Origin of the sequence: Burkholderia sp. AU45274 (assembly GCF_030482505.1) — a bacterium.
Taxonomy (GTDB): Bacteria; Pseudomonadota; Gammaproteobacteria; order Burkholderiales; family Burkholderiaceae; genus Burkholderia.
In genome coordinates, this window is sequence record NZ_JAUJQE010000008.1 from 115,344 (window position 1) to 230,686 (window position 115,343).

Genomic DNA, 115,343 nt, shown 5'->3' on the forward strand with positions numbered 1-115,343 from the left:
CATGGAGGCCGCCAATCGCGGCGCATACGAGCGCGGCGCGCCGAGCATCGGCTTCAACATCGAGCTGCCGCGCGAACAGGCACCGAATCCGTACATCACGCCCGGTCTCTGCTTCCGGTTTCACTATTTCGCGATCCGCAAGCTGCACCTGCTCGAACGCGCGAAGGCGGCGGTATTCTTCCCCGGCGGCTACGGCACGTTCGACGAGCTGTTCGAAGTCCTGACGCTGCTGCAGACGCGCAAGATCCCGCCGCTGCCGGTCATCCTCGTCGGCGAAGCGTACTGGCGCCGCGCGGTGGATCTGGCCTTCCTCGCCGACGAAGGGATGATCGCTCGCGCCGATCTCGACCTGTTCACGTACTGCGAATCCGCCCCGGACATCTGGCACGCGATCGGCGGCTGGTATGCGCGGCGGCGCACGGCGCGGCCGGTGCGCCGCCGCACGACGCCGAAGCCGAAGCCGAAGCCGAAGCCGAAGCCGAAGCCGAAGCCGCAATGAACCGGCCGCTTTCCGCCCGCGTTGCCCACCTGTTCCCGGGCTTCACCATGCTCGCGAACTACCGGCGCGCATGGTTCTCGCGCGATCTCTATGCGGGCATCGCGCTGTCGGCCGTGCTGGTGCCCGTCGGCATGAGCTATGCCGAGGCGGCCGGCCTGCCCGCCATCACGGGGCTCCATGCGTCGATCGCCGCGTTGCTCGCGTATGCGCTGCTCGGCCCGAGCCGGATCCTCGTCCTCGGCCCGGATTCGGCACTGGCCGCGCTGATCGCCGGCGCCATCGCCCCGCTCGCCGGTCACGATCCGCAGCGCGCCATCGCGCTCGCCGGCGCGCTGGCGCTGTTGGCCGGCACGATCTGCATCCTGCTCGGCGCGCTCCGCCTCGGCTTCGTCACCGATCTGCTGTCGCGTCCGATCCAGTACGGCTACCTGAACGGCATCGCCATTGCGCTCGCGATCGGCCGGTTGCCGGAACTGCTGGGCATGCCGGTATCGGGCGGCGACGTGTTCGCCAGCGTGCCGCGCATCGTGCAGGCGCTCAACGCACACCGGTTTTCCATTGCCGCGACCGCGCTCGGCATCGGTACGCTCACCACCATTTTTCTGATGAAACGCATGATGCCGCGTGCGCCCGGCGTCTTGATCGCGGTGCTGGCGGCAACCGTCATCGCGCAGGTGCCGCGGCTGCACGGCGTGGCCACGATCGGCGCCCTGCCTGCCGGTGCGCCCGTGCCGCATCTGCCGGCCGTCTCCGTCGCCGATCTGGTCGCGCTTGCGTCCGGCGCGATCGCCGTAGCGCTGGTGTCGTTCGCCGACATCAGCATGCTGTCGCGCGCACTGTCCACTCGCGCGGGCGACACACCGGACCGCAACCAGGAACTGGTCGCTCTGGGCGCCGCCAATCTGCTGGCCGGCGTGATGCACGGGTGCGCGGTCAGCAGCAGCGCATCGCGCACGCCCGTCGCGATTGCCGCCGGTGCGCAAAGCCAGGTCACGAATCTGGTCGCGGCGGCCTGCATCGCGCTCCTGCTCGCCGCCGCCCCGGCGCTGCTGACCCTCGTCCCGCGCGCGGCGTTGGCCGCCGTGGTGATCTACGCGGCGTTCGGCATCGCGGACGTCCGCAGCGTCGTGCGGCTGTACCGGATGCGCCGCGGCGAATGCCTGATTTCGGTGCTGTGCTTCGCAGGCGTGATCGGCATGGGCGTCGTGCCCGGCATCCTGCTCGCCAGCGCGCTGTCGCTGCTGTCGTTCGTGTGGCGCGCGTGGCATCCGTACGATGCGGTGCTGGGCCGGCTCGCCGGCGTGCGCGGCTATCACGACGTCGCGCGGCATCCGGACGCCGTGCCGATACCGGGACTCCTGCTGTTCCGCTGGGATGCGCCGCTCTTCTACGCGAACGTCGAGATTTTCTGCGAGCATCTGCACGCGGCGATCGCGAAGTCCGCGCCACCGGTTGCGCGCGTCGTCATCGCGGCCGAGCCCGTCACCGATATCGACATCAGCGCCGCGGACCGGCTCGTGATGCTGGGCGAGGAACTCCGGGAACGGAAGATCGCGCTGGACTTCGCGGAAATGAAGGGCCCGGTGAAGGATCGCCTGCGCGCCTACGGGCTGTTCGACGTGTTCGGTCGCGCCAGTTTCTTCCCGACCGTGACCGACGCCGTCGCGCATCATGTCGGGCGGCAACGCAGACATGCACGCGACGACGAACCGGTCCCGCGCGCGGCGCTGCCGCGTGCCACCCGTGATCGGTCGGACGGCTAGGCACGTCGATGTCGATGCACACGCGATGCGACGCCGGCTGCGTCGCGTGGCGAACGAAACGCCGGCACCCGTGCGACACGTGCACGGGCGCCGCGACCTCACACCGTGAACGTGTTCGACTTCCTCATTTCGACCCACGTCATCCCGACGCGCAGCCCGTCGATCGCGGCTTCGCGCTCGGTGCCGTGGGTCCGGCTGTGCGCGAACGTACGCTCGCACGCGCCCTCCGGCGACACCAGCGTCACGTGGATCCTGCAACGATAGCCGCCCGTTCCGGCGACGATCGTCTCGATCGCCACCGACCAGTCCGCGTCGTGCACCTCGCCTGACAATGTCATTTGATTCCCCTTTCCGCGCGCACTGCGCATCCGGTTGCCGCTTGCCGGCGTTACTCGACGACCAGATCGTCGACGACGGCGCGCACGCCGCGCGCCGACCATGCCGCCCCGCGCACGGCCTTGCGCTCGGAGAACGAGCCGACCTTGCCGGACAGCCGCACCGTGCCGTCGCGCACCTCGATCGCGATGTGCTTCGCCTCGCGCTCCGCATGGCGCATGATCGCGCGCTTGATGTTGCCGCCGATGTCGGCCGAACCGATCGTCCCCTGCACCGCGATATGGTCGGTCACGCCGGTCACGCTGCGCATCTGCGAGATCGCCCGCACGGCGAGGTGGCTCTGGTACGCCCATTCGACCCTGCCGGACAGCGTGATCCAGCCGTGTTCGACCTGCACCTTCACCGCGTCGTCGTGCAGCCCGACCGTCCAGTGCAGCACCGAACGCACCGCGTTCGCGATGTCCTCGTCGGTGCGGACGTCGTCGTCCGGCAGATGCACGGTCATGTCGACGACGAGCGCCTTGACGCCGGCCACGCGGTTCGCCGCCCGCTCGATCGCCAGCTTCTCCGCATAGCTCGGCGGATGACCCGAGAGCGTCACGATCCGGTTGACCACCTCGACACCGATACGTGTCGCGTCGATCGCCGGGTCGGACTCCAGTTCGTCCTGAACGTCCTGCTTCAACTGCTTGTCGGTCTTCATCGCCTGCACTCCTGTGAGCCGCGGCGCGCCAGTCCGCCGCACATCTCCAGAGTTGCACACGCGCGGCCGGGGATCGCTGATGCAGGTCAACGGACGCCGCCCGACGCGCAGACGGAGCGCTCCCGCGCCGGCGGCACCGGATCGAATGCGCAGGCGTTCGCGCGACCGCCACAATGAAACGGCGCGCGGATCGCTCCGCGCGCCGGTATCTCCGTTCGGACGACGCGTGCCCGCATCGCCCGCTGCCTGCTCTCCGATCAGCTGATGGCCAGTTTCTTCTGCGCGACCGGCGCCTTCTTCGGGAGCGTCAGCGACAGCACGCCGTCCTGGTAAGTCGCCGTCGCGTTCGCGTCGTCGATCTCGCCCGACAGCGAGAACGAGCGGCTGATCGCACCGCTGTAGCGCTCGCGCCGGATCACGCGTTCGCCCTCCTTCTGCTCCTGGTTGCGCTCGATCTTCGCGTGGATCGATACGGTGCTGCCCGTCACCTGGACGTCGATGTCGTCCTTGGCGACGCCCGGCAGTTCCGCGTTGACCTTGTACGCCTCGTCGCTTTCCGTCACGTCGATCTTCATCGAGGCCAGATCGGGCTCGTCCGTCAGCGTCATTCCGCGCAGCGGCCTGAACAGCCCCTGAAACAGGTCGGCGACGGGTTCGATCGAAAACGGATCGTAACGCGTGACATTGCTCATGGTTCGCACTCCTTGAACGATAGACAAGCGGCCCGCGCGTTCGTCCCGCCCGCGCGACGCCATGATGGAGACCGGATTGGCGCGGCACCGTGTGCCGCACAACGGACGAACGATCATCAGGATTCCAGTGTAAGTGCCCGTATCGGCACGCGCTTGATGCGCGTCAACGACTGCGGGCGCTCACGTGCAGAACCGGAAATAGCCGCTGTGAAGCAGAATCGGCCGCCCGCCCATCTCCTCGAGCAGGCAGCGTGCGGCGCGCTCGATCGCGGGACGGTGGCGGGCAAACGCATCCACGAGATCCTGCTCGCACGGCGACGCCGCGCGGAAGTGATCCTCCAGCGCTTCCGCGGTAATCGCGCAGCGCACGCGGTGGCCTTCGACCAGCGCCGGAAAGGTCAGTGCCGGATCCAGGCCGCAATACGTCGGATGTTCGGAAGGAAACGAGATCTGCATGATGGCCACCTCGGCAGGTTGCGCACGGGCAGGCGCCGGCTGGCGGCGCTGCGTGCATGGCGGCCCTACGCCGCCGCCGCGGCCGGTGCGGCGTCGGTGCCGCGCATGAGCAGGACCGGGCAGCTCGATCCGCGCAGGAACCGTTCGGCGACGCTGCCGAGGAACAGCCGCCGGACCCCGCGCCGCCCGTGAGTGCCGACCACCGCGAGATCGATCGACCGCTCGGCGACGTAGCGCTGCAGCCGTTCGGCGACACTCTCGCCCAGCTCGGTCTCGACGAGTTCCGTCTCGCCGTTGACCGCAGCATGCGCGATGGTTCGTTCGACGTGTCGCAGGACCGACGCGCCGTCGCGCCGGATCTCGTCGAGCAATGCATCCGGGTCCAGGCGCCCGCTGTAAGTGATCAGCAACGACTTGTCGACGACGAAAACGGCGAACAGGCGCGCACCGCACGAGCGCGCCACCTTCAAGCCCTCGTCGAGCGCGCGTTGCGATGAAGGGCTGCCGTCCACGGCGACCATGATGTTCGTGTACATACCGACCTCGCTGGATGACCCGATGCGCCGGCGGCGTTCGGCCTGGTTTTCATCATCGGCGTTCGCCGGAAACGGGCGTTGACGGAGGTCAACGGTTCGGAATCACGCGGAAACCGGCAGACGCACGGACGCGAGACGCCGGATCATCGCGGCACGACCGGCGCCGTCGGCACGTCGGACGAACGCGCCGGGTTCCCGTATGACCGGAAGCCTCGCTCGATGTCGAGGATCTTCGCCGCGCACGCGTCGTACCGCCAGCCCGGGCCGCCGTCGCTGGCGTACATGCCCTTGCACATCGCCTTGAGCCGGATCATCGACGCGCCGCCCGACGTCGTTCGGGAGGCCCACAGATACACTTCTCCGGCCAGAATCGGCGCCGCCGTTTCGATCGTGTCCGCATCGGCGCGCGTGATCCGGGTCGACGAATGCGCTTCGACGTAGCCGCGTGCGAAGTGCCATGCGCGGTCGCATTCGGCAGGCGTCGAACACTGCAGCACCGCGGCCTGGCGCGTCGCGAACAACTGCGTTTCCGTCGACCGGAAGGCCGCGTTCCGTTCCGCGCCGGCGCACGCGGCCAATGCAAGGAGCACGCCGAGCGCCCATAACCGTTGGTTCATCACCCTGCCCCGCAACGCATCGCGTTCCGCCCGCCAGCGGGCGGCATGAACACGCCCGGCGCGAATCCGGCCCCGTCGCCGCCGCCATCCCGCATGCGGCGCGCAGTGGCGTGCGGCATCGCGCGAGCGCTCGACTCGACTGTATGGCCTGCGTGGGGAATGCGGTTGACCTGCGTCAATGGCCGGCCCGGGCGACGCGGGCCGCGAACCGGAATGCTGTCGATGCCGCACCGATGCCTGGGCGCACGCACCCGTCCGTGCGCGCAGTCGCGATGCCCGCGTCGTCATCGCGGCCGATGCGATCGCACTCGGCGACGCGCGCCGCCGCTCACTCGAACCGGCAGGCCGCGCGCGGCAGCGCCGCCAGCGTGTCGCTCGACAGTTTCAGAATGCCGTCGAAATTGGCCTGGTTGTCCGCCGGGCAGAAAGCCGCGAGCGTCATGCCGTCCGGGCGCGTGTACTCGACATTGAACACGGCCTTGTTCAGCGCGATGAAGCTCGCGTAGTCGCCGCACTCGTGGAACCTGTTGCATTGCTCGTTGAGCGCCCAGTCGGCCACTTTCGCCATCGCGGCAGCAATACCCGAGCCGTTCTTGAGGCCCATCGACATCCCGCGATCGTGCGCGGCGGCGATCAGCGCCGTGTTGTACCGCAGCTGATCGTCACGCGTCAGCGGAAAGCCCGTCTCCTGGCGATAGCTGTCGTCGAGATCCGGCTCGATGCCGTCGCAGCCCTTTTTCTTCGCCTGGTCGAGCCGCGCCAGCATCAGCGGCATCAGGATCGCGGTCTGGCGGATGTCCAGCCAGCGTTCGTGATCCTCATACCCTTCGACGGGGTTGCCGAGCACGCTGTCCGGAAACTTGCCGGCATCGCCACGCGTGTCCTCGCGCCCGCCCACCTCCATGTAGCAGACCACATAGATGCCCTTCGCCTTCAGGCGCTGGATCGTGCCGGCATCGGTCAGCTCCATGTCGACGTCGAACATCTTGCGCGGGTTGTTCACGCCGTCCAGCACCGTCTCGTTGATCCGGTTGCCGTCGATCTGCCATTGCCAGCTCGTGCCGGGCACGAGCGGTTTCCACGCGGCGCCCTGCGAGGCGCGCACGGAAGTGGCCGCGAATGCGCTGCCGGGCGCGGACGAATCGGAGTCGCCTCCGCACGCCGCGAGCAGCAGCATCAGCACGAATGAAGCGAACGATCTTGCGGACATGGCGAATCCCTTGCCTGTTGGGCGGCTTGTCAGGATGCGAGGGTGCGAGGGAGACACGTGCAGCGGAATGCGGGCGATGCATCTGCCGATACTGCGGTGGTGCGCGAATGCGCGAGGTACGTGCGGATGGTAGGCGGGAACACTGCGCCCATCTGTTCCGATTTGTCGATTTTTGTGGGCATGGTGGGGCGCCGGCAAGCCGTCAACCTCGTGATGGTCAAGAACCGCCGACGCGCGGCGGCCGCAGCCGGAAAAATCGGATTTTTTGCATTGAACACCGTTAACGCATCAAAAGCAAAAATAAAATGACTTTGATTTCCAGAACCAAAAATGGAACCGATGTCACGATATTTTTATTTACATCATTTCAACCACTCCAATGAATTATTCAATTCATGAAGGCAATTCGTGGATGCCACCTCCATCTCTTCAATCCATTTTCACGGCGACACGAGCCTCCTCCCCGAGACCCGCCACACAAGCCGATATCAGCCATTCATTTCATGACATCGCGCTCTTTTTCGACAACCATCAGCCTCATCATTCAAATGAAATCAACAATGAATAAATCGATTGAATTTGTTTGACAATCAAACGCAAGGATAATTAAAGTCGTCGCCGACGATGCGCGGGTCGCCTCTCGATTCGCGCAATCCCCCACCATCACCAGGGCAAGCAAGGCGATGAATTCAATTGATGGCAGCACCGCGGGCGGGACCCGCGTCGAGCCCAACGGCGCCCGCCACCGGCCACTCCGGATACGCCGCGGAACGGTGGCGGACACATCGGGAATCTGCGCGCTGTTCGAACGGGAATACGGCGACTCGTCGCACCCCTGTCTCGATGCGGGCTACGTGAGGCGCGCCGTCTCGAACAAATCGGAGCTGTGGTTTGTCGCCGAAGAGGAGACGCAAGCCACGATCGGTTGCATGAGCGTCAGCTACAACGCGCAGAATCGCTCGTGGGAATACGGCCGCGCGATGATTTCCCGGCACCATCGTCACCTGGGCGTCCTGTCGGCGCTGATGCAATCCGCGATCGACACGTTGCCGGCCGCGGATCACGACCTGGCGTTCGCGATTGCCCGCACCGATATCGCGCTGCGTGCGTTGCTGCGTCATCTCGACGGCGTCGTGGTCGGACACGACGGGTCACCCGACAGCGCGCACGGCGTGCGTGAACATCACGTCATCGCGCTCGAGAAATTCCGCTCGCCAAGCTTCAGGCATTGCCTGCCGCTTTCCCCAATCTTCCGCGAGTCCGACATCCTGCGCGGCGCGATCTTCGAGCCGCTCGGTGTCGCCGGTACGCCGGCACCGTATCCCGATACCTGTTTCTGGGGGCATGGGCACGAGTGCGCGGACGACTTCACGTTTCGTGTCGACGAGCGGGCCGATGCGATCTATCTCTGCCAGCATGCAGGCGGCCCGTTCATGGCCGAGCGCGACGTCACGGCCGACCTGCTGCGTTTCCTGAAACGGCGCGGCACGACGGCCTATGTCGGCGCGATCGTGCTCGCCGACAAGCTGACCCTGGTCAAGGCGATGCTCGAAGCCGGCTTCCGCATCACGGCCTATTTGCCGGCGTGGCACTGGAGCCGCGGCGCGCGCTACGACTGCCTGCTGCTCGCCCGGCGCGACAACGGGTTCGCGAGCAAGAACGGACTCGACGCACACATCGACGGGCTCGATGCCGCCTACCGCGAGATCGGCCAACGCATCCTGTCCACCTGAGATCCGCGCCGGCCACGCGCCGCGCCCCCCATCAATCCACTTAATCGAGGTAGCACATGACCCAAGACGAATGGCGCTCGGTCAAGGCAATATTGCCGAACGGACCCACCGGACACCTGACGCTCGCGCTCTGGTTCGCCGATGTCGCATTGCTTGCCGCTGCGTGGGTGCTCTGGCTCGCCGGCGGGCCCGCACGCATCGCCGCGCTCGTCCTCGCCACGCTCGCGCTGATTCATCTCTATCTGATCTTGCACGAGGCACTGCACAACGCCGCATCGCGTACTCGCGCGTGCAACGAGGCCATCGGCCATCTCTGCGGATGGATCATCGGATTGCCGTACCTGCCGCGGCGCAGATCGCATCTGGGCCATCACGCGTGGACCGCGCACCCGACACGGGATCCGGAGAATCGCAAGATGATCCAGAAGTTTTCCGTGATGACGGAACGCGGCGCGCGTACGCTCGAATTCATCTGGCGGCACTGGATCCCGATGATGGCGTTCAATCATTTCCTCAGCCACTGGATCGCACCGTTCCTGCACCGCGATACGCCTGCGCATCGCGCGAAATCGAATACCGAGATCGCATTCAGCGCGCTCTACCTGGCCGGCTATGCGGCGGTCGGCGCGCTGGCGTATCGTGCGGGCGTGCTCGGCAGCCTCATCGCGTTCTCGACGATCCTGTGGATCGTGTTGCTGATGGCCGTCGAGCTGCTCAACCTTCCGCATCACGCCGAGATCCCGCTGCTGGCCGACGACGCGGCACGCCCGCCGCTCTGGGAGCAGGACGTGGTGTCGCACAGCTGCGCCAACGTTCCCCTCTGGTCACGCTGGGTGATCCTGAATTTCAACCTTCACGTCGCCCATCATGCGTACCCCTGGTTGCCGTGGTACGACCTGCCTCGCGCACAACGGCTGCTCGATGCAGTCTCGACGGCCGAGGCGCCGCGCCAGACCCACGAGTGGGCATTCGCCGTGACCAAGCGACGCCGGCCGCTGCTCGAACTGATGGGGCACTTCTTCGACAAGCGTGGCGCGTCGTCCCAGGGCGGACGCTGACGCTCCGCCCTAGCGAGCGCATCCGTCGGGTGCCGGCGGCCCGGCCCGCGACGACAGCGGCGCCTCCGGTTGCCGGTCGAGGAAATCGGAGACCATGCGAAACGTCGTCGCCATCATCCGGGCGGCCCGCATGGTCTCCTCCCTGCCCGGCTTCGTTCATTTACCGGGCGCCAGGCGGTTGGCAAACCGGTTCGTATAACCGAGCGTACCGACACCGCCGATCGAATTGCACGTCGACGATGCGGCGCCGGGCGGACAATCGACGTCCCGGTCGAACGACCAGAAGTGGACACCCGCGAGACCGTTCTGTTTCACGAACTGCGCCACGGTGTCCGCGTCCGCCGGCGTGAAGGTTTCGCCGACCACATCGTTGCCGCCGATCATCGGCGTCAGCTCGATCTGGCTGTACGGTACGCCCCAGTGATCGTGCAGGTTCATCGCGGCCTGGATCGCCGACTGCCCCATCTGGCAGGTGCCGTTCGCGACCACGCAGTTCCCCGCGCTAGCCGACCCGTAGTCCATCGTCATCAGGTCGATGGTGTAGTTCTTCAGGCCGGCCGCCTGAATCGCCTGCATGACCCAGTCGCCGTATATGTTGAAGCTGTCGGGGGCGCTGGCACCCCACGAGCTTGCCGTGCTCGCGCCCTGCTGGGAAGGCGCCAGTGTCGCCAACGTGAAGCTGAAGCGCAGGCCGGGATATTTCCGCTGGGCGACGGCCACGCGCTGGACGAGATCGTTGATCACCTGTTGCGTCTGCCCGCCCTCGATGTCGAAATCGATGCCGATCAGGTTGCTCGATGCATAACGATCGATGAAGGCCGCCATGCCCGCATCCGTCCCGCACGTGAACATGCCGGCCGCGCCGCCGGTGGAAATCACGTAATTCACGTTGGCCGCGGTGAAGAGCGGCACATTGGCAGCCGCCATCGCGCCGCCGTCGACGCCCGCCCAGTTCTCGCTGCCGCATTCACCGGTCGCGAACGCGAGCGTCAGCGTACGGACACCGGTTGGCAGCACCGACAGCACCGGGCTCAGCTGACCCGTGACGTTCGTCGAGATGACGTTCGTGTTCCAGTTCATCGAAATCGTCGCGTCCTTGTACGGGCTATAGACGAATGCCGGCGCCGTGCCGGTACCCGATGTACCCAAGGCACCCGCCGCGGCAGCGCCGGTGCCTAACAACGACCCTGCCAGCAGAAGCGCCAGCGCGCCCCTCAAGGTCGATCGCCGCACGATTCCGGTTTGCTGGTTGCGCTTCATTTTCATGCCCTCGATTCCGGTCTGGCTCATGATTTCCCCTTTCGATTGACAAAGCTCCGCCCAGGTCGAATTCAAAAGAAATCAACCTTACAAATTGCCACTTGAAGAAAAATTCCGATATTGATTCCGTCTTTATCTCAACGACGGAAAACAATTCGACGGCCGATGTAGTGATCCTTCAATCCAGCGCCGGCACTTCGATTTGTTATACTACATAATTATCAGGCATCAACCCTGGAATCGATTATTTCCATCAATATCGGAACCCGAAATATTCACGTGATCGCATCGCCATATTGCAATTGTCGCGATTCGATAATTCAAACGGATAGCTCGCAGCCATCCGACTGATTGTTCAAATCGACGAAATTCAGGCGATGCGATCCGGCCGTAAGACGGCGTCGCGCGGGTGGGCGGAGAGGCAATGATGGGGCTGCTTCGGCAAGCCGGGCTGAACACTGCCCGGTCGGTCGGCGAGCGCATCCGCGCTCCTGAGCGGCGTTCTTCCATTCATGACGCCCCGGCCATCGCCGGGCGCGCCATGTCGCAGCCGTATCAGAACGGGCTGCGAGTCGTATCGCCGTTGGTGAACGTCGCATCGACGACCTGATAGAACGCCATCGCCGTATCCGCGACTTCCCAGACCGCCAGGATGACGTGGTAACCGCTACGCACCGGCAACCGGCATTGGTGAATGGTCGGCTGCTGCGGCACCAGGTTCGCGTTCGGGTCCCAGTAAGGCTGGCCGGGATTCTGGATCGTGCAAAACGGCGTGGGCTCGAACTGCGCGCGCGTCAGCTTTTCCGACGGGTTCCAGTCGGCGCGTGTAATGAAGTAGTTCCAGCGACGGGTCTTGTGCACGGCGCTGAATTCCCATTTGAAATTCTGCAACGCGCCCGGCCGCAGCGGGATCTTCTGCCAGCGGCTCGGCGACTGCTCGTTCAGCACCGGCAGTGGGCCATTGGTACTGGCGCCGGCGATTTCGCCGTCCGGCGGCGGTGCGGCATTCTTCGCGTCGGCCGGCGCGAACGGATCGGACAGGCCGCTTTGCGTCGCGGGGAAGAACTTGCCGTTCTCCATCGCGTTCGCGTGCCACGCGTCGACGTGACAGTTCGGATTCTGCCCTTGCGTGCACAGCACGATACGCGAAGGCGGTTCGGTCAAACGGCCGTGCGCGTGAGCACCGGCCGCCGCGACCAGCAGTGCCACGCCGGTCAACGCGCATGGCACCACGGAAGCAACGTATCTGCGGATGATCTTGTTCATGAGCCCTCATGACGTCGATGTCGGAACGGATATGCGCGTGTCGGGCCTGCCGCAGGATCCCCGGCAGGGGTTCCTGTCGACACGGCGTCGCGCACACTGATCGGCAAAAGCGGCAACCCGATGAAACCGCGGCACGCGATGATGAATCGCCGCGTTTTCTGACAAATCACTTTCACCGAACCGAACCTTATCCGCAAAAACCTGAAAAATAAACGTCCCGTATTGATAGTTTTTTAATTTTAATCAAACGACCGATTCGTTTTTAATTTCAGCCTGTTTTGTCTCGGCTTTAATTGCGCGACATTGAATAAACCGCCAATTCATTAAAACACTTTATCGATCATTCGGCAGGTGGCTTTGCGCACTCGACTTGCCCTGCGTGGTTCGTCGTTGCTTCGATCGATGAAAAAATCGTGGCCGGTGGAAGATGTCCATGCAAGCCGCCGGACCGCCCGCTTCCCCCAAGCCCTTTATTCTTCAAGCCGCCAATCCCGGCGACGAAGCAACCGTGAGATCCCGGTTGAACTGCGTCATGCAGTTCAGGTCGAGCGCGCGAATCTGCTCGGTCATGAAATCGACGAAGATGCGGATGCGCGTCGGCAGGTGTTGCCGGCTCAGATAGCAGATGTAATGGCCGCGATCTTCCGGCACATGCTTCGCCAGCGCGACGACGAGCGCCTTCGATGCGAGATGGTCGCGGATCTGGTAGCCCGCCAACTGTGCGATGCCCGCTCCGTTCAGCACCGCGCGCAATACCAGGTCCGCGTCGTTGAACGTGAGGCGCGAGGTCGGCAGGTACTTCCGCGGGCGGCCGTCGACATTGAACTCCCATTCGAACAGGCGTCCGCTCGCGAACCTGAAATTGATGCACGCGTGCCGGTCGAGATCTTCCAGGCTCTGCGGGAGCCCGTGCGTCGCCACGTACGACGGCGCCGCACAGAGTGCCATCTGCATCGGAATCAATTGGCGCGCGATGATGCTGGAATCCTCGATGCGCCCGTTGCGGAACGACACGTCGATCCGCTCGGACACCAGGTCGATCGGCCGGTCGTCGAGCAGCAGGTCGATGTCGATGTCCGGGTACGCGTCCGCGAATTTGGCCAGCAGCGGCGCCACGATCTTCCTGCCGAAGCCCACGGCCGAGCTGATGCGAATGAGGCCGCGCGGCGGCCCCTGCCGCAACTCGAGCATGTCGTTCATGGCTTCCACGATCTGCGCGACGCCCTGATGGCAGTTCTCGTAGAAGCGCCGGCCCTCGCACGTCAGTTCGGTCGTGCGCGTGGTTCGCTGGAACAACCGCGTGCTCAGTTGCGCCTCGAGCTTCTGGACGTTCCGGCTCACGGCCGGCCGCCCGACGCCGAGCCGTTCGGCGGCCTTGGTGAAGCTGCCCTCGCTCGCCACGGCAACGAATGCCAGGATGCCCGCATAGCTCGCGCCAAAGCTCGCCGACAGGGCATTGGCGCGACCGGCCAGGTCGCGCCGCACGCTGTACTCCGATGGTTCCGAATGATTCATTTTCCGCTGCCCCCATGCCAATCATCCCGATTGCCCGCGATCCGCGGGCGCCTGCGAACCGTCACATGTGCGAACGCGAATCAGCCTCGCGCCAGCCACGCGTCGAGGCCGATGCGGCCGAGTCGCGCCTTCCCGAGCGGCACCAGCGAGGTTTCCTCGACGCGGCCGCCGTAGTAGCGGGCTTCGCGGTCGGTCACCACCGCGCGCGGATCGCCGACCGATTTCAGGTAGCGCGCGACGATCTCCGCGAACGGCGCGCGATCCGGGCCCGCGATCTCGACCGTGCCGTTCTGCGGCCCGCCAAGCGCGATCTGCGCGACGAGCGCCGACACGTCTTCCGCGGCGATCGGCTGGAACAGGCCGTCGCCGATGCGGACCGTGCCGTCTTGCGTGCTGAAGTCCGCGATGCCGCCGATGAATTCCATGAATTGCGTCGCGCGCACGATCGTGTACGGCACGCCCGCCGCTTCGATCGCCTGCTCCTGCGCGACCTTGGCCAGGAAATAGCCGTTCTCCGGCATCCGGTCGCAGCCGACGATCGACAGCGCGACGTGATGGCGCACGCCCGCGGCCACTTCGGCCTTGCCGAGATTGCGTGCCGCCGTGCGGAAGAAGTCCAGTACCGCCTGCGGCTCCCACGACGGCGCATTCGCGACGTCCACCACGACATCCGCATCCGTCAATGCTTCGGCCAGGCCCTCTCCCGTGACGGTATTGACGCCGGTGCTCGGCGAGGCGGCCAGCGCCTGATGACCCGCTTCGGCGAGCAGCGTGACGACACGCGAGCCGATCAGGCCCGAACCACCGATGACAACGATTTTCATCGCACAATCTCCTGACGATTTAATTTGACGGCAATGCGACCGGGCGTGACGGGTGCCGGATCCGGAGGTGGCGGTCATGTCCGTCGCATCGCGTGACGCAATTGTGGAAGAATCATGTCCTATCCATCAGTGCCAAGAATCGGCGATCGGACTAGTCCAAGCTGGATCCGATCCTGTCCCTGCGTGCGTTACCTGAGAAGCCGCGATGTCTGAGCCCACTCTTCCGCTGACCATTGAAATCGACCGGCAGCACCAGTTGCCGCTCTATCTGCAGATTTGCGAGCGGTTCCGGGCCGCGATCGCCGCCGGCCACCTGCGCCCCGGCGACCGCGTACCCGCGCTGCGCGGCCTGGCGACGCAATTGAACACGGCGCGCGGCACCGTCGAACAGGCCTATACGATCCTGGTCGACGAGGGCTATCTGCAGATGCGCGGCGCGGCAGGCACGTTCGTCTCGCCGTCCTTGCCGATCTCGCTGACCCGCGCGTCGCCGCCGCGCACCGGTACCCCGCCGAACCGGCCCGGCGAACCGGCGGCCCCGCCGCCGGCGTCGACGCCGGCTCCTTCGGCGCCTTTGGCCCGGTCAGCCCCGTCGACCCCGCCCGCCGACCTCCAGCCTCCGCGGCGCCCGCAGCCGATCGCCGTCGCGCTGAGCGGCGAGCCGAGCCCGCTGCAACCCGGGCTCCCGGCGCTCGATGCGTTTCCGCGCAAGGTCTGGCACCGGCTCGTGTCGCTGCGCGCACGCAGCGGCGAACGCGCGCTGCTCGGCTATCCGAATCCCGCCGGCTACCGGCCGCTGCGCGAACACATCGCCACCTATCTGACGCTGTCGCGCGGCGTGACCTGCGTGCCGGACCAGGTCTTCGTCACCGGCGGCTACCGCGCCACGCTGGAACTGATGCTGCGCAGCCTCGCACGGGCGAACGACCGCGTGTGGTTCGAGGATCCCGGCTATCTGCTCGCCCGCGGCTTCCTGTCCGAGACCGGCGTGCAGCTCGTCCCCGTGCCGGTGGACGACGAAGGGATCGACGTCGCGCGCGGCATGCAACTGGACCCGCAGGCCCGCTTCGCGCTGGTGACGCCGTCGCATCAGAGCCCGCTCGGGCATACGCTGTCGCTGTCCCGCCGCATCGCGCTGCTGGACTGGGCCGCCAGGACGTCGGGGTGGATCGTCGAGGACGACTACGACAGCGAGTTTCGTTATCTCGGCCGCCCGCTGCCGGCGCTGAAGAGCCTTGACCGACGCGATCACGTGATCTATTGCAGCACCTTCAGCAAGGCGATGTATCCCGGCCTGCGGCTCGCCTACGCGGTCGTGCCCGAGCGCGCGGTGGAGCGGGTCGAGCGCGTGGCATGCAGCATGAATGCCGGTTCGCCGCCTCTCCTGCAGGCCGCCCTCGCCGACTTCATCGAGCAGGGGCACTTCGCGCGGCACCTGAAGCGGATGCGCGCGCTGTACGGCGAGCGCCGCATGCTGATCGTGCACGCGCTGCGGCAGGCGTTCGGCGAGCGGATGATCGTCGAATTGCCGGCGGGCGGCATCCAGTTCGCGGTGCAGTTCACCGACGGGCCCGACGGACCGGTCGACGACGTCGCCGTCGCTGCCCGCGCGCGCGTCGCCGGCCTGGCGGTCCTGCCGCTGTCGATCTGGTATACGAACAGCCACACGCGACAAACGCCGCGCGGCCTCGTCATCGGGTTCGCGAACATCGTCGACGCGGACGAAGCGCAGCGTCACGCACGAACGCTGCGCGCCTGCCTGGACCGCTGACGCGCGGCGCGCAACGGCCGGGCGTCGCGTCACGATCCCGATTGGTGCCCGAAGGGAAACATTGAATCGCCCGGGACGGCCATACCGTGGCCGATCGTGCTCCTCTAGCATGGAGGCGTCTTTTCCCGGAGACCCGCCAGGGATCGCACCGCACCGGAAGATCGCCGCACAGGAGTCGTGCGATCGTTCGCGCCACGCGTGCCTGGCGCACGCTATCTGCCCGGGGCCGCGCCGCCCCGTTCGCCCCACGCTTCGACACACGACTGACCGGGAATCGAAGCGGCGCTGAACTCGAGCACGCATCATGGACGACAAGAAGCTCCAGGCCCCTCCGCTTTCCCTCCTCGACCGGTATCGAGGCCACGCGTTTCAGCCGCTCTATACGACGAGCGTCACCGTGACCGGCGGCGAGACGGGACACGGCCGCGCGTCGGGCGTCGTTCGCTCCGACGACGGCAGCCTTGCCCTCGAGCTGCGCCTGCCCGCCGAACTCGGCGGCCCGGGCGGCGGCACCAATCCCGAACAGCTGCTCGCCGCCGGCTACGCCGCGTGCTTTCACGGCGCCCTGAACCTGCTCGAGCAACGCGCGGGCGCGGCGCCAACTGAGACCGTCGTGGAGGTCCGGGTTGCGTTCGGCCGTGATCCGATGGACGGCGGTCATGCGTTGATCTTCGAGGTTCGCGTCCGGATGCCCGGCGTCGAGCGCAGCGTCGCCGAAGAGCGGGTGCGCGCCGCGGAGCGCCTGTGCCCGTACGCCAAGATGGCCAGGCAAGGCGCCGTCAATCTCGTGACCGTCGTCGACTGACCCGACGTGCGTCGTGCGGCGGCGGCGACCTTCGCCGCCGTCGCCTCGTGCGTGGCCGCCCCGCTGCGCGTTTCGCGACACGCCTAGTCCTCGATGAGGCCAAAGACATGCATCTCGGAAAATCCTACAAGCTGGCGGAATTCCTGATCTGGACGCGCTGGAAAGTCTACGAGCTCCTCGCTTTCGGGACCGTCCCGGTCGTCCTGTACACGTTCTTTTCGGTCAGATGGTTGTCGCTCCCGCTGACGATCGTGGCGCTGCTCGGCACCGCGACGTCGTTCATCGTCGGCTTCAAGAATGTCCAGACGTACAACCGCGCCACGGACGCGCTGGACATCTGGATCGGCATCCTGAGCAAAAGCCGTCGCTGGGGGCAGGTCGTGCAGGACTTCGTCGGCGACGAAGAGATCGCGCGAACCCTCGTCCATCGCCACCTTGCGTGGCTCACCGCGCTGCGCTACGACTTGCGCCGCCCGCGCGTCTGGGAAAGCACGAACAAGCGCTACAACGCGGAGTACCGCCGGTTCTATCGCGTGCCGGAGTGGGAACAGGACATCCGGGAACTGCTCCCGGCGTACCTGTCACCGCCCGAAGCGGCACAGGCGTGCGCGTCCGCTTCCATCGCGACGTTCGTGCTGAGCCTGCAACGCCGCACCCTCGCGATGCTGCACACGGCCGGCCGCCTCGATACGAGCTTCTACATGGACCTGCACAAGACGATCGGGGATTTCACCGATCTCCAGTCGCGCGCGGAGCGTTTCAAGAATTTCCCGTATCCGCGCCAGTACGCGACCGTCAGCTCGCTGTTCGTCCGCTTCTTCTGCCTGTCTTTGCCGTTCGGTTTGCTGAACGAGTTCAACCGGCTGAACGACGGCGTGAGCGGTTTCATGCACGGCTACATGGTCTGGCTGGTGGTGCCGTGCAGTGTCGCGGTGTCGTGGATGTACACCTCGCTCGATCAGGTCGGCGAAAGCACCGAGAACCCGTTCGAAGGCGGCGCGAACGACGTGCCCATTTCGACGCTGTGCGGCACGATCGAGCGCGATCTCAGGGCGATGCTCGGGGAACACGCAGGCGCGCCGTGCGGCGACACGATCATCGCGCTGTAGCGAACCGTGCGCGTTCCCGCTGCGGTTGAGATCGACCGCGCCCCCGACATGGATTGGTGCCGAAGCGGCAACAGAATGCGCACCTGCCGGGCACTACTGGCCCGCGGGGCCCGCGATTACGATGCTGTCAGGCAGGCCGTGCGTGGGGCGCCACATGCAGGGCCGGCAGTCGCGATTCCACATTTCAGGAGAACCGATCATGACGCAACGTATCAACTACTTCCAGCAATCGCCGGAGCTGACCAAGAAGCTCGTCGAACTCGACGGGCTGTTTCAGAAGACGACGATCGAGACGCCGATCCGCGAGCTCGTCGAGATTCGCGCGTCGCAGCTCAACGGCTGCGCGTTCTGCGTCGACATGCACACCAAGATGGCAAAGATCCACGGCGAGCGCGAACTGCGCCTGCATCACGTCGCGATCTGGCGCGAGTCGACGCTGTTCTCGCCGCGCGAGCGCGCCGCGCTCGCCTGGACCGAAGCGCTGACGCAGATCCCGTCGCACGGCGTGCCCGACGAGCTCTACGAACGCGTGCGGGGCCACTATTCCGAGAAGGAACTGTCGGATCTCACCTTCCTCGTGGGCGCCATCAACTGCTGGAACCGGCTGAACGTCGCCTTCCGCGTCGTGCCCGGCTCGTTCGACAAGATGTTCGGGCTCGACAAGGCCAACCTGGAGTAACGACATGAAACGCCTCATGCTCGCGCTTGCACCGCTCGCGCTGTCGCTCCTGGCCCCCGTTCAGCCGGCCGCCGCCGCCCCGCACGCCACGGTGACGCAACTGACCACGGAACCGTTGCCCGAGTATCCGGGCAAGGAAGTGGAAATGATCGTCGTGGACTATCCGCCCGGGGCCGTCGATCCCGTGCATCGCCACGATGCTCACGCCTTCGTCTACGTGCTCGACGGCAGCATCGTGATGGGCCTGAACGGCGGGAAAACGGTCACGCTCCATGCCGGCGACACGTACCATGAAGGACCGGACGACGTGCACACGGTCGGACGAAACGCCAGCAGCACGAAGCCGGCGAAATTCGTCGTGATGCTGCTCAAGAACAAGGGCGCGCCGGTTCTCACCCCGGTGAAGTAAAGCGATCGCCGCCTGGGCCCGGCAACGCCGGGCCGGGCGCGCGAGGCAATCCCGCGGGCTACAACATCGCCTGGCTGACGAGCGCGTACTGTCCGAAGGCCGGATCGGCCGGCCCTTCGTGCGCTGCGGCCGACGCGTTGCGCACCATCTTCGAACACGTATCGACCCGCGCCAGACCTTGTTCGGCCAGCCAGTCCGGCAGACTGGTCCCGTCCGGTACGTCGATGCGGACGAACTCACCTTCCCGTTGCGTCAGCCAATGGCTGACGAGCGCCTTCGCATACGCATCGTCGCTTGCGCGCGGTGCGGCCACCGGGCCGATCACGTCGCCGCGCCCGAAGCGCCGCAGCACCGAAAACCCGACCACCTCGCCGTCGCGTTCGAGCACGACGCTTTCACCGCGCTGGAACAGCGCGGCCATCAACGCATCGCGCTGGAGGCCGGACGCGCGCGCGTCCAGCTCGACGAGGCGCGGCCAGTCGGCCGGCGTTCCGGCGCACAGCCGCACGCCTTCTGGCAGAACCACGTCGGCCGGCCGCACCACGTTCCCCTGATACTGGCCCAGCGAGCCGCACACGTTGAAACCCAGCTTCTCGTACAGCGGTCGGCCGGCCGGCGTCGCATGCAGGAACGTGACGCGCGGCCCCAATTCGTCGATGAGCAGCTCCATCAGCTTGCGGCCGATGCCTCGCCCCTGATGCGCGTCGGACACGATGACATGCCCGATCGCGGCGCGATCGGCACCGTACTTCCAGCACATCGCCGTGCCGATCACCACGCCGTTTTCCTCGGCCGCGAACGCGGTCGACGTGTCCGCGGAAAACTGCCAGTCTTCCGCCCTGAACGGCCAGCGAAGCGCGACGGTAAGCGCATGGGCCGCGGGGACGTCCGCGGCGGTGAAGCGCCGGTAGCGAACCGCCGGCATCGTGTCGGAATCCTTCATATCGTTTTCCTGTTTCATCAAGCAATTCTTATAAAAGTGTCGTCGCGCGCCACGGCCCGACTTCAATGCCGGCGTCGCGCATCATCGCGATCGCGCGAAGTAGTGCTGCGCCAACGCAACCCAATAGCGGACGCCGGCCGGAATGATCTCGTCGTTGAAGTCGTATTTCGGGTGGTGCAGCGCCGGTGCGCTCGCGCCGTCCTGCGCGTTGCCGATCAGCACGTAAGCGCCCGGCCGCTCCTCCAGCATGAAACCGAAGTCCTCGGACGTCATGTTCGGCGGCACGTCGCGGTCGACGCGCGCGTCGCCGAACGTGTCGCGAATCACCGCTTCGCACAGCGCCGTCTCGGCCGGCGTGTTGACCGTCGCCGGGTAATACTGGAAAAACTCCACGTCGACCTGCGCACCATAGGCACTCGCCAACGCCTCGCACGCGAGCCGCACGTCGCGCTGCAGCTTCTGCTGCAACGCCGACGACAACGTGCGGATCGTGCCGCGCAGCTCGGCAGTGTCCGGAATCACGTTGTCCGTGGTGCCCGCATGGAACATGCAGACGGAGATGACTGCGGGATCCACCGGATCCTTGTGCCGCGCGGCGATGGTCTGACATTGCAGCACCATCGAGCATGCGAGCGGCACGGGATCGATGCCCAGGTGCGGCTGCGCCGCGTGCGCGCCCTTGCCCGTCACCGTGATTCTGAAGCGCGAGCCGGCCGCCATGATCGGCCCGGTGCGCAACCCGAAATGGCCGGCCGGCAGCCCGGGCCAGTTGTGCATACCGAATACCGCTTCCGTCGGGAACTGGTCGAACAGCCCGTCGTCGATCATCCTGCGCGCGCCCGCGCCGCCCTCTTCGCCCGGCTGGAACACGAAATGGACGCTGCCGGGCAACTGCGGCAGTTCCTTCAGCACGCGTGCGGCGCCGAGCAACATCACGGTATGGCCGTCATGGCCGCACGCGTGCATGATCCCGTGCGTGCACGACGCATGCGCGAAGTCGTTGGCTTCGTGGATCGGCAACGCGTCCAGATCGGCGCGCAGCACGATCCCGCGTGCAGGATCCGCGCCGGGCAGGCTCGCGACGACGCCCGTGCCGCCCAGCCCGCGTGATACCTCATAGCCGAGCGCTTCGAGCTCGCTCGCGACGACATCGGCCGTCCGGTGTTCTTCGAATCGCAATTCGGGATGCGCATGCAGATCGCGGCGCAGCTTCGCCCAGTGCGCGTGATGCGCTTCCAGCAACGGGTCGGGAATGACGGGGTTATCCAATTCCAATTTCGGCACCTTCGAAAAGTAGCGGGCTTCCAACTGTACCGCCGGCGCGATCGCGCGCGGCGGCCGGGTCAGTCGTAAAAGCCGACGATCGACTTGATCTCCATATACTCCTCCATCCCTTCGATCCCGTACTCGCGGCCGTTGCCCGACTGCTTGTACCCGCCAAACGGCGCCTGAGGGTCCCATGCCGGGTAGTTCAGATGCACCTGCCCTGCACGGATACGCGCGGCCACCGCGCGGGCCTGCGCCTTGTCGGTGCCCTGCACGTGCGCGCCGAGCCCGTAGACCGTGTCGTTCGCGATCGCGATCGCTTCTTCCACGGTGTCGTAAGGCAGGATCGCGAGCACCGGGCCGAAGATCTCCTGCTGCGCGATCGTCATGTCGGTGCGCACGTCGGAGAAAATCGTCGGCTGCGCGTAAAAGCCGCGCTCGAGCCCCGCAGGCCGGCCGGGGCCGCCGGCGATCAGCTTCGCGCGTTCGTCGATGCCCGCGTCGATCATCTGCGCGACCCGCCCGAACTGCGCACGGTTGGCCAGCGGCCCGTGCGTCGTGGCCTCGGCGAACGGATCCCCGACGACCAGCGTGCGCGCCGCCGCGACGGCCAGTTCCTCGACCGCGCCGAGCGCGGCGCGCGGCACGATCATGCGGGTCGGCGCGCTGCACGACTGCCCCATGTTGCGGAACGCGGCGGCCACGCCCGGCGCGATCGCCCGCGACAGGTCCGCATCCGGCAACACGATATTCGGCGACTTGCCGCCGAGCTCCTGCGCGACGCGCTTGACGGTCGTCGCCGCCGCCTGCGCGACCAGCACGCCGGCACGCGTCGATCCGGTGATCGACACCATGTCGACCTCCGGGTGCGACGACAGCGCGGCGCCGACCGTGTCGCCGCTGCCGCTCACGAGATTGAATACGCCGGCAGGCACGCCCGCATCGGCGATCACTTCCGCGAACAGCAACGCGCTGAGCGGCGACAGCTCGCTCGGCTTCAGCACCACCGTGCAGCCTGCCGCGAGCGCCGGCCCGACCTTCGCGGTGATCTGGTAGATCGGCCAGTTCCACGGCGTGATCAGCGCGCATACGCCGATCGGCTCGCGCACGACCGCGGTCGTGCCGCGTTGCCTGACGAACGCGTAGTTCGCCAGGTTGTCGCGTGCGACGCGGATATGTTCGGCCGCGAGCGGCACGTGCGCGCCGCGGGCGTAGCCGATCGGCGCGCCCATTTCCAGCGCGAGCGCCGTGGCGAACAGTTCGGCACGCTCCAGCATCAGCGCATGCACACGGTCGAGCAACGCGGCGCGTTCCCGCGGTGACGTCGCGGACCAGCGCTCGAACGCGCGGCGCGCGGCCTGCACCGCGCGGTCGGCGTCGCGTGCGCTGCCGAGCGGGATCTCGCCCAGCGTGTCTTCGGTGGACGGGCTGACGACCGCGAACCGGTCACTGCCATCGGGCACGACCCAGTCGCCGTCGATGAAGAAGCGATCGAGCCTGCCGGCTTGCATCAGGTGAACAACAGGGGAATTCATTGGAGAGTGTCCTTGAGTCGATACCAGGCGCCGACGAACGGCAGGAACCACGGTTTGCCGAAATGCCCGGGAATGGCCGGCCAGTCGAAGCCTTGCCACGGGTTGAGTTCCGCGCGCCCGTCCATGATTTCCGCCATCAACGTGCCCATCAGCGTGGCCATGTGGGTGCCGTGGCCGCTATAGCCCATCGAGTAGTAAACGCCGTCCCGCTCGCCCGCGCGCGGCAGCCGGTTGGCCGTCATGTCGACCATCCCGCCCCAGCAATAGTCGATGCGCACGCGGGCCAGCTCGGGAAACACGGCGGCGAGTTGATGCCGCAGGATCGCCCCGCTCTTTTCGTCCGAGCGCGGGTTCGACGTGGCGAACCGCGCGCGCCCGCCGAACAGCAGACGGCCGTCGGGCGTCGTACGGAAGAAGTTGACGAAGTTCTTCGTGTCGGTGGCCATCCGGCGCGTCGGCAGCAAGCGGTCGAGCCACTCGCGCGGCAACGGCTCGGTGACGATGATGAAGGCGCCCACCGGCACGACCCTGCGGCGAATCCAGCCGAACGGCCCGACGTGCGAAATGCCGCTTGCGAGCAGCACCTGACGCGCACGGATCTCGCCGCGCGGTGTTTGCACCGCATACGCGCCGCCCGCTTGCCGCTTCAGGCCCAGCACCGGCGCCTGCTCGACGATGTGCGCGCCGCGCGCCTGGGCGGCGCGCGCGAGGCCGCGCACATAACGGCCGACATGCATGCCCGCACTCTTGCCGAACAGCAGCCCGCCGTGATAACGATCCGAGCCGATCTCGTCGCGCAGCTCGGCCTTCGTCACGAGGCGCGTGTCGGGGTCCACGCTCGCCGCGAGCAAAGCCTGGCTGCGCGCGAGCTTGTCGTAGTGTTCGGGCTTCGCCGCGAGCTTCAGCTTGCCGGTGCGGGCGAAATTGCAATCGATCGACTCTTCGTTGACGAGCCGCTCGACCGTGTCGACGCCCGCGTCGAACGCCAGATAGAGCCGGTTCGCCAGTTCCGTGCCGATGCGCTGCGACAACGACGCGTAATCCTGCGCGAAGCCGTTGTTGCACATGCCGCCGTTGCGACCCGATGCCGCCTGCCCGACGGTGCCCGCCTCGCAGACGATCACGCGCGCGCCCTTCTTGGCCAGCGCCAGCGCGGCGGCCGATCCCGTGATCCCGCCGCCGACCACCACGACGTCGCAACCGCCGTCGGGAAACTCGGTCGAGTGGCTCACGAATGGCTCCGACGTATCGAGCCAGTACGAACTGAAACGCATCAGGCACTCCCAAGCTGTCGCACCGCACTGCCGGGCCGGCGAACGTTCACCGCACCGCTCCGGCCACTCGCGGGCGGTCCGGCTCGATGCGCGTCGGAAACAGGCGGCCTCTCATCCACGTGACGGCGTTGCATCAGAAATCCGCGACCTTGCCCCACGCGGACTCGCTGAACCGGCCGGGCCGGTACGGCGCCGGGTCCACGAACGGTTGCGCACCGGACGCCAGATCGGCGATCAGGTGCCCGGCGCCCGGCCCGATCCCGAAGCCGTGCCCGGAAAAACCCGCCGCGAGGATCAGCCCCGGCACGCCCGGCACTTCGCCGATGCCCGGCACGCCGTCCGGCGTACTGTCGACGAACCCGGCCCACGCGTGCGTGATCTTCGCTTCGCGCAGCTCGGGCAACAGTTCGGCCGCGCGGCGGTACGTTTCAGTGACGGTCGGCATGTCGGGCTTCGGATCCAGAATGCGCACGGCCTCCATCGGCGTCGGCGCGTCGAGGCGCCAGCGCTTCAGCGTTTCATGGCCGCCGCGCACGCCTTCGAAGCCGCCCGGCAGCAGGTTGCGCCAGCGCTTCGCGAACATCGGCACGAATTGCGGCGCGAAGCGCAGGAACTGCGGCGTCAGGTCCACCCGCGCGCGACCGCTGATCGCCAATGCGTAGCGTCCATCGCTGCGGCGCGTGACGGACACGCCGGACGTGTACATCGCATCGGGCAGCGGCGTGTCGACGGGCGACACGCTCAGGATCGACTGACGGATCGACGCCTGCGGAAACCGGATGCCGAGCTGGCGGCAGAATGACGACGCCCAGGCGCCGCCGGCCATCACGACCGTGCGGGTCTTGATGACGCCGGCCTCGGTGACGACACCGGCAACCCGGCCGCCCTCGAGTTCGATGCCGCGCGCCGCGCAGTGCTGATGGACGCTGCCGCCCAGCTTCATCAGCGCGGCGGCCACGGCCGGCGCGGCCTTGCCCGGATCGGCCGTGCCGTCGGTCGGCGAGAACACGCCGCCCTTCCACTGCCGCCCGGTCGCCCGTCCGCGCTCGGCGGCCTGCTTGCTGTCGAGCATGTAGGTGGTCACGCCGGCGGTCTTCGCGAATTCGCCCCAGCTCGCCCAGCGGGACAGCTCGGCCTCGTCATTGCTGAGATACAGCAGCCCGCAGCGATGAAAGCCGGTGTCTTCGCCGGATTCGGCCGCGAAGCGTTCCCACAGGTCGATGCTCTTGCTCGCCATCGGCAACTCGCGCGCATCGCGGTTCTGCTGGCGGCACCAGCCCCAGTTGCGGCTCGACTGTTCGGCGCCGATGCGCCCCTTCTCGACGAGCGCGACCGAGATGCCGCGGCGGGCCAGGTAGTAGGCAGTGAACACGCCGATGATGCCGCCGCCGATCACGACGACATCGGCCGCGGCCGGCGGCGTGGACAAGGTTTCGATATGGCGCAGCGGAGGGGACATGCTCAGTCTCGTTCGGTGGAAGGTTTGACGTTCTGCATCACGTAGAACTTCGCCACGCGTTCGCTGCTTTCCCACCCGATCGACGCGCCGCGCGGCACGAACAGTGCGTCGCCGGTACCGAGCGACTGCACGCTGCCGTCGGGCGCCGCGAACCGGACGCCGCCGTCCAGCAGGAACATGAACTCGTTCGCGCGATGCGGCCGGACGATCCGGTGATACGGCGTCGAATCCCAGGTGCCCGCGCAGTACCCGGCGCCGTCGTCGGTGAACACGTTGTCGCTGCGGCATTGCGGCGCGGGGCCGAGCAGCGCCTCGGCCGGCAGCGTGGCGGACGGCTTGAAGTCGGCGTCGGCGCGCAGCTCGAAGACGCCGCGTTTCGTCGGTTGCGCGCACGCTGCCGCGCAGAACGTCAGCAGTACCGGCGATTGCGCGACGATGCGCAGTGCGGTGCCGGCGCCGATGACGGCGCCTTGCCCCGGGCCGACCACCAGCGGCGCGGCCCCGGCCGCTTCGAGCGTCAGCTCGCCCTGGATGACGGCCAGGGTTTCGATGTGCGGAAAGCTCGCCACGTCCAGTTCGCCGACGAAAACGATCCGCCCCGCGGCCATCGCGTCGGGGCCTTCCCACGCCATCTCGCGATGCGACGCGAACGGATCGCTCGCGCCGAACGCCTGCTTGCGGAATGCGGTGGAAGACGGTGCGCCGTCGGCCCGGTGCAACACGAAAACTGCGGTCATTTCTGCTCCTGTGCAGTGCGTGACGGATTCGCTCGAAAGCGGTCACGCGATATCGGAAATCGTCGTTCGCCGGCGCTTGTGCCGGACATCCTCAACGGGGCATGTCGTCCATGCGTGCGCTTACGCCGCATGACACGACGCTTCGCGGCGTTCGGCGCGCACGCGCGTCGATGGCGTTCGCACCGGCGCGCCGCCCGTTCGGGCGACCACGTAATCGCGCGGCGTGATCCCGAGCACGCGCCGGAAATGCCGGCACAGATGGCTCTGATCGAAGAAGCCGACGTCGGTCGCGACGACCGACGGCGCGAGACCGGCGCGCAACAGGTCCTGCGCCCGCCGTATCCGTACGAGACACAGATACCGGTGCGGCGACAGCCCGGTTTCGCTGCGAAAACGCGCGGTGAAACGCGACACGCTCAGCCCGGCCACCGCCGCGAGCGTGTCCAGGTTCAGCGGCTGCGCGAACGATGCATCGATCGTGCGCAGCACGTCGCCGATCGCGGGCGACACGGGCTGCGCGCCACGCGGCGAGCCAACCGAGCCAATGAATTGCACTGTCATATCGAATTCTCCCGGCGCTCGCTTCAATGCAGGAAATCCTGCATCCGGTAATACGCGCCGACGAGCGGCAAGAACCACGCGTGCCCGAAATGGCCCGGTATCGCCGGCCATTCGAGCTCGCGCCACGGGTTCGACGCGGCCGCGCCATACAGCACGTCGGCCATCACGCGGCCCATGTGCACCGACATCTGCACGCCGTGGCCGCTGTAGCCCATCGAGTAATAGAGGCCGTCGTGCTGGCCCGCGCGCGGCAGCCGGTCGGCGGTGATGTCGACGAGGCCGCCCCAGCAATAGTCGAGCCGCACGTTCGCCAGTTCCGGGAAATAGCCGGCCATGCCCGCACGCAGGACGTCGCCGCTTTTTGCATCGGAGCGCGGGCTCGACATCGCGAAGCGCGCACGGCCGCCGAACAGCAGCCGGTTGTCGGGCGTCACGCGAAAGTAATTGCCGATCTGGCGCGACGTGACGTACGCACGGCGATGCGGGAACAGCCGGTTCAACTGCGCATCCGGCAGCGGCTCGGTCACGACGATGAAGCTGCCGACCGGCGCGATGCGTCGCCGGAACCACGCGAACGGCCCGTGCTGCGATGCGCCGGTCGCGACCAGCACGCGGTCGGCGACGATCGTGCCGCGGGCGCTGGTGATCCGGTGGCGCTCGCCGTCCAGCCGGTCGAGCTGCGTGACGGCCGCGTGCTCGTACACGCGTGCGCCGGCACGCACGGCCGCTTGCGCGAGCCCGACGCCGAACTTGCCCATGTGCATCTGCGCACCGTTGCGCTGCAGGAGCCCGCCGTAGAAACCGTCGGAGTCGACTTCGTCGCGGATGCGTGACGGCTCGATCAGTTCGATGTCCGGATCGACGTCACGCCGCAATGCGTTGAAGGTCTTTTCGAGCCCCGCGAAATGCTGCGGCTTCGCGGCGAGCTTGAGCTTGCCGGCGCGCCGGAAATCGCAGTCGATCGCGTGGTCGGCGACGATCGTCTCGACGCTCTTCACCGCGCTTGCGTAAGCGCGGTAGAACGCTTTCGCCTGCTCGACGCCGATCCGCGCGGCCAGCGACGCATAATCCTGCGCGACACCGGTATTGCACTGGCCGCCGTTGCGGCCGGACGCTTCGCCGGCGACCTGCGCGGCTTCGAGCACGACCACCGACACGCCGCGCTGCGCAAGCGCGAGCGCCGCCGACAAGCCGGTGAAACCACCCCCGATCACGACCACGTCCGCGCGCCCTTCGACCGGCCCTTCACTGCCGGCGCGAAACGCGGGACGAGTGTCCAGCCAGTACGATTCCAGTTTCATCGAATTCTTCTCGCGTATTCCGGCGACGACGATCGGCGACCGTCCAATGAGAATCATTTGATCACCATCAAAAAGCGCAGTTGCCGCGTATTCGCGCGCGCCACACGCGTCATTTGCCGTTTTGCGCGCCTGCCGCAGCACACTATGCGCAACGTCGAGCGCCGGCGCGGGCGGGTGCGATGAACGAACGACGGCACGCATTACAGCCGGACCGGCTGCACCGTCGTGCCGCCTGCCGGCACCGGCTCCGCCTGGAAGCGCGCGAGATCCTCCTCGCTGCGATGGCACAGCACCTGCGCGCCGTTGCCGAGCGTGCGCAACGACGGGGCCGTGCGGTTGCACACGCCGTCCACGCGCATCGCACAGCGCGACAGGAACGGACACAGCTCGGCCTCGTTCTCGCGCTCGCCGATCGGCACCAGCGGCCGATGGCAACGCTCGGTCGCATCGTCGAGCCAGCCCGCGCGCAGCTCCGGCGCGGACGACACGAGCAGATGCGAATACGGGTGATAAGGCGGCGCGCACAGCGCGTCGCGGCTGCCCGTCTCCACGCGGCGGCCTGCATACAGCACGACGATGTCGTCGCTGATCGCGCGCACCTTCGCGATGTCGTGCGTGATGAACACGTACGACACGCCGAGCTTCGCCTGCAGGTCGCGCAGCAGCTCGATGATCGCGGCGCCGACCACGGTGTCGAGCGCCGACGTGACCTCGTCGCACAGGATCAGGTCGGGCTCGGCCGCGAGCGCACGCGCAAGGTTCACGCGCTGCTTCTGCCCGCCCGACAGCTCGCCGGTACGCCGCGAGGCGACCGCCGGCGGCAACCGCACGAGTTCGAGCAGCTCCGCGACACGCTGGCGTGCACGCGCGCCCTTGATCCCGTGATAGAACGCAAGCGGCCGCGCGAGCGTGCGCTCGACGGTATGCACCGGATTGAGCGCGGTATCGGCGTTCTGGAACACGATCTGCACGCGGCGGTGCTGCTCCTTCGTCCGTTTGACGATATCGCGCGCGAGCGGCTCGCCGTCGAGCAGGATCGCGCCGCCGGTCGCCGGCACGAGGCCCGCGATCACCTTCGCGAGCGTCGTCTTGCCGGAGCCCGATTCGCCGATCACGCCGACCGTCTGCCCGCGCCCGATGCGCAGGTCGACTTCGTGCAGGATCACCTTCGCGGGCCAGCCTTTCGCGGTACGGCCGCCGTAGCCGGCGATCGCGCCGCGCACCTCGAGCAGCGGCGCCGGCGCGGCCGGCTCCTGTGCTAGCGCCTGCGCGTCGCGTTCGGCATCGTTCGGCGTGACCGCCGCGATCAGGCTCTGCGTGTACGGGTGCGCGGGCGCATGCAGGATCTGTTCGGTGTCGCCCGCCTCGCGGATCACGCCGTCGCTCAGCACGACGATGCGATCGGCCATCTGCGCGACCACGGCCAGGTCGTGCGACACGTACACCGCGCTCATCCCGTAGCGCCGGATCACGTTCTTGAACGCCTGCAGCACGTCGATCTGCGTGGTCACGTCGAGCGCGGTGGTCGGCTCGTCGAGGATCACCAGCTCCGGATCGGTGATCAGCGCCATCGCGGCCATCAGCCGCTGCAGTTGACCGCCCGACACCTGGTGCGGATAGCGCTTGCCGATCGTCTCCGGCTCCGGCAGTGCGAGCGCGCGGAACAGCTCGACCGCCTTCGCCTGCGCGTCGCGCTTCGTCAGCGTCTTGTGGATCAGCGCGCTCTCGATCACCTGGTCGAGAATCGTGCGCGACGGGTTGAACGCGGCGGCCGCGCTCTGCGCGATATACGCGACCTTGCGGCCGCGCAGCGCGGTCAGCGCCTCCGCGGAAAGCGTGCACACGTCGGTGCCGTCGAGCTTCACCGAGCCGCCGGCGATCCGGCAGCCGGCGCGCGCATGGCCCATCAGCGACAGCGCGATCGTCGTCTTGCCGGAGCCCGATTCGCCGATCAGCGCGAGCACCTCGCCGCGCCCGATCTCGAAGTCGACGCCGTGGACGATCGTCGTTTCCTCGCCGCCCGGCCGGCCGCCGACCACGCGCAGCCCGCGCACCTCGACGAGCGGGTTCGATTCGTGTCGCATCAGTGTCCTCCGGCGGCGCCGGCCGCGCCCTTGCGGCGGCCGCGATGCGGCAAGCCGTCGATCAACAGGTTGACGCCCACCGTCAGGATCGCGATCGCGACCGCGGGCATGATCGCGACGGCCGAGCCGTCGCCGAGGCTCGCGATGTTCTCGCGCACGAGCGAGCCGAGGTCCGCATACGGCGGCTGCACGCCGAGCCCGAGAAAGCTCAGGCCGCTCAGCAGCAGCACGACGAACGTGAAGCGCAGCCCGGTGTCGGCCAGCATCGGGTGGATCATGTTCGGCAGCATCTCGACGCACGCGATGTACAGCGCGCTTTCCCCGCGCGCCTTCGCCACCTGCACGAATTCGAGCGTGCTGATGTTGACCGCCAGCGCACGCGCGATCCGGTACGAGCCCGGCATGTAGCTGACCGCGGCGGTGAGCACCAGCAGCGGCAGCGACGAGCCGAACGCGGCGACGAACATCAGCGCGAACATCTTCGACGGAATCGACGTGAGCGCGTCCAGCAGCCGGCTCATCGTCTCGTCCACCGCGCGGCCCGACACGGTCGCGAGCAGCCCGAGCGTCGTGCCGGTCACCGCGGCGAGCAGCACCGCGGCGAGCGCGAGCAGCACGGTCAGCCGCGTGCCGTACAGGATCCGGCTCAGCATGTCGCGGCCGAGGAAGTCGGAGCCGAACGGCAGCTTCGCGCTGAACGGCGCGAACACGTCCGGCGTGACGATCGTGCCGACGTCATGCGGCGCGATCAGCGGCGCGAACACCGCGACGAACAGCATCAGGCCGGCCATCGACAGGCCGACGCGGCCGCCGGCGGTCAAGGCGATGCGCACGGCGCGGCGCTTGCGCGGCTGGTCGGGCGCAGGCGCGGCAGGCGGCACGCTGCCCCGCCCCACGGGCGGGTCGCCGGAGGGCGGCAGCGCGCTGCTGCGTTGTACGGGTTCGATCGGTTGCATGGGCGGCATCTCGGAAGGAAGACGAAACACTCAGGTGCGCAATCGCGGGTTCGACACGATCGAGCACAGGTCGGCGAACAGCACGAGCGTCAGGTAAGCGACGCAGAAGATCAGCGTGCACGCCTGGACCAACGGGAAATCGCGGTTGCTGACGGCGTCGACCATCAGGCTCGCCAGGCCCGGATAGTTGAAGATCGTCTCGACGACGATCACGCCGCCGAGCAGATACGACAGGCTCAGCGCGATCGCATTGGCGATCGGGCCGATCGCGTTCGGCAACGCATGGCGCAGCACGACGCGTGCGGGGCTCGCGCCCTTCAACACGGCCATCTCGACATACGACGCGCTCAATTGCTCGATCACCGCGGCGCGCGTCATGCGTGCCATCTGCGCGATCACGACCGCGCACAGCGTCAGCACCGGCATCGCGTACGCACGCAGGAAATCGTGCAGGCTTTCGATCGGGCCGCTGTACGACAGCGCGGACAGCCAGCGCAGCTTCACCGCGAACACGAGCACGGCGACCGTCGCGATCAGGAATTCCGGCGTCGCGACGAGCGACAGCGTGCCGAGGCTGATCACGCGGTCGATCACCGACTCGCGCTTGACGGCCGCGAGGATCCCGAGCAGCAGCGCGATCGGCACCGACACGGCGGTCGTGATCGCCGCCAGCGTGAGCGACTTCGGCAGGCGCCCGCCGATCAGCTCCGACACCGGCATGTCGCCGGACAGCGACCGGCCGAAATCGCCGTGCAACAGGCCGGTGAGCCAGTGCACGTAACGCACGTGCGCCGGCATGTCGAGACCGAACTGCTGGCGCAGCGCGGCGACCGTCTCCGGCGTCGCCGACTGGCCGAGCGCGGCCTGCGCGGCGTCGCCCGGCAGCAGGTTCGTGATCGTGAAGATGATCGCGGACACGATCAGCAGCGTCAGCGCGGTGACCGCGATGCGCCGGCCGATCAGCCCGATGAGAATTCGGTTCATGGAGAAGCACTCCTGAAAAGCCCGCGCGTGGCCGGCGCGGTGGCCCGCACCGGCCGCGCGACGGCGGCCAGCCACAACGTCATGCGTTCCACCACACGTTCTCGGCGAACGTGAAGCCCATCATCGGCCCGGTGGGGATCGAGCCGAGGCCCGCGAGCCGCTTGTCGTAGCCGTCGAGGAAGCTGATGAACGCCGGAATGCCGACCCGGCCCTGCTGCGCGACGATCACCTGCATGTCGCCGTACATCTGCTTGCGCTTCGCGTCGTCGGTTTCCGAGCGCGCGGCGAGCAACAACTGGTCGAACTTCGCGTTCTTCCAGCCCGACTCGTTCCACGGCGCATCCGACTTGAAGAACTGCGTGAACAGCACGTCGGCGCTCGAGCGCGGGTTGATGTTGCCGAACGTGAGCGGGTGCTTCATCCAGTGGTTCGACCAGTAGCCGTCGGGCGACGCGCGGTTGACCTGCAGGTTCAGCCCGATCTTCTGGCCGGCCTGCTGCAGCAGCACGGCCATTTCGATCGACCCGTTCGCGTCGGACGTCGCATAGATCGGCGGCAGCGTGGCGCCCAGCGCACCGGCCTTCTGCAGCAGGAACTTCGCCTTGTCCGGATCGTGCGGCCGCTGCGGCAGCGACGCGTTGAAGTAGCGGTGCCCCGGCGGAATCGGCTGGTCGTTGCCGATCACCGAGTAGCCGCGGAACACCGCGGTGCGGAGCTGCTCGCGATCAAACAGGTACTTCATCCCTTCGACGAAATCGGGACTCGAGACGATCGGGTTGTCGCTGCGCATGATCAGGTCGGTATAGAGGCCCGACTTGGTTTCCTTCAGCGCGTAGCCCGGCGTCGACGAGACCCGCTGCGTCGAGCGCGGATCGATCGCGTTGATCAGGTGCACGTCGCCCGACAGCAGCGCGTTCAGGCGCGCGGCGCTGTCGCTGATGCCGATCAGCTCGATCTCGTCGAGATACGGCTTGCCCGGCTTGAAGTAGCTGTCGTTGCGCACGCCGACGGTCGACACGCCCGGCTTGAACGACTTCAGCTTGTACGGGCCGCAGCCGATGCCGGTCGAGAAGTCGGTCGTGCCGTCCTTGACGATCACGAGCTGCGGCGTCGCGAGGATCACCGGCAGATCGGCGTTCGCGCTGGCGAGCGTCAACGTGACTTCGTCGGGGCCGCTCGCCTTCGCATCCGTGAACTGTTCGGCAAGCGTCTTGACCTTCGACGCGGTGGCCGGGTTCTTGTGGCGCATCAGCGAAAACACCACGTCGGCCGGGCCGACCGGCTTGCCGTCGTGGAACGTGACGCCCTTGCGCAGCTTGATGATCCAGGTCTTCGCATCGGTCGTCTGCAGCGATTCGGCGAGGTTCATCTGCGGCGTCAGGCTCGCATCGAGCTGCGTGAGGCCGCTGTAGAACATGAAGAAGCGGGTATAGTCCGCGCCCGTCGAGCCCTTGGCCGGGTCGAGCGTATCGGCCGTCGAACCGGCTTCGTTCGCGACCCGGATCTTGCCGCCGCGCTTCGGCGCGGGCGCGGCGAACGCGGCGCCGGGGGTCATCAGCAGTCCGCCGGCGCCGGCGGCCATCATGCCGCTCGCCGCCATGACCTTCATCATGTCGCGGCGCGTGAAGCCGCCCTTGCCGCCATTGTCGATATCGTCGCTCATCCGAACTGCTCCTGACTGTGGAAAGTGGGGTCTTGGGTCCAGCGTGGTTGTTCAATCCCGCCGCACCCGCGTGCTGGTGGCGGGCGCGGCGTCGTTCACATGCAATTCATTTAAGCATCGCCAAAATGCCGGTTGTCCCGATTCGGGCCGCCCTCACGATACGAATCGACCGTTTTGGGTGGCCTGCGCAGCATGATTTGCTGCGTGCACTCCGGCCGGTTTCGCCGCGCCGATCCGACGCGCATCCCGCACGCATGCGGTGCATCGGCGCAGCCGGCGCGTGCGGGTCGATGTCGGCTGATGTCGACTGATGTCGCCCCATACCGGCTGCGTGCCGATGCGCGGCGGCCCACCGCGCGCGGCAGGTGCCCGTGAAAGTTCAGAGGATTGGTCGCGGCCTCGATGCGTCGAAACGTGGAGCCCGACGGTGCGGTGCAAGGCGCGCACCCGTGTGCGCCGCTGCGGCGCCGGCCGCATGGGCGGGTTTTCCCGTCGCGCGGCCGCCCGGCAGCGGCCCGCGCGACGCACGCCGCGCAGCCGACGTACTGCTTACAGGCCAAGCTGCGTCGCCAGCTGGCCAATATCCGACACTTCGTAATAGTTGTAGAACGGCGTGCCCGGCTCGTGGCCGCGGTTCACGAACGCCTTGTGCCTGATCCCGAGATCCTCGGCCGTCATCAGGTCGTAGCGCAGGCTCGACGACACGTGCAGCACGTCCTCCGGCTTGCAGCCGAGCTTGTCGAACATGTACTCGAAGCCCTGCATGCGCGGCTTGTACGACTGCGCCTGCTGCGCGGTGAACACCGCATGGAACGGCGCGCCGAGCTTGTCGACGTTGCTCATGATCTGGTCGTCCATCGCATTCGACAGGATCACCAGCTTGTACTTCGACGCCAGCCGCGACAGCCCGGCCGGCACGTCCGGGTGCGGGCCCCAGGTCGGCACCGCGTGATAGAACAGCTCGGCCTCGGCTTCGTCGAACGTCACGCCGAGCCGCGCGCAGGTGCGACGGACCGAGTTGACGACGACGTCACGGTACGGCTTCCACGCGCCCAGCACCTCATCGAGCCGATAGGCGGCGAACGCACGCACGAAGGCCTCCATCGTGGCCGGCGACAACCGATCCGCATAGATTTCGCGCGCCGTCTCGGCCATCCGGAAATGGGTCAGCGTGCCGTAGCAGTCGAAGGTGATGTACTTCGGTTCAAACTGGATCATGGTCAGGTCCTGTCGGTGTGAAGCCCCGGGAGGGCCGGGGATGGGCTGGGTTTAACGAAATTGAATCAGGGCAAAAAATCGTTCGCGCATCGTTCGGCGCCGCTCAAAACGCACAATCGCCGCAAGTTGCCCGGCGCATGCAGCACGATCTGCGGTGCGATCGGGCGCGGCGCGGCTGGGCGGGGCCGGCCGGTGGCCGCCGTGCTGCCGCAGCGGGCTCGCCTACCGTGCGTGCGGCCGGCCGGCAGGCGGCAGCGCCGCCGTGCATGAATCGTAGTGGCGTTCGCACAGCACGAGTGGCGGGATTGACCGGCCGCGCCGGCACGATCCGCGCGTTCGTCCGCGTCGATCGAACGGGTTTGCATCGATCTCGCGGGCGCGCCCGTCAGCGGCGGAAAACAGGCGAATCGTCCTATCCGCGCCGCACCCGCGCTGGCAGAGTGAATGCGTCATTTCCACCCATCCGGAGTCCGGCGTGTCCGACCTCAACCCTTCCCGCACGCTCACCTATCGCCCGTTCGCCGACACCGACCTGCCTGCCGCCCATCGGCTGTCGGAGGCGGTCAAATGGCCGCACCGGCTCGAGGACTGGCGCTTCGTGCTCCAGCTCGGCGGCGGCATCGTGGCCGAAGACGAGACCGGCGTCGTGGGGACCGCGCTGGGCTGGCGCCTCGGCGAATCGCACGCGGCGCTCGGCATGGTGATCGTGTCGCCCGAGCGCGCGGGCGGCGGCATCGAGCGCGAGCTGCTCGCCCGCGCGCTCGACGGCTTCGGCACACGCACCGTGTTTCTGCATGCGATGCCGGGACGCGAGCCGCTGTACGCGGCGTTCGGCTTCGAGCCGATCGATACGATCAACCAGCATCAGGGCGCGGCGTTCCGGCCGCCGCTGATCTCGCTGCCGCCCGGCGAGCGCCTGCGCCCGCTCGGCACCAACGACGGGCCGCGCCTCGCCGCGCTCGCGTCGCGCGCGGCTGGCTACGAACGCGGTGCGGTCACCGACGCGCTGCTCGACGTCGCGAACGGCATCGCGCTCGATCGCGACGGCGAACTGCTCGGCTTCGCGCTGTTCCGCCGCTTCGGCCCGGGCCACGTGATCGGCCCGGTGATCGCGCCGGATGCGCTGCGCGCGCAGGCGCTGATCAGTCACTGGCTCGCGCTGAACGAAGGGATGTTCGTGCGGGTCGACCTGCCGAGCGACAGCGGGCTGTCCGACTGGCTGGACGGGCTCGGGCTGCCGCGCGTCGATACCGTCGTCACGATGGCGCGCGGCACGACGCCCGCGCGCGACCCGGCGCTGCGCGCGTTCGCGATCGTGAGCCAGGCGCTCGGCTGAACGGGACACACGATGAGCTTTCTCTACAAGGCCGACCCGGTGCGCGGCGCGCAGTGGGCGGCACGCTTCGCGCAACAGGCGCCCGATCTGCCGTTCCGGATCTGGCCGGACCTCGGCGACGCCGCGGCCGTCCGCTATCTCGCCGCCTGGCAGCCGCCGGACGATCCGGTCGCGCTGTTGCCGAATCTCGAAGTCGTGTTCTCGGTCGGCGCCGGCATCGACCAGTTCGACCTGTCGCGCGTGCCCGCACACATTCCGGTCGTGCGGATGATCGAGCCCGGTATCGTCGAAGGGATGGTCGAGTATGTGACGCAGGCCGTGCTGACGATCCATCGCGACCTGTTCGACTATGCCGCGCAGCAGCGCGAGCAGGTGTGGCACGAGAAACCGGTGCGCGCGGCCGCGTCGCGGCGCATCGGCGTGCTCGGGCTCGGCACGCTCGGCCAGGCCGTGCTCGACACGCTGCGGCGCTTCGGTTTCCCGTGCGCCGGCTGGAGCCGCACGCCGCGCACGCTCGACGGCATCGACTGCTACGCGGGCGACGCGGCGCTCGACGCGTTCCTGGCGCGCACCGACATCCTGATCTGCCTGCTGCCGCTGACCGACAGCACGCGCGGACTGCTCGGCGCACGCGTGTTCGATGCGCTGCCGGCCGGCGCGTCGCTCGTGCAAGTCGGGCGCGGCCCGCAGCTCGATGAAGCCGCGCTGCTCGCGGCGCTCGCGAGCGGCCGCCTCGACAGCGCGATCCTCGACGTGACGGATCCCGAACCGCTGCCGGCCGGCCATCCGTTCTGGACCCATCCGCGCATCCGCATCACGCCCCACATCGCGAGCGCGACGCGGCCCGACACCGCGGTCGACGCGGTGCTCGCGAACCTCGCGCGCCATCGCGCGGGCCAGCCGATGATCGGCGTCGTCGATCGCGCGCGCGGCTACTGACGTCCATGTCCGGCCGCACTGGGCGCGCAGCAGAAAATGCCGAAGCGCCCCGCACAAACGCCGCGCGCATACGTTTCGGGCCGCAAATTGAAGACGCATCCGGATTTCTCGCCCGTTAGCATGAACTCACCGCTGACACCTGACGAGAGTCCCGCCTTCCCATGAACCAAGCCGCGCTGATCGAAGCCGATCGTCAACACCTGATCCACCCCGTCGTCAATTACCGTGCGCACGAGGCGCGCGGCGTCACCGTGCTCGAATCCGCGGACGGCGTGTTCCTGCGCGACGCCGCGGGCCACACGCTGCTCGACGCGTTCTCGGGCCTGTGGTGCGTGAACGTCGGCTACGGCCGCGACAGCATCGTGAAGGCCGCCGCCGACCAGCTGGCGAAGCTGCCTTATGCGACCGGTTATTTCCATTTCGGCTCGCAGCCGGCAATCGAACTCGCCGAACGGCTCGCCGCGCTCGCGCCGCCGTCGCTGAACCGCGTGTACTTCACGCTCGGCGGCTCGGACGCGGTCGATTCCGCGATCCGTTTCATCACGCACTATTTCAACGCGACCGGCCGCCCGTCGAAAAAGCACATGATCGCGCTGGAGCGCGGCTATCACGGCTCGTCGTCGATCGGCGCCGGCCTCACCGCGCTGCCGGCGTTCCATCGCCATTTCGACCTGCCGCGGGCCGATCAGCACCACATTCCGTCGCCCTACCCGTACCGCCATCCGCTCGGCGACGATCCGCAGGCGCTGATCGCCGCGTCGGTCGCCGCGCTCGAAGCGAAGGTCGCCGAACTCGGCGCGGACAACGTCGCCGCGTTCTTCTGCGAGCCGGTGCAAGGCTCCGGCGGCGTGATCGTGCCGCCGGCCGGCTGGCTGAAGGCGATGCGCGATGCGTGCCGGCGCCTCGGCATCCTGTTCGTCGCCGACGAGGTGATCACCGGCTTCGGCCGCACGGGCCCGCTGTTCGCCTGCGAGGCCGAACAGGTCGATCCGGACCTGATGACCGTCGCGAAGGGCCTGACGGCCGGCTATGCGCCGATGGGCGCGGTACTGATGTCCGACGAAATCTACGAAGGGATCGCGGGTGACCGCGCCGATTCGCCGGTGGTCGGCCACGGCCATACGTATTCCGCGCATCCGGTCAGCGCGGCGATCGGCCTCGAGGTGCTGAAGCTCTATCACGAAGGCGGGCTGCTCGCGAACGGCCAGGCGATGGCGCCCCGCTTTGCCGCGGGCCTCGACGCGCTGCGCGCGCATCCGCTCGTCGGCGACGCGCGTTCGGTCGGCCTGCTCGGCGCGCTCGAACTGGTCGCCGACAAGGCGCACAAGACGCGTTTCGACCCGGCGCTGAACGTGCCGGACAAGATCGCGGCCGCCGCGTACGCGAACGGCGTGGTGTTCCGCGCGTTCGGCGACGGCGTGCTCGGCTTCGCGCCGGCGCTGAGCTTCACCGCGGGCGAGTTCGACCTGCTGTTCGAACGCGTGCGCGACACGCTCGACGACGTGCTGGCCGATTCGGGCGTGCAGCGCGCGCTCGACGCCGCGCACGCGCAGCCGGCCTGACGGGCCGAGGGAAAGCCGGGCTTGTGGCGGATATCTTTCGACTCTAAAGTAACCGGACATTCCATTTTTCCGACTCCCGACGCACGTGAACATGACGGACAGCAAGCTGGATCGCATCGACCTGCGCATCCTCTCCCAGTTGCAGAAGCGCGGCCGCATGACCAACGTCGAGCTGGCCGATGCGGTCGGGCTGTCGCCCAGTCCCTGCCTGATCCGCGTGAAGCGGCTCGAGAAGGCCGGCTACATCGGCGGCTACGGCGCGCACATCCAGCTCGAGAAACTCGGCGACGTGCAGGTCGTGTTCACCGAAGTCACGCTGGCCGACCATCGACGCGAGGATTTCGACCGCTTCGTCGCGGCGATCCGCAACGTCGACGAGATCGTCGAATGCCACCTCGCGAGCGGCGGCTACGACTATCTGCTGAAGTTCATCACGCGCAGCGTGAGCCATTACCAGACGATCGTCGAAGGGCTGCTCGAGCAGAACATCGGCATCGAGAAGTATTTCAGTTACGTGATCATCAAGTCGCCGTTCGTCAAACGGCACTACCCGCTCGAATCGCTGTTCGGCGAACGTCACTGACGCACCGCGCGCGGCACCCGCGAATACGGCAGCTTCGCTGTCCGTACGGGACAGTCGCGCGCCTGCCGCGCCGCCGTCGCCGCCGAACCGCTTCATCCAAGGACCTGTCATGCCGCTTACGCTGTCCCGAACCGAACTCGTTCGCACCGCCAACCTGATCGACGGCGCCTGGCGCGATGCGCTCGACGGCCGCCGCTTCGCCGTCACCGATCCGGCCACGCTCGACACCGTTGCCCACGCACCCGACAGCGGCGCCGCAGACGCACGCGCAGCGACCGACGCGGCGGTACGCGCACTGCCCGCCTGGCGTGCAACGCCCGCTCGCGATCGCGCGGCGATCCTGCGAGCATGGCACGCGGCGATCGTCGCGCATACCGACGATCTCGCGAAGCTGATGTCGCGCGAACAGGGCAAGCCGCTCGCGGAAGCGCGCGGCGAGGTCGCGTACGGCGCGTCGTACGTGCTGTGGTTCGCCGAGGAAGCGACGCGCACGTACGGCGACATCATTCCGCAGCAGCAGCGCGGCAAGCGGCTGAGTGCGGTGAAGGAGCCGATCGGTGTCGTCGCGGCGATCACGCCGTGGAACTTCCCGCTCGCGATGATCGCGCGCAAGATCGCACCGGCGCTCGCGGCAGGCTGCACGGTCGTCGCGAAGCCGGCGGAGGACACGCCGCTCACCGCGCTCGCGCTCGCGTTCCTCGCGCAGGAAGCGGGCGTGCCGGCGGGCGTGCTGAACCTGATCACGGCGTCGCGCGAGCGCGGCATCGACGCGGCCGCCGACTGGCTCGCCGACAGCCGCGTGCGCAAGATCACGTTCACCGGCTCGACGGCCGTCGGCAAGCTGCTCGCGCGCGATTCGGCCGCGACGCTGAAGAAGCTTTCGCTCGAGTTGGGCGGCAATGCGCCGTTCATCGTGTTCGACGACGCCGAGCTCGATGCCGCGGTCGACGGGCTGATGGCGGCGAAGTTCCGCAACGGCGGGCAGACGTGTGTATCGCCGAACCGTGTGTACGTGCAGGCCGGTGTTTACGATGCGTTCGCGCAGAAGCTCGCCGCGCGCGTCGCCGCGCTGAAGGCCGCGCCGGCGACCGACCCGGCCGCGCAGATCGGCCCGATGATCAACGCGCGTGCGGTCGACAAGATCGCGCGCCACGTCGGCGATGCCGTTGAACGCGGCGCGCGCGTGCTGACGGGCGGCAAGCGCCTGACCGAGCTCGGCGCGAACTATTACGCGCCGACGGTGCTCGCCGACGCCACCGCCGACATGCAGCTGACCTGCGAGGAAACCTTCGGCCCGATCGCCGCACTGTTTCGCTTCGATACCGAGGACGAAGCCGTCGACGCCGCGAACGACACGCCGTTCGGGCTCGCCGCGTATTTCTACACGCAGGACGTGCGGCGCATCGCGCGCGTGTCGGCACGGCTCGAAACGGGCATCGTCGGGATCAACGAAGGCGCGCTCGCAAGCGAGGCCGCGCCGTTCGGCGGCGTGAAGGAATCGGGCTATGGCCGCGAAGGTTCACGCTATGGGCTCGACGATTACCTGTCGATCAAGTATCTGTGCCAGGGCGGGCTGGACTGAGCCGGCGGACGCGCGCCGTCCGCGACGACGGCATTGCGCTGCCCGGCCGGAAAGCGCACGTTGAAACAGGAACCGATCGGTCCATATCATGCGTTCCATTCCTGAACACCGCATCGTTTGCGAAACCGATCCGGGCGAGCGCTGCGGATCGGCTGCCCACTGACTGATATCGGGCTCACTACGCGGATGGGGAGACGCCCTGCGTCGAGAAACAACCGCTTGACGCTTCACAGCGCTTGGCGTTCTCGACGTTCGTACGTCAGGTGGCCAGCCGTTTTCGACTCCTCAACTTCCGAAATGGCATCCCGGTTGCGCCGATCCTTTCCGTGAATCGATGCCAGCAACGATGCGAGGACGATCAGCCCGCCGCCGATCGATGCGAGCACGGATACACGTTCTCCAAGCCATGCACATGCGAACACGGCACCAAAAACCGGCTCGCTGCCCATCAATAGCGCGACGCGTGTCGGGGTGCTGCGACTGACCGCGTAGTTCTGCACAAAGAACGCAAACAACGTGCAGCCGACGACCAGGTAAACGACGATCATCCAAAAAGTTTCATTTCCGGCGAATGCAGGCAAGGGCTGCCATTGCGACCTCGCGACGCTCACGGCGAGCATGGCGCAGCCAAGCGACACGACGCCGGATTGCACGGCCGTCATTGCCAGTGGAGACACGGCCTGATTCTGCATGACGCGTTTCGTTGCGCACACGTTGATCGCGCGTAACAGCGCGGCAAGTACCACCAGCGCATCACCCGGTGTGAAATGGAATCGCCCTCCTCCGAGCAGAAAGGCGCCCAGAACGGAAAGTCCGGTTGCCGCCCACTCGATACCGCGCGGCATGCGTCTGAGCCATGCCCATTCAACCAGCGGCGTCATCACCACGCACAGGCTGATCAGAAACGCAGCGTTCGAGGCGGTCGTCATCCCCACACCGAACGTCTCGGCCAAGAAAATCCCGAGCAATACGCACCCGGCACCGACGATCCTGCCCCACTGAGAAAGCGACAACCCGCGTATCGACCACAGGGATGGCGACAGCAGCACGAACGTGATGCCGAAGCGCAACGCCAAAAGAGCTAACACCGGGTAGACGACCAATGCGCTTTTCACCACGGCATAGCTGGTGCCCCAGATAAAAGCCACGACAAGCAACAACAGATCGGCAGATATATTGAACCGGAAGCGCATGACGAATCTCCCACACGAAAGATCCGCATTGTCCGGCAGTGCACCGACAGTGATAATCCGGTCGAAGCGAACAAGTTTTGTGCGTCTCGCGCATAAATTGAACGGACATCCCGCCTACCTTTGCTACCCCCATGACACCGACCGAACTTCTCCCGTTGTTGCCGGATCTCGCTGCCTTCGCCCAGGTGGTCGAGGCCGGTAACTTCTCGGCAGCCGCGCGGCCGCTTGGCACGACACCTTCGACAGTCAGCCGTCAAGTGCAGCGGCTTGAACGAGCGCTGGGCGTGAGATTGTTCGAACGCTCGACCCGACGCATCCGGCTGACGGAGTCCGGCATGCAAATCTATCGTTACTGCAGGGACATGATGGAGGCAGCGTCCGGAGCCGTCGACGCGGCAAGCCAGCTGACAGCGCAGCCACGCGGCCGAGTCAGCATCGGCGCGCCGATTTCGCTAGCGAAGAGCCTGATTCACCCGAAGATTCCAGGATTCTTGCGCGCCTACCCGGAAGTAGAGGTCAAGGTCATATTTGACGACCGCGATCTGGATCCGATTCGTGATCATGTCGATCTCGTCGTGCGGCCAACCCCGAAACCGCCACAAGGCCTTGTCGCAAGACAACTCGGCACGGTACGGTGGATGCCGTGCGCCTCTCCCGGCTATCTGCGTGCACGAGGTATGCCCGTCGTTCCAGACGATCTTGCGCAGCATGATTGTCTATTTCTCGGCGATGCACCGGACGACAATCGGTGGACGTTCCGGCAAGGTAACCAAGTAGAGACCGTCGATGTCAAAGGACGCTATATCGCGAATGATGTGAGTGCACGGCGTGAGGCTGCACTGGACGATTGGGGCGTGGCAAGCCTGCCGGAGTTTGCGATAGGGGACGATCTCCGCGCCGGCACGCTGGTACACATCCTGCCCGAATGGCTATTCGAGCCGCGCGCCTACAGCGGGCCAGTCTGGCTCCTGTATCCGCCGAATCGGCTCCTTCCGCCGAAAGTTCGAGCGTTAATTGACTGGCTCGTCGAGCAGTCCGGTTGCCCACTCGACTGAGTCCGCACGCCGAAAACCCCAAGCATGTCAGCGAGCAACGCTGGCCCTGCCTTGTTTTCACGTAAAGCACGTCATGCAGCGGCGCCTAGGGTTTCCTGTCGTGCACCATCCGGAGAAATTGCCACACATCCATATTCAGCGGCTTTCCGGTTGCCAAATCGTCTTTCACGTACTGACACACGCGTTCAGCACGTTCCTGTGCGAGCTCGCCAGTATCGAACAGAATGACATCGTCTGCTTCAGGACGAACCTGAATCTCCCAGCCTTGGAAACCGGGTAAGTGGACGTACAACTCCCCGCTTCCCAACTCGGCAACCACGAAGAATTTCTTGACCAGCATTCCTTCGTCGTTTTTTGTCCGGCCGATACGGAACACTTCGTTGGCGACTTCGACTTTCACAACGTTCTGCATCATTGCAATTGTTACCGGATAAACACCCCAAAGAAGCTGGCGGGTCTATTGAGCAACACTCATCTCAAGACTCGTGATCGATTCGTGGAAGCGGCCGAAAAGTACATGCCGGCATGATTGCTGCCTTCACCCTCGACCTTCCTTAGCGCATCACCGCCGAAAAGAAGATTGCGCCGATGTAGAGCGCAATGCCGTAGTACAGGTGCGAGATCACGCCCTGGCGACGTGCCGCCCAGGGATCCGGCGTCCGCGAGCACAGGACACCCATGCCGAACGCAGGAACGACGATGAAGAACGGCACCGCGAGCGTCAGAAGACCTGCAGCGATTGCAACTGCCCACGTCGGATTGGCAATCCAGTCCGTGCCGCCACCAAGCAGGATCGGCAAGAAGCCAAACGCAGCGCCCAATGCGTAATGTGCGATCCAGCCGATCGCTTTTTCGCCCGGAATCGGAGGCGACGCGAAAATCGGCTTGTGGAAGAATTGTCCGCGTGCCATGTGCCCAATCCAGCGGCCCACGACATCAAAGCCGTAGTTCGGCAGCTTGAACGCCTTTTCGAGGAATATGGCCCACAAATCCGACAGCGCCGTGGCAATCAGACCGATAAAGACGCCTGCGATGATGATGTCACTCATGTTTTTTCTCTCAGGATTCTAGACACGAGGCGTGTCGACGCCACCTGCATCGGGTGAGGCGTTCCACGTATCAGGACGAAGCCATCATCGAAGGATCGAACGATGGCAGTTCACGTCGCTCCGCCATCGCTGAAACGCCCTGCTCGCTCGACGCCTACTGCGCGTTCAGAATCATGTTCAGCACGCGTCGCAGCGGTTCAGCCGCCCCCCAGAGCAATTGATCGCCCGTGGTCAACACGCTGTACATCCGCGGCTCGACGTTGAGGCGACGCAGTCTGCCCACACCGATCTTCAGCGATCCGCTGACGGCGGCGGGCGATAATCGATGGATCGTTTCCTCCCGGGTGTTCGGCACAAAATCGACCCACTCGTGTGCCCCGCGAATCAACCTTTCGAGACGATCGAGTTCGACGTTCTCCTTCAGCTTCAGCGTGATCGCGGCCGAGTGGCTCTGCAGCGCAGCGACGCGAACGCAGAGTCCGTCAACTCTAATCGTGCCCGGCGGCAGCCCGAGAATCTTGTTCGTCTCGACTTCGCCCTTCCATTCCTCGCGGCTCATGCCATTGCCGAGGTCGCTGTCGATCCACGGAATGATGCTGCCCGCGAGCGGCGCGCCGAACGCTTCGATCGGGTAATCGCTGGCGCGCGATGCTGCCTGTGCTTTCGCCAGCACGTCGAGCACGGGCGTGGCGGGTGCGGCAAGATGGTCGTCGACCCGTCTGGCGACGGCCGACATCTGGCCGAGCAGTTCCTTCACATGCTGTGCGCCGGCGCCCGACGCCGCCTGGTACGTCATCATGCTCATCCATTCGACGAGTCCGGCGCGAAACAGCCCGGTCAGGCCGATGAGCGAGAGCGTGATCGAGCAGTTGCCGCCGATATAGTTGCGCACGCCCGCGGCGATGCCGGCCTCGATCTGCTCACGGTTGACCGGGTCCAGCACGATGATCGAGTCGTCATCCATCCGCTTCGCGGACGCCGCATCGATCCAGAAGCCGCTCCAGCCCGACGCGCGCAGTAACGGATAAACCGCCTTCGTATAGTCGCCTCCCTGACAGGTGATGACGATATCCATCTCGCCCAGTCTTTCGACCGAGTTCGCGTCGAGCAGAGCGTGCTCGACGCCAAGCGGGTCACGATACGTGCGCCCTGCAGCGGACGTGCTGAAATACGTCGGCGATATTCTGGAAAAATCGCCCTCGTCGCGCATCCGCTTCAGCAGCATCGAACCGACCATGCCGCGCCATCCCACCAATCCGACCTTCATCATTGCTTCTCCTGCTTCATTGAAATCATGTCGATCCTGTTCAACCTTGGTATTCAAGATGAATCAGCGGGTACGGCCTGCCTTGATCGTCGACGGGGGAACGGCCAATGCGCCGGAAGCCCAGGTTTTCATAAAACCCGATTGCCTGACCGTTCTGTTCATTAACGTCAGTCGTCATGTTCGGGTGAAGCGTCAAGCCGTGGCGAACCAGCGCCGCGCCAATGCCAGTCCCTCGACACGCCGGATCAACGAATAACGCCTGCATGTGCCCGTGTTCGATGAACATAAAGGCCAACGGATAATCATTGGCATCGACGGCGAGCCAAAGCGGCACTTGAGGCAAAAAGCCGCATACCATCTCGTCAATCGCGCGGCGATCCTCCGGTGACAAAAAATCATGTGTCGCATCAACTGCACGCCGCCAGATTTCCACTGCGCGCGCACTGTCTTCGGGCCGAGAGACCCTGATCTCACTCATTTTCATATTCGCAGTCGTTGAATAATTCAAAACCCGTACGACGCAGGTTTCCACTCTCGATCAACCCACGGCCACCTTGACCGGCCGCCCGTGGCAGGCCCCGATGAATATTTCGGATGACTCATTGGCTGAAACCCGCCCGTACACGCCAACCGCAACGATGGGGCGAAACCGGCCGGTTCGGGAGACGGCAGCGCTCAACGCGACGATCCCGCCATCGCGTAGCCCGCGACCGTCCTCGCGACCACTTGCCGTTACGTGACAACCTTCAAGCCCGCCCACGCATCAGCTGCATGGCGACCTCTGCCACGCGTTGCCCCAGATGGCTTGCCGTCGCCAGATCCGCTTCCGGTGGCGCGATATCGGCCGCCTGATCGACGTTGGATTGCGCCCCTGCACCGAGCCAGAATCCGAGACGGTTCAAGTCCTGATCCGAGCCGGTCGTCGAATTGTTCGCGGGCGGCAGTGCAAGGTTGACCCAGTGCATGCCGTGCTGGGCGGCAAACAGCGCAATCTGGATCAGGGTGGCAAGCTTGTCGCCGGCGTGAGCGCCCGAGTTTGTAAACCCTGCGGCGACCTTGTCTTTCCATGCGCCTTTGGCCAGGACCGCATTCGAGGTCGCCTCCTGAAAAGTCTTGAATGCTGCAGACACGCTGGCCATATAGGTGGGCGAGCCGAAGATGATGCCGTCAGCCAATGCCAGATCGTCCCAGCGAGAAGACGCCTCCTCGGTGGTCAAGAGAAGCGCTTCCGCGCCGTGAATGCGTTCTACACCGGCGCGCACCGCATCAGCCTGCCTGGCAGTGTGGCCATACATGCTGTGATAGATGATTGCGATTCGGACAGTCGACATACCTGCTATTCCTTTGGACGTACGGCCGAAGCCGATGGCTCGCGACGGGCAAGCATTACCCCTGGGGCCGGCCAGCAGGCAGGCCCCATCGGGAAGAAAACAGAGCGTTGATGTTCAGTCGCCGGAACTAGCCGATGAGCTGATCCAGTTTGTCCAGAAAGCGCGGCCAGGCCGCGCCGAGGCGCACGTAGCTGAGTGCCGTCGGAGACGGAAAACCCGACTGCTCCATGTGCAGCAAGGTGCCGCCCTCATGTGGCGTCAAGGTCCAGGTGACGATCGTCTTCAGACCGCTCGCGGATTCCGTGCCATCGCCCCAGCGATAGCTGAGCAGCCGTTCCGGCTCCACCGCGATGACCTGGCAATTCGTGATACCCGACCATCCGGGCAACGGCTGCGCGCGCAGCGTAAAGCGGTGACCGACCTCAGGCACAAAGTCGTTGGCCATCAGCCACTCCTCGATCAACCACGATTGCGTGAGCGCGCGCCACACCTTGTCGGGCGGATGCCGAAGATTCCGCTCCACGACCAGGCTGTGCGATTCTCGCGATGCCGTCATGTGTCTATCCGGTCCAGCAAGTCCGACAACGCGTCGATTCGATCCCGCCAGAAGACGCCGTAGACACCGATCCAGTCGACCAAGGGCGCGAGTCCCTCCGGTCGGGCACGGTAATAGGTTTCTCGTCCTTCCGGGCGCCCTTCCACCAGCCCGGCCTGTCGCAAGACGGCCAGATGCTTGGACACGGCGGGCTGCGATACGCCCGCATGCGCGGTCAATCGTCCGACGGTCTGCTCGCCTTCATGCGAAAGCCGTTGAAAGATTGCCCGGCGGGTCGGTTCGCCCAACGCGGCGAACAGGTCGTTGGCAGTAGGGTCCAATGCATAGCTCAAAAGTTATGAATCTCAATGATAACCGTAGAGTTATAGATTTTCAACCCTGCCGCCCGATGTTTGAGCGGGCAATCGGGGCGTAGTGGCAATGTTCTCGAGCGTTGATCCCGATGCCGGGATCGGCATGCGACAGTGAATGGCCGTTCCGGGGCGACGCGAACGGCGCTGAACGCGCCGTTGCGGTCGGTGCGATGCACTCGTTGTGATGCACGGAAGCCCAGCGATCGCACTCAAAGCGTATAGACATCCACTGACGCCAAGTTCACCGATCATTCGATTGATTGCAGGCGGCCGGACCGACCGTCGTTAGCTGAATCGACGGCGTTGCACCGGTGTGCAATCGTCATCCAGGGCCCAGTGGGTGGTGCGCGGCAGTATCTGTGTGCCGCCTACCCATCGCGGTACGTCGCAATGATCCTGCCAATTCGCGTTTGCTTGCAGCACCTGCTCGCCAAGCGGCGTCAGGCCAACGATGCACCTTTCGCGCTCGGGATGGTCGTCATGGATCTTGATCAGCGGACGGTCGCCTTCTGCCAGCGGGCGCATCATCGCATGGAACATTGCGTCACCGAGGAACGGCAGCGGATCGCGACACAGGTTCAACTCGGCGAACACCTGCGACAACGCAAGCCCGTCACCGTCGCGAATGATCTCCAAGGCGAGTCTTTCCGTCAGACCGAGGCCATCACGTACCGATGGCAATTCCTGCAACTGGCGTTTCAGTGCCGGGGCCAACAGCGGAAGGCTGGGACTCGCCTCTTTGCAAAGCGCGGCCCAGGCAAGTGGAGTCGCATCGCGATAGGCGTCCCAAGCCTCGCGAGCGAGCGAGAACACGTCGTCAGTCAGCTCACGACGGCGTGGCCAAAGCCACGCAAGCACCTGCGGCGCCAATTGCCCCATGCCGACGAATCGATCGACGCCCGGCACGCTGTCGACCTCGACCAACTCCAGCGATTGCGGCCGTCCCGTCATGTTGGCAAGCACAGCTATCAGGAAAAGCTGATCGTAAGCATCCGCTTCGCACCACAGTACGGCGTGCCTGGCCCGGGACAGCTGCGACAACGCGCCATACTCGGTTAGCGCGCGCCGTCGAACCGTCGCCAGCGGGATGCCGAAACACTGGCTGATGAATTCGCAACGCGTGTCGATGAATGCTTCCGGCTCCAACCTGGGAACGGGTCCCATGCAGTACGGATCGGCGAACACGTGGAATTCCCCCCGAAACCCGGCCACGCCCAGACCATGCGCGATGTCGTTGCCACAACGCCAGTGCTGGGTATCAGCCGTGTCATTGGCGGCAAATTCCGGATGCCGTGCGGCGAACTCGATGGCATCCGCATGAGACTTGAGTTTCGGCCAGCTGGCAAATCCCAGTTCGCGAGCGATCAGCCATTGAGCGTCAGCAAGCACGGGGGAAGCCGCACGACGCAAATTTTCGCCTGGTCCGCCAACCGGAATTCCCGCCTGGAGCTGCTTGAGAAGTTGCTTGGCACGCTTGCGCTGCCGAACGAGGTCGATGTGACCGTTTTGCGCCGTGGCGCGAGGATCTTGAGGCATACGATCTCCAAAGGCAGCCGTATCCGCTTGTCGGCTGGGAGTCGCATGAATATGCGGTGAGACGGTCGACCTGGGTGTGAACCCTTTCCGCGGAATGGAGGCGCGGTGATACGCCGCTGCTGACTGTATCACAAGCACAAACAAGTTGCCGCATCGTCGCCCGATCGATGTCGCGCGAATCGACCGGGGAGCTGCCCCGAGGGACGCTCGGCGACTTCGTTGGCGAGGCATGCGATTGATCGGCCGATGAAAAAGAAAAGAAAAACTGTAGCGCGGGTACTGCCAGGTTGTTGCGAGGCCGGCAAATATCAGAGCCCCTCCAATTAACTTCACCTCCATACCATTTCAATCAGTCGAATCAGACTTCGGCAACCCGTGAAACTCGAATATTCTTCGGTAAATTTCCTCAACGGTATCACGCTTTTTTTTCGTTGTAAGATTGAACATTATCAACGCGATTTTTCGCCAGCGCTTTCGTCAGTGCGTAGTGCTGTCGATCTTCAGGGTGTGAGCAAAGCCAGTCCCGAAAGAGAATGTGACGAACATGCTCCGGGCAATTCGGGCCAAACACATGCAGATTCACGCGCGGCGAATCCAGACGAAGCATCCGATGCTGATACCACGACAGTTCACGAACCGTGAGCGTATAACCCATCGCCTCCAGCACGGGCACATACAACGCTTCCGCGTGCGGATTCTCGACTATCAAATCGATGTCGATGACTGGTTTCGCGGCGAGCCCAGGTACGGCAGTGGAACCAACATGCTCGATGTTCAAAAAATTTCCCGCCAGAGCGGTTTCAATGTCAGCTTTCAGCGCAAGAAATAATTCCGGCCACTTCGAATCATATGGTACTACCTCGATCGACTCGATCTTTGGTACGCCCCAAACCCACGGATTCTCATTCGGGTCGCCGGTCTCAAATACAGTTATCTCATCCGATAACAGCCGCGAACTATTGCTGCCTACCATATCGATCACCCTCTTCAGTTTTCCGAATTGGCTATTGTCGCATCACTCACCCCCGGACAATCCCTCCGCACACAAAACCGCACAATTTTCGATATACCCAGAGGACAAACGCTGCACATAAAGCATAAAAAACACAATTACCGGATAAAACCCAATTAGATCTTTTGTGAAATATTTAACATCGCCCCAGCCAGATCATTGATGGCTAATTTTATGGCGAACGCCGCAGGGAAAGAACATGAAATGCTCCAGCAAGCATTTCCGCCACTCTGCAACCATATTGGCATTTAGGCTGCAAAAACCCCGTGCTAACATCCGCTCGATGTTACCGGTACCAATCCGGTGCGCAACAATGAACGAGGCCCCTTCGGAGACAGCCCGCCATGTCACAGCCCCCTCGCCGCCTGCGCAGCCAGGAATGGTTCGACGATCCCGCGCATGCCGACATGACCGCGCTCTATGTCGAGCGCTTCATGAACTACGGGTTGACGCGCGAGGAGTTGCAGTCGGGCCGCCCCGTGATCGGCATTGCGCAGACGGGCAGCGACCTCGCGCCGTGCAACCGCCACCACATCGAACTGGCCGAGCGCACGAAGGCGGGCATCCGCGACGCGGGCGGCATTCCGATGGAATTCCCCGTGCATCCGCTGGCCGAGCAAAGCCGCCGGCCGACCGCCGCGCTCGACCGCAACCTGGCCTACCTCGGGCTGGTGGAAGTGCTGCACGGCTTTCCGCTGGACGGCGTGGTGCTGACGACCGGTTGCGACAAGACCACCCCCGCCTGCCTGATGGCGGCCGCGACCGTCGACCTGCCGGCGATCGTGCTGTCGGGCGGGCCGATGCTCGACGGCTGGCACGACGGCAAGCGCGTCGGCTCGGGCACGGTGATCTGGCACGCGCGCAACCTGCTCGCCGCCGGCGAGATCGACTACGAAGGCTTCATGCGGCTGACCACGGCCTCGTCGCCGTCGATCGGCCATTGCAACACCATGGGCACCGCGCTGTCGATGAACAGCCTGGCCGAGGCGCTCGGCATGTCGTTGCCGGGCTGCGCAAGCATCCCCGCCGCGTACCGCGAGCGCGGCCAGATGGCGTACGCCACCGGCAAGCGCGCGGTCGAGCTCGTGCGCGAAGACGTGCGCCCGTCGGCGATCATGACGCGCGCGGCGTTCGAGAATGCGATCGTCGTCGCGTCCGCGCTCGGCGCCTCGACCAACTGCCCGCCGCACCTGATCGCGATCGCGCGCCACATGGGCGTCGAACTGAGCCTGGACGACTGGCAGCGCCTCGGCGAGTCCGTGCCGCTGCTGGTCAACTGCATGCCGGCCGGCGAATACCTCGGGGAGAGCTTCCACCGCGCCGGCGGTGTGCCCGCGGTGCTGCGCCAGCTCGATGCGGCCGGCCTGCTGCGGCGCGACTGCGTGACCGTGTCCGGCCGCGCGATCGGCGAGATCGCCGACACGGCGCAGGACGCCGACCACGATGTGATCCGCACGCCCGACGCGCCACTCAAGCATGGCGCCGGCTTCATGGTGCTGTCGGGCAACTTCTTCGACAGCGCGATCATGAAGATGTCGGTGGTCGGTGAAGCGTTCCGCCGGACCTATCTGGCCGAGCCGGGCGCGGAGAACACGTTCGAGGCCCGCGCGATCGTGTTCGAAGGCCCCGAGGACTACCACGCGCGCATCAACGATCCCGCGCTGAACATCGACGAGCGCTGCATCCTCGTGATTCGCGGCTGCGGCACGGTCGGCTACCCGGGCAGCGCGGAAGTCGTCAACATGGCGCCGCCGGCCGAACTCGTGAAGCGCGGCGTGAGCTCGCTGCCGTGCCTGGGCGACGGGCGCCAGAGCGGTACGTCGGCCAGCCCGTCGATCCTGAACGTGTCGCCCGAGGCGGCGGTCGGCGGCGGCCTCGCGCTGCTGCGCACGAACGACCGCATTCGCGTGGACCTGAATCACCGCAGCGTCGACGTGCTCGTGGACGAGGATGAACTCGCGCGCCGTCGCGAGACGGCGAGCTTTACGGTGCCGCAGGCGCAAACGCCGTGGCAGGCACTCTATCGCCAGTTCGTCGGCCAGTTGTCCACCGGCGGCTGCCTCGAACCGGCCACGCTGTACCTGAAGGTGATCGAGCAGCGCGGCAACCCGCGCCATTCGCACTGACCCTCCCTGCCCACGACCCTTGCCGAGCCGACCATGCGTACTCTTTCCGTTTCCGACTGCCTGCCGCACGACCTGGCGCAAGCGCTGCTGATCGGCCGTGTGTGGCGGCACGACGGCGCCCATGCGGGCCCGAGCGTCGTTGCCGTGCGCGACGGCGAAGTGATCGACATCACGCACCGTACCGACCACCGCGGACCTGTTCGACCGCCCCGACGCCGCCGCCCTCGCCCGCACGGCGCCCGGCGAATCGCTCGGCCGCGTCGAGCCGCTGCTGCAGGCGGCGCTCGACGGCACGCGCGGCGCGACCCACCTGCTCGCGCCGTGCGACGTGCAGGCCATCAAGGCCTGCGGCGTGACCTTCGCCGTCAGCCTGATCGAGCGCGTGATCGAGGAACAGGCCGGCGGCGACCCCGTGAAAGCAGCGGACGTGCGCGCGACCATCGCGGCCACCATCGGCACCGATCTGTCGAAAATCGTGCCGGGCTCGGACGCCGCGATGCGGCTGAAGGCGGAACTCGAGCGCCGCGGCGCGTGGTCGCAATACATGGAAGTCGGCATCGGCCCTGATGCCGAGGTGTTCTCGAAGGCGCAGCCGATGTCGGCGGTGGGCTTCGGCGCGGACGTGGGGCTGCTGCCGGTATCGGTATGGAACAACCCCGAGCCGGAGATCGTGCTCGCGGTTTCCAGCGACGGCAGGCCGGTGGGCGCGACGCTCGGCAACGACGTGAACCTGCGCGACATCGAAGGCCGCTCGGCGCTGCTGCTCGGCAAATGCAAGGATAACAACGGCTCGTGCGCGATCGGCCCGTTCGTGCGGCTGTTCGACGACGGCTTCACGCTGGACGACGTACGGCAGGCCAGCGTGTCGCTGCGCGTCGAAGGCGCGGACGACGGCTTCGTCCTCGACGGCATCAGCCACATGCGCGAGATCAGCCGCGACCCGGCCGACCTCGTCGCGCAAACCTGCGGCGCGCATCACCAGTATCCGGACGGCTTCATGCTGTTCCTCGGCACGATGTTCTCGCCGATCCAGGACCGCGACGCGCCCGGCGGCGGATTCACGCATCACCTGGGCGACCGCGTCACCGTCTCCACGCCCGCACTCGGCGCACTCGTCAACACCGTGCGGCTGTGCACCGAGATCGCGCCGTGGACCTTCGGCGTGCGCGCGCTGTATGCCAATCTGGCCGCGCGCGGCCTGCTTGCGCCGTAAGGCCCGGGGCCGCGACGCCCCACTCGACATCGACGCACGGTGGATCGACGGCTAGGCCGCCCCTCACGCACGCGGTTGCGATCAAGGGTTGCGCGGATGCGTGCCGCGCCGATACGGTCGGCCCGGCGAAATCATGCAAAATACGCCCCATCTGAGATGCGGAGACGCGCCCGTGGGGATCAACTTCGACTTGAACGACTTGCAGGCGTTTCGCGCGGTCGTGGAAACGGGCAGCTTCCGAAAGGCCGCGGAATCGGTCAGCATTTCCCAGCCCGCGTTGAGTCGCCGGATCGACAAGCTCGAGGAAGCGCTCGGCGTGCGCCTCTTCGAGCGCACCACGCGTCGCGTGGCGCTCACCACGGTCGGCCGCGTGTTCGCGCAGAGCGCCGAACAGCTGCTCGACGATCTCGACGCGGCCCTTCTCGGCATTCGCGACGTGTCGTCGAGCCGCCTGGGCCATGTGACCATCGCGTGCGTGCCGTCGGTGGCCTACTACTTTCTGCCGGCCATCATCGCGCGCTATCATCAGCGCTTTCCGCGCATCCGGGTCAAGCTGCTGGACGCGAGCGCGAACGAGGTGCTGGGCGCCGTCATCAGCGGCGAAGCCGATTTCGGCGTGAGCTTCATGGGCAGCCAGGAAGCCGAGATCGAGTTCAAGATGCTGCTCCAGGAGCGGTTCGTCGCCGCCTGCCGCCGCGACCATCCGCTCGCGCGCAAGAAGCGCGTGACCTGGAACGAACTGTACGAGCACGATTACGTGTCGGTGGACAAGACTTCCGGGAACCGCCTGTTGCTCGACCAGGCGCTCGCCGCCGTGGCGCCGCGTGGGCCGAGCGTGTGCGAAGCGCGCCACGTGACGACCCTGCTCGGCTTGATCGAGGCGGGGCTCGGCGTCGCCGCGGTGCCCTCGATGGCGATGCCCGGGCACGACCACCCCATTCTCACGAGCGTGCCGCTCGTCGAGCCGGTCGTCAAACGGCGCGTAGGCATCGTCAAGCGGCGCGGACGGCCACTCACGCCGGCCGCCGAAGCATTTCACCGGATGATCGTCGACGCGAAGCGTGACGGCATCGCAAGCAGCGATGCATCGGTGTGACAACGACACAAGAGACACGAAGGAAGACCGTTCCGTGAGGTTGGCCAGGCTGCTCAAATCGCTCTACGTGCAGGTCCTGCTCGCGATGCTGCTCGGCGTGACCGTCGGTCACGCATGGCCGGCCGCAGGCGCGATGCTCAAACCCCTCAGCGACGCGTTCGTCGGACTCGTGCGGATGACCATCGCGCCGATCGTCTTTTGCACGATCGTCTCGGGCATCACGTCACTGGCGAACGGGAAGGCCATCGGCCGCACGATCGTCCGGGCGCTGGCGCTCTTCTATCTGCTGACCGCCGTCGCGCTCGCGATCGGGCTCGTCATCGCGTTCGTGCTGCGCCCCGGCGCCGGCCTGCACATCGACGTGCATCATCTCGATGCGAGCATCCTCGCGCAGTACGCGAAGGAGGCGCAGCCGCGCGGGCTCGTGGCATTCGGGCTGAGCGTGATCCCCGATACGATGCTCGGCGCGTTCGAGCACGGCGAGGTGTTGCCGGTGCTGCTGCTGTCGCTGCTGTTCGGCTTCTCGCTGAATGCGCACCGGCGGGCCGGCCAGCCCGTTCTCGCGCTGATCGACGGGGTCGCCCAGGTGGTCTTTCGCGTGCTCGCGATGATCATGCGGCTCGCCCCGCTCGGCGCATTCGGCGCGATGGCCTTCACGGTGGGCCGCTTCGGGATCGGCTCGGTCGGCTCGCTCGCGAAGCTGGTGGTGTCCTTCTATGCGGCCTGCGCGCTGTTCGTCGCGCTGGTGCTCGCGCCGCTCGCGCGCCTGCACGGCTTCGCGCTGTGGCGGCTGTTGCGCTACCTGCGCGAAGAGTTGCTCATCGTCCTCGCGACGTCGTCGTCGGAGCCCGTGCTGCCGCGCCTGATCGTCAAGCTGGAATCGCTCGGGTGCGACAAGGGCGTCGTGGGGCTCGTGCTGCCGGCGGGTTATTCGTTCAACCTGGACGGCACCGCGATCTATCTGACGCTCGCGGCCTTGTTCATCGCGCAGGCATGCGACGTGCCCCTTTCCGCGTCGCAGATCGCCTTGATGCTCGCCGTGATGCTGGTCACGTCCAAGGGCGCGGCCGGTGTTTCCGGTAGCGGGCTGGTCGCGCTGGTCGCCACGCTCGCCGTCATGCCCGACCTGCCCGTCGCCGGCGTGGCACTGCTGGTCGGCATCGATCGCTTCATGTCCGAGGCGCGTGCGCTGACGAGCGTGATCAGCAACGCGTGCGCGGTGATCTTCGTGTCGATGTGGGAAGGTGCGTGCGATCGTGCGCGTCTTGTGCAGCGGCTCGCTGCCGGCGGGCCGGTCGCCCCGAACGGGGTCGATGCGGACCGTGCCGCCGCGGATGCCGGCGGCAACGGTGACGGTGACGGGAAGGCGGTCTGACGCCAACCTTCCCGTCGATCAGGCTCAATGAGCGGGGACGGAATCCAGCCCGGTCGATTTCACGTCGGCCTGCACGTCGGGCGACGCGAGATAGTCGAGCAGCGCCTTCGCTTCCGCCGGATGCTGCGCGCCGACGGGGATGCCGGCCGCGAAGCGCGTGACCGACTGCAGCGATTCGGGGATCTTGCCGACGAAGGTCGCCCCCTTGACCGGCAGCAGCTCGCTCACCTGCTGGAAGCCGATCTCGTAGTCGCCGTTCGCGACGACCGATGCCACCGGAATCCGCGGAATCATCTTCGCCTTCGACTTCACCTGGTCCTCGATGCCGAGCTTCCTGAACAGCTCGCGTTCGATATACACGCCGCTCGCGCTGTCCGAGTAGGCGATCGACTTCGCGTGCAGCAGCGCCTGCTTGAGGCCTTCGGGGGAACCGACGTCGGGTTTTGCCGAGCCGTCGCGCACGACCACGCCGATACGCGAGTCGGCCAGCTCGACGCGCGATCCGGGGATGACCTTGCCCTGCTTGATCAGGTCGTCCAGCGCATAGCCGACCATGATGACGGCGTCGGCGGGCTCGCCGCGGGCGAGCCGGTTCGGAATCGCCTCGGGCGACTTGCCCATCGACGGGCCGAGCGCGGTATCGAGCGTGTTACCCGTGGTGGCAGCGAACCGGGGGCCGAGCAGCTTGTAGGCGGCGGTGAAGCCGCCCGAGCTCATCACGTGCAGTTCGGCGGCCTGCACGTTGGCAGCCACTGCCGTGGCCAGGACGAGCGCGGCCGCGCAAAATTTCGGGAGCAGGTTTCTCATGATCGTGGTCGTGGTCGTTCGGATTCATAGGTGTTGGCAAGCATTCCGGATGGATCGGGCATCAATGCGCCGGCGTCAGCGTCGCCGTGTGGCGACGATAGAGCGCGAACGTCGCAAGCAGCGCGCACACCGCGGCGAAGCTCATCCAGTAGCCCGGTGCGGCCTTGTCGCCCGTCGCGTGAATGAGCGCGGTCGAAATGGCCGGCGTGAAGCCGCCGAACACGGCCGTCGCGAGGCTGTACGCGAGCGAGAAGCCTGCGACGCGCACCTGCACCGGCATCACCTCCGTGAGCGCGACGACCATCGCCCCGTTATAGATCCCGTACATGAACGAGAGCCACAGGAGGACGAGCAGCATGTTGACGAACGACGGCGCGTGCGCGAGCAACGACAGCGCCGGGTAGGCGGTCACGACGGTAAGCACCGTCATGCCGACCAGCAGCGGCCGGCGGCCGATCCGGTCGGACAGCGCCCCGCCGATCGGCAGCCACACGAAGTTCGACACGCCGACGCAGAGCGTCACGAGCAGGCTGTCGGCGGTGCTCAGGTGCAGCACCGTCTTGCCGAAGGTCGGCGCGTAGACCGTGATCAGATAGAAGCTCGTGGTGGTCATCGCGACCAGCATCATGCCGGCCACCACGACGCCCCAGTTCTGCACCAGCGTACCGAACACTTCCTTCATGCCCGGGCGATGCTTGCGCGCCTTGAACTCCTGGGTTTCCTCCAGGTTACGGCGCAGCATGAAGATGAACGGCACGATCATGCAGCCGACGAAGAACGGCGCGCGCCATCCCCATGCGGCGATGGCCGACGCGCTCAGCCATTGATTGAGCGCAAAGCCGAGGCCCGCCGCGACGACGATCGCGACCTGCTGGCTGGCGGATTGCCAGCTCGTGAAGAAGCCCTTGCGGCCGGGCGTCGCCAGTTCGGCGAGATAGACCGAGACGCCGCCCAGTTCCGCGCCGGCGGAGAAGCCCTGCAGCAGCCGCCCGAGCAGCACGAGCGCGGGCGCCAGCAGGCCGATCGTCGCGTAGCCCGGCACGAACGCGATCAGGACGGTGCCGCTCGCCATGATGGACAGCGTGACGATCAGGCCCTTGCGGCGGCCGACGTCGTCGATGTACGCGCCCAGCACGATGGCGCCCAGCGGCCGCATCAGGAAGCCGGCGCCGAACACGGCGAAGGTCATCATCAGCGACGCGAACTCGCTTTGTGCGGGAAAGAAAACGTTGGCGATCTGCGTGGCGTAGAAGCCGAACAGGAAGAAGTCGAACTGCTCGAGAAAATTCCCGGCGGTGACGCGGAAAACCGCAGCGGCCTTCGAACGTGCGTTCGGAAGGCTGGACGAGGGGTGCATCGGGTGTCTCCTGAAAATCCGGAAATACGCGGGAGGGGTGGATCGATTGTCGTTTTCCGGCATGTTCGCTCGTCGCCGCGCAAACGATAAGTGCAATTTTTGGAAGGATTGATGTCGATGGGTTATCAATCGACGTGCCGGCGGCGCGTGTCGCCGCGCATCGTTCCGGGCGCGGTGAACGCCCGATGCAACGCTTTGCCGGACGGGCCACGCGGGCTCGCACACGTTTGCGCTCCCGCGCGCGATTGCCCGCGCCCACTGGCGGCCCCGCCGGCCTCGATTTTCTGTTAACCGTGCCGTTAACCCGGATTTGACCCGCGCCGGAGCCGTTGCAACCGGCTGCCCATACGAGCACGAGCATGCCCGCAACCACCTCGATCGAGAAAATCGCCGACTGGGCCGGACGCAACCATCTTGTCGTCGGAGCATTGGGCACGTTGATGTCGCTGGCGGCGCTCGGAATCAGCGCGGCGACACTGTGGATCGGGCGCAGCGAAGTGATCGAGCATGCTCACGAGACGTCGCGCAACGTCGCCGCCGTGCTGGTGAGCCAGATCGCGCGCACCGTCGAAACGTCGAACAACGCACTGGTCGCGCTCGCGTCCGATCTCGGCAAGCCCGCGGTGCGGCGCATGGATGCCGGGCTGCGGCATGACCTGCTGTTCGAGCGCACCGCCGCGCAATACGTGACCGGCATGGGCGTGACCGACCGCCACGGCCAGTTGATCGACGGCTGCTGCGGCACGACCCATCGTTGGGATTTCAGCGATCGGGACTACTTCAAGGTCCATCGCGATGCCGACAACGTCGGCCTCTACGTGTCCGAGGCCTATCGCGCGCGCTCGCGCGGCGACAAGGAATCGATCGCGCTGTCGCGGCGCATCGAACGGCCGGACCATACGTTCAACGGCATCGCGGTGGTCGCCATCGACATCGCCTATTTCGAGCAGCTCCTGTCCGGCCTCGATGTCGGGCCGAACGGGGTCAGCGCGATCCTGCGCGCGGACGGTGCGATCCTCGCGAGAAATCCGTCGTTGAACGACAACCAGATGAACCACCTGCGTCGCTCGAAAGCCTTCGACCGGATGGTGCACAGCGAATCGGGCTTCTACCCCGCGCGTTCGGTCATCGACGGCACCATGCGGCTGTATACGTACCAGCGGGTGCCGGGCACGCCGCTGATCGCCGTCGTCGCGCCGGCCGAGCGCGACGTGCTGGCGAGCATCACGCGCCTGTCGTGGACGGTAGGCGTGTCCGCCACCGTGATCAGCGCATTCTTCTGCGCGGTGGTCTGGCTGCTGGCGTTTGCGCTGCGGGACAACCTGCGCAAGCAGACGCTGCTCACGGATCTCACGCGGACCGATCCGCTGACGGGCTTATGCAACCGCCGCGCGCTCGATATCGCGCTCGCCGACGAATGGGAACGGCTACAGCGCGGCAGCAACGGCAGCCTGTCGATCCTGTTCATCGATGCCGACCACTTCAAGCAGTACAACGACCGGCACGGGCATGCGGAAGGCGACACGGCACTGCGCTTTCTCGCCGAATGCATCCGCACCCACACGCGGCGGCGCGGCGATCTCGCCGCGCGCTACGGCGGCGAGGAGTTCGTCGCGGTGCTGCCGGACACCGACGAAAGCGGGGCCGCGCAGGTCGCGGAGGCGATTCGCCGCGAAGTCGAACGCAACCGGCTCGACGGGTTCGCGGAAACCGTGCCGGCCTTCACCGTCAGCATCGGCTGCGCGACCGGTCATCGCGCGCGTCCCCCGTCCGTGCATGCGCTGTCGCATCAGGCGGACATGGCGCTTTATCGTGCGAAGCGCGAAGGCCGGAACCGCGTGTGTTGCGCAGAAACCGAGCAACACGCTCGCGTGGCCTGACCGGCCACGGATCGGGTCTGCATTTTTTCGGCAGCGGAGCACACGCAAACGATTGCCTCGGAAAACGGTCCCGAATTGTTCATGCACCAATCAGATAATAAGGAAAACTACTCGATGTCAACGAAACTGGAACTCTCACATGAATGATCAACGATTAACGGTTCGCACGAAGCTGACCCTGGCTTTCAGCCTCCTGACGTGCATGGTTCTGCTCGTCTCCATTCTCGGCATCGTATCGCTCGGCAATGCGAACGCGGCATTCGAAAACTACGTCAACGGCACCAACGCCCGTGCAATCCTGGCGGACAAGGTTCGCGTCGCGGTCGACCGGCGTGCGATCGCCGCCCGCAACCAGGTGCTCGCGACCGCGCCACGCGACGCGGACATCGAGAAGGACGCGGCGCTGCAGGCCGACCGCGAGGTCGGCGCGCTGCTCGGCGAACTGACGAATGCGGTCCGTGAGGGGAGCGGCGCGACCGACAAGGCCCGCGAGCTGGTCCGGCAGATCGGCGCGGTCGAAGCGCAGTACGGCCCCGTGGCGCGCGCCATCGTCGACGCGGCGGCGAACAACCGCCGCGACCAGGCCATCACGATGATCAACGAACAGTGTCGGCCGCTGCTGGCCAGGCTTGTCACCGCCACCGACGCCTATGCGACGTTCGCCCGCACGCAAGGCGCGCAACTGGTAACGGAATCGGCCGACCGCTATGCATCACAGCGGCTGATGCTGATCGTCATGTGTATCGCGGCGGCAGCCGCCGCCGCGATCCTGGGCGTCTTCATCACCCGCGGCCTGCTGCGCGCGCTCGGCACGGAGCCTGCCGCGCTCAGCGACATCGCGCGCCGTATCGCGGCCGGCGATCTCGGTACCGGATCGTCGACCGGTGCCGCGCCGGCCGGCAGCGTCCTGGCTTCGATGCGCGACATGCAGGCGAACCTGACCCGCCTGATCGCGGAAGTCCGCACGGCATCCGGCAATGTCGCGACGGGCGCCGGCGAAATCGCGTCCGGCAACCAGGACCTCTCCTCCCGCACGGAACAGCAAGCCGCCTCGCTGCAGGAGACCGCCTCGAGCATGGAGCAGTTGACCTCCACCGTGCGCCTGAACGCCGACAATGCGCAGCAGGCGAGCGGGCTGGCCAACAACGCGTCGGAAGTCGCCCAGCGCGGCAGCACGGCAGTCGGCCTGATGGTCGACACGATGACGGACATCCGCGCCAGCTCCACCAAAATCGCCGAGATCACCGCGATCATCGAAGGGATCGCCTTCCAGACCAACATCCTCGCGCTCAACGCGGCCGTGGAGGCCGCCCGCGCGGGCGAACAGGGCCGCGGCTTTGCCGTGGTGGCCAGCGAAGTCCGAAGTCTCGCGCAGCGTTCGTCGGGCGCCGCGAAGGAAATTCGCGAGCTGATCTCGGAATCGGTCCGGAAAATCCAGGACGGCTCGCAGATCGCGAACAGCGCGGGCGAGACGATGACCCAGGTCACGCATGCGATCGCGCGCGTGACCGACATCATGGGCGAGATCGCGGCCGCGTCGAACGAGCAGAGCCGCGGCATCGAGCAGGTCAATCTGGCCATTACACAAATGGATGAAGTCACCCAGCAGAACGCGGCGCTCGTCGAACAGGCCGCCGCCGCCTCGAAGTCGCTCGAGGAACAGGGAGGCCGGCTTGCCGAGGCGGTATCGCTGTTCCGGCTCGACACGCGGGCGGCCGGCGCCTAGCCTCCCGCCGCGCGCGCCCTCGATCGACGCATCGAATCCGTCGCCCGACATGCTCAGCACCCGAAATTAACCAGATAGTGGGAATTCGCGCGCCTTGCATCCGACGCGAAACAAATCCGTAACGGCCGCGTAACGATCCATCACCACAATTCGCCATCTTCGACCATCAGGATGGAGTCTTGCATGTTTGCGTCACGAAGCCGTTTCCCGCTGCACGTCGCAGCCTTGTCGAGTGCGATCGTGCTGGCGGCCTGCGGCGGCGGCGATGATGTCGCGTCAACCAGCACCCTGGCGGCGGCCGTTCCCGCGCCGCCCGCCGACCCCGGCTTCGTCGACAGCGCACCACTTCCGAGCGTGCCCGCGTTCGTCGACAACGTCGCGACCAACCAGCGCGGCGATGCGCGCTATGCGACGCTGTCGACCAACGCCGCGGTGCGCGTGGTGAGCCGCTTCCTCGATCTCTGGCAGCCGGCGACGATGCTGGTCGACGCGGGCGTGAGCGCGCCGGCGTTCGGCACATTCCCGGCCATCTCGCCGTCGACCTGCTCCGGGCTGCCGAACAGCGGCGTGTCGTGCGGCACGATCCTGAACGATGCGGTGCTGTCGGCCAACGTGCAGTACGTGATCAACGCGACGACCGCTCGCACGCCGCAGCAGGCCGATGCCGCGTACTACGACGACCGGCGCGGCAAGGGATACAGCGTGACCGACGGCATGGGCCCGCTCACCGCCGCGTGGCGCACCGCGGCCCAGCAGACGACCAGCATCACCAGCGTGCCCGCCGATGCGACGACGGTGCTGTACAACGACTCGGGCAACAACGTCGGCGTCGGCAGCAGCAGCGGCAACGCCAGCTTCGGGAAGGTTGTCGACCTGCTCAACGAAATGGGCAACAACGCATCGACCGAACCGTCGAAGCGCTTCTTCAAATATGCGCGCCCGTACCGCTGGAGCACCAGCGTGGTGGTCGCGCCGACGCTCGTGCCGGCGGAAAGCACGACGCCCGCGACCGACGGCGGCTTCATCAGCGGCCACACGGCCGAGGCTGTGCGCGATGCGACGACGATGGCGTGGCTCGTGCCGGAACGCTTCCAGGAAATGGTCAGCCGCGGCCTCGAACTGGGCGAGAACCGGATTCTCGCCGGCATGCACTCGCCGCTCGACGTGATCGGCGGGCGCATGCTCGCGCTGGCCGTCAGCGCGGCGAATCTGACCGCGTATGCCGATGACGCACAGACCGCCTATACGCAAGCCCACCAGGCGCTGCAGCAACTGACGGGGACGAGCGCGACGACGTTCTCCGCCTTCGCCCACTCCGGTACGACGGCCACCGACCGGTTCGCCGACTACGCGACGAACAAGGCCGCGTTCCTGCGCCGCATGACGTTCGGCTTCGCCGCGATCGAATCGACGGACGCGCCGCCGGTCGTGCCGAAGGGCGCGGAGATCCTGCTGCAGACGCGCTTCCCGTACCTGAGCGCCGACCAGCGGCGCGTCGTGCTGAAGACGACCGAACTGCCGTCCGGTTATCCGGTCATGGACGATGCGGAAGGCTGGGGCCGCCTGAACCTGTTCGCGGCCGCCGACGGCTACGGCGCGTTCAACGGCAACGTGATCGTGTCGATGGATGCGTCGCAGGGCGGGCTCAATGCAGCCGACCTGTGGCGCAACGACGTCGCGGGCGCCGGCAAGCTGACGCTGCAAGGCAGCGGCACGCTGACGCTGGCGGGCAACAACCGCTACACGGGCGGCACGCAGGTGAGCGGCGGCACGCTCGCGGCCGCGTCGACGACGGCGTTCGGCAACGGCGACGTGTACGTCGGCTCGGGCGGCGGCGTGAAGATCGCAGCCAATGCACCGGTGACGATCGCGACCCGCTATACGCAGCTCGACAACACGACGCTCGAACTCGACATCGACGGCAACGGCGGCGGCCGCCTGCGCGTGGGCGGCCCGCTCACCGTCACGGGCGGCACGCTGCGCGTGAAATTCGTGAACGGCTACGCGCCGAAGGCCGGCGACACTATCGCGCTGATCGACGGCGCGGCGGCGGCCGCGAAGTTCTCGACGGTGACGGTCGACGGGTTCAAGGCCACGCCGGTTTATACCGCGACGGGCGTGTCGGTCACGCTGTCGGCGGCGTAGCACGCAGCGGGCATCGATCCTGGTAGCGAGGCCGCACGAGGGCGGCTTCGGCTTGGGCTTGGGCTTGGGCTTGGGCTTGGGCTTGGGCTTGGGCTTGGGCTTGGGCTTGGGCTTGGGCTTGGGCTTGGGCTTGGGCTTGGGCGTGGGCGTGGGCGTGGGCGTGGGATTGGGCCTGGGCCTGAGCTTGGGCCTGGGCTCACGCGAAGCGGGCGGGCGTCGCTGCAGCTCGATGATCGTTGGCAGGTTGAAGTCGCGGACATCCGGCGTGGCGCCGCCCTGCCGCCGGTTCACCTCAGCACGGAGTTCCAGCGCACGCGCCCGCGTCTCGGCGAGCAACCGCAGCGCCTCGCCGAGCAAGCCCTTCTCCCGTTCCGGCAGTTGATCGCCGCGGCTCGTCCATCGAGCGCCATTCGAAGCCTCAGATCGTCTGCCCGTACGACTCGCCATCTCAAATGGCGACCGCGCCGAACCGGACGACCGCCGTGCCGTCGGGCCCATCTCAAAATTACGATTGCAAATGCCTCTCATTTGCATTAAATTGCCGCGCAAATGTACTGTTTGGAACACAGATGCCGGCGCCAGGCCGCCCGCCGTGCCCGAACGCGAACGACACAAAAAAGGAAAAGGACGGGTATGAGCAGGAGGAACTGGGCGGCCGCACCGATGGCCATCGTCGTCGGCACGGCCGGCATGGGCGCCGCCGACGCGCAGGAGACGGCGCTGCCCGCCATCGAGGTGTCCGCGCAACGCGCGACGGCGCCGTTCCGCACGCGCGAATCGACGAGCGCGACGCGCAGCGAGGCGGACGTGATGGAGATTCCGTTCGCGGTCAGCAGCGTCGATACGAAGCTGATCCAGACGGTGGCCGCCACGCGCGGCGACGATCTCTACGACTGGGTCGCGGGCGTCTCGCGCCAGAACAACTTCGGCGGCCTGTGGGACAACTACGCGGTGCGCGGCTTCGCCGGCGACGGCAACACGTCCGGCACCGACTACCTGGTCAACGGCTTTTCGTGGAATCGCGGGATGAGCGTGCCGCGCGACACCGTCAACCTGGAGCGCATGGAAGTGCTCAAGGGGCCGGCGTCCGCGCTGTATGGCCGCGGCGATCCGGGCGGGATCATCAGCTATACGACGAAGCAGCCGCAGTTCGCCCGCGCGAACACCGTCGGCGTGTCGGCCGGCAGCTACGGCGCGTTGCGTCAGACGCTCGATTCGACCGGCCCCGTCACGAAAACGCTCGCGTACCGCTTCGTCGCGATGAACGAGAACAACGGCAGCTTTCGCGACACGGTGTCGAGCAAGCGCTACCTGTTCTCGCCGTCGTTCACATGGGACATCGGCGCGAACACGACGCTCCACTACGAATTCGAGAGCGCGCGGCAGCGTGCGCCGCTCGATCGCGGCGTGCTGGCGGTCAACGGCCAGCTAGGCGTGATCCCCGCGTCGCGCTTTCTCGGCGAGCCGCGCGACGGCGACTACGACGTGCGCAACACGGGCCATCAGTTCACGCTCGAGCACCGCATCGATTCCAGCTGGTCGATCAATGCCGGCGTCGCGCAACGCAACACCGACCTGTCGGGGCGCTCGTCCGAGGCATTCGCATTGCAGCCGGACGGCCGCACGCTGTGGCGCCGCTACCGGCAAGTCGCGTTTCACTCGAACGACCTCCAAGGCCGCGTCGAAACCACCGGCACGTTCCGCACGGGCGGCATCGGCCATACGCTCGTGATGGGCGTCGACGCGTATCGCTTCAACTACGACCAGTTCGTCACGCGCTCCACGCCGAGCGCCGCGGCGCCGTATGCGATCGACATCTTCGATCCGGTCTACGGCCAGCCCGCGCCCGCGCCGCGCACCGCGACCAACCTGCTCGAACGCGATAACGGACAAGGCGTCTACGCGCAGGACACGCTCGCGTTCGGGCCGCACTGGAAGATCCTGGCCGGGCTGCGCTGGGATCGCTTCCACCAGTCGATCGACAACCGCCTGAAGGGCGTGACGACGAGCCAGTTGCAGACCGCGGTGAGCCCGCGTCTCGGCGTCGTGTATGAAATGAGCCCCGCGTGGTCGTTCTATGCGAACACCGCGTATTCGTTCCGGCCGAACAACGGCGCGGACGTCGGCGGCAACGCGTTCGATCCCGAGAAAGGCCACGGCTATGAAGCCGGCGCGAAATGGGCGGGCGCGCGCTCGCTCACGACCGTCTCGGCGTTCTACGTGACCAAGCGCAACGTGCTGACCGCCGATCCGGCGAATGCCGGCTTCTCGCGCGCGGCCGGCGAAGTACGCAGTCGCGGCGTCGAATTCGAATGGAGCGGCGACCTGGGCCACGGCCTGCGCGGCCTCGTCAACCTCGCGTACGTCGATGCCGAAGTCACGCGCGACACGGTGCTGACGCCCGGCGCGCGGCTCGTCGACATACCGCGCCTGAGCGGCAGCGCGCTGCTGATGTACGAGACGACCCTGCCGTTCGCGGACAAGGCCGGCGCCGGCGCCGGCGCGATCTACGTCGGCCGCCGCGCCGGCAACACGGCCAACACGCAGGACGGCTTCGAGCTGCCGGCCTACGCGACCGTGCAGCTCAACGGCTACGTGCAGGTCAACAAGCACCTGCGGGCGTCGGTCGTGCTGAACAACCTGTTCAACCGCACCACCTACGTCAGCTCGTACAACAGCCTGTGGGTCACGCCGGGCGCGCCGCGTAGCCTGTTCGCGTCGCTCGCGTACTCGTTCTAGCGCGGCCGGGCGGCTGATGCGACGTGCATCGCGCGTCAGCCGCCGACCACGAACCGCGCGCCCAGCGCGAGCAGCAACGCAGGCGGCATCACGCACGCGCCGACCGCGAGGAATGCGCGGAAACCGACCTGCAGCCCTTCGCGCCGGATCGCCGCCAGCCACAGAATCGTCGCGAGCGAACCGGTGATCGACAGGTTCGGGCCAAGATCCACGCCGATCAGAATCGCGTCGACCACCGTCTGCGGGCTGTGCGCGGCGTGGATCGTCGAACTCGCGATCAGCCCGGCGGGCAGGTTGTTGACCGCGTTCGACACCAGCGCGACCGCGACGCCGGCCACGGCCGCGGCGACGTGCTCGCCGCTTTGCATCAGCAGATGCAGCAGCCCCGCCAGCGCGTGCACCGCGCCGGTCCGGTCGAGCGTCTCGACGACGACGAACAGCCCCGCGACGAGCGGCAACACGCTCCATGAAATCGCGCGAACGATCGGCACGCACGCCGCGCGATCCCGCATCGCCACGCACGCGACCGTGACGACGCCCGCCAGCGCGGTCGGCAACCCGAGCGGGCGATCGGCGACCGACACCGCCATCAGCGCGACGGCCGTTGCGGCGATGCCCGCCAGCGCGATGCGGCCGCCGCTGGTCAGCGGCTGCACCGGCAGCCCGGACTCGCAACGGCCGGACAGCGCACGCCGCTGCACGATCCGCAGCATCACGAACGTGCAGACGATCGACGCGACGGACGGCGCCGCGAAGTGCGCGAGCCAGACGCCGAGCGCCGGCATGTGTGCACCGTACAGCACCAGGTTCGCCGGATTCGAAATCGGCAGCACGAAACTCGCGGCATTGGCGACGAGCGCGCAGCTGTACAGCTGCGGCATCGGGTCGGCCTTCGCGCGGCGCGCGGCGGCAAGCACCGCGGGCGTCAGCACGACGGCGGTCGCATCGTTCGACAGGAACACCGTGGTGACGACGCCGACCCCGTAGATCAACGCGAACAACCGCCGCGGCGAGCCCTGCGCGAGATTGACGACGTGCGTCGCGACCCAGTCGAACAGCCCCTCGCGACGAGCCGCCTCGGACAGCAGCATCATGCCCGTCAGGAAGAGGTACACGTCGCCGCCTTTCGCGACGGCGTCCAGTGCCTGCGCCGCGGGCAACAGGTTCAACACGACCAGCAGCAGCGCGCCGCTCACGGCCCAGATGGCCTCGGGCCAGCCGAACGGACGCGTGATGACGCCCGCGGTGGCGAGCGCGGAAATCAGCCAGGCAAGCGAAACAGGATTCATAGGCAAGTGGATCGAGGCATGGAAATCGACATCGCCTTCACGACGATGTCGCCGATAGATCGGCGGGCTTGCCGCACACGCGGCCCAGCGAGCGCGCATGACCGAGCCACAGCGCGAGCGAGCCCGTCGACACGGCGCCCAGTACGACGAACGCGGCCGGATAGCCGAAGTGCTGCGCGAGCACGCCGCCCAGCACGGGACTGAGCGCCGCGCCGATGCCCTGCGCGGTCGCGACGGCGCCCTGCCCGGCATTCACGCGGCCGGAGCCATGCAGCAGGTGAACGACGAGCGCGGGCACGACCACGCTTTGCAGGCCGGCGCCGATGCCGTCGAGCACCTGCACCGGCCACACGCCCGCTTCGCTCAGCCACGCCGCGGCGACCAGCCCGCGCACCGGCAGCACGAGGTACGAGAACAGCAGCACCCGCCAGTAACCGTGCGCGCGAATCAGCCGGGGCGCGAGCCACGCCGCCGCGATCATCACGCACTGCGCGATGACGATCGTCTGGGCGGTGAACGCGCTCGCGTTGCTGCGATGCGTGACGACGACGCCCATCCCGTAGAGCGGCAGCATCGCCGCGTTGCCGAGATGAAACAGCGCGAGCGACGCGCCGAGCAGCACCAGCGGCCGGTTGTCGGCGAGCGTGCGCAGGCCGCCGACGCGCGATGGCGATGTCGATGCCGATGCCGCATCCGACGCATGCGGATGCGCAGCATCCATTCCCGGTGCGGCACCGGCGGGATCGAGACCGCGTGCGGACGCGTGATCAATCGAGTGCCCGGGAATCGCCAGCGCGCTCACAATGGCGAGGACCGTGAACACGCCGACCAGCGCGAACACCGCGTCGAATCCGACATGCCAGCCGAGCCACCCGGCGAGCGCCGCACCGGCGACGTTGCCGGCATGGTTCGCCATCTGGTTGCGCCCGAACTGCCGGTCGAAACCTTGCCGGCGCACGATGCCGAGCGTCACGCCCGCGGCGGCCGGCGCCAGCACCGCGCCGCTGACCGCCGCCACGACCTGCGACGCCGCCACCGCCGGATAGCCGTGGACGAACCTCATCGCCAGCGACGCCAGCGCCGTCACCGCGGTCGCCACGACGATCAGCGCCCGCTTCGCGCGCACCGTATCGACGAGCGCGCCGGCCAACGGCGTTGCGGCCATCGCGGCGAGTCCGGCCAGCGTCATGACCGAGCCGATCGCATCGGCGCCCCAGCCGCGCGACAGCAGGATGACGCCGATGAACGGGCCGATGCCGGCCTGCACGTCGGCGAGGAAGAAGTTGAGCGCTTCGAGCGCGCGCGCCGCTCTCATGGCCGTCTCAGCGTCGCACGATCATTCGGCATCCGCATCGACGAGCTCGGCGATCTCGCTCACGTCGAGCGTCGTGCCGTGCGGCGTGACGACGCCGTGCCCCCACGCCTGCACATGGACACCGGGACGCAGATACTCGTGCAGCGCTTCAGCCGCATGCGGCGGCACCCGCAACGCGACGCCGCTCGTCAGCAACGCGCCGTTCAACTCGCCTTTCGGGCCGTGCAGCGCAAACGCGACTTCGCCGCTCGATTCCAGCGGGGTGCGAGTGGGGTGCGTCGGCTTCGCCGGCGCAGCGTGCGCGGGCCCGTCGTCGACGATGTCGACGCCGTCGCGGCCGGTCAGTTGCACGGCCGCGATCATCGCCGCGCGACGCGGCTTGACGCCCCGCACGCGGATGCGGTCGCCGACCGCTACACGCCGCACCAGTTCGCGGCCCAGATGCGGCGGCACGTGAACCTGCAGGTCGCCGTTCAGGATCAGGCCGTCGATGTCTCCGTGCGAATTGAGCAGGAACTGCGTGACGAGGCCGCGCGTTTCGGGCAGGCAGGCGGGATCGATCCAATGCATGGCAGGACTCCTTTCGATGGGTTTCGGAATGGCGTCGCGCTCAGCGCGCGACATCGTCATAGAGATTGACGACATGGCCCGGCGCGCCGAACGCCGTCGCCTGCAGCGCTTCGCCGTAGGCGTTGCGCGTGCCGTAGCCGACCGCGGCCACGCGCTCGCCGGGGACGAGCAGCGCGCCGAATTGCTGGGCGGCCGGAACGGTCAGCTTGACGATCGCGCCGCTGTCGAGCATCACGCCGTCCGGCTCGCCGCGCGGCGCGCGCGTCACGCGGCGCACGACGCCGGACACGCTCAGGCGGGCGAGGTTGACGCCGCGCAGCATGGGCGGCACGGGTGCGACGGGCGCGGGCGGCTGATCGGACAGCGACGCGCCGGTGCCGTCGTTGCGGACGACACGGGCACGGATCTCATCGTCGACGCGTCGATCGCCGGCGACCGTCACACGGTCGCCCGTCTTCACGAGCGCAGTCAGTTGCGAACCGAGATGCGGCGGCAGGCGGACGAGCGTGCCGTCGGAGAGCACGAAGCCGTCGACGGCGCCTTCCGGGTTGATCGTCAGGCGCGACAGCGTGCCGGACACCAGCGCATGCCGTGCGGTGTCGTTTCCGGGCACGGCAGGCACCAGTGCGCGAGGCCGAGGAGGAGCAGGCGGCGGCATGGCGCCGGCCGGATCTTCCGCGCGCGGTGCGGGCGGCACCTGCGCCACGCTGACCGTTGCGACGGCAACGAGCGCGGCCGCGCAGAGCATGCGAGACGAGCGGCGCACGGCGGCACGGCGCCGCGGCTGCGATCGAACGACAGGCAGGTACGACTTCATGACGGGCTCCGGCGACGGGTTGCGATGCATCGATATCCGCAATACCCGTGCCAACCCGCGACGCCCCGCGTGGCCGTGCGCCGAACGACGACGCGCGCGAAAACTGTCGGATTTCCCGACACGTCGCGTCGCCGGATGTCGGCATTCCCGACAGTCGAAACGGCGCGCCTCACTCCTTGCACTACGACCGGCAACGCGCGTTCGCAAGCCCGTTATTAGCGTGAACAGGCCCTAGTCGTCGCGCTCGATCCCGAGATTCGCCATGCGCGCATAGAGCGACTGGCGGCCGATCCCGAGCAGCCTCGCGGCTTCCGCGCGGTTGCCGTTCGCGCGTTCGAGCGCGCGCAGAATCGCCGCGCGCTCGACCGTCGCCAGTGCATCGGGCAGCGGCATGTCGAGCAGGTGCGCCGGCACCGCATCGGCGTGCGGCTCGCGCGCCGGCACGGCGGCCAGGCCGAGATCGGCCGCGCCAATGGCCGGCCCGGGGGCGAGCGCGGCCGCCCGCTCCATCACGTTGCGCAGTTCGCGCACGTTGCCCGGCCAGCGGTGATCGAGCAGCGCGCGCTGGGCGTCGTTCGTCAGATGCAGCGCGCGCATGCCTGCCGCGTTGCACAGGAAATGCGCGGCGAGCGGAAGGATGTCGGCCACACGCTCCGCGAGCGGCGGCAGGTGCAGCGGAATGACGTTCAGCCGATAGAAGAGGTCTTCGCGGAACGTGCCGTCCGCGACGGCCGCGACGAGGTCGCGGTGCGTCGCGGCCACGACGCGAATGTCGATCGCCGTGGCGCGATCCGCGCCGAGCGGCATCACCTGGCGCTCCTGCAGCGCGCGCAGCAGCTTCGCCTGCATCGCGGCGGGCATGTCGCCGATCTCGTCGAGAAAGAGCGTGCCGCCGTCGGCCTCGACGAGCCGCCCCGCGCGATCGGCATGCGCGCCCGTGAACGCACCGCGACGATGCCCGAACAACTCGCTTTCGAGCAGGTCGGCCGGGATAGCCGCGCAGTTGACGGCGACGAACGGCCCCGCATGCCGGGCCGATGCCGCATGCAGCACGCGGGCGGCCACCTCCTTGCCCGTGCCCGTCTCGCCGGTCAGGAGCACGGTCGCGTCGCTCATCGCGGCGCGGCCGACCTGCTTCTGCACGTCGCGCATCGCGGCGCTCACGCCCAGCAGCCGCGGTCGGTCCGCCGACGGCTCGCCCGCGAAATCGCTGTCGCCCGGCGCGCGCACGGGCGGCTGATTCGCCGACACGATGCGTTCGAGCAGTTGCGCGATGTCGCGACGCCCGATCGGCTTCGTCAGGTGATCGAATGCGCCGAGCCGCATCGCTTCGATCGTGTTGTCGCTGGTCGCATGGGCCGTCAGCATGACGACCGGAATCGCGGCCAGCGCAGGATCGTCGCGCAGTCGCGCGAGCACGGCCAGCCCGTCCAGATCCGGCAGGCGGAAGTCCAGAAAGATGCATTCGACGCCCCCGCCGTCGCGCAGCGCGCTGAGCGCGGCGCGGCCGGAGGCAGCCTCGACGGCGCGATGACCGAGATCGGCGAGCGTTTCGGCGAGGCTGTCGCGAAAGGCCGCGTCGTCGTCGACTATGAGGATGTTTGCCATGGAATTTCAATCACGAATGCAGCGCCCCCGTCGAGGCGCGCGTGCCCGCCGTGCGCCGCCGCCACTTCGCGCACGACGGCCAGACCAAGGCCCGTGCCCTCCGCGCGGCCGGTCACGAACGGCTCGAAAATCCGCTCGCGCTGCGCGGCCGGCACGCCGGGGCCGCTGTCCGACACGGTGAGGCACAGCCAGTCGCGCCCGGCGAAGGTGCGCCGCTCGGCGGCGAGCGTGACCGCACCGCCGTCGCCCGCGTGGTGCAGCGCGTTGAGCAGCAGGTTGTCGAGCGCCCGCCGCATCTGGTCGGGATCGAAAGCAGGACGATCCGACGGCCATGCCAGCCGTTCGCCCTGCCCCGCGGGCGACAGCGTCAGGTCGATCGCTTGCCGCTGCGCCAGCTCGCGGTGCGCGTCGACGACCTGCGCGAGCCACGCGTCGACGTCGACCCGGGTCGCTTGGGGGCGCACCGGCTGCGTCAGCGCGAGCAGGCTCGACAATTGCGCATCGATGCGCTCGATCTGCGCGAGGATCACGCGCAGCGCGTCCTGCTGCCGCCGGCCATCGCCGGCCAGCGCGTTTTCCGCCTTCAGCCGCATCGCGCCCATCGGATTGCGAATCTCGTGCGCGACCTGCGCGGCCAGCTTGCCCAGCATGCCGAAGCGTTCGGCCTGCGCGAGGCGCGTGCGCAGTTCGTCGGCCTGCTGCTGCAGCCGATCCGCGCGCCGCGCCCGCTCGTTGAACGCATCGATGACGCGGTCGAGATCGGGCTCGCCGACGTACGGCAGATGATGCTCGCGACCGTCGGGCCCCAGCCCGCTCTCGATCCGCGCGAGGTTGCGCTTCCATCGGCGCAGCGCCACGGCCAGCGCCGCCGCGATCGCCAGGATCACGGCGAGGACGGCCGCGAGGCCCGTGGCCAGCAACTCGCCGTGCCGGCCCAGCGGCGGGCGCGCACGCGTCAGCATCCACACGTACAGCCCCGATCCGCCGCGTACCGGGCAGGCCGCCGCGACCACGGCATCCTGCGCGCCTTCGACGACGTTCGCGGTCGCGGCACGCGTCGCGGCCGCGGCGCGCAGCGTGCGAAGGATCAGCGGCGTTTCCGCTTCCGGTACGTCGTGTTTGACGCCGCTGCCCTGGTAGGTGGGAAAGGAATACGCGAGAAAGCCGCTTGCCGCGGGGGCGGCGCCGGGCATCCAGAACCCGCCTTCCATGTCGGGGGCACGGGAGAGCACGATGTCGAGGATCGCATGCATCAGCTCCGGGGCGGGCCCGGCGCCCGGCGACGCGGAAGACGCGCTGTAACGCGACGCGACCGCTTCGCAGGCCGACGCGCCGGCGGCCTTTGCGCTCGCGACCTGCTGACTCTCGGCGGAACTCGCCGTGATCCAGACGACCGCGACCAGCGTCGCGCACAGCGCCGCGACGAGTGCCCAGAGCATGACGAGTTGGGTGGAAAACGACGGACGCTTCATCGGATCGGGCTGGCGGGTGAGGACGACAGCATAGCGTATCGCCTGTCATGCGAAGCCGCCACGCTCGCCATGCAGCGCACGGGCGTCCTGCCGGGCCGGCGGCACCGGCTCGCCCCGGAAAGCCGGGCGAAAGCCTCGGGCGCTGGACGGCCTTTGGTCTAGCGTCCAGCCCGACGCTTCCCGTCGACCCCCCATGCGCATCGTTTCCGTTAGCACCTTGCTGCACCCGCTCCGGCCGCCGCAAGTCATGCCATCCCGAACGCAGACGATGACAGCGGCGGGAAGCGGCGGCGACCGCGCAGGGTGCGCGTCGGGAGCGGGCGGGTCAATGACGCGTTATCAGGCAACGGCCGCGTCAGCCCGCGACGCGGGGAATCCTCGCCCCCAATCGGCGTGCGATTCGATTCGCCGCGTTGAACGTCGACCGCGCGGCGTGCGCGGCGCAATCGGTTTTCGGCTGGCGCGTTGGCCGCGTCGGCCTCCTCTCCCGTCAGCGCGCGTCCACGGGCACGGCAGCGCGCTTCGCCACACCGTCCCGCTCGATCCGCTCGACGATACGAGCGAGCCGAATGATGTCGGTCAGCGCGAAATCGGCCGCTTCGGGCCGCGGCCTGCCGCACTGGTCAGCCATGCGCATCGCGAACGCGAGCGCTTCGGCACGCTCGCGCAGCAGCGCGCGCAATGCATCCGCGATCACCTGGCGGTCGCGCGGATCATCCAGGCCCAGCACGGAACCGTCATCCGGCATCACGAACGGCCCAGCCGCCAGCACGGCAACATCCGGCACGCGCATCGTGTTTCGTTCCATGGTCTTCCTCTTTGTCGACTCGCGACCGACCGGCGTCTCACCGCCGGTTCGACCGCGACACCACGTCGATCCACACCGCCAGCACCAGCACGGCGCCCTTGACGATCATCTGCCAGTACGCGTCGACGTCCAGCATCGACATGCCGTTGTCGAGGCTCGCCATCACGAGCGCGCCGATCAGCGCGCCGTAGACGGTGCCCGACCCGCCGCGCATCGACGTGCCGCCGATGAAGCACGCAGCGATCGCATCGAGTTCGCCCATCGTGCCGGCGGACGGCGACCCCGCCGCCAGCCGCGCCGTGTTCACCAGGCCGGCAAACGCACACATCAGCCCCATCAGCGCGAAGATCGCGAGCTTCACGCGGTCGGTATCGACGCCCGACAGCCGCGTCGCCTCCAGGTTCGAACCGACGGCGTAGATGCGCCGGCCGAACACCGTCTGCGTCGCGATCCACGAGAACACGCCAAGCAGCACGAGCAGAAGCAGCACCGGCACCGGAATACCGCCGTAGCGGTCGAGCGTCGCGACGAAGGAGAACAGTACGGCGCCGGCGCCGACGATCTTCGCAACGTCCTGCCAGCGCGGTGCGACCGCGAGCCGGTAGCGCCGCCGCGTCGCGCGCTGCCGCACCACCAGCAGCAACACGAGCCCGAACAGCAGGATCGCGAGGCCGTCCCCCACCAGGCGCGGCAGATAGCCCTGCCCGATGAACACGAAGCCGTCCGACACCGGCGCGATCGTCGAGCCGCCCGTCACGCCGAGCAGGATCCCGCGAAACGCGAGCATCCCGCCCAGCCCGACGATGAACGACGGCACGCGCCGATAGGTCGACCACCAGCCGTTGAAGAGCCCGATCACCACACCGAGCGCGAGCACGGCCGGGATCGTCGCCGCGACCGGCCAGTGGCGGTTGACGTCGAGGATCGCGGCAACACCGCCGAGCAGCCCGAGCAGCGAGCCGACCGACAGGTCGATCTCGCCCGCGATGATGACGAACACCATCCCGCACGCGAGCATGCCGGTGATCGACATCTGCCGCAGCAGGTTCGATACGTTGCGCGGTGTGACGAACGCGCCATCCGTCAGCACCGAGAAGAACGTCCAGATCACGACGACCGCCAGCAGCAGCGCGAGCAGCTTGTAGCGCGCGAAGATCTGGCGAAGCGGCAGCCGCGCCGTGCGGCCGGCGGAACGCTGCGCGTCGGCATCCGGCGTCGCCGGGGTCGAGGAAGAAAGTTCGGAATTCATGTCGCGCTCATTGCGGTGGGTTCGGTGGACAGCCGCGCGGGCTTCAGCGCGGCGCCGAGTATCTGTTCCTGCGTGAGGCCGTCGTTGACGAAATCGCCGCGCAGCTCGCCTTCGCCGATCACCAGCACGCGATCGGCCAGCCCGAGCACCTCGGGCAGCTCCGACGACACGACGACCAGCGCGACGCCGCGCTGCGCCAGCGCGAAGATCAGCCGGTAGATCTCCACCTTCGCGCCCACGTCGACGCCGCGCGTCGGCTCGTCGAGGATCAGCACCTGCGGCTCGGCCAGCAGCATCTTGGCGAGCACCGCCTTCTGCTGGTTGCCGCCGGACAGGCTCGCGATCGGCAGGAACGGATGCGCGGCGCGCACCGACAGCCGCTGCATCTCGGTGCGGATCGCATCGAGTTCCGCGGCCGCGTCGATCCGCCCGCGCGCCGCGAAACGCCGCAGCACCGCCAGCGTGATGTTGTGGCCCACGCCGAGCTGCGGCACGATGCCGTGGCGCTTGCGGTCCTCGGGCACCATCGCGATCCCGGCGCGGATCGCGTCGGCCGGCGAGCGGATCGACAGCACCCGGCCGTTCATCAGCACGGTCGCCGTGCACGCGCCCGGATACGCGCCGAAGATCGCCTGCATCAGCTCGGTGCGGCCCGCGCCCACGAGCCCGGCCACGCCGAGGATCTCGCCGCGCCGCACGCTGAACGACACGTCGTCGACCCGCTTGCGGCGCGCGTTCGTCACGTCGCGACAGGTCACGTTGCGCGCTTCCAGCACGACCTCGCCGATCTCGTGCGGCTCGCGCGGATACAGGTCGCGAATCTCGCGGCCGACCATCATCGCGATGATCCGGTCGGTGGTCAGCGCGCGCATCGGCTCGGTCGCGACATGACGGCCGTCGCGGATCACGGTGACCGTATCGCAGACGGCCGCAACCTCGTCGAGCTTGTGCGAGATGTACACGCACGCGACGCCGCGCCGCTTCAGGTCGCGCACGATGTCGAGCAGGATGCGCGTTTCGGCGGCGCTCAGCGACGACGACGGCTCGTCGAGGATCAGCAGCTTCGCGTCCTTGTTCAACGCCTTCGCGATCTCGATCAACTGCTGGTGGCCGCCGCCGTAGTTCATGACCGGCTGCGCGACGTTGATCGAGTCGATCCGCAATTCGTGCAGCAGTTCCTCGGCGCGCCGGACCATCGCGGCGAAGTGCATGCGCCCGCCCGGCAGCGTGATCTCGTTGCCGAGGAAGATGTTCTCGGCCACCGACAGCTCGGGCACGAGCATCAGCTCCTGGTGGATGATCACGATGCCCGCCCGCTCCGTGTCGCGCACGCCGGTTGCGGCGAGCGGCGCGCCTTCCCAGCGGATTTCTCCGTCCCACGTGCCGTGCGGATAGACACCCGACAGCACTTTCATCAGCGTCGACTTGCCCGCGCCGTTCTCGCCGCACAGCCCGACGCATTCGCCGGGCCGCACGGTGAGGTCGATGCCGTCGAGCGCTTTCACGCCGTCGAATGTCTTGACGATGCCGCGCATCGTCAGCAAGGGTTCCGTCATTCGTTCTTGCCTCGCAGTCAACGCGGCCGCCGTCGCGGCGGCCGCGCATCGCGTCCGTCGTACGCTTACTGGCTCGCCAGCTGCGCCTGGGTATAGAAGCCGTCCTTCACGACGACGTCGACGTTGCGCTTGGTCAGCAGCGTCGGCTGCAGCAGCACCGTGTCGACCTTCTTCCTGCCGTTGTCGTATTGCGCGTTGAACGCGGGCTTCGCGCCCTTCGCGAGATCCACGGCAAGCTTGGCGGCTTCGCTCGCGATCAGCTTGAGCGGCTTGTAGACGGTCATCGTCTGCGTGCCGGCGATCACGCGCTTGACCGCCGCGAGATCCGCGTCCTGCCCGGACACCGGCACCTTGCCGGCCAGATGCTGCGCGGCGAGCGCCTGGATCGCGCCGCCGGCCGTGCCGTCGTTCGACGCGACGATCGCATCGATCCGGTTGTTGTTCGCGGTCAGCGCATCCTCGGTGATCCGCAGCGCGGTCGACGCGCTCCATTCGGGCACCCACTGCTGGCCGACGACCTTGATGTCGCCGCGATCGATCGCCGGCTTCAGCACCTTCAGTTGTCCTTCGCGCAGCATCTTCGCGTTGTTGTCGGTCGGTGCGCCGCCGAGCAGGAAGTAGTTGCCCTTCGGCTTCGCATCGTAGACGCCCTGCGCCTGCAGCTCGCCGACCTTCTCGTTGTCGAACGAGATATACGCGTCGACATCGGCGTCGAGGACCAGCCGGTCGTACGACACGACCTTGATGCCGGCCTTCCTCGCTTCGGCGACGACGTTGCCGAGCGTCTTCGAGTTGAACGGCACGATCACGATCACGTCGACGCCGCGCGAGATCAGGTTCTCGATCTGAGAAATCTGCCGCGCCTCGCTCGCGTCGGCCGACTGCACCGACACCTTCGCGCCGAGCTTCGTCGCGGCCGCGACGAAATAGTCGCGATCGCGCGACCAGCGCTCGACGCGCAGGTCGTCGATGCAGAAGCCGATTTCAGGTTTGTCCTTGCTCGCATGCGCGAGCGGTGCGCCCAGCGCGAGGATCGCCAGCGCAGCGGCGCCGGCAAGCGAACTCAATACGGTACGACGCGTCACGGATTGCATGTCTCCACTCCTTGTTTTTGGACAACTTCACGAACGCCGGGCGAACGCCGAAATGCGCCGCCCGCATCGAGTCACTGCAAAGCACGGCATCGTGCGACGCGCAACGCGTCAGCGATCCGCACGTCAAACGCCCGTGGCAAACACCGGTGCGAGCGCACGGTAAAGCGCGCGAAACGTCGGCCGCCGCGCGTCGCGATACCACGCGTGGCGCGCCATGTCCGGCTCGCGTACCGCGATGATCGGCGGCTGCGGGCACACGTCGTCGAGCGGCGCATCCGGTTCGAGCGCGAGATGCGCGAGGCGCGCGGCGCCGAGCGCCGGCCCCACTTCGCCGCCCGCGCGCAAGGTCAGCGCACGACCGCTCAGATCGGCGAGCATCTGCGTCCAGTACGCGCTGCGCGAGCCGCCGCCGATCACCGTGATGCTGTCGGGCGCGAGCCCGGCCGCATGCAGCGCGTCGATGCCGTCGAGCAGCGCGAAGCCGACGCCTTCGAGCGTCGCGTTCGCGAGATCCGCACGCTGCGTGTCGGGCGTGAGCCCGTAGAAGACGCCCTTCGCATTCACGTCGTTGTGCGGCGTACGCTCGCCGCTCAGGTAAGGCAGGAACCACGGGCGGCTCGTGCGCGCATGCGTCTCGGCATCGTCGAGCAGCGCCGCGACGCCGTCGTAACCGGCCAGTTGCGCGGTGAAGTCGAGACAGCCGGCCGCGTTCAGCATCACGGACATCAGGTGCCACGTCTGCGGCAGCGCGTGACAGAAGCTGTGCACGGCCGATTCGGGATTCGCGCGGAACCCGTCCGACACCGCGAAATAGACGCCCGACGTGCCGAGCGACAGCAGCGCATCGCCGGGCCGCACGATGCCGACGCCCACCGCGCCGGCCGCGTTGTCGCCGCCGCCCGCCACCACCGGGATCTCGCGCAGCCCGAGCGCGCGCGCGACGGCCGGCAGCAGGGTGCCGGTGACGCGATTGCCTTCGTACACGGCCGGCATCTGCGCGCGCGACAGCCCACAGGCGGCCAGCAGCGTGTCGTCGTAGTCGCGCTTCGCGACGTCGAGCCACAGCGTGCCGGCGGCATCCGACGGATCGGTCGCGAATGCGCCGGTCAGCCGGTAGCGCAGGTAGTCCTTCGGCAGCAGCACGTGGGCGATGCGCGCGAATACGTCGGGTTCGTGACGACGTACCCACAGCAGCTTCGGCGCGGTGAAACCCGGCATCGCGATGTTGCCGGCCACGGCGCGCAGCGTGGGCGCGAGTCGTTCGAGTTCCGCGCACTCCGCATCCGCGCGGCCGTCGTTCCACAGGATCGCGGGGCGCAGCACCTCACCGTGCATATCGAGCAGCGTCGCGCCGTGCATCTGGCCGGTCAGTCCGAGTGCGTCGATGTCGCGCGGATCGATACCCGCCGTGCGCGCATCCGACACGAGTGCGGCCAGCGCGCCGCAGGCGGCATCCCACCAGTCGCGCGGGGCCTGCTCGGACCAACGCGGCTGCGGCCGGCTCACCGCGAGCGGGCGGCTCGCGCTCGCGCGCACCGCACCGTCGCGGTCGAGCAGCACCGCCTTTAAGCCCGACGTGCCGAGATCGAGTCCGATGTACATGGCGTCAGCGCAGCCCGTAGATCGCCTGGTTCACGATGTTCTCGCAGCGTTCCTGCGCGCCGCTCGCGTGCTGCGGGTTCACCCCGCGCGCGAGCGCATCGGCCGCGAGCGACTCCAGCGTATAGTCGCCCGACAGGATCTTGCGGCCGAACGCGTCGTCCCACTGCGCATAGCGTTGCCGGCGCAGCGCGTCGAGCCGGTCGTTCTCGACCAGCACCGCCGCGCGTTCGAGCGCGAGCGCGAGCACGTCGATCGCGCCGACGTGGCCGTAGAACAGGTCTTCCGGATCGATGCTCTGGCGGCGCACCTTCGCATCGAAGTTCATCCCGCCGGTCGTGAAGCCCCCGTGGCGCAGGATTTCGTAGAACGCGAGCGTCAGCTCCTCGACGCTGTTCGGGAACTGGTCGGTGTCCCAGCCGTTCTGCGGATCGCCGCGGTTCGCGTCGACGCTGCCGAACACGCCGAGCGCGAACGCATTCGCGATCTCGTGATGGAACGAGTGGCCGGCGAGCGTCGCGTGGTTCGCCTCGATGTTCACGCGAATCTCGTTCTGCAATCCGTACTGCACGAGAAAGCCGTGCACCGTCGCGACGTCGTAGTCGTACTGGTGCTTGGTCGGCTCCTGCGGCTTCGGCTCGATCAGCAGCGCGCCCTTGAAGCCGATCCGGTGCTTGTGCTCGACGACCATCGACAGGAAGCGGGCAAACTGGTCGCGTTCACGCTTCAGGTCCGTATTGAGCAGCGTCTCGTACCCTTCTCGCCCGCCCCACAGCACATAGTTCTCGCCGCCGAGCCGGTGCGTCGCATCGAGTGCATGGCACACCTGGGTCGCGGCCCACGCGAACACGTCGGGGTTCGGGTTCGTCGCGGCGCCGGCCGCGAAGCGCGGGTGCGAGAACAGGTTCGCGGTGCCCCACAGGAGCCGCACGCCGCTCGCCTGCTGACGCTCGCCGAGATAGTCGACCATCCGCGCGAAATTCGCCGCATATTCCCGCAGGCTGTCGCCTTCCGGGGCGACGTCGGTGTCATGGAACGTATAGAAAGGCGTGCCGAGCTTGGTGAAGAATTCGAATGCGGCATCGGCCTTCATCCGCGCCCGTTCGAGCGCGTCGCCCGGCTGCTGCCACGGCCGCTGGAATGCGGCCTGCCCGAAGATGTCGTGCCCCGGCCACACGAAAGTGTGCCAGTAGCACACCGCGATCCGCAGATGCTCGGCGAGCGTCTTGCCCAGCACGCGCCGCTCGGGGTCGTAATGGTGGTACGCGAGCGGATTGTCCGACTGCGGGCCTTCGTAGCGAATCGCGGGAATGTGTTCGAAATACGACATGGCGTCTCCGTGCTGGGTCTTGTTGCAGCGCAACGTGCGTCGGGGTGGCGCACGCGGCCGAATTCGGTAGGCTGGATCGTGCCCGCGCCCCTGCCGGGCGGCAATTGCGAAATTGCGCAGCACGCTTAATGTTTCTTGCCAGCCGCTGCGCGCGGCACACGTTCCGCCCTACAATCGCCAAACACCAGACCACCGCGCGCCGCCGACCCGGGCGCGCCCCGGAGACAACGGCACCGCGCCCCTCGACGCGCGTGCCCCGAGAGCGAGATGACACGCGTCCCTTCCGCCCAGACACCGCATCGAATCGCGCTGCTGTTCAACGCGAACAAGGTCTACGACCGCGAGATCATCAGCGGCATCGGCCAGTACCTGCACACGACGCGCGTCGTGTGGGACCTGTTCCTCGAAGACGACTTCCGCTGCCGGCTCACCGGCATCGAGCGCTTCGACGGCGACGGCATCATCGCGGACTTCGACGATCCCGCCGTCGCCAGCGCGCTCGCCGGCTCGCCGCTGCCGGTCGTCGCGGTCGGCTCGTCGTACGAGGATCCGGCCCAGTATCCGGACGATGTCCCCTATATCGCGACGGACAACCCGAAGCTCGTGTCGCTCGCGTACACGCACCTGATCGGTGCGGGACTCGCGCATTTCGCGATGTACAGCCTGCCGATCGCGCAGGAAAACCGCTGGGCGCAGCAGCGCGAACTCGCATTCGACCGGCTCGCACGCGCGGACGGGCTCGATGCGCCGATCTACCGCGGGCTGTCGACGAGCGCGTCGGGGTGGAACCACGCGATCGAGCAGCTGATCGGCTGGCTGCATGCGCTGCCGAAGCCCGTCGGCGTGATCGCCGTGACCGATGCGCGTGCGCGGCACCTGCTGCAGGCCTGCCTGATCGCCGGCATCGCGGTGCCGGAACAGGTGGCGATCATCGGCATCGACAACGATCCACTCACGCGCACGCTGACGCGCATTCCGCTGTCGTCGGTGATCCAGGGCACCGAGGAAATGGGCCGTACCGCCGCGCACCTGCTGCACCGGATGTTGCGCGGCGCGCGCTTTCCCGGGCAGCGCATTCTCGTGCCGCCGGTCGGCATCAACGTGCTCGAATCGACGCGCCACCAGCCGCTCGCGAGCCCGCACGTGATGCGCGCGCGGCATTTCATTCGCCAGTACGCGTGCCAGGGGATCAAGACCGAACAGGTCGCCGACTATGTCGGCGTATCGCGTTCGCTGCTCGAGGAGCACTTCCGGCGCGAACTGCAGCGCACCGTGCACCAGGAAATCCTGCGCCACAAGCTCGAAGCCGCGCAGGCGCTGCTCGCCGGCCGGCAGGCGTCGAGCGCCGAGGTCGCGATCCGCTGCGGGTTCACGTCGCTCCAGTACATGTACGCAGTGTTCAGGCGCGAGCTGGGCTGCACGCCGCGCGAATACCAGGAACGCGCGGCCGCCTCAGCCTCCTGCTGACGGCCGCCGACCATCTGACCTCTTCCCATGCACATCGATACCGATTCCTCCTCCCTGACGCACGGCGCGGCGCGCGTGCCTTCCGAGCCGTGGGGCACGCTGCCCGACGGCGAGCCCGTTCGGCGCTACACGCTGCGCAACGCGCACGGCATGCGCGTCGTCGTCAGCGACCTCGGCGCGACCGTCGTGTCGTGGCTCGCCCCCGACCGCACGGGGCGCTTCGCCGATATCGTGCTCGCGCACGACACGCCGGCCGAGTACCTCGAATCCGGTGCCTACCTCGGCGCGACGATCGGCCGCTGGGCGAACCGGATCGCCGGTGCGCGCTTCGAACTCGACGGCATCGGCTACCCGCTCGACCGCAACGAGAACGGCAACCTGCTGCATGGCGGGGCGAACGGCTTTCATCGCGCGCGCTGGGACGTGATAGACGACTGCGGCGGGCTGACGCTTCGACTCGATTCGCCGGAAGGCGACGCGGGTTTTCCGGGCAACGTGACCGTGCAGGTTCGCTATACGCTCGACGACGACGGCACGCTGACGATCGACTACGCGGGGTGGACCGATGCGCCGACGCCGTTGAACCTGACGAATCACAGCTACTTCAACCTGAACGGGCGCCCGGGCAGCGACGTGCGCGGCCATCTGCTGCAGATCGATGCCGACGCGTTCCTCGAAGTGGACGAGGCGCTGATCCCGACCGGCACGGCCGACGTGACGGGCACCGCGTTCGATTTCCGGCACAGCGCGCCGATCGGCGCGCGCCTCGACTGGCCGAACGCGCAACTGGCCCGCGCGCGCGGCTTCGATCATTGCTTCGTCCTGGGCGACGGCGCGCGCGAGGCCCGGCCCGTCGCACGCGTCTACGATCCGGAAAGCGGGCGTGAGCTGATCGTGTCGACCGATCAGCGGGGCCTGCAACTCTATACAGGCAACTATCTCGATGGCCTGCGCGTGAGCGGCGGCACACGTTGCACGCCACACGCGGCGCTGTGCCTGGAGGCGGGCGGCTTTCCGGATCAGGTCAACATGGCCGGCCTCAGCGGCGCCGTGATTCTCTATCCGGACGCCGTCTATCGACAGACCACGCGGTATCGGGTAGGCGTTCATGCATAGCGTGCGTGGGACAGCACGGCCCGGCATTCGCGGCAGAACCTCGCACCGGGAGAATCCTCGGAACCGCATAGGGCGCAGCGCATAAAACCCGCTTCCAGAAGGGGCGACATCAAAATATTACGCGCCACGCCCCGTGGATATTCAGGTTGACTACACGATTCGCGTGCCGACTGGCGTCGCGTGTGCGGCGCGCCCGGGGCTGCCCTCGTCGGAAGAATCGCTGCGCAAGACGCCGGTTGCGCCGGTTGCGCCATTTGCACGCTCGTCCGCCTGCATGCAATCCACGCGCCGGCCGCTCGTGACGCATCGGGCGGGCGACACCCCGCGCCGGGCGGCGGACACCGGTTCACTTCGCGCCCGTTTCGCGCAAGACTAGCCGACGCCGTCATGCAGCTCCGGGATGTCCGTATGACGCGCGTTGCAACCCGCGCTGCCGGGAAAACCCGCCCTCCACTACGCACACCGCGATTCGACGCCGCCATGCACGGTCCTCATGCCGCGCATGAAAACTAATCGATTGTTGGCACCCCGGATCGACGCCGACAATCCGCACCATGCCCCCTTCGTTTGCGGTACGGGCCACTCACCCTCCCAATCGGCACACCACGATCCATGAACCATCCCGCCACCGTTTCCTCGATCGCCGGGGCCCGCAAGGCCACGGCGGCGCCCTGCCATGCCCGCCCCCGCACCTGCGGCGAAGCGCTCGTCGACCTCCTCGAACGCCACGGCGTCGAATGCGTGTTCGGCATTCCCGGCGTGCATACCGTCGAGCTCTATCGCGGCCTCGCCGCGTCGTCGATCCGCCACGTGACGCCGCGCCACGAACAGGGGGCCGGCTTCATGGCCGACGGCTATGCGCGCGTCACGGGCCGGCCGGGCGTCTGCTTCATCATCACCGGGCCGGGGATGACCAATATCGCGACCGCGATGGCACAGGCCTATGCGGATTCGATCCCGATGCTGGTGATCTCGAGCGTCAACGCACGACGCGAACTCGGCCGCGGCGACGGCCGCCTGCACGAGCTGCCGTCCCAGCGCGACGTGTTCGCGGGACTCACCGCGTTCTCGCACACGCTACTCGACGCGGCCGACCTGCCGCAGGTGCTCGCGCGCGCCTTCGCGGTCTTCGCCAGCGCGCGGCCGCGGCCCGTGCATATCGAGATTCCGCTCGACGTGATCGTGATGCCGGCGCCCGCGCTGTCCGACGCCCCGCCCGCGCTGCCGGCGCGGCCCGCGCCGGATGCGAACGCGCTCGCGGCGGCCGCCGACCTGCTCGCGCACGCGCGCCGGCCGCTGATCCTCGCCGGCGGCGGCGCGATCCACGCGGCAGCGGAATTGCGCGAACTCGCCGAACGCCTGCACGCGCCGGTCGCGCTGACGATCAACGCGAAGGGGCTGCTGCCGGCCGGCCACCCGCTGCTGATCGGCTCGACCCAGTCGCTGCCGGCCACCCGTGCGGCGATCCGCGATGCCGACGTGGTGCTCGCCGTCGGCACCGAGCTGGGCGAAACCGATTACGACATCACGTTCGACGGCGGCTTCGCGATCGACGGCCGGCTGATCCGCATCGACATCGACGCGCAACAGCTGATGCGCAACGCCCGCGCCGAGATCGCCATCGCCGGCGATGCACAGCTGGCGCTCGGCGCGCTGTCGACCCGCCTGCACGAAACGCCGGCCCCGACACCCGACGCCGACTGGGGCGCGCCGCGGGTGGCCGCCGTGCGCGCCGCGATCGCGTCGATGCACGACGGCGCCGCGCAGTCGCAGGCGCGGCTGATCGACACGATCGTCGCCACGCTGCCCGGCGCGATCATCGCCGGCGATTCGACGAGCCCCGTCTACGTCGGCAATTTCACCCACGATGCACCGGCGCCGCGCAGCTGGTTCAACTCGTCGACCGGCTACGGCACGCTCGGCTACGGGCTGCCCGCCGCGATCGGCGCCAAGCTCGCCGCGCCCGCGCGCCCGGTCGTGTGCCTGATCGGCGACGGCGGCCTGCAGTTCACGCTGCCGGAGCTCGCGAGCGCGGTCGAGGCGCGGCTGCCGGTGATCGTGATCGTCTGGAACAACCGCGGCTACGGCGAGATCCGCAAATACATGGTAGCGCGCGACATCACGCCGGTCGGCGTCGATCCGTATACGCCCGATTTCCAGACGCTCGCACGCGGCTTCGGCTGCGCGGCGCACACGGCCGCGACACCCGGCGCACTGGCCGCCGCGCTGCGCGACGCCACGGCGCGCGCGATCCCGACCGTGATCGAAATCGACGAGGCCACCTGGTTCGCGCAGGTGCAACGATGAGCACGACACCCGCTCTCGCGTTCGATCCGCCGCTGCACACGCGCCACTTCATCGACGGGTCCTGGCGGGCGAGCGTCGACGGCGCGACGTTGCCCGTCGTCGATCCGTCGACGGAAGCCGTGCTCGCCGACGTCAGCGCAGGCGGCGAGGCGGACGTCGAGCAGGCCGTGCAGGCCGCATCGCGCGCGTTTCCCAGCTGGAAACGCACGACGGGCGCCACGCGTGCGGCGCTGCTGCGCGCGATCGCGCGCGGCGTCGACGCACGCCGCACGCGGCTCGCCACCCTGCAGTCGCTCAATAACGGCAAGCCGTTCGCCGAAGCCGAAATCGACGTCGCGGACGTGATCGCCACCTTCGACTACTACGCGAGCCTCGCGGAGCGCCTCGACACCGACGGCGAAACCGAGATCGCGCTGCCCGATGCCGACCATCGCGCGTGGATCCGGCGCGAGCCGGCCGGCGTCGCCGCGCTGATCGTGCCGTGGAATTTCCCGATGGTGACGACCGCGTGGAAGCTCGCGCCCGCGCTCGCGGCCGGCTGCACCGTCGTGCTGAAGCCGTCCGAGATCACGCCGCTGCCCGAGCTCGAGCTCGCCGCGATCGCCGCCGACGCGGGGCTGCCGCCCGGCGTGCTGAACGTCGTGACGGGCACGGGCCACGACGTCGGCGCCCGACTGTGCGCGCATCCGCGCGTCGCGAAGGTGTCGTTCACCGGCAGCACCGCCGTCGGTGCGCAGGTCATGAAGACGGCTGCCGACACGATCAAGGGCGTCGGCCTCGAACTCGGCGGCAAGTCGTCGATCGTCGTGTTCGACGACGCCGATCTCGATCACGCGGTCGAGCTCGTCACGGGCGGCGGCCTGTTCAACGCCGGGCAGATGTGTTCGGCGACCTCGCGCGTGCTCGTCGCCGCGCCGCTCGCCGATGAACTGATCGCCCGCCTCGCACGGCGCATCGACGCGACCGTCGTCGGGCCGCCGTTCGCCCCCGGCGTGCAGATGGGCCCGCTGACGAATCGCGCGCAATACGAGCGCGTGAAACGCCACATCGCGCAGGGCCTGGCCGACGGCGCGCGGCTCGTGACGGGCGGCCACACGCTCGACGGCCCCGGCTATTTCATCCGACCAGCCCTGTTCGCCGACGTGCCGGCCGACAGCCCGCTATGGTGTGAAGAAATCTTCGGGCCGGTGCTGTGTGTCCGCGCATTCGACACCGAGGACGATGCGGTCGCGGCGGCCAACGACACCGAATACGGGCTCGTCGCCACCGTCGTCACCCGTGACACGGCACGCGCCAGGCGGGTGGCCGACGCGCTCGAGGCGGGCGTCGTGTGGATCAACACGCCCCAGCTGATCTATCCGCAAACCTCATGGGGCGGCTACAAGCGCAGCAGCATCGGACGCGAACTCGGCCCGTTCGGTCTCGCCGCATTCCAGGAGATCAAGCAGGTCATGATGCCGGCCGGCTGAGGTCGCCGGGCCATGCGTTTATGTCATGCCGCGCATGCGGATATTTCGTTTGTTGCGGAAATTTGACCTCCCTACAGTTCCTCCACACCCCGCGCCGCAGTCGGCGCCCGGCATCGAACCACACGGCATCGTTCATCAGGAGACGGCCATGCAACACTTCAAGGCGGGCAGAAGGCAGGTGATCAAAACCCTCGGCACGGCGCTCGCTGCATCCGCCCTTCCGATGCCATTCATCAGTACTGCGAAGGCACAGACGAGCAGTTTCTCAGGTAAGACGCTGCGCCTGCTCACGTGGTCCGACGATACCGGCGCGGCCGCGCTGCGCAACATCGCGGAGAGCTTCAGCAAGCAGACCGGCGCACGCGTGATCGCCGATCGCGCGGACGGCACGTCGGGGATGGTCGCGAAGGTCAAGGCCGCGGGCGAGCGGCCGACCTACGACGTCATCACGCTGGCCGGCGTCGGCGCGGCCGGCCTCGCGGAAGCGGGCCTGCTCGCGAAGCCCGACCTGAACCGGCTGCCGAACCTGAAGGACGTCGCGCCGCAGTACCGCACCGGCGCGAACGGCTTCGGCATCGGCTACCTGCTGTGGTCGGACGGGCTGATCTACAACACGGCGACCGTGAAGAGCGCACCGTCGAGCTACGAGGCGCTGTGGGATCCGAAATATGCGGGCCGCCTGTTCCTGCCGCCGCCCGAGTGGGCGGAAGCGGTCGACCTCGCGATCATCGCGGCGAAGCTGGCCGGCGGTTCGCAGCAGAACATCGATCCGGGATTCCGGAAGCTCGCGCAACTGAAGGACCGCGTGATGACCCTCGGCGAAAACCCGAACCAGGTCGCCGACCTGTTCCGCACGGGCTCGCTCGACCTCGGCGGCATCTATTCGCCCGCGTTCTTCCCGGACCAGATCCGCAAGCCCGACTACAAGATGGGCGTGACGTACGGGATGAAGGAAGGCTTCGCGACGCAGCTGATGTTCACCGTGATCCCGAAGGCGCACCCGGGCGACCTCGACCTGATCCACGCGTTCATCAATCATTCGCTCGACGCCGGCGTGCAGGGCCGGATGGCGGCCGACGTGCTGAACGGCCCCGTGAACGGCAAGGCCGTGATTCCCGCGGAAAGCCGCGCGTTCGTGCCGTCGCCGCAGCAGATCGCGGAGAAAGCCGTGCTTCATGACGACAAGGCGCTCGCGGCCGTGCAGCCGGCGTGGATCAAGCGCTACACAGGCCTCTTCTCGGCGTAACGACATGGCCTCCCTGTCCTCTCCCCGAGACGCCGCGCCGGCCGCCGCCGGCACGGCCGGCGCGGGCGCCGATGCGCCCGCGCTGCCCGGCGTGCCGCCCTGGCTGCTGCTCGCGCCGATCCTCGCGTTCCTCGCGGTGCTCGCCGCCGCGACGGTCACGGTATTGCGCATGAGCGTCGGCGTGTCCGGTGACGAATGGCGGACCTTCACGCTGCAGAACTATCTCGACCTCGCCGACCCGTACTTCACGACGTCGTTGTGGCTCACGCTGCGCCTCGCGTTCCAGAGCATGGTGTGCGCGGTGCTGCTGGCGATCCCGGTGGCGCTCGCGATGGCGCGGACCGAATCGCGGCTCGCGCGCCGGTTGCTGCTCGCGGGCGTGCTGTTGCCGCTGCTCGTGAACCTGCTGCTGCAAGGCTATGGCTGGCTCGTGATGCTCGGCCCGGCCGGGTTGCTCAACCGCGCGCTGCTGGCCGGCGGCGTGATCGAGCGGCCGCTGCAGCTGCTGTACCGCGAGCACGGCGTGCTGCTCGGCCTGATCCAGACCGCGTTCCCGCTCGCCGTGTTGCCGCTGTCGAGCGCGCTGCGCGCGGTGTCCCGCGCCTACGACGAAGCCGCCGCGACGCTCGGCGCGAGCCGCTGGCAGACGCTGCGGCACGTGACCTTGCCGCTCGCGATGCCCGGCCTCGTCTCCGGCGCGCTGCTCGTGTTCGCGTACAACGCCAGCGCGTTCGCGGTGCCGCTGCTGCTCGGCGGCCGGCGCGTGCCGATGCTCGCCGTGCTCGTGCACGACCAGGTCGCACCGCTGCTCAACTGGCCCGCCGCATCGGCATCCGGTGTCGTGCTGATGGGTGCGACGCTCGTCGTGATGGCGGTTTCGCAGCGCCTCGTGCGCACCCTGCAACGTGCCGACGAGGTGAACCGATGAATGCCCTGCGCCTGCGCGCGCCCATGCCCGGCCGCCTCGGACGCGTGACCGGCGCGCTCGCGACGCTCGTGCTGCTGCTCGCGGCGCTGCCGATCCTGACGATGATCACGATGTCGTTCGGCGCATCGGGCACGCTCGAATTCCCGCCGCGCGAATTCAGCCTGCACTGGTATCGCGCCGCGTGGCAGACGCTCGTGTCGTCCGATGCGGGCAGCGCGCAATCGATGGGCGCCGCGCTGACGACGAGCCTCGTCGTCGCGGTCGCGACGATGCTGATCGCGACCGCCGTGTCGGTGCCCGCGGCTTACGCGCTGTCGCGCTACCGCTTTCGCGGCCGGGTGCTAGTCGAGCAGCTCGTCGCATTGCCGATCGTCTATCCGCTGGTGATGCTCGGCCTCGCGCTGCTGATCGTGTTCAACGCGCTGCCGGTCGAACTCGGCATCGTGCGGCTCGTCGTCGCGCACGTGATCCTGACGCTGCCGTTCACGGTGAAGAACTGCGCGGCGTCGGTCGCGTCGATCGGCCCCGATTTCGAGGAAGCCGCGTGCCTGATGGGCGCGAGCCCGCGCCGCGCGCTCGTCGACGTCGTGCTGCCGCTGATGCGGCCCGGCATCCTCGCCGGCATGCTGTTCGCGTTCATCGTGTCGTTCAACGAATTCACGGTGACGTTCTTCCTGTACAGCATCGACACGATGACGCTGCCGGTCTGGCTCTACAGCCGCACCGTCTCGTCGCTCGACCCGACCGTGTTCTGCTTCGCCGTGTTCACCGTCGCGATCGACTTCGCGCTGATCTGGATGCTCGAAAAACTCGTCGGCGACAAGGGTGTCGCGCTCTGACGCGCACGCCGCCTCACCCTCGCCCGTGCAAGGAACCCTCATGACCCAGCTCATCCTCCAGAACGTGACGAAGCGCTTCCATCACGCGTATGCGGTCGATCACGTCGACCTGTCGGTGCCGGACGGCAAGCTCGTCTGCTTTCTCGGCCCGTCCGGCTGCGGCAAGACCACGCTGATGCGGATCATCGCCGGCCTCGAAACGCCGACCGCCGGCACGCTGACGTTCGCCGGCCGCGACCTCACGCACGTACCCGCCAACCGGCGCGACTTCGGCATGGTGTTCCAGTCGCTCGCGCTGTTTCCGCACATGACGGTCGCGCAGAACATCGCGTATCCGCTGCGGCTGCGCAAGACGGACAAGGCCGCGCAGGCGCGGCGCGTGGCCGAGCTGCTCGAGCTGATCCAGCTGCCGCACATGGCCGACCGGCTCGTCACGCAGCTGTCGGGCGGGCAGCGCCAGCGCGTCGCGATTGCACGCGCGATCGCATCGTCGCCGCGCCTGCTGCTGCTCGACGAACCGTTGTCGGCACTCGACGCGAAGCTGCGCGAGGCGATGCAGGTCGAGATCCGGCTGCTCCAGCAACGGCTCGGCATCACGACGATCATGGTCACGCACGACCAGCGCGAAGCGATGACGATGGCCGACGAGATCGTCGTGATGGAAAAAGGCCGGATCCAGCAGGTCGGCCGGCCGCTCGACATCTATCGCGATCCGGTCAACGAATTCGTCGCGGACTTCATCGGCCTCGGCAACATCCTGCCGGTCGCGTGCGACGGCGACGACGCCATCGTGCTGCCCGGCGGGCAGCGTCTCGCGATCCGGCGCGCACCGGACACGCCGCGCGCGACCGATGGCGTGCGCCTGCTGATTCGTCCCGAGGACGTCTGCGTGCGCCCCGGCCAGCCGGCTGCGGCACCGAATACGCTGGCGGGCACGATCACGTTCGTGCGCGACGTCGGCGCGTCGATCGAAGCGACGATCGACTGCCGCGGCTTCACGCTGACGGCCGCGACGACGCCGCGCGAGACGCCCGACCTCCACGTCGGCATGCCGGTGCTCGCGGAACTGCCCGCCCATGCCTGCAAGCTCATCGCCGCCCGCGGCGCCTGATTTCCTGTCTTTCTCCCGCGCACTCCAGCCCAGCCACGAGGATCTCACCATGAACGCAACGTCCCAAGCCACCCGTCACGTGCAGCGCCTGCTCGCCCGTACCGTCCTCCTCTGCGCCTGCGCCGGCACCGCGGCCCTTGCCGCGTTCGCGCCGCTCGCGCATGCCGACGCGCTCGACACGATCGCGAAATCGGGCGTCGTGCGTATCGGCGTGTTCGAGGACTACCCGCCGTTCGGCTCGATTGGCCCGGACATGAAGCCGCAAGGCTACGACATCGACATGGCGAACCTGATCGGCCGCGCACTCAATGCGAAAGTCGAACTCGTGCAGGTCACCGGCGACAACCGGATGGCGTATCTCGCCGATCGCAAGACCGACATGCTGCCGTCGGTCGGGCAGACGCCGGAACGCGCGAAGGTGATCGACTTCTCGAACGCGTATGCCCCGTACTACCTCGCGGTGTTCGGCCCGAAATCGCTGGCCGTGAAGGGCAACGCCGATCTCGCCGGCAAATCGGTCGCGGTCGCGCGCGGCACGCTCGAGGATCTCAGCGTGAGCAAGGTCGCGCCGCCGAGCGCGACGATCAAGCGCTTCGACGACCCGAACGGCGCGATCGCGGCGTTCCTGTCGGGGCAGGCGCAACTGCTCGTGGTCGGCAACGACGTCGGCGCGACGATCATCGCGCGCCATCCGTCGATCGATCCGGAGCAGAAGTTCTCGCTGTTCAGCTCGCCCGACCACGTCGGCCTGAACAAGAACGAGCCGCGCCTGATGCAGAAGGTCAACGACGCGATCGCCGGCGCCCGCAAGAGCGGCACGTTGAATGCGTTGTCGCAGAAGTGGCTGCACGCGGCACTGCCGGCCGACCTGTGATGCGCGCCGCCCCCGCCACGCATTCACGACGAAAGGCATCGCGATGACCTACGTGTTCGACTTCAGCGACTTCGGCCTCTACGCCGGCATGCTCGCGCGCGGGATCGGCGTGACGCTCGGCCTCACCGCGGCCGCCACCGTGCTGGGCGGCCTGATCGGCACCACCGGCGCGTGGGTCGCGCTCGCCGGCCCGCGCTGGGCACGCACGCTCGTCGCGGCCTACGTCGAGCTGATTCGCAATACGCCGTTCCTGGTCCAGCTGTTCTTCATCTTCTTCGGGCTGCCCGGGATCGGCGTGCACATCGACGAAGCGCAGGCGGCCGTGCTGGCGATGACGGTCAACCTGGGCGCGTACGCGGTCGAGATCCTGCGCGCCGGCATCGAATCGGTGCCGCACGGGCAGGTGCAGGCGGCGCGCGCGCTCGGGCTGCACGGCCGGCAGGTGTTCGGTCACGTCGTGCTGCCGCAGGCGCTCGCGAACGTGTACCCCGCGCTGCTCGGGCAGGTGCTGATCGTGATGCTCGGCTCCGCGGTCGTCTCGCAGATCTCGGTGCCCGACCTGACCTATGCGGCGAACTTCATCCAGTCGCGCAATTTCCGTGCGTTCGAGATCTACATCGTCGTGACCGCGATCTACCTGTTGCTGTCGATCGCGCTGCGCATGCTGCTCAATCGTATCGGCCGGCGGCTGTTTTCGGGCCGCATGCAGCGCGGCGCGACGGCCGCGCCCCGGCGCGGCTGTTTTGCCCGCCTCGCATGGCGGGCCCGTTCCCCTGAAACCCGCCTGTCGACGGAGCGTGCACGATGATCGAATTCACCTTCCAGGACATCGCGTGGAACCTGCTGCTCGCCGCGCGCTGGACCCTGCTGCTGTCGCTGATCACGTTCGTCGGCGGCAGCGTCGCCGGGTTCGCGCTGCTGGCGATGCGCGTCTCGGCGTCGGCCGCACTGCGTCGTTTCGTGATCCTGTACGTCGAAGTGTTCCAGGGCACGCCGTTGCTGATGCAGCTGTTCCTCGGCTTCTTCGGGCTGCCGCTCGTCGGCATCGACGTGACGCCGTGGGTGGCCGCGTCGGTCGTGCTGACGCTGAACGCCAGCGCGTACCTGACCGACATCTGGCGCGGCTGCGTCGACGCGGTGCCGCGCGGCCAGTGGCACGCGGCGGCCAGCCTCGGCATGACGTGGACCCAGCAACTGCGCTACGTGGTGTGGCCGCAGGCGTGGAAGATCGCGCTGCCGCCGACCGTCGGCTTCCTCGTGCAGGCCGTCAAGAGCACCGCGCTGACGTCGATCATCGGGCTGACCGAACTGACCAAGACGGGCAACATCATCACCAACGCGGTATTCAAGCCGTTTCCGATCTACGCGATGGTCGCGCTGCTCTACTTCGCGATGTGCTTCCCGCTGACGTGGTATGCCCGCGTGCTCGAAGGTCGCTATCGCGTCGCGAAGGCACGCTGAACCGGCGCCGCGTGCGCTTCATTACGATCCAGGAACTTCCATGATTTCCATCAGCAACGTTTCGAAGTGGTACGGCCCGTTTCAGGTTCTCACCGACTGCACGACCGAGGTCAGGAAAGGCGAAGTGGTCGTCGTGTGCGGCCCGTCGGGCTCGGGTAAATCCACGCTGATCAAGACCGTGAACGGCCTCGAGCCGTTCCAGCAGGGCGGGATCCTCGTGAACGGCCAGTCGGTCGGCGACAGGAAGACGAACCTGTCGAAGCTGCGCTCGAAGGTCGGGATGGTGTTCCAGCATTTCGAGCTGTTCCCGCACCTGTCGATCACCGAGAACCTGACGCTCGCGCAGGTCAAGGTGCTCGGCCGCGGCAAGGACGAGGCGAACGAGAAGGGCATGAAGCTGCTCGAGCGCGTCGGCCTGAAGGCGCATGCGCACAAGTTCCCGGGCCAGCTGTCGGGCGGCCAGCAGCAGCGTGTCGCGATTGCACGCGCGCTGTCGATGGATCCGGTCGCGATGCTGTTCGACGAGCCGACGTCCGCGCTCGACCCCGAGATGATCAACGAAGTGCTCGACGTGATGGTCGAGCTCGCGCAGGAAGGGATGACGATGATGGTCGTCACGCACGAGATGGGCTTCGCGAAGAAGGTCGCCCATCGCGTGATTTTCATGGACCAGGGCGCGATCGTCGAGGATGACCGCAAGGACGATTTCTTCTCGAATCCGAAATCGGAGCGCGCGAAGGACTTCCTCGCGAAGATCCTGCACTGAGCGATACCGTGGCGCGCCGTCGCGCGCCCGTTCCACCCCGACTCTCCCGATGAAACGACTTCCCTCCCTCAACGCGCTGCAGGTCTTCGACATCGTTGCCCGTCACGGCAGCTTCACGCGCGCCGCCGAGCACCTGTGCCTGACCCAGGGGGCCGTGAGCCGGCAAATCCTCGCGCTCGAGAGCTTCTATCAGTTCGCGCTGTTCAAGCGCACGCCCAAGGGGCTGACGCTGACGGCCGAAGGCGAACTCCTGTTGCCGACCGTGCGCGAAAGCTTCGCGCGCATCGAGGAGGTGTCGATGCGCCTGTCGCGCAGGCGAACCGAACTTGCACTGAAGGTGCCGACCTGCATGATGCAGTGGATGCTGCCGCGCATCATGCGGTTCCAGGCCGAGCATCCCGAACTGCAGGTGCAGATCACGACCACCTGGGATCATCAGGTCGACTTCCGCATGGAGCCGTTCGACGCGGCGGTGATCTACGCGGCCGGCGCCGGCCCGGACATGCATGCGATCCCGTTGTTCGACGAACGGCTCACGCCGGTCTGCGCCCCGAGCCTGCCGGCACGGCAGCCGCTCGCGAGTCTCGACGACCTGGCCGGTCACACGTTGCTGCATCCGACCCGCGATCATCGGGACTGGAAGCGGTGGCTCGACCATGCGGGCGCGCCGCACGTCGACTCGACGCGCGGCTTGAGCTTCGAAACGCTGGATCTCGCGACGCACGCGGCGATCGACGGCTACGGCGTCGCGATCGGCGACCGGACGCTCGCGGACGAAAGCGTGGCGGCGCACCGGCTGGTGATGCCGTTCGACATCTCGTTGCCGACGGGGATGGGCTACTACTTCGTGTATCCGGACGGTGCCGAACAGCAGCAGAAGATCCAGCTGTTCGGCGGCTGGATCGCGGACGAGCGCAAGGGCGCGTCGTCGGGTGGCGCGCCTGCCAGCCCTGAAACCTCGACGCCCCACATCGCCTGACACATCGCGCCCCAGCGGGGCAAAAACTGCACCCGGCGGCAAAACGTCCCCTGAAACAGCTCGGTAAAGTGGCCGGCGGCCATGCGTCATGCATCACGGCCGCGCCAAAAAAATCCGATTCAGGAGACAAGCATGCAACGCATCACGAGATCAGCCATTCACCGATCGGCATGGGCCGCGTCGGGCACCGCGCTCACCCTGGGGCTGTTTGCCTGCGGCGGCGTCGACTCCTCTTCCCCGCCGGTCACGCAGCAGGACTTCGGCTACACGACGCTGAACCTGATCACCAAGGACGGCCTCAAGTTCAAGGACATGGACAAGAGCGGCCAGCTCGAACCCTACGAAGACTGGCGGCTGAGCGCAGAAGTGCGGGCACGCGATCTGGTCGGCCGCCTCACGCTGGCCGAGAAAGCCGGCCTGATGATGCACGGCACCGCGCCGGTGCTGAACGACACGACCGGTGCGGGCACCGGCTCCGCTTACGACCTGGCCGCGCTCAAGACGCTCATCAATCAGCGGGGCGTCAACACCTACATCACGCGCATGAGTGCCGATGCGCACACCATGGCCGTCCAGGCCAACCAGATCCAGACGCTGGCCGAGCAGTCCCGGCTCGGCATCCCGGTGACGATCAGCTCCGACCCGCGCAATCATTTCCAGTACACGCTCGGCGCAAGCGCAGGCAGCAGCGGTTTCTCGCAGTGGCCGGAAACGCTCGGCTTCGCCGCGATCGGCGACGCGGCACTCACGCGAAACTTCGGTGATATCGCGCGCCAGGAGTATCGTGCCGTCGGCATCACCGAGGCGCTTTCGCCGCAGGCCGATCTCGCGACCGAGCCGCGCTGGGCCCGCATCAACGGCACGTTCGGCGAGGACGCCGATCTCGCCCGCGCGCAGGTCCAGGCCTATATCGAAGGCTTCCAGGGCGGCAGCGACGGCATCCAGGCCAAGAGCGTCATCGCCGTCGTCAAGCACTGGGCCGGATACGGCGCGCAGAAACTCGGCTTCGACAGCCACAACTACTACGGCCGCTATGCGACCTATCCGGGCAACAATTTCGCCTATCACCTGAAGCCGTTCGAAGGCGCGTTCGCCGCCAACGTCGGCTCGGTCATGCCGACCTATTCCGAACCGGACATGACGGTGACGGTCGACGGCATCACGCTGGAGCCCGTCGGCGGCGCTTACGACAAGGCGTTGCTGACCGACCTGCTGCGCGGGAAATACGGCTTCAAGGGCGTGATCCTGTCCGACTGGCTGATCGCCGACGACTGCGACGCGAACTGCATCAACGGCGTGTCGTCAGGGTCCCCGTCGTTCGTCGGGCTGGGCATGCCCTGGGGGATGGAGGGCGCGACCCGCGTGCAGCGTTTCACGCGTGCGGTCAACGCCGGCATCGACCAGTTCGGCGGCGACGACGATCCGAGGGACCTCATCGACGCCGTCAACCGCGGGCAGTTGTCGGAAGACCGCTTGTCGGAGTCGGCCTATCGCGTCCTGCTGCAGAAATTCCAGCAGGGCCTGTTCGACCATCCGTATGTCGATGCGGACGCGGCCGGCAAGATCGTCGGAAATGCCGACTTCCAGGCCCAGGCACTCGATGCGCAGCGCCGCTCGATGGTGCTGCTGCAGAACAACGGCAAGCTGCTGCCGATGGCGGCGTCCGGCAAGAAAGTCTGGCTGTACGGCATCGATCCCGCCGTCGCACGGCAATATGGTTATCAGGTCGTCGCTACGCCGCAAGCCGCGGACGTCGCGATTCTCCGCGTGAGCACGCCGTATCAGACGCTGCACCCGAACTACATGTTCGGCTCGATGCAGCATGAAGGCAGCCTCGCGTTCGTCGACGGCAGTGCGGACTACGAAGCCATCAAGCAGGCCGCGCTCGCACCGAAGTCGATCGTCTCGGTGTACATGGATCGCCCGGCGATCCTGACCAACGTGCAGGACAAGGCCACCGCGATCCTCGCCAATTTCGGCGTGACCGATGCCGTGCTGTTCGACGTGCTGACCGGCAAAGGTCAACCGCAAGGGAAGCTGCCGTTCGAGCTGCCGTCGTCGATGGCGGAGGTCGAGGCGCAGCGGGAAGACGTGCCGCACGATACCGCGCATCCGTTGTATCCGTTCGGATACGGCCTCTCGTATTGATGCGTTGTCGACGCCGGCTTGGTGATCAGGGCCGGCGTCGGCCAGGGCCGCCGATTCTCGCGTTGCCGCTCGCTGGCGGCGACGCGAGCGTGCGCGACGGCCGACGTTGCACCGAGGCGAAAGACCGGGTTCAGCAACGATCAAGCACGACGGCTACGGGCTTTACGCGTGCTTTCCGCTGCGACCCTGGACTCGTTCAGCAACATCTCCGCCGCCTGCCAGGCCCTTGCGGCAGCCTGCGAATCCCCGATCGCACGCGCATCCGCGGTCGCCCCGCTCAGTAACATCACGTACACGCCTGCCAGCTGACGTGCCCGGCGACGCGGAACGATCTCGGCGAGCAGTTGCTCCATGAGGGCCAGCAAGTCGTCCCGATAGCGCACCGCCACGTCGGTCACCTTGGGGCAGGTCGCGCCGAACTCGGCCAGCGCACGCTCGAACAGGCAGCCCGCGAACGCCGGGCTGTTGAACCAGGTGCCGTACCAGTCGAAAATCCCCTTCAGGCGCGCAGCAGCGTGCGGCATGGGGTCGAGCTTCGCGGCGATGCTCTCCATGATGAAGGTGTAGCGCTGTTCCAGCACGGCCTTGATCAGATCGTCCTTGCCGGCGAAGTGATGGTAGAGCGTCATGCGGGCAACGTCCGCTTCGGCGATGATCCGGTCGATGCCGACCGGATGAAAGCCATGCAGGGAAAACAGCTCACCTGCCTTGTCGACCACCTGCTGGCGTTTGCTCGCGCGCATTCATGCATCTCCTGACTACAGGGCGGCATCTTAGCACCGCCGCCCGCACCGCTCCTTTCAGCCTGTCGGGCATGTGTGCCCGCTGCCGGATACCGGTTGACCAGGACGCGCAACCGATACGCCGCCAGCGAACAGCGTCACGCAGGCCGACACAAGTACGGGTTTTGAAGCAGACGGCCCCCGTCGAAAACGGATGCCGCAATGACCGTTGCGCGCAGCGGTTTCAGCAAGGCACCCGGCCGCCGCCCATCATGCACCAGCGCTGCGTCTCCTGTGGCGGGGGCGCATACGGCAGTCCGGTCCTCGGATCGATGTGGTCATACTGCCCCATGGGGTGTCGAGCCCGCCACGCAGCCTGCTCCGCATACTGTTGCTCGATCGCGGCGTGCTCTCGTGCCAGATCCGCCTTCTGCGCGTCGTCCACTTTCTTCGTCATCGTCACGAGCCGCGCGAACTTCGGATCGCGAACATCCTGCAGCGGTGGAAACGGCGGCAAAGGCGGCATGATCAGCACCGGGCCGTTGTATTTCGGTATCGGCAATTTCGACGGCCGGCCAAAGTTCGCCGCCATATCCATCTCCCACAACGTAGCGCTCATGCCGAGCACATGTTCGTAGTCGCGATTGACGACCGCCAGCGCGACCGGCCCCGACGGGGCCGGCAATGGCTGCAGCGAAGGTGGAAGCGTCTGTCGAGCGTCGGGATAGATGATGCGGGCATACACGATCGCAGCGGCGGAGTACTGCTGGAGGACTGCCTCGTACGCATCCAGTATCTGCGCTCGACCGTAGCCGCCAGGATTCTCGAACATCGGCTTGTATGCCAATACCTTCTGGCTATACAACGCATTCGCATTCCGCTGCTCTGCGACAGCCTGTTGTTGAGGATCGGCCGGCGCGGACGCCGATAGCGGCGCACACCCCGACAACACGCTGGCGACGAGCAATAGCCCGGCCGTCGCGCCAACAGCCGACGCGCATCGACGCGACCGGTCGGCGGTCGCCCGGTTGACCCAGGCGAACAAAACAGTGGCCTTCTTGATGGTTCTTGTCTGCACGGCAGGGCGTCCGGAAGGCGTGGTCATCTTGAGCTGGGTCCTGATCGCGACTGCGAATGCGATGCGTCGCAGTCGAAAGGAAAGCGGCATGAAGCCGTTACTGGGGCGGAATCTCAACCTGGCGCACGTCGCACGACGATGCCCCGATCGACGAACGACGCCAGCAACCCCGTGTACGTAGGACATGCGCCGGTCGCATGGTGTGCGAGCACATCGTCGATTTCGGCCGAGTCGTTGCGCACGCATTCGTACTGCCGCGCAGTCGATGGATGCAGCGATGCGAACGCGCCGCACAAATGCACGTACGCAACGACTTCCTCGAACATTCGCGTATTGATCTCGAGGGCGACCATCATTTCCGAGCTATATCCGCATTCCGAATCCACCTTTGCTGCATAGGCCCGCATGTCACAGGCGGGCAGCCAGGGTGGCTCCAACCCGTTCAGGCTACGGGCGATCTCATCGATACTGGCTGTCCGTGTCATCGTGAAATTCCTGCCCAAGCCACACTCGGCGCCCCTGCATCGCTTCGCATCCGGCCCACAGCCTGACGACGCGAGAAGAACGATATGATGAATGTATACTAGTCGATCTACTTTGACTAGAATTGCGATCAGTAAAGCCGAGGCAATCGGCGCACGCACAACGATCGCCGTGTTTCTACTTCTCGATATATTTTCCGATCCTAATATTTGGGAAATGAACACGTTTCATAAAAGGGCTATTCGGCGGTTAATACACGACCGTAATGCCGGCGACAGGCAAACACGTGTGCGCCGTACCTTGAAGTGGTGTGCGCTATCCGCCGGCGTCCTGCTGATCGGCCTAAGCGCGTGCAAGCGCGCCTTGCCGCCCGCCAACCCGACGGCGGACCCCGCATCCGCGGTGTCGTTGCCGGCCGTCCATGTGCCGGAAACGACCCCTGCATCGCCGCTGCAAACGCTGCTGGGCGTATTCGGCGCGGCGAAGCCGGCAACCTGGCCGGCGTTCGACAACCTGCCCGGTGTGCACTGGAGCGACGCGAAGCCGCTCGGCAATCCGGTCGGCCATTCCCCCGAGGCCACGCATACCCGTAGCGGCAGCACGCTGCTCACCGGCTTCGGCGACGTGGATGTGCCGGACGGCAAGGTCGGCGAGGACGCCGGCGTCAAAACGGACAACGAAGGCCACGTCGGCGTCGTCCTCAACGGCAACGCGGCCACCGTCCTGTCGATCGCGCTGCGCAAGTTCTACCCGAGCGACGACACGCAGGACATCCTGCTGCGCCAGCTCGGCCGCCGCGCCACGGTCAAGCGCATCGCCGGCCGATGCGCGCTCGACTACGGCACCACCGCGCCCAACACACAAAGCAACGTGTTCTTCCGGGTCACCATCGCCAACGCCGCCGTGCCGGTGTTTGCGGAAACCTACGTCGATGAAGAGGGCGGCAATCAGGGCCCGGGGGCGACGAACTTCGTGTTCTACCGCACCCGGCCGGACCAACGTATCGCGAGCATGAAGTGCAAGGGCGCCGACGCGTGAGCAGGCGTGCGCGGGCGTCAGGACATTCGCACGAGCCGTGCATGCCGGCGCCTGCCTGGCGCCGCAAAGGCGGCTGAAGCAGCGAGTTTCGGGCCGCGTGCGAACCGCCGCTCACGGTCAATTCGATGCTCGGTGGTAAGTCGCGATATATCGCGCCTGTCCAAGGATGTTTCCATGCATCTGATAGGCAACGACCGCCGGACTCGACGTCGGTTTCACGTCGACACGCGGAATGGACAACGCGGATACCGTCACGACATATCGATGAGACTCGCCTTGCGGCGGGCATGGCCCACCGTACCTGGATTCGCCAAAATCCGTCAGCGTCTCGAGCGCGCCCACCGGCATGAGCCGCACATCGCCGGATGCCCCTTTCCGAATCGACGTTTCCGAAGGCGGGATGTTGACGACTACCCAATGCGTCCAGCCGAGCCCCCCGGTCGGGGCATCCGGATCGTACAGCGTGACGACGATGCTTCTGGTGCCAGGCGGAACGTGTGCCCACGCGATGCGAGGCGAGACATTGTCGCCACGGCATCCAAATCCGTTGTACACCTGAGCATTCGTGAACTGACCGTCATGATCGAGATCGTCAACCGTGACAGTCAGCGGATCAGCAAACGCAACTGCGGGCACGGCTGCGAAAAGTACCGTGGCGCAGATACTCGATCGCAGAAAAATACCCAGTCTCATGGCGGAATCCTGAGAGAAGTTCGGTGTGATGTTTCGCACGACCGGATTGACACGCGATATGCCGTGCATGCAACGGTCGTCGACGCGGATTCAAGGCTCGCGCTTCAAACACGAGTCGCACCAAGGACGTGCTCACCCGATTGCCTGTGCGACGGCCTACGCGACACATCCTAGGTTCATCGTGAATTCGGCAGTAGGTCGGCAGACAACATAAGCATGTTGCGTGAAACAGAACAATCCGCGACCGTATGCCGGACCTTCTCTCATCGCGCTCCCGGATGATGTCGAGCACACGGCCATTCAGGATTTCTGAATGCTCGCTTCACGCGACACTACGCGAAATCGATCAACCCTCTTCGGCGGCGAGCGCAAACGATGCCCGGATCCGCATGATGGTCTGACGGGACGTTCCGAACCTGCGCGCGACTTCACTGACCGACAGCCCCTTGTCGAGTGCGCGCATCACGCGTTCTCGATCGTGCCGCGCAAGCGAGGTGGGCCGGCCGACGTGCCGCCCGCGGTCTTGTGCGAATTGCACGCCCGCTTTGCCGCGCTGGCTCCTGGCCGCGGTCTCCAGCCGGATCACCGCCCGGAGCATCTTGATCGCCTGCGGTTCGGGGCGGCCCGCGAGATCGACGTTGCCGACTTCGACGCATTGGACGACGATCTTTTTGCTGCGGCATTGCATCAGGGTCGACAGCGCATCGCGCGCGCTGCAGCCAAGCGCGGCAATCTCCAGTACCACCAGCGAATCGCCAGGGACGGCGCGCCTCAGGATGCCCGCCAGCTCCGGCCGCTCGGCGGCGGCGACATACGGCGGGACACGGTCGATGGCGACGCGGTTGAGCACGACCGTGTGGCCGGCCTTGTCGAACGCAATCAGTTCCTGCTCGGGGAACGGGCTCTCGGTCGAGCTGTTGATGTAAAGAAAGGTACGGCTCAAGCGTCCCCCCGATGCATGCCAGGTTGCCGGCGGACGCACCGCCTCCGTTACTAGGCCCCGCTATCGCCCATGATGGCGTGCGCGATCACGTCGATCGACACCGGTTTCACGAGAACGGCATCGAACCCGCGCCACGCGTAACGCTCCAGCGTCGGCGGAACCATGGCGACGATCCGCGTGCGCGGATGCGAATTGACGGTGTTGACGGCCAACATGCAAGCGTCGTCGGGGTCACGCTCGACGTCGACGACGACCGCCGAGGCCGGGCCGTGCGCAATCGCTTCTTCGGCACGGTGCGCCGGCACCACGGTGGTGCTGAATCCGCGCAGCCGCAACAACAGCGCAACCGATTCCCCGACATGCGCGTTGCCGCGAAGAATCACGATGCGCCGGCCCACCTGCCGCGGCGGTTTGTCGATGACCGATGTACTGCGCAGGACGGCATCGGCGCTCAGCCAGAGCAGACGCGCCTCGCGATAGTCTTCCAGCGCGGATTGCCTGACGGCCTCGTTCGCGAGCGGGTTGGCGAACAGCGACCGGATGCGCGCCTCGGCCACCCCGAGCCGCCGGTCCGCTTCGTCGAACTGCGCCTTTGCATTTCCGTTGCGGTTATCGATCCCGTCCTCCATGTCTCGTTTCGCGTGTCAACTGCGCAGCCGCGTGAAGATCGACATCAGGTCGTCAAGCGACACGGGCTTCTTCAGGTGGGCATCGAAGCCGGCCTGCTCCGCCTGCTTCACGTCGGCGTCCTGTGCGTAGCCGCTGAGCGCGATACAGAGCACCGATTTCAGCGCCGGCACTTCACGCAGCTTTTCGACGAAGGCCAGCCCGCCCATGCCCGGCATGCCGATGTCGGACAGCACGACGTCCGGCACATGACCGTCGAGCGTCGACAACGCCGCCTCGCCGCTCGTTGCCGTCCGCACGACGGCGCCCTCGCCTTCCAGCAGGAGCTTGAACGTCTCGACCGTATCCGCATCGTCGTCGACCATCAGCACCTGCAGGCCCTGCAACGACTCGACCGGGCTTCTGCTGGCCGAACGCGCATCGGCGAGCACGCGGTGGGTCGGCAGCGTCACCGTGAACGCCGCACCGAGGCCGGCGCCCTTCGATTCCGCCTGCACGATGCCGCCGTGCAGGTTCACCAGTTCCTTGACCAGCGCAAGGCCGATGCCGAGACCGGGGCGGCGCACCGACGATTCCCGGCTTTGCCGGAACATGTCGAAGATGTGAGGCAGCAGCGCGGCCTCGATGCCGTTCCCGGTATCGGCCACGCGCAGCACGGCCTCGGCATGTTCGTCGACCTGCAGCGACACGTCCACCGACCCGCGGCTGGTGAACTTCAGCGCGTTGCTGATCAGGTTCCAGACGATCTGCTCGATGCGCGTGAGGTCGGCATGAATGATCACGGGCGCGGCGGGAATCGCGACGTTGAGGGTGAGGCCGCGCTGGCTCGCTTCGTCCTGAACGGCATGCGTGACGCGCTTCACGATCTCGCGCATGTCGACCGGCGTGCGCACGACCGACAGCTTGCCGGTTCGCACGCGCGAAATGTCGAGCAGATCGTCGATGATCTGCGCCTGGCCGATGACGGTGCGCCGGATCGTATCGGCGGCACGCGAGATGTTCAGGTTCTGCCGCGATTCCGGCGCGCGCGCGATCAGTTCCGCGCTCGCCGAAATGAGGTTGAGCGGATTCTTGAGTTCGTGCGACACCACGGCCAGGAACTCGTCGCGGCGCCGCACCGCATCCTGTTCGCCGGCTTCGCGCAGCGGCCCGACCTGCGCGGGGTGGCCGGCCTTGACCGCCGGCGCGAATTCCCCGAGATCGCGCGCGATCTTCGCATACCCGCTGATGCCGGGCTCGTCCAGGCGCGACAGCACGCCGCTCGCGAAGAAACGGGTGCCGTCCTTGCGCAGATGCCAGCGCTCCTCTTCGGTCCGCCCGTTCAGCCGGGCCTCGCCGAATTCGCGCTGGGCCACCTGGTTGGCGCGATCCTCGTCGGTCGACAGGAGGTCGGCGGACTGCCCGATCATTTCAGCCTCGGTATACCCGAAGATCCGCTCCGCGCCGGCATTCCAGCTGGTCACGATGCCGTCGTCGTCGAACGTGATGATCGCGTAGTCCTTGGTGCCTTCCGCCACGATGCGCATCAGTCGCTCGCCTTCGCGCAGCCGGTCTTCCGCCCGCCGGCGGTCGGTGACGTCGATGAAGGACAGCACCGCGCCGTCGATGCGGTCTTCGGTCGTGCGGTAAGGCACGAAGCGCGCGAGATACCAGCGTCCGTCGTTGCTCCGCAGTTCGCGCTCGATCAGGCGCAGCGAATCGAACGCCTCGGCCGCGTCGTCGGAGAGCTTGTCGTATTCGAGCCGGTGCGTGATGTCCAGCAACGACCGGCCGATATCCGACGGAATGATGCTGAAGACGTCCGTCGCCCGCGGGGTGTAGCGCTTGATGCAGATATTGCGGTCGACGAAGATCGTGCCGATGTCGTTCGCCGCGATCAGGTTCTGCAGGTCGTCGTTGATCTTGCCGGTTTCCTCGACCTTCGACTTGAGCTCCGCGTTGACGGTGGTCAGCTCCTCGTTGATCGACTGCAGTTCTTCCTTGCTGGTCTCGAGCTCTTCCGTCGCCGAACGCAGTTCCTCGTTGATGGCCTGCAACTCCTCGTTGGACGCCTTCAACTCTTCCGTCGACGTTTCCGATTGCTCGATGGTCGACTGAAGCTGCTCCTTCGTGCGCTGCAGCTCGCGCTCGAGCTGGCTGATGATCGGATCCTTCTGCACGTCGGCCGTCGCGGTTTCGGCACTGCTCATGCTGTCTTCGACTTCATCGAACAGCACCAGCACGAAATCCGCGTTGGCCTCCGGGTCGTGCACGGGCCGCGCGGTCATGTTGACGAAATACGAACGCGCGTCGCGCTCGACCCTCACCCGCCGTGCCTCGACGCTGCGATTCGTGTGCAGCGCCTGATAGATCGCCGTGCGCAGCTCGAGACGCAGTTCGGGCCGCACCACGGCAATGATGTTGTGCGACGGTTCGCCGCCCGAATAGCGCAGGAAGCGCCCGGCCCGGTCGGACAGGTGCACGATTTCGGAATCGCGGCTGACGAGCACGCTCGGCGGCGCATGCTGCTCGACCAGCCGCTGGTGCAGGTCGCCGAACGAGAAGCGGCGGCGGCCCGGCGGCTGGATGGTCGTCACGACGGGCCGGGTGCTCATCATGCCGGAAATGGCGACCGGCACCGGGGTGTCGCCGCGCACCGCCATGTTCGCGCGGTAGATGCGGTTGCGCTTGTCGACGACCGAGAACATGGAACTCACGCTGTCGGCCGACTCGGAGCTGCCGAGAAACAGCACGCCGCCCGGTCGCAGCGCGAAATGGAACATCTTCAGTATTTCGATCTGCGCTTCCCGATCCAGATAGATCAGCAGATTGCGGCAACAGATCAGGTCGAGCCGCGAGAACGGCGGGTCGCTCAGCACGTTGTGATGCGCGAACAGCATGTGCTCGCGCAGTTCCTTCTTGACGCGGTAGTGCGCGGCGTCCTTCGCGAAGAACTGGCGCACGCGGCTCGGCGTCACGTCGGCGAGAATCGAATCGGGGTACAAGCCGGTGCGCGCAAAGGAGATGGCCCGTTCGTCGATGTCGGTCGCGAAGACCTGGAACGACACGCCTTCGGCCGATTTCAGCGACCGCTCCTGCAGCAGCATGGCGAGCGAATAAGCCTCTTCGCCGGTGGCGCAGCCGACCGACCACACGCGAATGCGATCCTGCTCGCCGCGCCCTTCGAAGAAACGGGGCAGGACGTCGCGATCGAGTACGTCGAACGCCTCCTTGTCGCGGAAGAAATTCGTGACGCTGATCAGCATGTCCTGCAGGAGCGCCTGGGTTTCCTCCGGATGCAGATGGAGAAAGTCGCGGTAGGCCTGGAGATCGGTGATGCCGTTGACCTGCAGGCGGCGCTCGATCCGCCGCAGCACGGTCGCCCGCTTGTAATGCCGGAAATCGTGCGCGGTGCGCGTGCGCAGGATGATCATGATCTCGCGCAACGCGCGCTCGGCGGCCTCGTTGACCAGCTCTTCCTGGCGCTCCTCGTTCTCGGTGACGGGCAGGTGGATTTCCTTCGCGGTCACCCACAGGTCCATCAGCCGTTGCGGCATCTCCGCGGCGGTGGTCACGAAGTCGACCATGCCGGTCGCGATGGCGCTGCGCGGCATGCTGTCGTATTCCGCTTCCGCCGGCTCCTGGGCGAACGTGATACCGCCCATCTCCTTGACCCTCGACAGCCCGACGGAGCCGTCCGAGCCTGCGCCGGACAGCACGATGCCGATCGCGCGTTCGCGGTGGGCTTCGGCGAGGGTCCGGAAAAGAGATCGATGGCCGCCCGGCGGCCACTCTCTTCCGGCCGATGGGGGGCGACGCGCAGATAGTCGTCGACCATCGTCAGTTCGAGGGAGGGCGCGATCAGGTAGACGTGGTCGGGCTCGATCGGCGTGGGGCTCGTGACTTCCATGACGTGCATGCCGGTGGCCTTCTGCAGCAAGCTGGCCAGATTGCTTTCATGATCCGGCGCCAGGTGCATGACCACGACGAACGCCATCGACGTGCGTGCCGGCAGGGCTTCGAAGAACTCCAGGAGGGCGCTCAACCCGCCTGCCGACGCGCCGATTCCGACTACAGGATGATTGGCCTGGCTCGGGAGAGCCTGCCCCCGTCTTTTCGACATCGCTGCGTGTCCAGTTGAAAGAATAATGATGTGCGCGACCAACGGCGGGCAGGCGCATGACCCGCTTGCGCCAAGATACGCGTGGATCGCTATTATCCCTCCACCAGCATTGACTGCAAGAACTTTGCCGCGTCGGCGAACCTGCGGTGCCGGGCCCGGCATCGACCGCGCCGCCGGCCTGGATTCGTCAGACGCGAATGGGTATCGCCGCATTCCGTCCGGATCAGCGTGGCGGGCCCGTCATGCGGCTCAGCGGGCCGAACGCCGCGCACTCGGCAATCCACGTGCGCTGCTCGCCGGCGACCTGCTCGACGGCACGTTGCCTGCTGGCGATCTCGTTGTTCGTCGAGTCGCCCAGCGGGCTCGTCGTCAGTTCGATCAGCCGGCGTGCCAACCCGGGGAGCGACACCACGAAATCCGCATAAGGCACGGCGTGCAGCGGCATGTCGGACGCAAACGCTTCGTCGGGATCCTGGACGATCGTGGTGCCCCCGCACGACTGGATCGCATCGAGGCCGGCCGCGCCGTCGTCCAGCAGGCCGGTCAGGATCACGCCGATGGCGCGCGGCCCCATTTCGATCGCGACGCTGCGAAACAGCGGATCGATTGCGGGCCTCGCGAAGTTCTGCTTGGCGCCGCGCATGAGGCGCAGCACCGCGCCTTCGACGATCAGATGGCGATCCGGCGGCGCCACGTAGATCATGCCTGGCACGTAGGTCTCACCGTCCTTGGCGTGCACTGCATGAAGCGGGCCCGCCGAACTCAGCAGCGACGGCAGGAAACTGTCATGCGCGCCGACGTGCAGGACGATCGCGATCGTCGCCTGCAAGTCGCGCGGAAGGCGCGAAACGAGGGTGCGAAGCGTATCGACGCCGCCCGACGACGTACCGATTGCGATGAAGTCCCGATGAGTCAATGTGCCTCCGATATTCCCGCTGCTTCAAGTGTAGACCCGCATCGCACGCACATTCTTCACTTCTTTGAAAACGTATTCACCGAGCGCCCGGTCGGCCCGGAGGAATCGGGCGCGCAATTCTCGTACCGCACTGCCCGCGCCGGTGGTGTCAGACCACATTCCGCTCATCTCCACGGTTCATCGGTCTGTCCGTAATGATCGATATACGGACATCTTTCCCCGATGTACTTTCCGCTCGTCCCTGACTTAAGCTTGGTTACCGTCGTTTCCCACCCAGGTTCATTACTTCACAGGTGAAGGAATGGTCGTCCAGAGACTTTCATTTCGCGCCGTCGCGGGCAAGCTGCAAGTCATCACGGTATGGCGATGCCTGTGGCGAAGCGGCGTACGTGTATGCCGCTGGAGCATGCATGTCGACCAGCGTTCGGGCGTCGAATCGATGACCGTCGATATCGTCGGACCGGATTCGCTGCTGGCCGACGACGTCATGGTGATGCTCGGCGACTCATCCTTGCAATTGACTGTCACGCTGTTTCATATGGACGTGGTGCCGAATTCGGCAGTCGTGCAGGGACGCAGCAAGGAACGGTTGCGCGAGGCAGCGAATTCGGTCGCCACCGTTCGCCCGCATCCGAAGCTGACGCTGGTCAGGGATATCACCCGCCACGTCGCACGCACTGAACGAGACTGATTGCTTTCGACGCGCAAGCCGCGTCCGCCAAGCAATACCGTCTCACCCCATTCAGAACGAAACGGTAAAGATTGCCTGACAGGCAATCCAGGAGACAAACATGCTGAGCCCTCACGAAATTGCGGCGCTCATGCTGGTCAAGGCATCGCCCGACCAGATCGACATGAGCAGCGAGGAATTCGATACGCTGCGCACGCAGCAACTCGTGGAATTCGAGACCCTGGCTTCCGGCGCGCATCGCCTGCGCATGACGCACAACGGCGAAACGCTGCTTCGCATCGTTACGCAAACCTATTGACAGGCACCCTGACGGTGCAGCGACGCATGGGCCGACGAGGCGATCGAACCGCGGCGGCCATTTCCATTCAGGAGAGCGTAGATCATGAAAACCCGGGAGCTGGTTTCGAGCGCGCAGCGCGCCAATTTCGACTTCGCATTCGGTCTGGCCGGTGCGTTACTCGATGAAGTCGGGAAACTGGCCGAACTCAATGCACGATTTACACGGTCGGCCCTGAAGGACGCGTGGGTGGCCGCGGAAAGCGCGATCGACAAGCCGCAGGACTGGACAGCCGTCCCGCGCGCGTTCACCGAGCCGCTGGCCGAGAAGCTCCAGTCCTACCATCGCGAGTGGCTCGATATCGTGTCGACCGGCCACGCCGACGTGATCAAGGTCGCCCAGGCCGGCAGCGACCAATACGTGCACCGGATTCAGGCGTTCGTCGATGATGCGGCGAAGTTCGCGCCGTCCGGCTCCGAGGCCACCGTCGCGGCCTGGAACTCCGCGGTCGTCGCCGCGAACACGCTGTACCAGACCCTCGGCAGCACCGGGCAGCAAGCCGTCGAAGTCGCGCGCAGCAATTTCGACGTCGCCGCGCTCGCCGCGTCGAAGCAGGCCAAACGGGCGGTCGACCAGGAACAGCAGGCCGCCAAACGATAGCGGCCGATGCGGGCGACGGAACCGGTTGCCGCAGGCGGATCGAATCGACGGCGATCGCCATCCGCCGCCCAGCGCCTTGTACAACGCGACGAAATCGGTCGTCGTCCGCAGCGCGCCCTGCTCAGCTTGTTGCCGGCCCTGTGACCATCGCCGCTCGGCGTCGAGCACGTCGAGAAACGGCGACAACCCGTTGCGATAGCGGTCGCGCGCCAGGTCGAGCGCGCGCTGTTCGGCCTTCACCGCGTCGTTGAGCGCGGCCGCGGCGGCGTGCGTCAGCTCGAATGGCCGTCGGTCGGCGCCTTGTACTCGCTGCGCGTGCCCAGCGCGTCCTCCACGCCGTGCACGCCATGCAGCGCGGCCACGCCGTCGACGACCGCCTGCCGTTCGGATTCCTCGATCTGGCCGGTGAGGCACACGCGCCCGCGCTCGACCCGCACCTCGACGTCGCGCGGGCGAGCGACGAGCCGGCCCAGCGCCGAACGCACGCGCTCGGCGACTTGCACGTCGCTCGCATCACCCGCGAGCCAGTCCGCTCGCAGGCCGGCGATCGCGCCGCGCGCCTGGTCGGCCGCCCGCTTTGCCTGCGTGCTCGCATAGTCCGCCACTTCGCGTCGGCGTGCGACCGCCGTGTCACGGATCTGCGCGCGCCGCCGCCGGCCCGATGCCGGATCGAAGAAGTACATGGCGGCCGCGCCGCAGGCAACGGCCACCGCGAGATTCAACAACGGGTTCGAAGGGATTCTGGAGTTCATGGAAGCACCGTAGGCAATACCCGGAACGACCGGGCTTCGTCGTCATGTGCAGCACGCTCCGTTCCCCGGGCTCCACGGTCGCGTACACGCGGCCGCGATGCAGCCTGGCAACCGAAACGACAACCGTTTGAAAAATCATAGAGGCCCGCACCGCGTGCCCGTCCTTCCATCACGATTCGGGCGGTTGGGGTGGGTCGGCGGCGGGTCGGCGGCTTCGGGCACGACGATCGAAAACGCGCCCCGCCTCGGCTCATGGCGTCTTGCCGTGCTCCTTCTGCCAGCGCTCCATCAATGCGATCTCGTCGCGCTGCGCGGCGACGATCCGGCTCGCGAGCTGCCGCAACGTCGGATCTTTCCCGTACTTCAGCTCGACCTGCGCCATGTCGATCGCCCCCTGGTGATGCGGCGCCATGTGCGCGACGAAATCGCGGTCGGCGTCGCCCGTGTAGTGCGCGGCCTCCATCGCGTCCATCATCTTGCTGTCGGCACGCCGGTACGCCTGCGTGGGCGAATCGGGCACGCTGACGGGATCGGCGGGGCGCAACTGTCCTGCGGCGGGCAGTGCAAACGCGCAGGCGGTCAGCACCATCCAGATGGCGCTCCGGCTCAGGGTCGTGCGAATGAATGTGGGCATGTGACAGGTCCTCGATAAAAGATTGAACGTTTCGCATGCGGCCTTCCCCCGTTCGCACGCGTGCCGCCTCCTGCCGAGTGCAACGCCCGTACCAGCCCGGATGCGCGGCATGCGCCTTGCGCGACGGCCTCGCATCGGCTCTTACCGAACCAGGGAGAAACGGCATGGCGACAGTGGCGGATTTCATCGTCGAGCGGCTGTACGACTGGGGCGTGCGCCGCATCTACGGCTACCCGGGCGACGGCATCAACGGCTTTTTCGGCGCGCTGAGCCGTGCCGACGGCAAGATCGAATTCATCCAGGCGCGCCACGAGGAGATGGCGGCCTTCATGGCGTCCGCGCATGCAAAATTTACAGGCGAGCTCGGCGTGTGCGTCGCGACGTCCGGCCCCGGCGCGTCGCATCTCGTGACGGGGCTGTACGACGCCCGGCTCGACCACATGCCCGTGCTCGCGATCGTCGGCCAGCAGGCGCGCGCGGCGCTCGGCGGCCACTATCAGCAGGAAGTCGATCTCACCGCGCTGTTCAAGGACGTCGCGGGCGCGTTCGTGCAGCTCGCGACGGTGCCGGGCCAGGTGCGCCACCTGGTCGACCGCGCGGTGCGCACCGCGCTCGGCGCGCGCACCGTCACGGCGCTCGTGCTGCCGAACGACCTGCAGGAACTCGACTACGCAGCGCCGAAGCGCGCGCACGGCACCGTGCATTCGGGCATCGGCTACACGGCGCCGAAGGTCGTGCCGTACGCCGACGATCTGCAGCGTGCGGCCGACGTGCTGAATGCGGCCAGGAAGGTCGCGCTGCTGGTCGGCGCGGGGGCGCTGCGCGCGACCGACGAGGTGATCGCGGTGGCCGACCGGCTCGGCGCGGGCGCCGCGAAGGCGCTGCTCGGCAAGGCCGCGCTGCCGGACGACCTGCCGTGGGTCACCGGCTCGATCGGGCTGCTCGGCACGAAGCCGAGTGACGAGCTGATGAACGAATGCGACACGCTGCTCGTCGTCGGCTCCGGCTTCCCGTATTCGGAATTCCTGCCGAAGGAAGGCCAGGCGCGCGGCGTGCAGATCGACCTGAAGGCGGACATGCTGAGCCTGCGCTACCCGATGGAAGTCAATCTCGTCGGCGACAGCGCCGAGACGCTGCGCGCGTTGCTGCCGTTGCTCGAGGCGCGCCGCGACACCGGCTGGCGCGACCGGATCGCGACCTGGAACACGGCATGGCACGACACGCTCGCCGCGCGTGCGGCCGCGAAGGCCACCGCCGGGCGCGGCGTGAATCCGCAGCGCGCGTTCACCGAGCTGTCACCGCGCCTGCCCGACGACGTGATCCTGACGAGCGATTCGGGCTCCTGCGCAAACTGGTATGCGCGCGACCTGATGATGCGGCGCGGGATGATGGCGTCGCTGTCGGGCGGGCTCGCGTCGATGGGCGCCGCGGTGCCCTACGCGATCGCCGCGAAGTTCGCGTATCCGGTGCGCCCGGTGATCGCGATGGTCGGCGACGGCGCGATGCAGATGAACAACATGGCCGAGCTGATCACGGTCGCGAAATACTGGCGGCAGTGGCCCGATCCGCGCTGGATCTGCATGGTGCTGAACAACGAGGACCTGAACCAGGTGACGTGGGAGCAGCGCGTGATGGAAGGCGACCCGAAGTTCGTCGCGTCGCAGCAGATTCCGAACGTGCCGTACTACCGCTTCGCGACGCTGCTCGGCCTGAAGGGCATCTACGTCGACGATCCGGAACAGCTCGACGCCGCCTGGGACGAGGCGCTGGCAGCCGATCGCCCGGTCGTGCTCGAAGTGAAGAGCGACCCCGAGGTGCCGCCGCTGCCGCCGCACGTGACGCTGCAGCAGGCGAAGCATTTCGCCGAGACGCTCGTGAAAGGCGATCCGCGCGAGGGCAGCGTGATCGTCGAGACCGCGCGGCAGGTGCTGTCCGCCGTGCTGCCGGGCAACGGCGCAGCGGGCGGCAAGCGCGGCAAAGGCGAATCGTAGGGAGCAAGCGTGACGGGCCGACGCGGGGCGGCGCGGCGCGCTGGCCGACGTCGACGTCGTCCCGCCCGCGCGAGCGTAAGCGGGTTCCCGCCCATGCTCGTCGCGTCGCCGCCGGGTCGATCGACGTGCCGCATGCGGGCAGCCGGATCACAACAGGGCTGTAACGCCCACGACATTGCGCCCGCAACGCACGAGCCACCCGCGTGTTCGCCCATCGCGCACGGGAATTGCTCCGATGCCGGTTGCCGTCGACGCATGTCGTCGCCTTTCGCAGGAGCCGTGTTGCCCGTCCCGCCGCCATCGACAGCGCGCCGCGTCACGCGCCTCGCCGGATTCGCGTGCGTTGCCGCGCCGGCCGCCGCCTGCGCGGCCGGCGAACCGCTGCCGCTCGCGTACGTCGCGCACGCGGCCGGGCCGGCCGCGCAGCCCGTGTTCGTGCTCGGCTGGGCGCTGCTCGCGCTGTGCACGGCGGTGAGCCTCGTGATCGCGGCGCTGCTGCTGGCCGCGCTGTTCCATCGCCGCACCCGCACCGGCGGCCGGCGCGACGGCGTCATGTTCGTGGCCGCCGGCAGCGCGGTGTCGATCGTGCTGCTGTTCGGTGCGCTCGTCTACATGCTGCGCGTGCTCGGCGCGGTCGCGACGCCGCCGCGCCCGCCCGCGCTGACGATCGTCGTCACCGCGCACGACTGGTGGTGGGCCGCGCGCTATCCGGATCCGGCGAGCGGCACCGGCTTCGTCACCGCGAACGAGCTGCACATCCCGGTGGGCGAACCCGTGGCGATCGAGCTGAAGAGCGCCGACGTGATCCATGCATTCTGGGTGCCGCAGCTCGCGGGCAAGACGCAGACGATTCCCGGCCAGACCAACCGCCAATGGCTGCAGGCGGACCGGCCGGGCATCTATCGCGGCCAGTGCTCGCAATACTGCGGCGCGCAGCATGCGCACATGGCGCTCGAGGTCGTGGCCGAGCCGCCCGACGCGTTTCACGCGTGGCTCGCCGCGCAACGCCAGCCGGCCCCCGCACCCGGCACCGATGCGCAACGGCGCGGCCAGCGCGTCTTCGCGTCGCGCTGCGCGGGTTGCCACGCGGTGCTCGGCACCGATGCGGCGGGCGACGCGGGCCCCGACCTCACGCACGTCGCGTCGCGCCGGCTGCTCGCGGCCGGCACGCTCGACAACACCCCCGACAACCTGCGCCGCTGGATCGCGCAGGCACAGCAAATCAAGCCCGACACGCTGATGCCGTCGATCGCGCTCGCGCCGCGCGACGCCGACGAT

101 protein-coding genes and 3 pseudogenes (2 of these 104 cut by a window edge) are annotated in these 115,343 nt (G+C 67.1%); 44 read left to right on the forward strand and 60 right to left on the reverse strand.

The annotated features are described in order from the left end of the window. Both QZM35_RS26435 and QZM35_RS26440 read left to right on the forward strand, forming a co-directional pair. Positions 1 to 499: the 3' end of an LOG family protein gene (locus QZM35_RS26435; protein ID WP_301777113.1), read on the forward strand. 560 nt of this gene lie to the left of the window's left edge; 499 of the gene's 1,059 nt are visible here — the last part of the coding sequence; its start codon lies beyond the left edge, outside the window; its stop codon occupies positions 497 to 499. Continuing rightward, complete coding sequence (locus QZM35_RS26440; protein ID WP_089434172.1) at positions 496 to 2,262, forward strand: SulP family inorganic anion transporter; 1,767 nt, start codon at positions 496 to 498, stop codon at positions 2,260 to 2,262. The genes QZM35_RS26435 and QZM35_RS26440 overlap by 4 nt, the downstream gene beginning before the upstream one ends. Before the next feature lie 98 nt (positions 2,263 to 2,360). Here QZM35_RS26440 and QZM35_RS26445 read toward each other — a convergent pair whose 3' ends face one another. The 7 genes from QZM35_RS26445 to QZM35_RS26475 form a co-directional block, all read right to left on the reverse strand. Further along, on the reverse strand, positions 2,361 to 2,600 hold the full coding sequence (locus tag QZM35_RS26445; protein WP_089429396.1) for a hypothetical protein: 240 nt from the start codon (positions 2,598 to 2,600) through the stop codon (positions 2,361 to 2,363). A gap of 50 nt (positions 2,601 to 2,650) precedes the next feature. Then, a complete protein-coding gene (locus QZM35_RS26450) occupies positions 2,651 to 3,301 on the reverse strand; it encodes a BON domain-containing protein (protein ID WP_039353456.1) in 651 nt (216 codons plus the stop codon). A gap of 257 nt (positions 3,302 to 3,558) precedes the next feature. Then, on the reverse strand, positions 3,559 to 3,993 hold the full coding sequence (locus QZM35_RS26455) for an Hsp20/alpha crystallin family protein (RefSeq protein ID WP_089429395.1): 435 nt from the start codon (positions 3,991 to 3,993) through the stop codon (positions 3,559 to 3,561). A gap of 180 nt (positions 3,994 to 4,173) precedes the next feature. After that, complete coding sequence (locus QZM35_RS26460; protein WP_089429394.1) at positions 4,174 to 4,449, reverse strand: DUF1488 domain-containing protein; 276 nt, start codon at positions 4,447 to 4,449, stop codon at positions 4,174 to 4,176. A gap of 65 nt (positions 4,450 to 4,514) precedes the next feature. Then, positions 4,515 to 4,985 carry a universal stress protein gene (locus QZM35_RS26465; RefSeq protein WP_089429393.1) on the reverse strand — a complete coding sequence of 157 codons (471 nt, stop codon included), beginning with the start codon at positions 4,983 to 4,985 and terminating at the stop codon, positions 4,515 to 4,517. A gap of 143 nt (positions 4,986 to 5,128) precedes the next feature. Further along, complete coding sequence (locus QZM35_RS26470; RefSeq protein ID WP_301777114.1) at positions 5,129 to 5,602, reverse strand: hypothetical protein; 474 nt, start codon at positions 5,600 to 5,602, stop codon at positions 5,129 to 5,131. Positions 5,603 to 5,930: 328 nt separating this feature from the next. After that, the gene (locus QZM35_RS26475; protein ID WP_301777115.1) at positions 5,931 to 6,812 is read right to left on the reverse strand and encodes an endo alpha-1,4 polygalactosaminidase; all 882 of its coding nucleotides are present in this window, start codon (positions 6,810 to 6,812) and stop codon (positions 5,931 to 5,933) included. A 57-nt stretch (positions 6,813 to 6,869) separates the two neighbouring features. Here QZM35_RS26475 and QZM35_RS26480 point away from each other — a divergent pair, with 57 nt between their 5' ends. From QZM35_RS26480 to QZM35_RS26490, 3 genes are all read left to right on the forward strand, one after another. Beyond that, positions 6,870 to 7,121, forward strand: coding sequence for a hypothetical protein (locus QZM35_RS26480; RefSeq protein ID WP_301777116.1), 252 nt, complete (start codon positions 6,870 to 6,872; stop codon positions 7,119 to 7,121). A gap of 620 nt (positions 7,122 to 7,741) precedes the next feature. Then, positions 7,742 to 8,545, forward strand: coding sequence for a hypothetical protein (locus QZM35_RS26485; protein ID WP_301777117.1), 804 nt, complete (start codon positions 7,742 to 7,744; stop codon positions 8,543 to 8,545). A 56-nt stretch (positions 8,546 to 8,601) separates the two neighbouring features. Beyond that, entirely contained in the window at positions 8,602 to 9,603 is a 1,002-nt protein-coding gene (locus QZM35_RS26490; RefSeq protein WP_301777118.1) for a fatty acid desaturase, read from the forward strand. 156 nt (positions 9,604 to 9,759) lie between these two features. Here the strand turns inward: QZM35_RS26490 and QZM35_RS26495 are convergent, their stop codons facing one another. From QZM35_RS26495 to QZM35_RS26510, 4 genes are all read right to left on the reverse strand, one after another. Continuing rightward, complete coding sequence (locus QZM35_RS26495; RefSeq protein WP_256976990.1) at positions 9,760 to 10,752, reverse strand: chitinase; 993 nt, start codon at positions 10,750 to 10,752, stop codon at positions 9,760 to 9,762. A 666-nt stretch (positions 10,753 to 11,418) separates the two neighbouring features. Then, positions 11,419 to 12,129, reverse strand: a complete 711-nt coding sequence (locus QZM35_RS26500; protein WP_244115330.1) for a lytic polysaccharide monooxygenase — start codon at positions 12,127 to 12,129, stop codon at positions 11,419 to 11,421. A 477-nt stretch (positions 12,130 to 12,606) separates the two neighbouring features. After that, complete coding sequence (locus tag QZM35_RS26505) at positions 12,607 to 13,644, reverse strand: LysR family transcriptional regulator (protein ID WP_089434167.1); 1,038 nt, start codon at positions 13,642 to 13,644, stop codon at positions 12,607 to 12,609. A gap of 80 nt (positions 13,645 to 13,724) precedes the next feature. Continuing rightward, positions 13,725 to 14,468, reverse strand: coding sequence for an SDR family oxidoreductase (locus tag QZM35_RS26510; protein ID WP_089429386.1), 744 nt, complete (start codon positions 14,466 to 14,468; stop codon positions 13,725 to 13,727). Positions 14,469 to 14,673: 205 nt separating this feature from the next. Here QZM35_RS26510 and QZM35_RS26515 point away from each other — a divergent pair, with 205 nt between their 5' ends. From QZM35_RS26515 to QZM35_RS26535, 5 genes are all read left to right on the forward strand, one after another. Beyond that, positions 14,674 to 16,239 (forward strand): PLP-dependent aminotransferase family protein, encoded by a 1,566-nt coding sequence (locus QZM35_RS26515; RefSeq protein ID WP_174971201.1) that lies wholly within the window; start codon positions 14,674 to 14,676, stop codon positions 16,237 to 16,239. A gap of 304 nt (positions 16,240 to 16,543) precedes the next feature. Beyond that, positions 16,544 to 17,044 carry an Ohr family peroxiredoxin gene (locus QZM35_RS26520; protein WP_174971204.1) on the forward strand — a complete coding sequence of 167 codons (501 nt, stop codon included), beginning with the start codon at positions 16,544 to 16,546 and terminating at the stop codon, positions 17,042 to 17,044. Between the two features lie 107 nt (positions 17,045 to 17,151). Next, entirely contained in the window at positions 17,152 to 18,153 is a 1,002-nt protein-coding gene (locus tag QZM35_RS26525; protein ID WP_301777119.1) for a bestrophin family protein, read from the forward strand. A gap of 199 nt (positions 18,154 to 18,352) precedes the next feature. Continuing rightward, the gene (locus tag QZM35_RS26530) at positions 18,353 to 18,832 is read left to right on the forward strand and encodes a carboxymuconolactone decarboxylase family protein (protein ID WP_046546535.1); all 480 of its coding nucleotides are present in this window, start codon (positions 18,353 to 18,355) and stop codon (positions 18,830 to 18,832) included. 4 nt (positions 18,833 to 18,836) lie between these two features. Then, entirely contained in the window at positions 18,837 to 19,241 is a 405-nt protein-coding gene (locus tag QZM35_RS26535; protein ID WP_089429382.1) for a cupin domain-containing protein, read from the forward strand. 58 nt (positions 19,242 to 19,299) lie between these two features. On the opposite strand, the gene QZM35_RS26540 is transcribed toward QZM35_RS26535, so the two are convergent. The 13 genes from QZM35_RS26540 to QZM35_RS26600 form a co-directional block, all read right to left on the reverse strand. Next, on the reverse strand, positions 19,300 to 20,184 hold the full coding sequence (locus QZM35_RS26540; protein ID WP_301777120.1) for a GNAT family N-acetyltransferase: 885 nt from the start codon (positions 20,182 to 20,184) through the stop codon (positions 19,300 to 19,302). Between the two features lie 81 nt (positions 20,185 to 20,265). After that, complete coding sequence (locus QZM35_RS26545) at positions 20,266 to 21,453, reverse strand: M20 aminoacylase family protein (RefSeq protein ID WP_089434161.1); 1,188 nt, start codon at positions 21,451 to 21,453, stop codon at positions 20,266 to 20,268. 74 nt (positions 21,454 to 21,527) lie between these two features. Further along, entirely contained in the window at positions 21,528 to 22,985 is a 1,458-nt protein-coding gene (locus QZM35_RS26550; RefSeq protein ID WP_301777121.1) for an aldehyde dehydrogenase family protein, read from the reverse strand. Continuing rightward, positions 22,982 to 24,259 carry an FAD-binding oxidoreductase gene (locus QZM35_RS26555; RefSeq protein ID WP_301777122.1) on the reverse strand — a complete coding sequence of 426 codons (1,278 nt, stop codon included), beginning with the start codon at positions 24,257 to 24,259 and terminating at the stop codon, positions 22,982 to 22,984. Before QZM35_RS26555 ends, QZM35_RS26550 begins: the two co-directional genes overlap by 4 nt. Before the next feature lie 133 nt (positions 24,260 to 24,392). After that, positions 24,393 to 25,718, reverse strand: coding sequence for an FAD-binding oxidoreductase (locus tag QZM35_RS26560; RefSeq protein ID WP_089429378.1), 1,326 nt, complete (start codon positions 25,716 to 25,718; stop codon positions 24,393 to 24,395). Between the two features lie 2 nt (positions 25,719 to 25,720). Continuing rightward, the gene (locus tag QZM35_RS26565) at positions 25,721 to 26,455 is read right to left on the reverse strand and encodes a cupin domain-containing protein (RefSeq protein ID WP_089429377.1); all 735 of its coding nucleotides are present in this window, start codon (positions 26,453 to 26,455) and stop codon (positions 25,721 to 25,723) included. Positions 26,456 to 26,575: 120 nt separating this feature from the next. Continuing rightward, positions 26,576 to 27,016 (reverse strand): helix-turn-helix domain-containing protein, encoded by a 441-nt coding sequence (locus QZM35_RS26570; RefSeq protein WP_089429376.1) that lies wholly within the window; start codon positions 27,014 to 27,016, stop codon positions 26,576 to 26,578. Between the two features lie 23 nt (positions 27,017 to 27,039). Continuing rightward, complete coding sequence (locus QZM35_RS26575) at positions 27,040 to 28,374, reverse strand: FAD-binding oxidoreductase (protein WP_301777123.1); 1,335 nt, start codon at positions 28,372 to 28,374, stop codon at positions 27,040 to 27,042. Between the two features lie 143 nt (positions 28,375 to 28,517). Next, a complete protein-coding gene (locus tag QZM35_RS26580; RefSeq protein WP_301777124.1) occupies positions 28,518 to 30,401 on the reverse strand; it encodes an ABC transporter ATP-binding protein in 1,884 nt (627 codons plus the stop codon). Next, positions 30,401 to 31,357 carry an ABC transporter permease gene (locus tag QZM35_RS26585; protein WP_089429374.1) on the reverse strand — a complete coding sequence of 319 codons (957 nt, stop codon included), beginning with the start codon at positions 31,355 to 31,357 and terminating at the stop codon, positions 30,401 to 30,403. Before QZM35_RS26585 ends, QZM35_RS26580 begins: the two co-directional genes overlap by 1 nt. Before the next feature lie 30 nt (positions 31,358 to 31,387). After that, positions 31,388 to 32,341, reverse strand: a complete 954-nt coding sequence (locus tag QZM35_RS26590; RefSeq protein ID WP_089429373.1) for an ABC transporter permease — start codon at positions 32,339 to 32,341, stop codon at positions 31,388 to 31,390. Between the two features lie 79 nt (positions 32,342 to 32,420). Continuing rightward, complete coding sequence (locus QZM35_RS26595; protein ID WP_089429372.1) at positions 32,421 to 34,004, reverse strand: ABC transporter substrate-binding protein; 1,584 nt, start codon at positions 34,002 to 34,004, stop codon at positions 32,421 to 32,423. Between the two features lie 549 nt (positions 34,005 to 34,553). Beyond that, positions 34,554 to 35,222, reverse strand: coding sequence for a haloacid dehalogenase type II (locus tag QZM35_RS26600; protein ID WP_089429371.1), 669 nt, complete (start codon positions 35,220 to 35,222; stop codon positions 34,554 to 34,556). Positions 35,223 to 35,697: 475 nt separating this feature from the next. On the opposite strand from QZM35_RS26600, the gene QZM35_RS26605 reads away from it, so the two are divergent. The 5 genes from QZM35_RS26605 (at position 35,698) to QZM35_RS26625 (ending at position 41,224) form a co-directional block, all read left to right on the forward strand. Continuing rightward, positions 35,698 to 36,558 carry a GNAT family N-acetyltransferase gene (locus tag QZM35_RS26605; protein ID WP_089476694.1) on the forward strand — a complete coding sequence of 287 codons (861 nt, stop codon included), beginning with the start codon at positions 35,698 to 35,700 and terminating at the stop codon, positions 36,556 to 36,558. 12 nt (positions 36,559 to 36,570) lie between these two features. After that, entirely contained in the window at positions 36,571 to 37,497 is a 927-nt protein-coding gene (locus QZM35_RS26610) for a glyoxylate/hydroxypyruvate reductase A (protein ID WP_301777125.1), read from the forward strand. A 161-nt stretch (positions 37,498 to 37,658) separates the two neighbouring features. Next, positions 37,659 to 39,059, forward strand: a complete 1,401-nt coding sequence (locus QZM35_RS26615) for an aspartate aminotransferase family protein (protein WP_301777126.1) — start codon at positions 37,659 to 37,661, stop codon at positions 39,057 to 39,059. Positions 39,060 to 39,150: 91 nt separating this feature from the next. After that, positions 39,151 to 39,642, forward strand: a complete 492-nt coding sequence (locus tag QZM35_RS26620; protein ID WP_006749694.1) for an Lrp/AsnC family transcriptional regulator — start codon at positions 39,151 to 39,153, stop codon at positions 39,640 to 39,642. Positions 39,643 to 39,751: 109 nt separating this feature from the next. Then, a complete protein-coding gene (locus tag QZM35_RS26625) occupies positions 39,752 to 41,224 on the forward strand; it encodes an NAD-dependent succinate-semialdehyde dehydrogenase (RefSeq protein ID WP_301777127.1) in 1,473 nt (490 codons plus the stop codon). A gap of 227 nt (positions 41,225 to 41,451) precedes the next feature. Here QZM35_RS26625 and QZM35_RS26630 read toward each other — a convergent pair whose 3' ends face one another. Further along, entirely contained in the window at positions 41,452 to 42,417 is a 966-nt protein-coding gene (locus QZM35_RS26630) for a DMT family transporter (protein ID WP_089429365.1), read from the reverse strand. 131 nt (positions 42,418 to 42,548) lie between these two features. Here QZM35_RS26630 and QZM35_RS26635 point away from each other — a divergent pair, with 131 nt between their 5' ends. Next, the gene (locus QZM35_RS26635; protein ID WP_089429364.1) at positions 42,549 to 43,472 is read left to right on the forward strand and encodes a LysR family transcriptional regulator; all 924 of its coding nucleotides are present in this window, start codon (positions 42,549 to 42,551) and stop codon (positions 43,470 to 43,472) included. Between the two features lie 85 nt (positions 43,473 to 43,557). On the opposite strand, the gene QZM35_RS26640 is transcribed toward QZM35_RS26635, so the two are convergent. The 9 genes from QZM35_RS26640 to QZM35_RS26680 all read right to left on the reverse strand — a co-directional run bounded on the left by QZM35_RS26640 (position 43,558) and on the right by QZM35_RS26680 (position 50,537). After that, a complete protein-coding gene (locus tag QZM35_RS26640) occupies positions 43,558 to 43,887 on the reverse strand; it encodes a hypothetical protein (RefSeq protein WP_089429363.1) in 330 nt (109 codons plus the stop codon). A 139-nt stretch (positions 43,888 to 44,026) separates the two neighbouring features. Beyond that, positions 44,027 to 44,521 carry a DUF2938 family protein gene (locus tag QZM35_RS26645; RefSeq protein ID WP_089429362.1) on the reverse strand — a complete coding sequence of 165 codons (495 nt, stop codon included), beginning with the start codon at positions 44,519 to 44,521 and terminating at the stop codon, positions 44,027 to 44,029. A 154-nt stretch (positions 44,522 to 44,675) separates the two neighbouring features. Beyond that, positions 44,676 to 45,788, reverse strand: coding sequence for an aspartate-semialdehyde dehydrogenase (gene asd, locus QZM35_RS26650; protein ID WP_217481516.1), 1,113 nt, complete (start codon positions 45,786 to 45,788; stop codon positions 44,676 to 44,678). Positions 45,789 to 45,828: 40 nt separating this feature from the next. Then, positions 45,829 to 46,266, reverse strand: a complete 438-nt coding sequence (locus QZM35_RS26655) for an acetyltransferase (protein ID WP_301777128.1) — start codon at positions 46,264 to 46,266, stop codon at positions 45,829 to 45,831. Positions 46,267 to 46,534: 268 nt separating this feature from the next. Further along, positions 46,535 to 47,119, reverse strand: coding sequence for a flavodoxin family protein (locus tag QZM35_RS26660; RefSeq protein WP_089429360.1), 585 nt, complete (start codon positions 47,117 to 47,119; stop codon positions 46,535 to 46,537). A 127-nt stretch (positions 47,120 to 47,246) separates the two neighbouring features. Continuing rightward, positions 47,247 to 47,675, reverse strand: a complete 429-nt coding sequence (locus QZM35_RS26665; RefSeq protein ID WP_089429359.1) for an SRPBCC domain-containing protein — start codon at positions 47,673 to 47,675, stop codon at positions 47,247 to 47,249. Continuing rightward, on the reverse strand, positions 47,672 to 47,995 hold the full coding sequence (locus QZM35_RS26670; protein ID WP_089429358.1) for a helix-turn-helix transcriptional regulator: 324 nt from the start codon (positions 47,993 to 47,995) through the stop codon (positions 47,672 to 47,674). Before QZM35_RS26670 ends, QZM35_RS26665 begins: the two co-directional genes overlap by 4 nt. Before the next feature lie 318 nt (positions 47,996 to 48,313). Next, the gene (locus QZM35_RS26675) at positions 48,314 to 49,564 is read right to left on the reverse strand and encodes a DUF1835 domain-containing protein (protein WP_089429357.1); all 1,251 of its coding nucleotides are present in this window, start codon (positions 49,562 to 49,564) and stop codon (positions 48,314 to 48,316) included. A gap of 415 nt (positions 49,565 to 49,979) precedes the next feature. Beyond that, entirely contained in the window at positions 49,980 to 50,537 is a 558-nt protein-coding gene (locus tag QZM35_RS26680) for a GrpB family protein (protein WP_301777205.1), read from the reverse strand. A 383-nt stretch (positions 50,538 to 50,920) separates the two neighbouring features. Here QZM35_RS26680 and QZM35_RS26685 point away from each other — a divergent pair, with 383 nt between their 5' ends. From QZM35_RS26685 to dctA, 4 genes and pseudogenes are all read left to right on the forward strand, one after another. Beyond that, positions 50,921 to 52,702: an IlvD/Edd family dehydratase gene (locus tag QZM35_RS26685; RefSeq protein WP_301777129.1), complete on the forward strand. Its 1,782-nt coding sequence runs from the start codon at positions 50,921 to 50,923 to the stop codon at positions 52,700 to 52,702. A gap of 33 nt (positions 52,703 to 52,735) precedes the next feature. Next, a pseudogene (locus QZM35_RS26690) lies at positions 52,736 to 53,915 on the forward strand (fumarylacetoacetate hydrolase family protein). A gap of 172 nt (positions 53,916 to 54,087) precedes the next feature. Beyond that, positions 54,088 to 55,011 carry a LysR family transcriptional regulator gene (locus QZM35_RS26695; protein WP_089430088.1) on the forward strand — a complete coding sequence of 308 codons (924 nt, stop codon included), beginning with the start codon at positions 54,088 to 54,090 and terminating at the stop codon, positions 55,009 to 55,011. Positions 55,012 to 55,045: 34 nt separating this feature from the next. Further along, positions 55,046 to 56,386, forward strand: a complete 1,341-nt coding sequence (gene dctA, locus QZM35_RS26700; protein WP_301777130.1) for a C4-dicarboxylate transporter DctA — start codon at positions 55,046 to 55,048, stop codon at positions 56,384 to 56,386. Positions 56,387 to 56,410: 24 nt separating this feature from the next. Here the strand turns inward: dctA and QZM35_RS26705 are convergent, their stop codons facing one another. After that, entirely contained in the window at positions 56,411 to 57,193 is a 783-nt protein-coding gene (locus QZM35_RS26705) for a substrate-binding domain-containing protein (RefSeq protein WP_089476680.1), read from the reverse strand. 61 nt (positions 57,194 to 57,254) lie between these two features. Further along, a complete protein-coding gene (locus QZM35_RS26710; RefSeq protein WP_089429351.1) occupies positions 57,255 to 58,550 on the reverse strand; it encodes an MFS transporter in 1,296 nt (431 codons plus the stop codon). 359 nt (positions 58,551 to 58,909) lie between these two features. Between QZM35_RS26710 and QZM35_RS26715 the strand changes: the two genes are divergently transcribed. From QZM35_RS26715 to QZM35_RS26730, 4 genes are all read left to right on the forward strand, one after another. Further along, complete coding sequence (locus QZM35_RS26715) at positions 58,910 to 60,430, forward strand: sensor domain-containing diguanylate cyclase (protein ID WP_089430087.1); 1,521 nt, start codon at positions 58,910 to 58,912, stop codon at positions 60,428 to 60,430. Between the two features lie 139 nt (positions 60,431 to 60,569). Then, a complete protein-coding gene (locus tag QZM35_RS26720; protein WP_301777206.1) occupies positions 60,570 to 62,156 on the forward strand; it encodes a methyl-accepting chemotaxis protein in 1,587 nt (528 codons plus the stop codon). 183 nt (positions 62,157 to 62,339) lie between these two features. Then, positions 62,340 to 64,301: a phosphatase PAP2 family protein gene (locus tag QZM35_RS26725; protein WP_301777131.1), complete on the forward strand. Its 1,962-nt coding sequence runs from the start codon at positions 62,340 to 62,342 to the stop codon at positions 64,299 to 64,301. 633 nt (positions 64,302 to 64,934) lie between these two features. Beyond that, the gene (locus QZM35_RS26730; protein ID WP_301777132.1) at positions 64,935 to 67,040 is read left to right on the forward strand and encodes a TonB-dependent siderophore receptor; all 2,106 of its coding nucleotides are present in this window, start codon (positions 64,935 to 64,937) and stop codon (positions 67,038 to 67,040) included. A 35-nt stretch (positions 67,041 to 67,075) separates the two neighbouring features. Here the strand turns inward: QZM35_RS26730 and QZM35_RS26735 are convergent, their stop codons facing one another. The 12 genes from QZM35_RS26735 to xylA all read right to left on the reverse strand — a co-directional run bounded on the left by QZM35_RS26735 (position 67,076) and on the right by xylA (position 81,747). Further along, a complete protein-coding gene (locus QZM35_RS26735; RefSeq protein WP_301777133.1) occupies positions 67,076 to 68,329 on the reverse strand; it encodes an arsenic transporter in 1,254 nt (417 codons plus the stop codon). A gap of 37 nt (positions 68,330 to 68,366) precedes the next feature. After that, entirely contained in the window at positions 68,367 to 69,644 is a 1,278-nt protein-coding gene (locus QZM35_RS26740; RefSeq protein ID WP_301777134.1) for an MFS transporter, read from the reverse strand. Positions 69,645 to 69,665: 21 nt separating this feature from the next. Then, the gene (locus tag QZM35_RS26745) at positions 69,666 to 70,214 is read right to left on the reverse strand and encodes a hypothetical protein (RefSeq protein ID WP_301777135.1); all 549 of its coding nucleotides are present in this window, start codon (positions 70,212 to 70,214) and stop codon (positions 69,666 to 69,668) included. Between the two features lie 40 nt (positions 70,215 to 70,254). Further along, positions 70,255 to 70,827, reverse strand: coding sequence for a hypothetical protein (locus tag QZM35_RS26750; RefSeq protein ID WP_254600140.1), 573 nt, complete (start codon positions 70,825 to 70,827; stop codon positions 70,255 to 70,257). 435 nt (positions 70,828 to 71,262) lie between these two features. Beyond that, the gene (locus tag QZM35_RS26755) at positions 71,263 to 72,639 is read right to left on the reverse strand and encodes a sigma-54 dependent transcriptional regulator (protein WP_301777136.1); all 1,377 of its coding nucleotides are present in this window, start codon (positions 72,637 to 72,639) and stop codon (positions 71,263 to 71,265) included. Further along, entirely contained in the window at positions 72,621 to 74,111 is a 1,491-nt protein-coding gene (locus QZM35_RS26760) for a PAS domain-containing sensor histidine kinase (RefSeq protein ID WP_089429342.1), read from the reverse strand. Before QZM35_RS26760 ends, QZM35_RS26755 begins: the two co-directional genes overlap by 19 nt. Before the next feature lie 490 nt (positions 74,112 to 74,601). Beyond that, positions 74,602 to 74,904: a hypothetical protein gene (locus QZM35_RS26765; RefSeq protein WP_301777137.1), complete on the reverse strand. Its 303-nt coding sequence runs from the start codon at positions 74,902 to 74,904 to the stop codon at positions 74,602 to 74,604. Positions 74,905 to 74,956: 52 nt separating this feature from the next. Further along, positions 74,957 to 76,168, reverse strand: coding sequence for a sugar ABC transporter permease (locus QZM35_RS26770; protein ID WP_301777138.1), 1,212 nt, complete (start codon positions 76,166 to 76,168; stop codon positions 74,957 to 74,959). Further along, entirely contained in the window at positions 76,165 to 77,724 is a 1,560-nt protein-coding gene (gene xylG, locus QZM35_RS26775) for a D-xylose ABC transporter ATP-binding protein (RefSeq protein ID WP_301777139.1), read from the reverse strand. The genes QZM35_RS26770 and xylG overlap by 4 nt, the downstream gene beginning before the upstream one ends. 65 nt (positions 77,725 to 77,789) lie before the next feature. Beyond that, on the reverse strand, positions 77,790 to 78,818 hold the full coding sequence (gene xylF / locus QZM35_RS26780) for a D-xylose ABC transporter substrate-binding protein (protein ID WP_301777140.1): 1,029 nt from the start codon (positions 78,816 to 78,818) through the stop codon (positions 77,790 to 77,792). Positions 78,819 to 78,941: 123 nt separating this feature from the next. Then, positions 78,942 to 80,420, reverse strand: coding sequence for a xylulokinase (gene xylB / locus QZM35_RS26785; RefSeq protein WP_301777141.1), 1,479 nt, complete (start codon positions 80,418 to 80,420; stop codon positions 78,942 to 78,944). 4 nt (positions 80,421 to 80,424) lie between these two features. After that, positions 80,425 to 81,747 carry a xylose isomerase gene (gene xylA / locus QZM35_RS26790; protein WP_206148916.1) on the reverse strand — a complete coding sequence of 441 codons (1,323 nt, stop codon included), beginning with the start codon at positions 81,745 to 81,747 and terminating at the stop codon, positions 80,425 to 80,427. 267 nt (positions 81,748 to 82,014) lie between these two features. Between xylA and QZM35_RS26795 the strand changes: the two genes are divergently transcribed. The 14 genes from QZM35_RS26795 to QZM35_RS26860 all read left to right on the forward strand — a co-directional run bounded on the left by QZM35_RS26795 (position 82,015) and on the right by QZM35_RS26860 (position 98,458). Further along, positions 82,015 to 83,214 carry a DNA-binding transcriptional regulator gene (locus tag QZM35_RS26795; protein WP_089429335.1) on the forward strand — a complete coding sequence of 400 codons (1,200 nt, stop codon included), beginning with the start codon at positions 82,015 to 82,017 and terminating at the stop codon, positions 83,212 to 83,214. 27 nt (positions 83,215 to 83,241) lie between these two features. After that, complete coding sequence (locus tag QZM35_RS26800) at positions 83,242 to 84,330, forward strand: aldose epimerase family protein (protein WP_301777142.1); 1,089 nt, start codon at positions 83,242 to 83,244, stop codon at positions 84,328 to 84,330. Between the two features lie 612 nt (positions 84,331 to 84,942). Further along, positions 84,943 to 86,637, forward strand: a complete 1,695-nt coding sequence (locus QZM35_RS26805; RefSeq protein WP_301777143.1) for a 5-guanidino-2-oxopentanoate decarboxylase — start codon at positions 84,943 to 84,945, stop codon at positions 86,635 to 86,637. Next, the gene (locus QZM35_RS26810) at positions 86,634 to 88,106 is read left to right on the forward strand and encodes an aldehyde dehydrogenase family protein (protein ID WP_301777144.1); all 1,473 of its coding nucleotides are present in this window, start codon (positions 86,634 to 86,636) and stop codon (positions 88,104 to 88,106) included. Before QZM35_RS26805 ends, QZM35_RS26810 begins: the two co-directional genes overlap by 4 nt. Before the next feature lie 148 nt (positions 88,107 to 88,254). Then, positions 88,255 to 89,352 carry a PotD/PotF family extracellular solute-binding protein gene (locus tag QZM35_RS26815; RefSeq protein WP_089429332.1) on the forward strand — a complete coding sequence of 366 codons (1,098 nt, stop codon included), beginning with the start codon at positions 88,255 to 88,257 and terminating at the stop codon, positions 89,350 to 89,352. A gap of 4 nt (positions 89,353 to 89,356) precedes the next feature. Beyond that, complete coding sequence (locus QZM35_RS26820; protein ID WP_174971297.1) at positions 89,357 to 90,280, forward strand: ABC transporter permease; 924 nt, start codon at positions 89,357 to 89,359, stop codon at positions 90,278 to 90,280. Beyond that, a complete protein-coding gene (locus QZM35_RS26825) occupies positions 90,277 to 91,119 on the forward strand; it encodes an ABC transporter permease (protein WP_301777145.1) in 843 nt (280 codons plus the stop codon). Before QZM35_RS26820 ends, QZM35_RS26825 begins: the two co-directional genes overlap by 4 nt. Before the next feature lie 40 nt (positions 91,120 to 91,159). Next, positions 91,160 to 92,230: an ABC transporter ATP-binding protein gene (locus QZM35_RS26830; RefSeq protein WP_089434131.1), complete on the forward strand. Its 1,071-nt coding sequence runs from the start codon at positions 91,160 to 91,162 to the stop codon at positions 92,228 to 92,230. A gap of 49 nt (positions 92,231 to 92,279) precedes the next feature. Then, positions 92,280 to 93,104, forward strand: a complete 825-nt coding sequence (locus QZM35_RS26835) for a transporter substrate-binding domain-containing protein (RefSeq protein ID WP_301777146.1) — start codon at positions 92,280 to 92,282, stop codon at positions 93,102 to 93,104. Between the two features lie 43 nt (positions 93,105 to 93,147). After that, the gene (locus QZM35_RS26840; protein ID WP_089434130.1) at positions 93,148 to 93,912 is read left to right on the forward strand and encodes an amino acid ABC transporter permease; all 765 of its coding nucleotides are present in this window, start codon (positions 93,148 to 93,150) and stop codon (positions 93,910 to 93,912) included. Further along, positions 93,909 to 94,565 (forward strand): amino acid ABC transporter permease, encoded by a 657-nt coding sequence (locus QZM35_RS26845; RefSeq protein ID WP_089434129.1) that lies wholly within the window; start codon positions 93,909 to 93,911, stop codon positions 94,563 to 94,565. Before QZM35_RS26840 ends, QZM35_RS26845 begins: the two co-directional genes overlap by 4 nt. 40 nt (positions 94,566 to 94,605) lie before the next feature. After that, positions 94,606 to 95,331 carry an amino acid ABC transporter ATP-binding protein gene (locus QZM35_RS26850; protein ID WP_301777147.1) on the forward strand — a complete coding sequence of 242 codons (726 nt, stop codon included), beginning with the start codon at positions 94,606 to 94,608 and terminating at the stop codon, positions 95,329 to 95,331. Between the two features lie 49 nt (positions 95,332 to 95,380). After that, positions 95,381 to 96,310 (forward strand): LysR substrate-binding domain-containing protein, encoded by a 930-nt coding sequence (locus tag QZM35_RS26855; protein WP_301777148.1) that lies wholly within the window; start codon positions 95,381 to 95,383, stop codon positions 96,308 to 96,310. 132 nt (positions 96,311 to 96,442) lie between these two features. Continuing rightward, the gene (locus tag QZM35_RS26860; RefSeq protein ID WP_301777149.1) at positions 96,443 to 98,458 is read left to right on the forward strand and encodes a glycoside hydrolase family 3 N-terminal domain-containing protein; all 2,016 of its coding nucleotides are present in this window, start codon (positions 96,443 to 96,445) and stop codon (positions 98,456 to 98,458) included. 140 nt (positions 98,459 to 98,598) lie between these two features. Here the strand turns inward: QZM35_RS26860 and QZM35_RS26865 are convergent, their stop codons facing one another. The 3 genes from QZM35_RS26865 to QZM35_RS26875 form a co-directional block, all read right to left on the reverse strand. Further along, positions 98,599 to 99,201, reverse strand: a complete 603-nt coding sequence (locus QZM35_RS26865) for a TetR/AcrR family transcriptional regulator (protein WP_301777150.1) — start codon at positions 99,199 to 99,201, stop codon at positions 98,599 to 98,601. 223 nt (positions 99,202 to 99,424) lie between these two features. After that, complete coding sequence (locus QZM35_RS26870; RefSeq protein WP_301777151.1) at positions 99,425 to 100,285, reverse strand: hypothetical protein; 861 nt, start codon at positions 100,283 to 100,285, stop codon at positions 99,425 to 99,427. An 86-nt stretch (positions 100,286 to 100,371) separates the two neighbouring features. Continuing rightward, positions 100,372 to 100,743, reverse strand: a complete 372-nt coding sequence (locus tag QZM35_RS26875; RefSeq protein WP_144025253.1) for a hypothetical protein — start codon at positions 100,741 to 100,743, stop codon at positions 100,372 to 100,374. Positions 100,744 to 100,834: 91 nt separating this feature from the next. Here QZM35_RS26875 and QZM35_RS26880 point away from each other — a divergent pair, with 91 nt between their 5' ends. Beyond that, a complete protein-coding gene (locus QZM35_RS26880) occupies positions 100,835 to 101,779 on the forward strand; it encodes a hypothetical protein (protein ID WP_301777152.1) in 945 nt (314 codons plus the stop codon). 117 nt (positions 101,780 to 101,896) lie between these two features. Here the strand turns inward: QZM35_RS26880 and QZM35_RS26885 are convergent, their stop codons facing one another. The 6 genes and pseudogenes from QZM35_RS26885 to QZM35_RS26910 form a co-directional block, all read right to left on the reverse strand. After that, positions 101,897 to 102,472: a YbhB/YbcL family Raf kinase inhibitor-like protein gene (locus QZM35_RS26885; protein ID WP_301777153.1), complete on the reverse strand. Its 576-nt coding sequence runs from the start codon at positions 102,470 to 102,472 to the stop codon at positions 101,897 to 101,899. Positions 102,473 to 102,818: 346 nt separating this feature from the next. Continuing rightward, the gene (locus QZM35_RS26890; RefSeq protein WP_089429318.1) at positions 102,819 to 103,415 is read right to left on the reverse strand and encodes a recombinase family protein; all 597 of its coding nucleotides are present in this window, start codon (positions 103,413 to 103,415) and stop codon (positions 102,819 to 102,821) included. Between the two features lie 50 nt (positions 103,416 to 103,465). Then, the gene (locus QZM35_RS26895) at positions 103,466 to 104,044 is read right to left on the reverse strand and encodes a hypothetical protein (RefSeq protein ID WP_089429317.1); all 579 of its coding nucleotides are present in this window, start codon (positions 104,042 to 104,044) and stop codon (positions 103,466 to 103,468) included. A gap of 15 nt (positions 104,045 to 104,059) precedes the next feature. Next, positions 104,060 to 108,144, reverse strand: a pseudogene (locus QZM35_RS26900) (CheR family methyltransferase). 223 nt (positions 108,145 to 108,367) lie between these two features. Beyond that, the gene (locus QZM35_RS26905; RefSeq protein WP_089434122.1) at positions 108,368 to 109,060 is read right to left on the reverse strand and encodes a chemotaxis protein CheB; all 693 of its coding nucleotides are present in this window, start codon (positions 109,058 to 109,060) and stop codon (positions 108,368 to 108,370) included. A gap of 24 nt (positions 109,061 to 109,084) precedes the next feature. Beyond that, on the reverse strand, positions 109,085 to 109,219 hold the full coding sequence (locus tag QZM35_RS26910) for a hypothetical protein (protein WP_256978459.1): 135 nt from the start codon (positions 109,217 to 109,219) through the stop codon (positions 109,085 to 109,087). Between the two features lie 142 nt (positions 109,220 to 109,361). Here QZM35_RS26910 and QZM35_RS26915 point away from each other — a divergent pair, with 142 nt between their 5' ends. The 3 genes from QZM35_RS26915 to QZM35_RS26925 all read left to right on the forward strand — a co-directional run bounded on the left by QZM35_RS26915 (position 109,362) and on the right by QZM35_RS26925 (position 110,688). Continuing rightward, positions 109,362 to 109,751: a hypothetical protein gene (locus QZM35_RS26915; protein WP_089429314.1), complete on the forward strand. Its 390-nt coding sequence runs from the start codon at positions 109,362 to 109,364 to the stop codon at positions 109,749 to 109,751. 100 nt (positions 109,752 to 109,851) lie between these two features. Further along, complete coding sequence (locus QZM35_RS26920; protein ID WP_089429313.1) at positions 109,852 to 110,049, forward strand: hypothetical protein; 198 nt, start codon at positions 109,852 to 109,854, stop codon at positions 110,047 to 110,049. A gap of 84 nt (positions 110,050 to 110,133) precedes the next feature. Beyond that, on the forward strand, positions 110,134 to 110,688 hold the full coding sequence (locus QZM35_RS26925) for a phasin family protein (RefSeq protein WP_301777154.1): 555 nt from the start codon (positions 110,134 to 110,136) through the stop codon (positions 110,686 to 110,688). Between the two features lie 54 nt (positions 110,689 to 110,742). Here the strand turns inward: QZM35_RS26925 and QZM35_RS26930 are convergent. From QZM35_RS26930 to QZM35_RS26940, 3 genes and pseudogenes are all read right to left on the reverse strand, one after another. Continuing rightward, positions 110,743 to 110,949, reverse strand: a pseudogene (locus QZM35_RS26930) (TolC family protein); the annotation flags it as partial. Positions 110,950 to 110,960: 11 nt separating this feature from the next. Beyond that, the gene (locus QZM35_RS26935; protein ID WP_301777155.1) at positions 110,961 to 111,440 is read right to left on the reverse strand and encodes a BON domain-containing protein; all 480 of its coding nucleotides are present in this window, start codon (positions 111,438 to 111,440) and stop codon (positions 110,961 to 110,963) included. A gap of 250 nt (positions 111,441 to 111,690) precedes the next feature. Beyond that, positions 111,691 to 112,074, reverse strand: coding sequence for a DUF305 domain-containing protein (locus QZM35_RS26940; protein ID WP_301777156.1), 384 nt, complete (start codon positions 112,072 to 112,074; stop codon positions 111,691 to 111,693). A 164-nt stretch (positions 112,075 to 112,238) separates the two neighbouring features. On the opposite strand from QZM35_RS26940, the gene QZM35_RS26945 reads away from it, so the two are divergent. Together QZM35_RS26945 and coxB are read left to right on the forward strand one after the other, a co-directional pair. Then, complete coding sequence (locus QZM35_RS26945) at positions 112,239 to 114,065, forward strand: thiamine pyrophosphate-requiring protein (protein ID WP_301777157.1); 1,827 nt, start codon at positions 112,239 to 112,241, stop codon at positions 114,063 to 114,065. Between the two features lie 255 nt (positions 114,066 to 114,320). Further along, a protein-coding gene (coxB, locus tag QZM35_RS26950; RefSeq protein ID WP_301777158.1) for a cytochrome c oxidase subunit II crosses the window boundary here: on the forward strand, positions 114,321 to 115,343 show its 5' portion. The gene runs 30 nt beyond the window's last position; only the first 1,023 of its 1,053 coding nucleotides appear in the window; it begins with the start codon at positions 114,321 to 114,323; its stop codon lies off the right edge, out of view.

Excerpts from the sequence above, each read along its gene's own strand:
- QZM35_RS26440 (WP_089434172.1), top strand. The coding sequence starts at position 496 with ATGAACCGGCCGCTTTCCGCCCGCGTTGCCCACCTGTTCCCGGGCTTC.
- QZM35_RS26445 (WP_089429396.1), bottom strand. The coding sequence starts at position 2,600 with ATGACATTGTCAGGCGAGGTGCACGACGCGGACTGGTCGGTGGCGATC.
- QZM35_RS26450 (WP_039353456.1), bottom strand. The coding sequence starts at position 3,301 with ATGAAGACCGACAAGCAGTTGAAGCAGGACGTTCAGGACGAACTGGAG.
- QZM35_RS26455 (WP_089429395.1), bottom strand. The coding sequence starts at position 3,993 with ATGAGCAATGTCACGCGTTACGATCCGTTTTCGATCGAACCCGTCGCC.
- QZM35_RS26460 (WP_089429394.1), bottom strand. The coding sequence starts at position 4,449 with ATGCAGATCTCGTTTCCTTCCGAACATCCGACGTATTGCGGCCTGGAT.
- QZM35_RS26465 (WP_089429393.1), bottom strand. The coding sequence starts at position 4,985 with ATGTACACGAACATCATGGTCGCCGTGGACGGCAGCCCTTCATCGCAA.
- QZM35_RS26470 (WP_301777114.1), bottom strand. The coding sequence starts at position 5,602 with ATGAACCAACGGTTATGGGCGCTCGGCGTGCTCCTTGCATTGGCCGCG.
- QZM35_RS26475 (WP_301777115.1), bottom strand. The coding sequence starts at position 6,812 with ATGTCCGCAAGATCGTTCGCTTCATTCGTGCTGATGCTGCTGCTCGCG.
- QZM35_RS26485 (WP_301777117.1), top strand. The coding sequence starts at position 7,742 with ATGAGCGTCAGCTACAACGCGCAGAATCGCTCGTGGGAATACGGCCGC.
- QZM35_RS26490 (WP_301777118.1), top strand. The coding sequence starts at position 8,602 with ATGACCCAAGACGAATGGCGCTCGGTCAAGGCAATATTGCCGAACGGA.
- QZM35_RS26500 (WP_244115330.1), bottom strand. The coding sequence starts at position 12,129 with ATGAACAAGATCATCCGCAGATACGTTGCTTCCGTGGTGCCATGCGCG.
- QZM35_RS26505 (WP_089434167.1), bottom strand. The coding sequence starts at position 13,644 with ATGAATCATTCGGAACCATCGGAGTACAGCGTGCGGCGCGACCTGGCC.
- QZM35_RS26510 (WP_089429386.1), bottom strand. The coding sequence starts at position 14,468 with ATGAAAATCGTTGTCATCGGTGGTTCGGGCCTGATCGGCTCGCGTGTC.
- QZM35_RS26515 (WP_174971201.1), top strand. The coding sequence starts at position 14,674 with ATGTCTGAGCCCACTCTTCCGCTGACCATTGAAATCGACCGGCAGCAC.
- QZM35_RS26520 (WP_174971204.1), top strand. The coding sequence starts at position 16,544 with ATGGACGACAAGAAGCTCCAGGCCCCTCCGCTTTCCCTCCTCGACCGG.
- QZM35_RS26525 (WP_301777119.1), top strand. The coding sequence starts at position 17,152 with ATGCATCTCGGAAAATCCTACAAGCTGGCGGAATTCCTGATCTGGACG.
- QZM35_RS26530 (WP_046546535.1), top strand. The coding sequence starts at position 18,353 with ATGACGCAACGTATCAACTACTTCCAGCAATCGCCGGAGCTGACCAAG.
- QZM35_RS26535 (WP_089429382.1), top strand. The coding sequence starts at position 18,837 with ATGAAACGCCTCATGCTCGCGCTTGCACCGCTCGCGCTGTCGCTCCTG.
- QZM35_RS26540 (WP_301777120.1), bottom strand. The coding sequence starts at position 20,184 with ATGAAGGATTCCGACACGATGCCGGCGGTTCGCTACCGGCGCTTCACC.
- QZM35_RS26550 (WP_301777121.1), bottom strand. The coding sequence starts at position 22,985 with ATGAATTCCCCTGTTGTTCACCTGATGCAAGCCGGCAGGCTCGATCGC.
- QZM35_RS26555 (WP_301777122.1), bottom strand. The coding sequence starts at position 24,259 with ATGCGTTTCAGTTCGTACTGGCTCGATACGTCGGAGCCATTCGTGAGC.
- QZM35_RS26560 (WP_089429378.1), bottom strand. The coding sequence starts at position 25,718 with ATGTCCCCTCCGCTGCGCCATATCGAAACCTTGTCCACGCCGCCGGCC.
- QZM35_RS26565 (WP_089429377.1), bottom strand. The coding sequence starts at position 26,455 with ATGACCGCAGTTTTCGTGTTGCACCGGGCCGACGGCGCACCGTCTTCC.
- QZM35_RS26570 (WP_089429376.1), bottom strand. The coding sequence starts at position 27,016 with ATGACAGTGCAATTCATTGGCTCGGTTGGCTCGCCGCGTGGCGCGCAG.
- QZM35_RS26575 (WP_301777123.1), bottom strand. The coding sequence starts at position 28,374 with ATGATTCTCATTGGACGGTCGCCGATCGTCGTCGCCGGAATACGCGAG.
- QZM35_RS26580 (WP_301777124.1), bottom strand. The coding sequence starts at position 30,401 with ATGCGACACGAATCGAACCCGCTCGTCGAGGTGCGCGGGCTGCGCGTG.
- QZM35_RS26585 (WP_089429374.1), bottom strand. The coding sequence starts at position 31,357 with ATGCAACCGATCGAACCCGTACAACGCAGCAGCGCGCTGCCGCCCTCC.
- QZM35_RS26590 (WP_089429373.1), bottom strand. The coding sequence starts at position 32,341 with ATGAACCGAATTCTCATCGGGCTGATCGGCCGGCGCATCGCGGTCACC.
- QZM35_RS26595 (WP_089429372.1), bottom strand. The coding sequence starts at position 34,004 with ATGAGCGACGATATCGACAATGGCGGCAAGGGCGGCTTCACGCGCCGC.
- QZM35_RS26600 (WP_089429371.1), bottom strand. The coding sequence starts at position 35,222 with ATGATCCAGTTTGAACCGAAGTACATCACCTTCGACTGCTACGGCACG.
- QZM35_RS26610 (WP_301777125.1), top strand. The coding sequence starts at position 36,571 with ATGAGCTTTCTCTACAAGGCCGACCCGGTGCGCGGCGCGCAGTGGGCG.
- QZM35_RS26615 (WP_301777126.1), top strand. The coding sequence starts at position 37,659 with ATGAACCAAGCCGCGCTGATCGAAGCCGATCGTCAACACCTGATCCAC.
- QZM35_RS26620 (WP_006749694.1), top strand. The coding sequence starts at position 39,151 with ATGACGGACAGCAAGCTGGATCGCATCGACCTGCGCATCCTCTCCCAG.
- QZM35_RS26625 (WP_301777127.1), top strand. The coding sequence starts at position 39,752 with ATGCCGCTTACGCTGTCCCGAACCGAACTCGTTCGCACCGCCAACCTG.
- QZM35_RS26630 (WP_089429365.1), bottom strand. The coding sequence starts at position 42,417 with ATGCGCTTCCGGTTCAATATATCTGCCGATCTGTTGTTGCTTGTCGTG.
- QZM35_RS26635 (WP_089429364.1), top strand. The coding sequence starts at position 42,549 with ATGACACCGACCGAACTTCTCCCGTTGTTGCCGGATCTCGCTGCCTTC.
- QZM35_RS26640 (WP_089429363.1), bottom strand. The coding sequence starts at position 43,887 with ATGATGCAGAACGTTGTGAAAGTCGAAGTCGCCAACGAAGTGTTCCGT.
- QZM35_RS26645 (WP_089429362.1), bottom strand. The coding sequence starts at position 44,521 with ATGAGTGACATCATCATCGCAGGCGTCTTTATCGGTCTGATTGCCACG.
- asd (WP_217481516.1), bottom strand. The coding sequence starts at position 45,788 with ATGAAGGTCGGATTGGTGGGATGGCGCGGCATGGTCGGTTCGATGCTG.
- QZM35_RS26655 (WP_301777128.1), bottom strand. The coding sequence starts at position 46,266 with ATGAGTGAGATCAGGGTCTCTCGGCCCGAAGACAGTGCGCGCGCAGTG.
- QZM35_RS26660 (WP_089429360.1), bottom strand. The coding sequence starts at position 47,119 with ATGTCGACTGTCCGAATCGCAATCATCTATCACAGCATGTATGGCCAC.
- QZM35_RS26665 (WP_089429359.1), bottom strand. The coding sequence starts at position 47,675 with ATGACGGCATCGCGAGAATCGCACAGCCTGGTCGTGGAGCGGAATCTT.
- QZM35_RS26675 (WP_089429357.1), bottom strand. The coding sequence starts at position 49,564 with ATGCCTCAAGATCCTCGCGCCACGGCGCAAAACGGTCACATCGACCTC.
- QZM35_RS26680 (WP_301777205.1), bottom strand. The coding sequence starts at position 50,537 with ATGGTAGGCAGCAATAGTTCGCGGCTGTTATCGGATGAGATAACTGTA.
- QZM35_RS26685 (WP_301777129.1), top strand. The coding sequence starts at position 50,921 with ATGTCACAGCCCCCTCGCCGCCTGCGCAGCCAGGAATGGTTCGACGAT.
- QZM35_RS26705 (WP_089476680.1), bottom strand. The coding sequence starts at position 57,193 with ATGAGAAACCTGCTCCCGAAATTTTGCGCGGCCGCGCTCGTCCTGGCC.
- QZM35_RS26710 (WP_089429351.1), bottom strand. The coding sequence starts at position 58,550 with ATGCACCCCTCGTCCAGCCTTCCGAACGCACGTTCGAAGGCCGCTGCG.
- QZM35_RS26715 (WP_089430087.1), top strand. The coding sequence starts at position 58,910 with ATGCCCGCAACCACCTCGATCGAGAAAATCGCCGACTGGGCCGGACGC.
- QZM35_RS26720 (WP_301777206.1), top strand. The coding sequence starts at position 60,570 with ATGAATGATCAACGATTAACGGTTCGCACGAAGCTGACCCTGGCTTTC.
- QZM35_RS26725 (WP_301777131.1), top strand. The coding sequence starts at position 62,340 with ATGTTTGCGTCACGAAGCCGTTTCCCGCTGCACGTCGCAGCCTTGTCG.
- QZM35_RS26730 (WP_301777132.1), top strand. The coding sequence starts at position 64,935 with ATGAGCAGGAGGAACTGGGCGGCCGCACCGATGGCCATCGTCGTCGGC.
- QZM35_RS26735 (WP_301777133.1), bottom strand. The coding sequence starts at position 68,329 with ATGAATCCTGTTTCGCTTGCCTGGCTGATTTCCGCGCTCGCCACCGCG.
- QZM35_RS26740 (WP_301777134.1), bottom strand. The coding sequence starts at position 69,644 with ATGAGAGCGGCGCGCGCGCTCGAAGCGCTCAACTTCTTCCTCGCCGAC.
- QZM35_RS26745 (WP_301777135.1), bottom strand. The coding sequence starts at position 70,214 with ATGCATTGGATCGATCCCGCCTGCCTGCCCGAAACGCGCGGCCTCGTC.
- QZM35_RS26755 (WP_301777136.1), bottom strand. The coding sequence starts at position 72,639 with ATGGCAAACATCCTCATAGTCGACGACGACGCGGCCTTTCGCGACAGC.
- QZM35_RS26760 (WP_089429342.1), bottom strand. The coding sequence starts at position 74,111 with ATGAAGCGTCCGTCGTTTTCCACCCAACTCGTCATGCTCTGGGCACTC.
- QZM35_RS26765 (WP_301777137.1), bottom strand. The coding sequence starts at position 74,904 with ATGCGCGTGCCGGATGTTGCCGTGCTGGCGGCTGGGCCGTTCGTGATG.
- QZM35_RS26770 (WP_301777138.1), bottom strand. The coding sequence starts at position 76,168 with ATGAATTCCGAACTTTCTTCCTCGACCCCGGCGACGCCGGATGCCGAC.
- xylG (WP_301777139.1), bottom strand. The coding sequence starts at position 77,724 with ATGACGGAACCCTTGCTGACGATGCGCGGCATCGTCAAGACATTCGAC.
- xylF (WP_301777140.1), bottom strand. The coding sequence starts at position 78,818 with ATGCAATCCGTGACGCGTCGTACCGTATTGAGTTCGCTTGCCGGCGCC.
- xylB (WP_301777141.1), bottom strand. The coding sequence starts at position 80,420 with ATGTACATCGGACTCGATCTCGGCACGTCGGGCTTAAAGGCGGTGCTG.
- xylA (WP_206148916.1), bottom strand. The coding sequence starts at position 81,747 with ATGTCGTATTTCGAACACATTCCCGCGATTCGCTACGAAGGCCCGCAG.
- QZM35_RS26795 (WP_089429335.1), top strand. The coding sequence starts at position 82,015 with ATGACACGCGTCCCTTCCGCCCAGACACCGCATCGAATCGCGCTGCTG.
- QZM35_RS26800 (WP_301777142.1), top strand. The coding sequence starts at position 83,242 with ATGCACATCGATACCGATTCCTCCTCCCTGACGCACGGCGCGGCGCGC.
- QZM35_RS26805 (WP_301777143.1), top strand. The coding sequence starts at position 84,943 with ATGAACCATCCCGCCACCGTTTCCTCGATCGCCGGGGCCCGCAAGGCC.
- QZM35_RS26810 (WP_301777144.1), top strand. The coding sequence starts at position 86,634 with ATGAGCACGACACCCGCTCTCGCGTTCGATCCGCCGCTGCACACGCGC.
- QZM35_RS26815 (WP_089429332.1), top strand. The coding sequence starts at position 88,255 with ATGCAACACTTCAAGGCGGGCAGAAGGCAGGTGATCAAAACCCTCGGC.
- QZM35_RS26820 (WP_174971297.1), top strand. The coding sequence starts at position 89,357 with ATGGCCTCCCTGTCCTCTCCCCGAGACGCCGCGCCGGCCGCCGCCGGC.
- QZM35_RS26825 (WP_301777145.1), top strand. The coding sequence starts at position 90,277 with ATGAATGCCCTGCGCCTGCGCGCGCCCATGCCCGGCCGCCTCGGACGC.
- QZM35_RS26830 (WP_089434131.1), top strand. The coding sequence starts at position 91,160 with ATGACCCAGCTCATCCTCCAGAACGTGACGAAGCGCTTCCATCACGCG.
- QZM35_RS26835 (WP_301777146.1), top strand. The coding sequence starts at position 92,280 with ATGAACGCAACGTCCCAAGCCACCCGTCACGTGCAGCGCCTGCTCGCC.
- QZM35_RS26840 (WP_089434130.1), top strand. The coding sequence starts at position 93,148 with ATGACCTACGTGTTCGACTTCAGCGACTTCGGCCTCTACGCCGGCATG.
- QZM35_RS26845 (WP_089434129.1), top strand. The coding sequence starts at position 93,909 with ATGATCGAATTCACCTTCCAGGACATCGCGTGGAACCTGCTGCTCGCC.
- QZM35_RS26850 (WP_301777147.1), top strand. The coding sequence starts at position 94,606 with ATGATTTCCATCAGCAACGTTTCGAAGTGGTACGGCCCGTTTCAGGTT.
- QZM35_RS26855 (WP_301777148.1), top strand. The coding sequence starts at position 95,381 with ATGAAACGACTTCCCTCCCTCAACGCGCTGCAGGTCTTCGACATCGTT.
- QZM35_RS26860 (WP_301777149.1), top strand. The coding sequence starts at position 96,443 with ATGCAACGCATCACGAGATCAGCCATTCACCGATCGGCATGGGCCGCG.
- QZM35_RS26865 (WP_301777150.1), bottom strand. The coding sequence starts at position 99,201 with ATGCGCGCGAGCAAACGCCAGCAGGTGGTCGACAAGGCAGGTGAGCTG.
- QZM35_RS26870 (WP_301777151.1), bottom strand. The coding sequence starts at position 100,285 with ATGACCACGCCTTCCGGACGCCCTGCCGTGCAGACAAGAACCATCAAG.
- QZM35_RS26875 (WP_144025253.1), bottom strand. The coding sequence starts at position 100,743 with ATGACACGGACAGCCAGTATCGATGAGATCGCCCGTAGCCTGAACGGG.
- QZM35_RS26880 (WP_301777152.1), top strand. The coding sequence starts at position 100,835 with ATGTATACTAGTCGATCTACTTTGACTAGAATTGCGATCAGTAAAGCC.
- QZM35_RS26885 (WP_301777153.1), bottom strand. The coding sequence starts at position 102,472 with ATGAGACTGGGTATTTTTCTGCGATCGAGTATCTGCGCCACGGTACTT.
- QZM35_RS26895 (WP_089429317.1), bottom strand. The coding sequence starts at position 104,044 with ATGGAGGACGGGATCGATAACCGCAACGGAAATGCAAAGGCGCAGTTC.
- QZM35_RS26910 (WP_256978459.1), bottom strand. The coding sequence starts at position 109,219 with ATGTGGTCTGACACCACCGGCGCGGGCAGTGCGGTACGAGAATTGCGC.
- QZM35_RS26915 (WP_089429314.1), top strand. The coding sequence starts at position 109,362 with ATGGTCGTCCAGAGACTTTCATTTCGCGCCGTCGCGGGCAAGCTGCAA.
- QZM35_RS26920 (WP_089429313.1), top strand. The coding sequence starts at position 109,852 with ATGCTGAGCCCTCACGAAATTGCGGCGCTCATGCTGGTCAAGGCATCG.
- QZM35_RS26925 (WP_301777154.1), top strand. The coding sequence starts at position 110,134 with ATGAAAACCCGGGAGCTGGTTTCGAGCGCGCAGCGCGCCAATTTCGAC.
- QZM35_RS26935 (WP_301777155.1), bottom strand. The coding sequence starts at position 111,440 with ATGAACTCCAGAATCCCTTCGAACCCGTTGTTGAATCTCGCGGTGGCC.
- QZM35_RS26940 (WP_301777156.1), bottom strand. The coding sequence starts at position 112,074 with ATGCCCACATTCATTCGCACGACCCTGAGCCGGAGCGCCATCTGGATG.
- QZM35_RS26945 (WP_301777157.1), top strand. The coding sequence starts at position 112,239 with ATGGCGACAGTGGCGGATTTCATCGTCGAGCGGCTGTACGACTGGGGC.